This is a genomic window from Novosphingobium sp. YAF33 (assembly GCF_052113265.1).
Lineage (GTDB): Bacteria > Pseudomonadota > Alphaproteobacteria > Sphingomonadales > Sphingomonadaceae > Novosphingobium.
The window spans coordinates 115,344-228,043 of sequence record NZ_JBFRCW010000001.1 but is presented as its reverse complement, the minus strand read 5'-3'; the positions used below and the strand labels follow the sequence as shown (position 1 = coordinate 228,043).

Genomic DNA, 112,700 nt, shown 5'->3' with positions numbered 1-112,700 from the left:
GCCTGGAAGACCTGGCGCAGCGCTCAGAACGCGCTCGATTCCGCCCGCGCGCAAGTCGCCAAGGCGGCCGAGGACCAGGACCTCCTCCTGGCGCACCTGGCCGAACTGGACGCTCTCTCGCCGCTGGAAGGCGAGGAGGAAGAACTCGCCGAGGCGCGCGCCGGGATGCAGAAGGGCGAGAAGCTGTCCGACGATCTCGTGGCGCTGCAGCACCTGTGGACCGGCTCCGATTCGGCGCTGGCAACCTTGCGCGGGGCATCGCGCCGGCTCGACCGCATCGCCGGGGAGCATCCGCTGCTGGCCGAGGCGCTGGAAGCGCTTGACCGCGCGGTGATCGAGGCCAGCGAAGCGGAAGACCGCCTTGACCGCGCCGCCGAGGCCCTGGCTTTCGATCCCGACGAACTCGACCGCATCGAGACCCGCCTGTTCGACCTTCGCGCCGCCGCGCGCAAGCAGGGCTGCCAGGTGGACGACCTGCCCGAGAAGATGCGCGAGATGCGCAGCGCGCTCGATGCCATCGAGGGCGGGGAAGAACATGTCGCCGGGCTGGAGCGCAGCGCGCAGAAGGCGGCGCTGGTCTACCGTGAGCAGGCCGAGGCGCTCCACGATCTTCGCCGTTCGGCCGCCAAGCGGCTCGACAAGGCCGTGGCTGCGGAGCTGGCGCCGCTCAAGCTCGATGCCGCGCGTTTCCAGACCTCGGTGATCCGCCTGCCCGAGGAGCGCTGGGGCGCGCAAGGCATGGATGCGGTGGAATTCCTCATCAGCACCAACCCGGGTGCCGACTTCGCGCCGCTCGCCAAGATCGCTTCGGGCGGCGAGCTTTCGCGCTTCATCCTCGCACTCAAGGTGGCGTTGGCGGAAGAGGGCGGGGCGGCCACGGTGATCTTCGACGAGATCGACCGGGGCGTGGGCGGTGCGGTGGCCAGCGCGATCGGCGAGCGTCTGGCGCGGCTCGCCTCGGAAGGGCAGCTTCTGGCCGTCACTCACAGCCCGCAAGTCGCGGCGCGGGGGCGGCGGCACTACATGATCGCCAAATCCAGCGAGGGCACCGTTACCCGCACTTCGGTGGCGCTGCTGGACGAGGGCGAGCGCAAGGAAGAGATCGCGCGGATGCTCTCCGGGGCGGAAGTGACGGCAGAGGCGCGGGCGCAGGCGGATCGGTTGCTGGAAGGCGTTTGAACTAGGGGAGACCCGGGGGATGATCCCCCGGACCCTCGGAATGTCAGCCTCGCGCGCTGCCTGCCCGTGGTGCGCTCCTTGCGGCGCAGCCATCAAGTCTCCCGACGCAGCCGTGGGCGCCAGACGGATAGGCTGGACATGACTTCGACATTCCCGGGGGTGCAGGGGGGGCCTTGCTCCCCTGCTTCTACCTTTTCTTCCCGGGACAGGAAGCCTAGGGTCCGCCCCGACAAATCCCACCATACGGACCCGATCATGCCCAAATTCCTCCTCGCCCCCGCGCTTCTGGCTGCGACCAGCCTCGTTTCGGTACCGGTCCTCGCGGCCGAGCCGGCCTACGATCTTGCCGCGCAGAAGGCGAAGCTGGCGACGATCCCGATGGAGGTGGACACGAAGTTCCTCTCTGCCGAAGAGCGGGACGTGGTGAACCTGCTCATCAAGGCGTCCGACCTGATGAGCGCGGTCTATCTGCGCCAGCGTTATGCCGAGAATCCGCAGGTCCGCGGCGCGATCTCGATGAACCGCCGGGCCGACCGGGACTTGCTGGTGGAAATGTTCGACCGCAATTTCGGCCCCTGGGACGAACTGGCCGACCTGCATCCGTTCTGGGGCACGACACCGATGCCGGAAGGCGCCGGCTTCTATCCCGAAGACCTGACGCGCGCCGATTTCGAGGCCTATCTGACGGCCCATCCCGAGCAGAAGGCGGCGCTGACCAGCCCTTATACGGTGGTTCGCCGTGACGGCGCGAAGCTGGTCGCGGTGCCTTATTCGGTGGCCTACAAGGAGTGGCTGGAGCCGGCGGCGCAGCTTCTCGACCAGGCGGCGGCGCGGACCAGCAATGCCAGCCTCAAGACGTTCCTCTCGCTGCGCGCCAAGGCCTTCCGCACGGATGACTACTATGCCAGCGAACTGGCCTGGATGGACCTGAAGGACACGCCGATCGAAGTCGCTATCGGGCCTTACGAGGTCTATACCGATCGGCTGATGGGCGCGAAAACCTCGTTCGAGAGCTTCGTGACGCTGAAGGACCCGGAGGAATCGGCCTCGCTCGCCAAGTACAAGAACTACTTGCGCGACATGGAGGCGAACCTGCCGATCGCGGAGGAATACAAGAACTTCCAGCGCGGTTTCGAAAGCCCGATCGCCGTGGCCGAGCAGATCCGTGGCGGCGGAGACAACGTGCCGGGGCCGCAGACGGTGGCCTTCAACCTGCCCAACGACGAGCGTGTGCGCGAGGCCAAGGGTGCGAAGAAGGTGATCCTGTCCAACGTGCTGGGCGCCAAGTTCGAGCGCATCCTGAAGCCGATGGGCGCGCTCGTGCTGGTGCCGGCACAGGCGGGCCTGGTCGACCGCAAGTACATGCAGCTGGAAACGCTGTTCCACGAATTGTCGCACAGCCTGGGGCCGGGCACGATCGTCGTGAACGGGCAGACCACCACGGTCGACAAGGCGCTCAAGGAGCAGAACTCGGCGATCGAGGAAGCCAAGGCCGACGTCGCGGGGGTCTGGGACATCCTGCTGATGATGAAGAAGGGCGAAATTCCCGCCGCCGAACGGCCGCAGCTGTTCGCCACTTATGTCGCCGGGATCTTCCGCGCGGTGCGCTTCGGGGCGGTGGAGGCGCATGGCAAGGGCGCGGCGCTTCAGTACGGCTATTTGCGCGCCAAGGGTGCCTTCACTTACGACGCGGCGACGAAGCGCTACACGTTTGACGACGCGAAGATGGAAGCCGGCCTGCGCGACCTGCTGCACGACATGCTGATGCTCCAGGCCAAGGGCGACTACGAGGGCACCAAGGCCTTCATGGCGCGCTGGGCGAAGCTGGACCCGCAGGCCGAAGCGGTGATCGCCAGCATGGCCGAACTGCCCGTGGACATCCGCCCGGTCTACCCGGACGGGGTTTGAGTATCCATCCTGACGGGGTCTGGCCCTCAGGGGCGCATGACGACGTGCCCGAACGGCCGCCCGCCGAGGATGAATTCATAGGCCTCGGCGGCCTCGCAGAGCGCGAATTCGTGCTCGATCGGCAATAGCAGGTCGCCGCCGGCGATGCGCTCCAGCATCCTCGCCACCTGGGCGTGGACTTCGGGATCGCGCATCGGGGCGGCGGGCATGATCGTCAGGCGATGGAGTTCCGGCGCCGCGCCGTCCATGCCGTAGCCGATGTCGGTCAACATCCCGGTGGCCGAAAGCGCCGCATAGCGGCCGCCCGGCACGACCAGCCGCGCGAGCTGCGCAAAGCGCTCGCCCGCGCTGACGTCGAATACGAAGTCCACGCCGCGGCCTCCGGTCAGCTCCAGGCATCCGGCGATCACGTCGTCCCGGCCCGCGCTGAGCATGTCGACCAGGCCGATCTTGCGCAGGCGTTCGTGGCAGAACGGATCGCGGGCGATGCCGATCACCCGCGCGCCGGCCGCCAGCGCCAGTTGCAGGGCGATGATGCCCAGGCTGCTGGTGACGTGATTGATGAGGATCGTCTCGCCGGCCTGCAACCGGCCGCGTGCATTCAGCGTGTCGTGCGTGGCGGCCAGGGTGAAGGGCGCGGCGGCGCCGATGCCCGGGTCCAGCCCGTCCGGCAAGTGCCAGGTCGAGGCTTCGGGGGCGGCGAAGAGTTCGGCATGGCTGCCGCAGCCGTGATAGGCCACCACGCGGTCCCCGACGCTGAAGCGGCTGACTTCGGTGCCGACGGCCACGATCGTGCCGCTCGCCTGGCAGCCGACGACGCCGCAGCCGGGAACCTCGATGAGCCCGCGGCGGTAGAGCGCCAGCTTGACGAGATCGATGGCTTCGATGGAAACGAGTTCGACGCGGATAAGGACCATGTCCGCCGCGACGTCCGGATCGGGTGCTTCCCCGAACGTAAGCAAGGGGCTGCCTCCGTGGCCGGAGCAAAGTACTGCCTGCAAGCGATCCCCGTGTTCTTCTGGTTGCGTTAGGTTCGTCAGACAACTCTGTATAAAATCGTTTGCACGTCAAGGGCGTCGTAAAGAGAAACCGTCCCTTTCTGGCGCAAATCCCCCCGGATCCGTCCAGAATCGAGACGCTGTCAGGGCCTGGGGGTATGGCCTTGGGGACGCAGCACGATCGAAGCGGTGCCTTGGGCGGACACGGGCAGGTAGAGCCCCTTGCCGCTGGCCTGGATCCGGCCGGTGCGGGCCTGGCGAACTTGCGCGCGGATCATGAAATCCCCTTCGCGCTTGTCGTCGATGGCGCGGGCGATCTTGCCGAGAAGTTCCTGGTAGTCGTGCTCGAAGTTCTGGCCGAGGGCGAGCGCCAGCGTGGCCGACATGCCGGGAGCATTGGCGATCCGCAGCAACAGGTCTCCGCCCACGGCGTCGGTGGTGCCGCTGACGTGGAAGTCGGCGAAGTCCACCTTGCGCGAATTCTCGGCGTTAACCGGGGTGGCGGTCATCCAGACGGTGCCGTGCGCGGGCTTCATGCGGCCGGCCTTGTCGCGCGCGCTGAACGTGACGCCCACGGCAATGCGCCCGCCATTGGTGCCGTAGATCGTCGCCTTCTGGAAATCCGCGATCAGCGGGCCGAGGTGCGGCACGTCGAAAGGCCGCTGGGCGCGCTTGCGCAGTGCACGCATCAGCACCGGCTCCAATTGGCGATAGTCGGCGATGACGGGAATGAAGAAGGCCAGCTTGCCGGCCTCGTCTTCCAGCGGCCGCACCGGGGGCAGGGGCTTCGGCGTGGGGTCTGCCGGCCGGTCGCCGATGAACGTCTCCGTCCGTGTCTTGAGGCCGAGCCGCAGCAGCAGGCGATTGCCCTGGAGTTCGTAGCCGCCGTACTGCAATTCTTCGGGCGTTACCCGCATCCATACGGGCGGATTCTTCTCGTTCAGCAGCAGCGAGGTGAAGGCCGAGGCCCAGGCGCGCTCGATCTGGGGGCGCAGTTCCAGCCGGGCCAGGTGGCCGGGCAGGGTGCGCTCCAGCCGGGCGATCACCGGCTTGAGCTTGCTGTCCGCCTGATCGGTGAATTCGATGCGCTGGCCCAGGAAATCGAGGTGGGGTGCGTTCGTCCAGTCATAGCGGATGTCCACGGTGCCGCGCGGCGTCCAGTCCGATCCCAGCTTTAGCCGGATCGTGGCATGGGCATTGGCATCGGCCGTGGCGGTCTCGCGCTTGAGCACGCCGCCGATGTCCTCGGCCCGCACCACGGCATGAAGCGGCATGCTGAGCAGGATGTCGCGTCCCTTGCCCGTCATGCGCAGCGGCCCGCGGTTCACTTCGCCGACGATGCGGCACTTGATCGTGGGTGTCTTGATCTTGACGAAGACCACTTTCACCCGCTTCGAGGGCACGCAGGGCGTTTCGGGGCGGTCGATCGACCAGAGCCGGCGGGGGATTTCCTTTTCCAGCGCGGCGGCAAGCCCGGTGACGTCGGCGTGGATCGGTACGGTGATGAGCGAGGCCTGAGGCTCGATGGTGATCGCATCGTTGGCCCGGGGGGGCGGCTTGTCATCCATGCCGCGCTTGCAGCCCGCCAGCGCGAGCGGCAGGCAGAGGGCAAGCGTCGTGGCTCGCACGATCGGCGTCAGCGTGGTCGCACCGCCCGCTGTGCGGGCTCTTCCTGTCCTCATCGCGTGGATGCCCCGGATATGTCCCCTTGGACTGGGACAATACCCGAGACATGGCGTGGTTCCAATCGGTACCGGGCGCGGCGCTTTCGCGCGCCAGGGTCAGCGGATCAGGGCGTGAAGCGCAAGTAGGCAGCCAGGCGTGAGCCGGTGTCGCGATCGAGGTAGCGGCCGGTGCCGCTGCCGGCGGCCAGGTCGTCGCCGATCGAAGTGCCGGTATAGCGCAGGCCCAGCGCGAGCCGGTCCATCTGGTGCTCGACGCCGAGATAGTAGTCCCAATAGCTGCCGCCCGGACGCAGGCGGCGCACGCGGTCGGCCGCCAGGGCGTCGTCGCGGGTCGAGCCGGTGCTGTACCCGCCGCCGCCATAGACGGTAAGCGCCGTGCCGGGAACGCCCAGCGCGGCATTGCCCTCAAGGTAGAGGTCGCTGCCGCCGATGGCCTTCTGCGAGGGCGCGAAGCTGGCGCCGAAGGCCAGCTGCGCCGGGCCGATGGCGTAGGCCAGCGTGGAGTTCAATTCGCCGTAGCTGAGGCCGGAGGCGCCTACGAAGACATGGCCGGTGGCGCCTGCCGACAGCGTCCAGCCCCCGCGCGACAGCAGCGAGATTTCCGGCGCCGCGGTCAGGCCGATGTCGGCGCCGCCATGTCTCGCGCTGTCCCGCAGGCTTGCGGCACCGAGGTCGAGGGTGACGCTCTGGGACAAGGGGACGGTGGCATCGGCTGACAGGGCGGCCTTGCCATCGCTCCAGCTCAGGCCGCGTTCGCGCAGGTCAGTGGTCGCTTCGAGGGAGAAGGTGGGGGAGGCAGTCTGGGCCTGGGCCTCGCTGGAGGCGGCCATCGTGGCGGCTGCGGCGGCCGAAAGGGCCGCCGGAATCAGATAACGGTTCATTCGCGGGCGTGTAGCCTGTTTTCAGTTCACGGCGAAATCGCGGGCGGCGTCGATGGCGGCCAAGGTGTCGTGGTGATCGGCCGAGGCGAGTTTGCGGACATGCGCGCCGATGGCGTCGGACTTGCCGGCAACGAGCTTTGCCGCGTCCTTGCCGTCAGAACGGCAGTCGCCCGGATGGTTCTGGGTGAATGTGCGGGTTTCCGGCAGGCGCGTGGCGATCGCCCGGCCGCCGCCCGCAGGCTGGATGCGGCGCTCGACCGAGACGTCCGCGCTGACGATGCAGCGCCGCGAGCTGGGACGGGTGGGCGGCGAGATGCCGATGGCCTTGGAGCGGGTTTCGACGTGCGTGACGTAGTCGACCGCATAGCTGGCGCCGTGGTGGTCGATCTGCACACTATGGGCCGTGACAGGAGCGGCGGTGAGGGCGGCGGCGGYGGTCAGGGCAAGGAGGCTCACGTCTTACATCCTCTCATGGTGCCTAAAAACAAGGCATGTTCTGCTTAATTCTTGAGCATGAGGGGTAGCAGGCCAACGTGTCCCGCTGGTTTCCGGTGATTGAAGTTCCCTGTCTGGTCGAGCTTGGTCCTCGGATGCCTACGGTGCGTTACTGGAACGATTGGAAACGAAAAGGCCGGCGATGCTTTCGCACCGCCGGCCTTTCCTAGCCTTCGAGGGCGGGGGCCGATCAGATGTGGATCGGCTTGCCCAGCACGGCCATGGCCGCTTCCTTGATCGCTTCCGAATGGGTCGGGTGCGCATGGCAGGTGTAGGCGATGTCTTCCGAAGTCGCGCCGAATTCCATGGCCTGCGCGGCCTGGCCGATCATCGTGCCCGCCACCGAGGCGATGCACCACACGCCGAGGACGCGGTCGGTCTCGGCATCGGCGATCACCTTCACGAAGCCGTCGGGCTCGTGGTTGGTCTTGGCGCGCGAGTTGGCCAGCATCGGGAACTTGCCGACCTTGATCGCGCCGCGTTCCTTGGCAGCTTCCTCGGTGAGGCCGACGCCTGCGAATTCGGGCTGGGTGTAGACCACGCCCGGGATCACGTCATGGTTCACGATGCCGGTGAGGCCGGCGATGTTCTCGGCCACGGCGATGCCTTCGTCTTCGGCCTTGTGGGCAAGCATCGGGCCGGGGATCACGTCGCCGATGGCCCAGACGCCGTCCACCTTGGTGGCGAAGTCGTGGTCGGTCTCGATCTGGGCGCGCTGGTTCAGTTCCAGCCCGATCTTGTCGAGGCCGAGGCCCTCGGTGTTGGGACGACGGCCGATCGAGACGAGCACGACGTCGGCTTCGATGACTTCCGCGTCACCGCCCTTGGCGGGCTCGACGGTGACCTTGGCGGTCTTGCCTTCAACCGAAACGCCGGTGACCTTGGTGCCGAGCTTCAGGGCCATGCCCTGCTTCTTGAAGATCTTGCCGGCTTCACGGCGCACTTCGCCGTCCATGCCGGGCAGGAGCTGGTCGAGGAACTCGACGACGGTCACTTCCGCGCCGAGGCGGCGCCAGACCGAACCGAGTTCCAGACCGATCACGCCGCCGCCGATGACGACCATCTTCTTGGGCACGGCCGTAAGTTCCAGCGCGCCGGTGGAGTCCACCACCACGCCGCCCGCGTTGTCGATCTCCACGCCCGGAAGCGGGGTGACCGAGGAGCCGGTGGCGATCACGATGTTCTTGGCGGTCACGGTCTTGCCGGCCACTTCGACGCTGTGGGCGTCCTTGAACTGGGCGTAGCCCTTCAGCCAGTCGATCTTGTTCTTCTTGAACAGGAATTCGATGCCGCCGGTCAGGCCCTTCACCGCATCGAGGCGCTGGCCCTGCATGGTGTCGAGGTCCAGTTCGGGGGTGACCTTGATGCCCATCTTGGCCATCGAGCCGCCTACCTTCGCCGCTTCGAAGTATTCCGAAGCGTGGAGCAGGGCCTTCGAGGGGATGCAGCCGACGTTGAGGCAGGTGCCGCCCAGCGTCTCGCGGCCTTCGGCGCAGGCAGTCTTCAGACCGAGCTGCGCGGCGCGGATCGCGGCGACATAGCCGCCGGGGCCGGCACCGATGACAAGGACGTCGTAATCGTAATCAGCCATTGTTCAGGCCTCCGTACGCTCGTGCTTCGCACATTTTGGGCACGAGCGGAAAATAGTCATTTCGGCTCAAGTGAAAACCCCGCCCGTCCGGATGTTTCTCGGGGCGGGCGGGGCTTTTAACTCAGAGGTCGATGAGGAGACGGGTGGGATCCTCGATCGCTTCCTTGATCGTCTTGAGCGCGGTGACCGCTTCGCGGCCGTCGATCAGGCGGTGATCGTAGGACAGCGCGATGTACATCATCGGGCGGATCACGATCTCACCGTTGCGAACCACGGCGCGGTCCTCGATGCGGTGCAGGCCGAGCACGGCCGACTGCGGGGGGTTGATGATCGGGGTCGACATCAGGCCGCCGAACACGCCGCCGTTGGAGATCGTGAAGGTGCCGCCGGCCATGTCGGCCATGGTCAGCGTGCCTTCCTTGGCCTTCTTGCCGAAGTTCGCGATCGCCTTCTCGATGCCGGCGAAGCCCAGCTTGTCGCAGTCCTTCACGACCGGAACGACGAGGCCGTTCGGGGCCGAGACCGCGATCGAGATGTCCACATAGTCGTGGTAGACGATCTGGTCGCCGTCGATCTGCGCGTTGACCGCCGGGATGTCCTTGAGCGCCAGGACCGAAGCCTTGGCGAAGAACGACATGAAGCCGAGCTTGATGCCGTGCTTCTTCTGGAACACGTCCTTGTACTTTTCACGCGCTTCGATGACGGCCGACATGTCGACGTCGTTGAAGGTGGTGAGCAGCGCGGCGTTGTCCTGCGCGGACTTCAGGCGCTTGGCGATGGTCTGGCGCAGGCGCGTCATCTTGACGCGTTCTTCGTTGCGCGCGGCCGGAGCAGCGGCAGCCGAAGCAGCGACAGGCGCCGAGGCGGGCTTGTTCTTGGCCGCTTCAAGGACGTCGTCCTTGGTGATGCGACCGTCCTTGCCGGTGCCCTTGATGGTGGCCGGATCGATGCCGTGCTCCAGGACCGCGCGGCGCACGGCCGGCGAGAGGACCGAGGAACCGGCCGAACCTTCGTCCGAGGCTGCAGCAGCCGGGGCGACGGCGGCAGCGGCGGGGGCCGGAGCCGGGGCGGCGGCGGCCGGAGCGGCTGCGGCCTTGGGAGCGGCGGCAGCGCCGGTGCCTTCTTCGATCGTGGCGATCAGCGCGCCGACGACGACGGTGTCGCCTTCGGCCACGAGCTGCTGGCCCATGACGCCCGCGTGGGGCGCCATGACGTCGATCGCGACCTTGTCGGTCTCGAGGCTGGCAATGGGCTCGTCAGCGGCAACGGCTTCGCCGGGCTGCTTGAGCCACTGGCCGATGGTGGCTTCGGCGACGGATTCCCCGAGGACGGGGACCTTGACTTCAGTGGTCATGATTTATCTCAAGCCTTCTGCTTGCGACGGAGTTCGGAACGGACGGAAAGGTGCAGCGCGTCGGCAACCAGCGCGGCCTGTTCGGCAACGTGGCGCTTGGCGAGGCCGGTGGCCGGCGAGGCCGAGGCGTTGCGGCCAGCATAGCGCGGACGCGGCTGGGCGACGCCGGCTTCCTTCGAAGCGGCCTCGATCTGCGATTCGACGAAGAACCACGCACCGTTGTTCTGCGGTTCTTCCTGGCACCACACGACCTCTTCGAGGTTCGGCATGCGTGCAAGGCGCTTGGCCAGCGGCTCGCCCGGGAAGGGGTAGAGCTGCTCGATGCGGATGATCTGGGTATCGTCGATCTCGGCGGCATCGCGGGCTTCGAGCAGGTCGTAGAAGACCTTGCCCGAGCACAGGATGACCTTCTTGGTCGCGGCGTCTTCCGAACCCTTGGGGTCGGAGAGGATGCGCGAGAAGGTGCCGCCGGTGAACTCCGCGGCCGTCGACTTCGCCAGCGGATGGCGGAGCAGCGACTTCGGGGTCATGATGATCAGCGGCTTGCGGAACGGACGGTGCATCTGACGGCGCAGAACGTGGAAGTAGTTCGCGGGCGTCGTGATGTTGCAGACCTGGATGTTGTCCTGCGCGCAGAGCTGCAGATACCGTTCCAGACGTGCCGACGAGTGCTCCGGACCCTGGCCTTCGTAGCCGTGGGGCAGCAGCATGACGAGGCCGTTGGCGCGCAGCCACTTGGACTCGGCCGAGGCGACGTACTGGTCGATGATGATCTGCGCACCGTTGGCGAAATCGCCGAACTGGGCTTCCCAGAGGACCAGGGTCTTCGGGTCGGCGCTGGCGAAGCCGTACTCGAAGCCGAGCACGCCATATTCCGACAGCGTCGAGTCCAGCACTTCGAACTTGCCGTGGGGCAGGGTCGAGAGCGGGGTGTACTTGTGCTCGTCGGTCTGGTCGGTCCAGACGGCGTGGCGCTGCGAGAAGGTGCCGCGGCCGCAGTCCTGACCCGAGAGACGCACGCCGTAGCCTTCGGTGACGAGGCTGCCGAAGGCGAGCGCCTCGGCCGTGGCCCAGTCGAAGCCTTCGCCCGACTTGAACATCTCTTCCTTCGCCGCGAGCACGCGGRCCAGCGTCTTGTGGACGGTCAGGCCTTCGGGCACCGTCGTCAGCGTGCGGCCGAGGCTGTCGAAAAGCTTGTTCTCGATCGTCGTGTCGACGTTGCGGCGCGCGGTTTCGGGATCGGCAGGCTTGTGGAAGCCGCTCCACTGGCCGGAGAACCAGTCGGCCTGGTTGGCCTTGTAGGTCTTGGCCGCCTCGAACTGCTCTTCGAGATGGGCGGTGAAGTCCGCTTCGGTCTGCGACAGGAAGGTGTCGTCGATGACGCCGTCCTGCTTCAGGCGCTCGCCGTAGATCTGGCTGACGGGCGGGTGCTGGCGGATCTTCTGGTACATCAGCGGCTGCGTGAAGCCAGGCTCGTCGCCTTCGTTGTGGCCGAAGCGGCGATAGCACCACATGTCGATCACGATATCGCGGCCGAAGGTCTGGCGATAGTCGATCGCCAGCTTGCAGGCGAAAGTCACCGCGGCGGGATCATCGCCGTTGACGTGCAGGATCGGCGCCTGGACACCCTTCGCCACATCCGAAGGATAGGGCGAGTTGCGCGCGAACTGCGGGCTGGTGGTGAAGCCGATCTGGTTGTTGATGATGAAGTGGATGCAACCGCCGGTGTTGTAGCCCTTCACGCCCGAGAGGCCGAAGCACTCCCAGATGATGCCCTGGCCGGCGAAGGCCGCGTCACCGTGGATGAGGACCGGCAGCACCTGCTTGTGCTTGGCGCCCGGGCCGATGTCGTCGCCGATGTCGTCGGCGATCGCCTGGTAGGCGCGGACCTTGCCGAGCACGACCGGGTCGACGGTTTCGAGGTGCGAGGGGTTGGGCATCAGGCTCATGTGGACCTTGATGCCGTCGAACTCGCGGTCGGCCGAAGTGCCGAGGTGGTACTTCACGTCGCCCGAGCCGCCCACGTCCTCGGGATTGGCGGTGCCGCCCGAGAATTCGTGGAAGATCACCTTGTAGGGCTTGGCAAGGACGTTCGCGAGCACGTTCAGGCGGCCGCGGTGGGCCATGCCGTAAACGATTTCCTTCACGCCCAGCGTGCCGCCGTACTTGATCACGGCTTCGAGCGCCGGGATCATGGCCTCGCCGCCGTCAAGGCCGAAGCGCTTGGTGCCGACGTACTTCTTGCCGAGGAACTTCTCGTACTGTTCGCCGCGCACGACGGCCTGAAGGATCGCCTTCTTGCCCTCGGGGGTGAACTCGATTTCCTTGTTCGCCCCTTCCATGCGCTCCTGGAGGAAACGGCGTTCCTCGACATCGGCGATGTGCATGTATTCGAGGCCGACCTTGCCGCAATAGTTGGCGCGCAGGATCTGCACGATCTCGCGAACGGTCGTCCACTCCAGGCCGAGTGCGCCGCCGACGTAGACCGAACGGTCCTGCGCGGCGCCTACGAAGCCGTGATATTCGGGGGTGAGGTCAGCGGGAAGCTGGCGCTGGTTGAGGCCGAGCGGATCGAGATCGGCAGCCAGGTGACCGCGCACGCGATATGTGCGGATCAGCATCATGGCGCGGATTGCGTCGGCCGCGGCTTCGTCTATGCGGGACTGGTCGACCTTCTGGCCGCCCTTTGCCGCTGCCTTCTCGATCTGGACCTTGAGCGCGCTGGGGTCGAGGCCCTGGGTCAGGTCGTCCTCGAACTCCGCTCCTACGAGCGGCCAGTTCTTGCGCTGCCAGCTCGGGCCGGCCTGCGGGCCGTCGAGGGCATCATCGGGGGTGAAGTCGAAACTTTCGTCGCCCATCGGGTGTCACCTTTTGTCGCGCCGGAAAACGGCCGGCGCTACCAAGCTAGATCTGGAACGATGGTCCCGATGGAGAGGGGGCCGTTTCGTTCGCATGGCGTCCGGCATCTCGAACGTGCCGGATCGCGTGTGGGTCCCGTGGCGGCGCAAATCCGAAGATTCGCGCCGCCCGCGGGGGATTGGGGTCAGGCGAGTTCCTTGAGGACTTCCACAAGGGTTTCACCCAGGAGCGACGGCGAGGCGGAGACGCGGATGCCCGCTTCTTCCATCGCCGCGATCTTGTCCTCGGCGCCGCCCTGGCCGCCCGACACGATCGCGCCGGCGTGGCCCATGCGGCGGCCCGGAGGCGCCGTACGGCCGGCGATGAAGCCCGCCATGGGCTTCTTGCGGCCGCGCTTGGCTTCGTCCTTGAGGAACTGGGCCGCTTCTTCTTCGGCGCTGCCGCCGATTTCGCCGATCATGATGATCGACTTGGTCTCGTCGTCGGCCAGGAACAGTTCCAGGACGTCGATGAAGTTGGTGCCGTTGACCGGGTCGCCGCCGATGCCGACTGCGGTGGTCTGGCCGAGGCCCGCGTTCGTGGTCTGGAACACGGCTTCATAGGTCAGCGTGCCCGAGCGCGAAACGACGCCCACCGAACCCTTGGAGAAGATGCTGCCGGGCATGATGCCGATCTTGCATTCGCCGGGGGTCAGGACGCCGGGGCAGTTCGGACCGATCAGGCGCGACTTCGAGCCCGAGAGGGCGCGCTTCACGCGGACCATGTCGAGAACCGGGATGCCCTCGGTGATCGCAACGATCAGTTCCATCTCGGCGTCGATCGCTTCCAGGATCGAGTCGGCCGCGAACGGCGGCGGAACGTAGATGCAGGTGGCAGTCGCACCGGTCGCGGCCTTGGCTTCGGCTACGGTGTTGTAGTTCGGCAGACCGATGTGGGTCGTGCCGCCCTTGCCGGGGGTCACGCCGGCGACCATTTGCGTACCATACGCAAGGGCCTGCTCGGTGTGGAAGGTGCCGGTGGCACCGGTCATACCCTGGGTAATGACCTTGGTGTTCTTGTTGACGAGAATGGACATAGGGGAATCCTAATTCCTGTTCCTGGTGTAGGCCGATTCCGGCTTGGGAAGCGCCTTGGCGCAAATTCCGCGAAGTGCAACCGTCCAGATCGTAAAATCAACGGCCGGATAGGCCGAAGCCCCGCCCGCCCCGTGGTTCCACGGGGCGGGCGGGGCGTCTATCTTGGATCAGGCCAGAGTGCTGTCGATGCCCTTGCAGGCGACCAGCAGTTCCTTGACCGCGTCGACCGAGACCTGGAGGTTGGTCTTGGCTTCGCCGTCCAGCTCGATTTCGATGATCTCTTCGACGCCGTTCGCGCCGATCACGGCGGGGACGCCGACATAGAGGCCGTCAACGCCGTACTGGCCATCGACATAAGCGGCGATCGGCAGGATGCGCTTCTGGTCGTTCAGGTAGGCTTCGGCCATGGCGATGCCCGATGCGGCCGGCGCGTAGAAGGCCGAGCCGGTCTTGAGCAGGCCGACGATCTCGCCGCCGCCCGAACGGGTGCGCTGGACGATGGCGTCGATCTTTTCCTGGGTGGTGCGGCCCTGCTTGATGAGGTCCGGAACCGGGATGCCGTTGACGGTCGAGTACTGCACGACCGGCACCATGGTGTCGCCGTGGCCGCCGAGCACGAACGTGTTCACGTCGCGGATCGAAACGCCGAATTCCCAGGCGAGGAAGGTCGAGAAGCGGGCCGAGTCGAGCACGCCGGCCATGCCGACGACCTTGTTGTGGGGCAGACCCGAGAATTCGCGCAGCGCCCAGACCATCGCGTCGAGCGGGTTGGTGATGCAGATCACGAAAGCGTCGGGTGCGTTGGCGGCGATGCCTTCGCCGACCGACTTCATCACCTTGAGGTTGATGCCCAGCAGGTCGTCGCGGCTCATGCCCGGCTTGCGGGCGACACCGGCGGTGACGATGATGACGTCTGCGCCGGCAATGTCGGCATAGTCGTTGGTGCCGGTGATCTTGGCGTCGAAGCCTTCAACGGGGCCGCACTGCGACAGGTCCAGAGCCTTGCCCTGGGGCAGGCCTTCAGCCACGTCGAAGAGGACGATATCGCCCAGTTCCTTCTGCGCGGCGAGGTGCGCGAGGGTGCCGCCGATGTTGCCGGCGCCGATGAGGGCAATCTTCTTACGAGCCATGATGCTTGCTTGTCCTTCCCAAAGGCGGGACCAACGGACGAAAAGGCGGCCTGCTTTGTCCCGCTAAGGCAGGTGCCGGTGTTCAACGAAGGGCGGCCTACGCCCCTCAAACCGACATTGCAACCGGGAAAAGCCCGCGCGAAGGGCAGGCAGGCGAGTTTTTACTGATAATAGTTCGCAATTGCAATAGTGAGCGAAAATGCGCAGGAAACGGCGCCCTGAGCCAGGGCGGTGCGGCCGTTTCACGCAACAGACCGGGCGCAGATTGCATCCTCCGGGTGCTCTCCCGAGGGTGGCTCACTGTCTCGCACGTCCGGATGACAGGCAAGCGTCGCAGGGTGCGAGTCGGCCCGGATGAGGGGCGGGCGGTCGCGGCATGGCTCTTTATAGAGAGCGTGGGCGTACCGGCCGTGTCGTGCCTTTTTCCAAATGTTGCGGCTTGGAAATTCTGCGGGCGGTGCTTGCCGAGGGGCGCTGTTGCGGACACTCTCCGCGTTCGTGCCGATCGCTCCTCCGTGACGGGCCGCCACGGCCTCGTCGCGCAATCGCTGGACTGACTTGCTTGCTGAAACCGCCCGGAAAGACGACCTCCAGCCCTTTCAGCCCGCGGGCGCGCCTGCGGAGTTTCCTGTTCGCGGGGCGCGGGCTGCGCTGGCTGGTGCGGGACGAGCACAATGCCCGGTTGCACCTGGCGGCCTCGCTGGGCGTGGTGGTCGCCGGGTTCTGGCTGGAAGTTTCCGCCGCCGACTGGCGCTGGCTCGTGCTGGCCATGGCGCTGGTATGGCTGGCGGAGGCGTTCAACACCGCGGTCGAGGGCCTGTGCGACCGCATCCATCCGGAGTTCGACCCTGCCATCGGCCGGATCAAGGATCTGGGGGCCGGCGGCGTGCTGGTCGCTTCGATCGCCGCGGCCCTGATCGGGGTGCTGACCCTGGGACCGCCCCTGCTGGCCCGCCTGTTCTAGCGGTTGGCCGGTTTCAGTCGTTCCTAGCGATCCGTCCGGCGAAGGCGTCGGCCATGCGGCGGTCGAGCTGGCGGCAGATGGCGATCCAGCGGGTGCATTCGCCGTCGTTGCCCGCAAGCCGCGCGGCGGCGGCATGGGCGCGGGCGTGGGCGGCGGCGGACAGGCCGTGGCGGGCGAAGTGGCACAGTGCTTCGGCCAGGATGCGCTGGTGCGGCGTGTCCGTGGTCGCCGTCGCGACCGGCTCGCGGCGGAGGCCGCCGCGCAGGCCGGCGCCGTTGTCGTTCACCGCGCAGAGCGGAACCGACGGGCACAGCGCTCGCACCATCACCGGGCAGGAGACGTCCCGGGCGGCGGAAAAGCGGATTGCCATGGTAAAGCGAACCTCTTGTTGGAAACGCTCGGGGGCTTGGCGTCTCTCCCGGTATTATAGGATGAAGCCGCTAAGTCTTGGTGTGGGGCTATGGTTGCTGAAACCTTGCAGTCGTTCCTGTGCGAATTGATGAATGCGCCGGATCGCTAAAGGCGCCAACTTGCCGTCAGCGGGCCTGCTCCTGACGCGGCTGGGCGATCCACTTGCCCGAATTGGCATATTCCGGCCGCACGCCCTGGGTCTCGGGCAAGTTGCTGGCCTTGTAGAGCGACTCGCCCCCGCGATCCCGCACGTCGCTGGCATAGACGGGCGCGCGCTCCGCACCCGTGGAAGGGGCGGCGGAGGGCATGGCGGGCGAAGGCGCAGCGGCCTGCCCGGGGCGGAGCGCCTCGGCGGTGCCGAAGCTGCGCTGCACGGCCAGCGGGTCCAGCGCGGCGGTGGCAAGGGCCGAGGCGGCGGACTCGTCGCGGCGATGCGGGGCGGCCAGCGGCTCGCCGCCGAAATAGGCGAAGCGGAACGCGGCAGGGCGGCCCGCGGCGCCGTTGAAGGCATAGAAGCGATGGGCGCCGATGGTGGTCAGATAGTGCAGGCTCGGGGCCCAGTAGGGATTGACCTGGATCGTGTGATAATGCGTCGCCAGACCGATCGGCGTATAGACTTCGCCGGACAGCGCGGCGCGGGCTACGGATTCGGCACGCTGCCAGAAGAAGCGCTGCGGCGCGCGGGCCAGCGATCCGTCGCAGGCGAAGGAGAACTGGCAGCCGGTCGGCCGCTCCGAACCCTGGTAGACGACGCCGCAGACGGTCTTGGGATAGGCCGGATGGGCCACGCGGTTGAGCACGACCTGGGCCACGGCGCGCTGGCCGCCGTCGGGCTCGCTGGCGGCTTCGTAATAGATCGCCGCCGTCAGGCACTGGAGCGCGCGGCTGCGGTCCACCCCGGAATTGTCGATCCGCAGGGCGCGGGCGACCGGGCCGGGGCCGCCGGTTCCGTCATCCGCGTCGGAATGGATGCCTTCGCCTATCTTGAGCACGGGCTGTTCGGCTTCGAGATAGTAATAGGCAGAGCCGGGGAAGCTGGCGCCGGCCTGCTCGAACGGCATGGGCAGAACGGGCGCGCCGCCGGTTTCCGTCCCGGAGGCGGTGAGGCGGTCCCAGGCTTCGGCCGGGGCGAAGGAAGGCGCGGCGAAGGCAGGCAGGGCCACGGCGACGAGCGCGGCCGAGCCGAGCGTCCAGCGCCGCCGCCTGCGTTGCAGCCGCTTGCGTCCGCCGCGCACGAAATGACCCTGGAAATCGCGCGGGCGCGGCTCCCAGGTTTCGGTGCAGGCAGGAAGGGCGGCAGCGGTCACTCGGGTCCTTTCGGCGCATTGTCGGCCAGCGCGGATTTCGCGTTCCACCGGGTCATCGCGTATCTTGCGCCTAACCTGCTTTGCCGGGCGCGGCATCCCTGGAAATCGGCGCGTCCCGAAGCGGTACAGCGGGCAGCGATAGGCTGAATCGCTTAAGAGTTTGTTTGCGATCGTCCCCGGCGATACCGCCGCGCCGCCCTTTGCGCCGCTTGCCAATCCCCCCACTGCCCAGTATCGGCACTCGCGACGTCATGGGTGGCCCGGAGCCGGGCCCCGGGTTTCGTGAAAAGGGAACCCTGGTGGGAATTTCGGCGCAAGTCCGAAGCTGCCCCCGCAACTGTAACCGGGGAGCGCCCCTGCCACGCTATGCCACTGGGTCACACCGGGAAGGCGGCAGGCGGCGCGAAGATCCGGGAGCCAGGAGACCTGCCTTTGACGGTCGTTCCGCAGCCGGGCGGGGTGTCCCGGCATGCAGCGAGCACGCGCATGAGGAAAAGCGCGCGTCTCCGCCATGGACGGCAAAGTCGTTCAGGTTGGAGGAATACGCGTGAAGTACCTGTTTCTGCTGGGGACGGCTCTTGCCGTCTCGACCCCCGCTTTCGCGGATGAAGCCGCAATCGATAGTATCGTCGTCACCGCGACGCGCACCGAAACCCCCACCAGCGAGATCGGCCAGTCCGTCTCGGTCATCACCCGCGAGGATATCGAGCGCACCCAGGCGGTCACCGCGACCGACATCCTGGCCCGCCTGCCGGGTGTGACTTTTGCCCAGTCGGGCGGTTTCGGCCAGCCGGCCAGCGTGTTCATCCGCGGCGCCGAGAACGCGCAGAGCCTCGTGCTGATCGACGGCGTGCGCATCAACGATCCCGGCGACGTGGGCGGCGGCTTCGACTTCGGCAGCCTGACCGTCGGCCAGTTCGACCGCATCGAAGTGGTGCGCGGATCGTCCGGCGTGCTCTGGGGCAGCCGCGCGATCGGCGGCGTCATCAACCTCATCACCGCGCGCCCGACCGAGCAGTGGACCGCGCGCGGCCAGGCCGAATACGGCTGGCGCGACCAGAAGCAGCTCGGCGCCTCGGCGGCGGGCAAGGTCGGGCCGGTGGGCCTGACCCTGGGCGGCAACTGGCTCAAGGGCGACGGCTACTCCGCTTTCGACGAGCGCCTCGGCGGCCAAGAGAAGGACGGCTTCGAGAGCAAGAGCGCCAACGCCCGCGCCGAAGTGGAGCTGGTGAGCGGTCTTACCGCCGATGCCGGGACGTACTGGATCAAGGCCAATTACGATTACGACAACACCGGCGCCGATGCCCTGAACGTGGGCATGAAGCGCGATACCGTGGGCTATGCCAACTTGCGCTACAAGGGGCTGGACGGCCGCCTCAGCGCGCGCCTGGGCTATGGCCTCACCGATACGCGCCGCATCTCGGACGATGCCGTCTTCGGTCCCTACACCACCAATGGCCGCGCCGACCGTTTCGAGGGTCAGGTCTCCTACACCCCCATCGACATGGCCAGCATCCTCGTCGGCGCCGAGACGGAGAAGCAGAAGTTCTCCGACAATTACGGTTCGAAGGATTCGACCTCGATCGACAGCTACTTCGGCATGCTGACCCTGCGCCCCGTCACCGGGCTGACGCTGAACGGCGGCCTGCGCTATGACGACAATTCGGACTTCGGCCACAAGACCACCTTCTCGGCCAACGGTGCCTGGGTGATCGGCGGCAGCGAGGAAGCGCCGATCCTGCGCGCCAGCTACGGAGAGGGCTTCAAGGCGCCGTCGCTCTACCAGCTCTATTCCAATTCCGGCTTCCGCGCGCTCGATCCCGAGACGTCGAAGTCGTGGGATGTCGGCGTGGAGCAGCCCTTTGCGGAAGGCCACGGCACGTTCTCGGTCACTTACTTCGACCGCAAGACGAAGAACCTGATCGATTACGACCTGACCGCCTTCAACTACTACAACGTCGGCCGCGCGCGGGCGAAGGGCGTGGAACTGGGCATGCAGGTGAGCGACTGGGAAGGCTTCGACATGAGCCTTTCGGCCACTTACCTCGACGCTACGAACGAGGTGACCGGCACGCGCCTCGCTCGCCGTCCCAAGACGAACCTCTATGCCAGCCTGGACAAGCACTGGTCGGACGGCTTCCGCCTCGGTGCGGACTTGCGCGTGGGCGGCGGTCGCTATGACGACATCGCCAATACCTACTACCTCGGCGGCAATGTCGTCGTCGGCCTGCGCGGCGCCTTCGACGTGACGCAGAACATCCAGGTCTACGGCCGTGTCGAAAACCTGTTCGACGAGCACTACGAAGTGGTGCGGACATATGGCACCCCGGGCCGCGCGGCTTATGCCGGGGTGCGGGTGAAGATGTGATCCTGTCGTCTGCCCTGACGACATCGGTTGGACGGGGCAGGCGCAAGGCCCGCCGGTTCCTTGTCGTGCTGGCTCTGGCCGGCTCGGCGGCGCTGGCGGGCTGCGGGGGCGGTGACACCACCGAGGCCGCCCCCGCGGTACCGGGCCACGGCGAGAGCGGGGCGGAGCGCCCCACCATCGTCTCGCTCAACCCCTGCACGGACGCCATCCTGGCCGAAGTGATGGATCCGGGGCAGTTGCTGGCGATCTCCAGCTATAGCCAGGATCCCGAGAGCAGCTCGATGCCGATCGCCCGCGCGCGCCGGTACCGGGCGATCTCGGGGACGGTGGAGGAAGTGGCGACGATCCATCCCAGGGTGGTCGTGGCCAGCGCGTTCCTCGACCCTGCGAGCGAGGCGGCATTCCGGCGCCTCGGCTACCGGCTGGTGAAGATGCCGATCGCGTCGGACCTGGGAGCCGCGCGCGAACAGGTCCGCACGCTGGCACGGCTGGCGGGTCATGCCGCGCTGGGCGAAAGGCTGGTGGCCCGCATCGACGCCGCCGTGCGCCGCGATGCGCCGCCGCCGGGCTCAGCGCTTCTTCCGGCAATAGTGTGGGAATCCGGTGGACTGGTGGCGGGCGACCAGACCCTGATCGTTGACATGATGAAGCACACCGGCTTTACGAATATTGCCGGCGCGCGGGGCCTTTCCCAGGCCGATTACCTGCCTCTGGAGCACGTGCTGGCGGACCCTCCGCGCGTGGTCTTCGCGGTGGGCGATCCGCTCGCCGAGGAGGACCGAATGTTGCATCATCCGGCGCTCTCCGCGCTGACCAGTACCCGGCGTTTCCTGCTCAGCCGCTCCATTCTCTGGTGCGGCGGGGCGACCATCCCGCGTGCGCTGGACGAACTGGCCGCGGCGCGCCGCGCGCTTGCGGAAACGGAGATGACGCCGGCCCACGGGGCCGGTGCCGCGACAGGCACCGCAACAGGCCCCGCATCGGCCCCCGCAAAAGCCACCGGGCGGATCGTTTCCGCAAGACCATGAACCTGCGTTTCGTCCTGCTGCTGGTCCTCGCGCTCGTCGTCGCGGTGCCGCTGTCCCTGCTGGCCGGGCGGGTGTGGATCAATCCCTTCGCCCCGGAACTGCACAGCGCCTCGGTCATCCTGCTTCAGCTTCGCCTGCCGCGCGCGGTCCTGGCGCTGGTGCTGGGGGCCGGGCTGGGCGCGGCGGGTGCGGCCATGCAGGGGTATTTGCGCAACCCCCTGGCGGATCCCGGCCTGTTCGGCATCGCGCCGGGCGCGGCACTGGGTGCCGTGCTGAGTTTCTGGACCGGCTATGCTTCGGCGCCGTGGATGCTGCCGCTCTTCGCGCTGATCGGCGCGAGCGGCGCCATGGCGCTGCTGGCGCTGATCGCGGGACGCGGCGGCGGCGTGGCGCTGTTCACCCTGGCCGGCCTCATGGTCTCCAGTCTCGCCGGCGCGCTGATGAGCCTGGCGATCAGCCTGACGCCGTCGCCTTTCGCCATGAGCGAGATCGTCACCTGGATGATGGGCTCGCTGGCCGACCGCTCTTGGCGCGAGGTCTGGATCGCTACGCCGCTGACGCTGGCCGGGATCGGCGTCATCCTGGCGGCGGGACGCGATCTCGACGCGATGACCCTGGGCGAAATGGCCGCGCGCTCGCTGGGCGTGGAGCCGCTGCGGCTCCAGGCCCTGCTGATCCTGGGCGTGGGCCTCGTCGTCGGTTCGGGGGTGGCGGTAGCCGGCATCATCGGCTTCGTCGGCCTGATGGTGCCGCACCTCGTGCGCCCGATGACCGACCGCAAACCCTCGTCGCTGATCGTGCCTTCGGCGCTCGCGGGGGCGCTGCTGCTGCTGGTGGCGGACTGCATCTGCCGGATCATGCCGCTGTCCGGCGGCGAACTGCGGCTGGGCATCGCGCTCAGCCTGCTGGGCGCGCCGTTCTTCCTGCGCCTGCTGCTGAAGATGCGCCGGGGCATGGTGGCATGAGCTTCGGCGCCGACAACGTCACGGTCGCCGGGCGGCTCGACGGGGTATCCCTCAATTGCCGCCGCGGCATGATCACGGCGATCTGCGGGCCCAACGGTGCGGGCAAATCGACGCTGCTTTCGGTGATCGCCGGATTGCTTAAGCCCGATGCGGGCAGGGCGGTCATGGGCGGCCGGGCGCTGGCGGCGGTCTCGCTGGCCCAGCGCGCGCAGTGGATCGGCTATCTGCCGCAGACGCCGGAAGTGGCCTGGGACGTCTCGGTGGAAGTGCTGATCTCGCTCGGCCGCCTGCCCTGGCGCGGTGCGCCCGCCGCCGAAACGCAGGACGCCATCGAAGACGCCATCGCCGCCATGGATCTTCAGGAACTGCGCCACCGCCCGGTCTCGACCCTGTCCGGCGGCGAACGCGCGCGGGCGCTGATGGCCCGCGTCCTGGCGACCCAGCCCGGCTGGCTGCTGGCGGACGAGCCTTTCGCGAACCTCGACCTGGCCCATGGTGCGGCGCTGATGCACCGCTTTCGCCAGCAGGCGCGGGCGGGGCGCGGCGTCGTCCTGGTGCTGCACGACCTGGCGACGGCGATGAACCATGCGGACCAGGTACTGGTGCTGGCGAAAGGCCGGGTGGAGGCGGAAGGCCCGCCGGAAATGGCCCTCTCGCGCGAGGTCATCACCCGCGTCTGGAACTGCCCCGCGCACTGGCTGGGCGACCCCGGCGAACGCGCCCTCTCGATCGGCGCCCCGGCGCCGCTCGCCGTGGATTTCCGGCAGCAGTTCTAGCGCGATGGAATGCGGCTGCGGGTTGTAATTGCATTTTCCGCAAATATCGTCTATCACCGTCCACGCTGACGTCGCGTGCGACGGACCATCGGGCAGCCCTTGCTCCCCCCTTGTCCCTTACGAGCCTCATGACGCCGGAATGCGCCGAGACGTGCATGCCGCGATGCGCCGGACGAGAACGTCCAGAGCGCTTTTCCTGCCCTTGGGGGCCTACGGCTAAACGGGATTCATTCCATGACCGATCCGAGCACTCGTCCTTTCCTCATCACCAAGGATGAGGATGGGGCCTTCCGCCTTACCGTGAGAACGACGAGGTACAATTCGCGCGGCTATCCGCTGGTGACGGCCACGCTTCAGGACGGCGCGTTCAAGACGGCCAACGCCGCGCGGGCCTTCGCGCGTGAGAACTTCAATGCCCAGCCCGGCGAATACGCCACGAAGTAAGGCGCGGCCGGCCGAGCCTGCGCCGCCAGGCGCGGCGCGCCGTACTCCATGCAAAACCGCCGCCCCGTTTCCGGAGCGGCGGCTTCGTTCGGGCAGGGCCGGCGCGTCGAGCGCCTGCCCGGGACCCGATCCTTACTGAGCCTTCGGCGCCAGGCCGCGGGCTTCCAGCATCGGTTCGACTTCGGGGTCATGCCCGGTGAAGTCGCGGTAGAGCTGCGCGAAGTCCTTCGTGTGGCCCTGGCCGAGGAAGGTCTTGCGGATGTGGTCGCCATTGGCGCGCGTCATGCCGCCGTGCTTCTCCACCCAGTCCCAACCGTCGTGAGCGAGCATCTCGGTCCAGATGTACGAGTAATAGCCCGCAGCATAGCCGTTGTCCCAGATATGGCGGAAGTACGGCGTCTTGTAGCGCGGCGGGATCAGGTCGGTGTTGAGCCCGGTGGCGGCCAGCGCCTTGGCTTCGAAGGCCATCGGCGGCTGCGCGGCTTCTTCCGGCGAGAGCTGGTGCCACTGGATGTCGAGCATCGCTGCCGACAGCGTCTCGCCCAGGCCGAGGCCCTGGTTGAAGGTGTGCGCGGCCTTGATCTTGGCGATCAGGTCGGCCGGGATCGTCGCGCCGGTCTGGTAGTGCTTGGCGTAGTGGTTGAGCACGGCCGGAATGGTCGCGAAGTTCTCGTTGAACTGGCTGGGGAACTCCACGAAGTCGCGCGCGGTGTTCGTGCCCGAGAGCGAGGGATACTTCTGGCTGGCGAAGAAGCCGTGAAGTGCGTGGCCGAATTCGTGGAACATGGTTTCCACGTCGTCGAAGCTGGCGAGCGCGGGCTGGCCGTCGGCGGGCGGGGCGATGTTCAGGGTGTTGCTGACGACRGGCTTTTCACCGAGCAGGTATGACTGCTCGACGAAGTTGCTCATCCAGGCGCCGCCCTTCTTGTTGGAGCGGGCGAAGGGATCGTAATAGAAGATCGCCAGCTGCTTGCCGTCGGCATCGAACACTTCGTAGGCGCGCATGGTCGGGTGGTAGACCGGCAGGTCGGTGCGGCGCTTGAAGGTCAGGCCGTACGTCTGGTTGGCGGCATAGAACACGCCGTCTTCCAGCGTGCGCCAGACTTCGAAGTAGGGCTTGATCTGGCTTTCGTCGAGTTCGTACTTCGCCTTGCGGACCTTCTCGGCATAGTAGGACCAGTCCCACGGTGCCAGCGTGACGTTCTGGCCGCCGGCCTTGGTGCCCTCTGCCTTCATGGCGGCTTCGAGCATGGCGGCTTCGCGGTCCTGCGTGGCGCGCAGCGCGGGGACGAAGCCCTTCATGAACTCCATCGCCTTGGCGGGCGTCTTCACCATGCGGTCGTACATCTGGTACGTCGCGAAGTCGGGCGCGCCCAGCAGTTTGGCCTTCTTCGCGCGCAGGGTCGCCATCTGGGTGACCATGGCGGTCGTGTCGTATTCGTCGCCGCCCGAGGTGCGGTTGATGCTTGCGTCCCAGAGCTTCTTGCGGCTGTCGCGGTTGGTGAGGCTGGCTAGCGCGGCCTGCTGCGTGGTGTTGCCCAGCGCCAGCATGAACTTGCCCGCATGGCCCTTTTCGGCGGCGAGCTTGCCGGCGGCGGCGATTTCGGCCTGCGAAAGGCCGTCCAGCTGCGCGGCCGTGTCGAAGATCGGCGCCTTGGCAGCCGTGGCCGTGGTCAGCTTCTGCGAGAAGGCGGTTTCCAGCTTGGCGATTTCGAGGTTCATCGCCTTCAGCTCGACCTTCTGCGCGGCCGAGAGCAGGGCGCCGCGGTGGACGAACTTGTCGTAAGTGGTCGCCAGCAGCATGGCGTCCTCGCCGGTCAGGGCCTTTCCTGAGGCGCTGTCATGCACGGCCTTGACGCGGGCGAAGAGCGCATCGTCAAGGTAGATATCGTCGTTCAGCGCAGAAATCTGCGGGCTGACGGCCGTATCGATGGCATCCAGCACATCGCTGGTATTGGCCGAGGTGAGCTGGCTGAACACGTTGTAGACGCGGTCGTACAGCGTGCCGGCGCGCTCCATCGAGACGATGGTGTTCTCGAAAGTCGGCTTGGCCTTGCTGCCGGCGATGGCCTTGATCTCGGCGCGCTTGGCGGCGATGCCGGCTTCGATGGCGGGCTGCCAGTCGCTGTCCTTGTACTGGGTGAAGTCCGGCGCGTGGAGCGGCAGGGCGCTGGGCTTGGCGAAGGGGCCGTTATAGGCGGGCGCCGTGGCGGCGCTCCTGGCGTCTGTCTTTGCGGCAGCCGTCACGGAAAATCCTCCAAGCAGGCCGGCGCCGAGCACGAGCGGGGCGGCGGCGGCCATGAGCCGGGTCTTCATCGGTCTTTTCTCCTGGCTTCGGCAACCCGAAAGATACAGCTCGAAAGATACAGCTCGAAAGATGCAGCCCGAAAGATGCAGGGAAGGCCTCCCTGCGGGGTCGCGGGCGGGTGCCGAAAAGTGGTCAACACACGGGGTTGAAGCGGAGAAAACCGAGGGGTGCAAGGGCTGGAGCGCAGGCAGGAACGCCATTGCGCAAATGACGCATGCGACGTTTATTCGCGGAAAGGAATACGCGCCGGAGCGCAATCAAGTTGCGCTCCGGCGCGCCGTCAGGTCGCTCCGACAGGGGGAATCGGTCCGGTCAGCTCGACCGGAAGCGACCTTTGGTCCACACCAACATGGGTTCGGTGCCTTCGTCGTGGTCACGGCGATGTTCCTCGCGCTGGCGATCCAGGATCAAGGATCCCGTCTTCCGCGCGAACTGGCTGCGGCGAAACGGAATTTCGGCTCCGATATTCATTTCAGGCTCTCCTCTTTCGAGGAGCAACGCCGCAGCAGGGTGAAAAGTTCCCGAAGGAAGCGGGGTGTCGCACCGCCATGGCGTGGCGAGTGCCGCGAAGGCCGGGGCGCGCTAGCATGCCCGATCCGCCATAAGGCCGAAAGGCAGCCGGGTCGCTGAAGCGGCATCCGCCAAAGTGTGGGCGTCGAGTTCGGCGAGGAAGGCCGCCATCGCCTGACGCAGGATCGCCGTCAGCCCGCAGGCGCCCTGGAGCAGGCAGTTCCCGCAATCGGCGGGGCTCATGTTCGGCTCGGTGAGCCGGACCACTTCGCCCAGCGTGATCGCGTGCGCGGGACGGCCCAGGCGAAAACCGCCGTTTCGGCCGCGCACCGTTTCCAGCAGGCCGGCATTGCCCAGCAGGTTCACCACTTTCATCGCATGGTTGCGCGAGATCGCGTGGGCCTGCGCCACTTCCGCGATCGAGAACAGCCCCGCGGGATCGACCGCAGCGTGGAGCAGGATGCGCAAGGCGTAGTCGGTGTGCGCGGTAAGGCGCAAGGCGGGTCTCCGGAAAAATGATGCTCCTCATTTACATCTTTTTGGATCGGCGTATAGATGCATCCAGTTTGCATCATTTAAGAGGACGAATCGAAATGGCCGCTCCGCTCAGCGAACAGACCGTCGCCACGATCAAGGCGACTGCACCCGCGCTTCAGCAGCACGGGGTGGAAATCACCACCCGCATGTACGAGCGGCTGTTCCGTAACGAGGAGGTCCGCGCCATGTTCGACCAGGCCGCGCAGGATTCCGGCGAGCAGCCACGCCGCCTGGCCGCCGCGATCCTCGGCTATGCGCAGAATGTGGACAAGCTGCAGAACCTGACCGGCGCGGTCGCGCGCATGGTGCAGCGCCATGTCGATACCGGCGTGAAGGCGGAGCATTACCCGCTGGTGGCCGAAGCACTGCTACCCGCCATCCGCGACGTCCTGGGCGCGGCGGCGACCGACGACGTGCTGGCGGCCTGGGGTGAAGCTTACTGGTTCCTGGCCGATATCCTGATCGGCAAGGAAACCGAGGCTTACGCGGAACTGGAAGAGGCCTGAGCTTCGGGGGGCAGGGCACCGGTTCCGCGAAGCATCCTGCTTCAGCGCGTGCCCACGCCCGTCTCGAACTGCGACTGGAGGTTCGCCAGCGCCGTGGGCGAGACCGGCGGCAGTTCCTTCGCCGCCTTGCCCTTGCGCAGGGCGGCACGGTCCTTTTCCGCCGGTTCCACCACACGCACGCGCACGGCGGCCTTGCCCTTGCTTCGCACTCCCAGCGCTTCGGCGGCGCCCCGCGAAAGGTCGATGACGCGGGCGCTTTCGCCGAAAGGGCCGCGGTCGTTGACGCGTACCAGGATGCGGCGGCCGGTATCGAGGGCGGTCACTTCGACATAGCTCGGCAGCGGCAGGGTGGTATGCGCGGCCGTGATCCAGTCCGGGCGGAAGCGCTCGCCATTGGCGGCGCGGTTACCGGATTCGCTGCCGTACCAAGTGGCATAGCCCAGCACGTCGTAGCCGGGCTGGGCGGCCGGCGTATAAGTATTTCCTCGGACCTTGTAGGGCGGGCCGATGCGCACCGGCGCATCGCTGACCGGCCGGAACTTCGTGCCGCCGCCGCAGGCCGCCAAGGCCGCGGTGAGGACGATTGCGAATGCGGGCTTGAGCACCCCCGTTAAACTCTCGCTCATGCGGGCTTCCTAGCTTTCCCGGGGCGGCGCTGTCCATGCCTCCCGGCGTGAGGGCCAGTGAGACGGCGACGGAACTTCCGGGCCTTGAGGCCGGTTGTCTCCCGCTGAAGGAGTGACGCATGTTCAAGTCGATAGCCGTTGCCGCACGCGATCGGGGCCGCATGGCGGAAGTCTCGGCCGTGATCGCCCGCTTCGGGCTGGACTCGCTGGCGGTCCGGCTCGGGATCGGTGGCGACGGGAAAGAGGGCGATGATGCGCAGGAGAGCGCGGAACCGCGGGACTTGCCCACGCGGACCCGCAAGGCGCTGGAAGCGCTCGGCCCGACTTACGTGAAGCTCGGCCAGATCCTGGCGACGCGGCGCGACCTGCTGCCCGATCCTTGGATCGCCGCTTTCGAACAATTGCAGAGCGATGCGCCGCGCCTGCCCTTCGAGACGCTGCGCGGCGAAGTGGAAGCGGCGCTGGGCGGGCCGCCGGAGAGCGTCTTTGCCCGGTTCGACACCGAGCCGCTGGCCGCCGCCTCGATCGCGCAAGTGCACCGGGCGCGGCTGCACGACGGTACCGAAGTGGTGGTGAAGATTCGCCGACCGGGCATTCGCGCGCGGATGGAGGCGGACTTGCGGCTCATGCGCCACCTCGGCGCGCTGGCCGAAGCGCGCAGCGCCGCCGTGCGCCGGATGAAGCCCGCGGCGATGATCGAGCAGCTTGGCCGCGAGATCCTGGACGAACTCGATTTCACGGCCGAGGGGCGCAATGCCGACTTGCTGCGCGCCGACCTCGCTTCGCTGGAGCGGATCACCGTGCCGCGCATCCACTGGGAGTGGACGGGCGAGCAGGTGCTGGTGATGGACTATATCGAAGGCATCGCCCCGCGCGATCCGGCCGTGCTGAAGGCGGCGGGGATCGATCCCTCCCGCATCGCCGCGCTGGGGGCGGAACTGGTGCTGGAGATGGTGCTGGTCAACGGCCGCTTCCATGCCGATCCGCATCCGGGCAATCTGCTCTGCCTGCCGCCGCAGGTGCCCGGCGGTGATGGACTGGCGCTGCTGGACCTGGGCTCGGTCGGCTTCGTCAGCCCGCGGCGGCAGCACGAATTCCTGACGTTCATCCTGGCGCTGCGCAGCGGCGACCCCGGCGGCGTGGCGGACATGCTGGCCACCTGGTCGCAGGACGGCGAAGTCCCGCGCGAAAAGCTGCTGCGTGCCTCCGAACGGCTGGTGTCGCGGCACGGCACCGGGGCGCTCGTGCTCAATGCGATGGTGGCGGATTTCTTCCCGTTGCTGCGGCAGGAGGGGCTGGTGCTGCCGCCCGATCTGGTGCTGATCTTCAAGGCCATGGTGACGATGGACGGCGTGCTTTCCGGGATCGCGCCGGACTTCGACTTGTCCGAAGCGCTGGGCCAGATGCGCGGGCGGCTGGTCGCTTCGCGGCTGTCGCGTCTTGCCGCGCCGGACAAGCTGGAGACGGCGCTGCTCGAACTCTCGCGCGTGGCCGAGGAAGCGCCGCGCTTCCTGCGCGCGGCCTCGGCCCGGATGGAGGCATCGTCACCGCCTGCACGGGAATCCGGCCGAGACTTCGGGCGAGAGGGGGGCACGGCCAGAGCGGTGAGCCGGGCCGGATGGCTGATCGGCGGCGCCGTGGTGATCCACGCCGCCGCCGACCTGCTCGTTCACTGGACCTGAATTATCGGCGGGCCGCTTCGGACTTGTCGCGCGCGGCCTTGAATTCCGAGCCGGCCTTCCACTGCGGCCACTTGTCGGAATTGGCGAGGTCCGTGCCGATCGTGCGGACGAGTTCGACGTCCTGCACGGCGCCTTCCATCTTCCACTCCGGCGACCAGGCATCGCAGGCCTGGTGGTAGCACTGGCCGGTATAGGCATCGATCCAGGCCTGGCCCGCCTTGACGCCGCCCTGCTTGAGGTCGGAGGCCCCGGCAATGCCCATCATCAGCATGACCGGAACGCCGCGCTTGGCGAAGGAGAAGTGGTCCGCGCGGTAGAACAGGCCGCGCTCCGGCAGGCCTTCCGGGGTGACGCGGCGGCCTTGGGCTGCGGCGACGCGGGCCATGTCGTCCTCCAGGGTATCCTGGCCCTTGCCGATCAGCGTCACGTCGTTGGCGGCGCCCGCCGTCTGGAGCACGTCGATGGTGAGGTTGGCGACGGTCTTCTCCATCGGGAAGACCGGGCTGGCGGCATAGAATTCCGAGCCGAGCAGACCGCGCTCCTCCGCCGTCCAGGCCGCGAAGACGACGCTGCGCTGCGGGGCGGGCTCGCTCTTCATGACGCGGGCGATGTCGAAGAGGGCGGCGATGCCGACGCCGTCGTCATTGGCGCCGGCACGGTAGATGCGGCCCTGCGCGTCGGGCGCGCCCTTGCCGTAGGCGTCCCAGTGGGCACCGAACATCACCACTTCGTCCTTGTGCGTGGTGCCGGGGATCTGGGCCAGCACGTTGTGGCTCATGACTTCTTCATGCGCGACGGGCACGTCCGCATCGAAAGTCACGCCTTTCAGCGGCACCGGCTTGAAGTCCGGGCGGCGTGCGGCGGCCGAGAGCTTGGCGAGGTCCAGCCCGGCGGAGCCGAACAGGCGGTTGGCCGCCTCGCCCGAGAGCCAGCCCTGCAGCGCCAGGCTGGTGAGCTTGTCGGGGCTCCTCACGATATCGTAGTTCTCGCCGCCGGGGCTGGTGACGACGTTCCAGCCATAGCCGGCGCCCTCCGTCTCGTGGACGATCAGCGCGCCGACCGCACCCTGCCTTGCGGCTTCCTCGAACTTGTAGGTCCAGCGGCCGTAATACGTCATCGTCCGGTCGCCGAACTTGCCGGCGGCGGGCTCACCCTTCTTTGCGTGGAAGTCCGGGTCGTTGATGAGGAAGACCACGACCTTGCCCTTGAGGTCCATGCCCTTGAAGTCGTCCCAGCCGCGCTCCGGTGCGTTCACGCCGTAGCCGACGAAGACCACCGGCGCGCCCGCGATGCGCGCGGAGTCGTCGGGGCGGACGGTGGAGATGTAGATGTCCTTGGCGACGGTCACCGGCATGGCACCCTTCGGCCCGGAGAACGCCAGCGTCTTCGGCGCGGCAAGGCGGGTGTGGAGCAGCGGCACTTTCTGCACCCACTGTCCGTCAGGCCCGGCGGGCTGGAGGCCGATGTCCTGGAAGCGCGCGATCAGGTAGCCGATGGTCCTTTCCTCGCCCACCGTGCCGGGCGCGCGGCCCTCGAAAGTATCGGATGCGAGCGTCCTGACATCGGCGACGATCCGGTCGGCATCGATGGCCTCCCGGGCGATGGCGGGATGGGACACGGCAGCGAGCAGCGCGGTGGAGAGCGCGAGGAGAGGCTTGTTCATGTCCTGCGCTTTTAGGGCGCGGGACGGGAGAGGCAAGCGGCGGCGGGCTACTTGTAGAACCCCTCCCGCAGGCGGACGCCGTGTTCCAGCCAGGCCTTCATCGCTGCCAGCATGCCCGTCCAGCCTTCGCAATTGCCATAGGACGCCTTGAGCCCCTCCGGCGTTTCCGACCAGCCTTCCTCGCTGATCTGCACGAGCGTGCGGCCATCCTCGAGCGGCTCGAAGGCCAGGGTGACGAGGGTGCGGTGCTCGCCCTCGGCATCGGCCAGAACGGCGGCCTCGTCACCGCCCCAGCGCAAGAGGATGTGGCGGGGCGGTTCGGCTTCGACGACATGGACCGGGAAGGCGCCGGGAAAGTCGTGGAAGTCCCAGGTGACGACGGCGCCTGTCTCCAGCCGCCCCCTGGCGCCGCCAGTGGTGAAGAACTCGGACAGAACGGCAGGATCGGCAACGGCCTCGAATACGTCCGCGACGGGCCTGGCGATCCGGCCCCGAACGGTGAACTTCGGCATCATGACTCGTCTCCCATGCAGCGCCTTTCCGGCGCATTCCGCCGGCTCGGCGGGGTCTTCCGGGCCTGTCCTAACGCAGATGCGGCAGGCGCCAGGCCTCCAGCAGCGCCGCCGCGCGCAACGAGAAGATGGCGATGCCGGCGACGATGCCGGCAGCGTCCCGGCGCAGGCCGAAGCGCTGGATCAGGACCACCATCAGCGTCGCGCCCGCCAGCACGGCGGTGGCGTAGAAGTCTTCATGCAGGACATGCGGGACCCGCGCAATCAGCACGTCGCGCAGGATGCCGCCGCCGCATCCGTTGATCGTGGCGATCACGACGACCGGCGCGCCGTCCAGGCCGTAGTCCAGGCACTTGCGGGTGCCGGCCACGGCAGCGAGCGCCAGGCCCACGCCCTCGAACATGTCGATGGCGAGCGGCGGGGTGACATTCGCCACCGGCCCCAGCATCAGGGATGCCGCGATCACCCCCGCGGTCGCGGCCAGGGCAAGGGCGGCATAGCGCCAGTCGCGCAGCGGCGCCGGGGGGTGTTCGCCCAGCAGGAGATCGCGGATCACGCCGCCGCCGACGGAACCGACGAAAGCGAGCACCAGGATACCGAAGAGGTCGAGATCGGCCTGCACCCCGGTCAGCGCGCATTCGGCCGCGAGCACGAAAGTGGCGGCGAGGTCGACGGCGGTCAGCATCCTGTCACGGATGCGGGCGTTGGCGGGTGCCGCAGGCGTCACGGGCAGCGGCCGATCACAGGAAATCCGCAGCGTCTGTCGGCATCATGACTGCCCCCTGGAAGTGTGCGCCCGCCATGCCGTGCGCGGTCTTCTCACGGCAAGTCTAACACGGCTGGGCCATTGCTCAAGGAAGGGCGCTCAAGAAGGGGGGCCAGGTGCGCTCAGGCGCCGGGCGTCTTGGCGATCGGCACCAGCAGCGCCGAAGTGCCGTCGACGAAGTCGATGCGCAGGTGCGAACCGTGACGCTCCTGTACAATGGTCCAGGTGCGGGCGGAAAGCATGAGGCCCCAGAACCGCGTAGCCATGAGTTCAGCCCTGGTGTTGCCGCAACCCGCCGCCGTGCTGATGCTGGTATACTTGCCGTCCCGGTTCAGCCCGCCAAAGGGCTCGCCCGGAACGCCGGTCCAGCGAAGATCGCCCTGGCTTACGGAATTGCAGGACCAGGTGCCGGAGACATAACCGTCCCGCGCAAAGTGCAGGGTGGCGGCGGTGCGCGCACCCTTCCCCCCGTTCGTGCGGTGGGGGACGCGGTGCCCCTGCAATTCGTGCAAGGCCCAGGGCTGGCCGGTCAGCCGCGGTGCCTCGCCTGCCTCCGCGCTGCCGATCCGGTGCGCGGCGATGTCGGGCGAGCATCCACAAAGGAGCAGGGCAAGAATCAGGGCCGGTCTGGTCATGTTTCCGGAAAGCCACGGAAAGATGACGGCACGGCGACCGAAACGGTGTTTCGGCGCCGGTCCCTGGTATGTGTCAGCGCTCGCAGCGCGAATAGTCACCCGCGCGGCAGGCCGAGACGTCGCGGCGCCACTGCGCCAGATCGGCCTCGTAGTCGCGGCGGGCCTGGGCATAAGCGCGCGAAGGGCTGGAAGAGGCCGGGCGTTCGTCCCGGCGCGCATAAGGCTCGCCGTCCTCGTCGCCGGCATAGTCGCCGCGTGCATATTGCCCGGTCGCCTCGTCTTCCTGCTCGTCCCCGCCGCCCTGGCGCGCACGATAGGCTTTCCAGCCGGAAGCGTATTGCGCATCGCGCTTGCGCACATAGTCCAGCTGGTCACGATTGAGCTTGCGGATGATCGCGGCGTCGCGGGCAATGTCCTCGGCGCTCATGCGGTCGTTGGGATCGTCGGCCCGCGCGGTACCGGAAAAGCCCGGCGCACAAAGCGCCAGCGTGCCCAGCGCCAGCAGGATACGCGTACCCGTCTTGCGGCCCCTCATTGTTCTCGTCTCCGTCCCTGGATGATCCTGGCGATCCCTGGCGATCCCTGGCGAGGCGCGGGGCCGGAGGCAATTCGATATGCGACGAGCGGCAGGCGTGCACGACGAGGCGCGCGAGGCGTGCGCCGGATGGCGGCAAAAAGAAGCCGCCGACAGGAACTTTCCCGTCAGCGGCTTCCTCGGCGGAGTCTGAGACTAAGGTGTGCCTACTTCCCCCGGCGCGCCACGACGGCGAGGCTGGGGGTGGCTGCCGCCAGCTGGCCCGGGTTTTCGCGGGCGGCCATCCGCGTCGCCATCATTTCATCGCGGGCCGCAAAAGCCCGGTCGAGCGAGGCATCGCGGCAGTCGTGGACGCGGGCCAGTTGATCCAGCTGGTTGCTTTCAAGCGGTCCGCAAACGGCGCGAACGGCAACTTCCAGCCGGGTATTGAGCGTATCGATACCCGCTTGGGTATCGAGGTTGAGGTCGCCGTAACGCACCTCACGATGCGGAACGTCGCGGAGCGAGCCGTCCTTGACGACCACGTCGGCAAGGGCCGGGGCGACAAGCCCCGAGGTCGCCACGAACAGCATGCCGATGGCGGCGAAAGCGGTGTGAATCCTGGTCATTGCATTCTCCTGTTGCTCAAGAGTGCAGATCTCCGCACGCAAGCCCCCACGGCCCGCGAAACGCGAACTGCAACGCGACCTCAATCGATGAGAAAAGTCGTTCCCAAACAACGGTAACGTCGCGGGGAGTGTGTCGACTCCATTGAACATGTATATACTTTAGTCTTGCCCCTTCGATCCCGCCTTGGCTTTTGAGCAATGTCTGGACATTTACTTGTATGTCTTGTTGACCATGCGGCAAAAGGTGAGTCGGTTATTATTACCGGGCAACTTCTCTATTACTCTTAACCTCGTCGCATTCAAGTCATCCATTGGGTCGGATCGTCGAACGGCATAGTTCGGCCGACGGATGACATCGCCGGCCGGGCGGCCGCCGCGATGCGCAGGGCAAACCGTTGCAATCCGGCAGCCGGTTCCCACATGAGGTCCCGTCCCTGCAGCAAAAGCTCTGGTCGCGGCTGCTTGCGCTTTGCGAACAAATCTGGAACACGTCACCTCCATGAGTCTCTCCCACATCACGGTGCGCGGTGCGCGCGAGCACAACCTCAAGGGCTTCGACATCGAGCTTCCGCGCGAGAAGCTGATCGTCATCACCGGGCTTTCCGGCTCGGGGAAATCCAGCCTCGCTTTCGACACCATCTATGCCGAGGGGCAGCGCCGCTATGTCGAGAGCCTCTCGGCCTATGCGCGCCAGTTCCTGGAGATGATGCAGAAGCCGGATGTCGAGCATATCGACGGCCTCAGCCCCGCCATCTCGATCGAGCAGAAGACCACCAGCCGCAACCCGCGCTCCACGGTGGCGACGGTGACCGAGATCTGGGATTACATGCGCCTGCTCTGGGCGCGCGTGGGCATTCCCTATTCGCCCGCCACCGGCCTGCCGATCGAGGCGCAGACCGTCTCCAACATGGTCGACCGGGTGATGGAACTGCCCGAAGGCACCCGCGCCTACCTGCTCGCCCCGGTCGTGCGCGGCCGCAAGGGCGAGTATCGCAAGGAATTGGCGGAGTGGCAGAAGGCCGGCTACACCCGCGTGCGCATCGACGGCGAACTCTACGCGATCGAGGACGCCCCCGCGCTCGACAAGAAGTACAAGCACGACATCGAAGTCGTGGTGGACCGCATCGCCGTGAAGGACGGCATCCAGACCCGCCTTGCCGACAGCTTCGAACAGGCGCTGAAGCTGGCCGAAGGGCTGGCCTATATCGACCTTGCCGACGGCGTGGTTCCGGGCCGCGAGGACGAGGGGAAGGGCAGCAAGAAGACGCTCAAGGGCGCGGGCCTGCCCGCCAACCGCATCGTCTTCTCCGAGAAGTTCGCCTGCCCGGTCAGCGGCTTCACCATCGAGGAGATCGAGCCACGCCTGTTCTCGTTCAACGCGCCGCAGGGTGCGTGCCCGGCCTGTGATGGCCTGGGCGAGAAGCTACTGTTCGACCCGCAACTGGTGGTGCCGAACGAGCATCTCAGCCTCAAGCAGGGCGCCATCGTGCCCTGGGCCAAGTCCAACCCGCCTTCGCCTTACTATATGCAGGTGCTCTCCAGCCTGGCCGCGCACTTCGGGTTCGACCTCACCACGCCGTGGGACGCGCTCTCGCCCGAGGTGAAGATCGTCATTCTCTACGGCACCGCGGGTAAGGCCGTGCCGCTCACCTTCAAGGACGGGCGCAAGGAATACACCGTCAACAAGCCGTTCGAGGGCGTGATCGGCAACCTCAACCGCCGCATGATCCAGACCGACAGCGCCTGGATGCGCGAGGAACTGTCCAAGTTCCAGACCGCGCAGCCCTGCGAGACCTGCGAGGGCAAGCGCCTCAAGCCCGAGGCGCTTTCGGTCAAGATCGCCGGCAGCGACATCGCCGATGCCGCGCGCCTCTCCGTGTCGGACGGCTTCGCGTGGTTCGGGGAGCTTGAGGGCAAGCTCACCAGCCAGCAGCAGCAGATCGCCAAGGCCATCCTCAAGGAAATCAACGAGCGGCTGGGCTTCCTCAACAACGTCGGGCTCGATTACCTCAACCTCGACCGTACTTCCGGCACCTTGTCGGGCGGCGAGAGCCAGCGCATCCGCTTGGCCAGCCAGATCGGCTCGGGCCTTTCGGGCGTGCTCTACGTGCTCGATGAACCCTCGATCGGCCTCCACCAGCGCGACAACGACATGCTGCTGGAAACGCTGAAGCGCCTGCGCGACCTGGGCAATACCGTGATCGTCGTCGAGCATGACGAGGACGCCATTCGCACCGCCGACCATATCGTCGACCTCGGCCCCGGCGCCGGTGTCCACGGCGGCGAAGTCGTGGCCGAAGGCACGCTGAAGCAAGTGCTCAAGAGCAAGAACAGCCTCACCGCCGCCTACCTCAACGGCACCCGTAAGATCGAGGTGCCGACCGAGCGCCGCAAGGGCAACGGCAAGAAGATCGTGGTCGAGAACGCCCGCGCCAACAACTTGCGGAACGTCACGGCGGCGTTCCCGCTCGGCACGTTCTGCTGCGTCACCGGCGTCTCCGGTTCGGGAAAAAGCTCGCTCACCATCGATACCCTGCAGGCCGGCGCCTCGCGTCAGCTCAACGGCGCGCGCGTGGTGGCGGGCGCGCACGACCGCATCACCGGCCTCGAAAACTGCGACAAGGTCATCGAGATCGACCAGTCCCCGATCGGCCGCACCCCGCGCTCCAACCCCGCCACTTATACCGGCGCCTTCACCCAGATCCGCGACTGGTTCGCGGGCCTGCCGGAATCCCAGGCGCGCGGCTACAAGGCCGGGCGCTTCAGCTTCAACGTCAAGGGCGGCCGCTGCGAGGCGTGCCAGGGCGACGGCCTCATCAAGATCGAGATGCACTTCCTGCCCGACGTCTACGTCACCTGCGAGGAATGCCACGGCAAGCGCTACAACCGTGAAACGCTGGAAGTGAAGTTCAAGGGCCACTCCATCGCCGACGTGCTCGACATGACGATCGAGGACGCCGAAGAGTTCTTCAAGGCCGTGCCCCCCATCCGCGACAAGATGCACATGCTGAACGAAGTCGGGCTCGGTTACGTCAAGGTCGGCCAGCAGGCCACCACGCTCTCGGGCGGCGAGGCGCAGCGCGTCAAGCTCGCCAAGGAACTCGCCCGCCGCTCCACCGGGCAGACGCTCTACATCCTCGACGAGCCCACCACCGGCCTCCATTTCGAGGACGTGCGCAAGCTCCTCGAAGTGCTCCACCGCCTGGTCGAGCAGGGCAATTCGGTGGTGGTGATTGAGCACAACCTCGACGTCATCAAGACCGCCGACTGGATCATCGACATGGGCCCCGAAGGCGGCGTCCGCGGCGGCCAGGTCATCGCCGAAGGCACGCCGGAGGATATCGTCAAGGTGAAGGCATCCTTCACCGGGCACTATCTGAAGCCGCTGCTTTCCAGCTGGGCGAAGTAGCGGTGACAGGCTGGCGCGCGCAGTTCGAGGACGCCTTGCGCGTTCTCGCGCGTGTCAGCATGGCCATGGACGATGCGGGGCATCGCCCACCGATCCTCGTCGGCGGTGCGGCGGTGGAAATCTAAACCCAGGGCCAGATCGCCACTGGCGATTTCGACCTGATCTGCGGCCGGCAGGATTTGCTGGAGGAGCAGTTAGCCCGCTTCGGCTTCGAGCGCCCGTCCGGCCCCGGAAAAAGCACGCGCGGCTGGATACATCGGGAACTGGGTATGGGGTTCGAGGTCGTATCCGACACCCTGCTCGGAGGGCTCGCGGATCGCGCCATGGTGCGTGTGCTCGAACTCGGCGATGACGGCGCTGTTGCCATCATCGCGCCCGAGGATATCATTGCTGACCGCATGGGCCAGTACGCGTCAGGCAGTGCGCCGGAAATGCTGGGGCAGGCCCGCGCGCTCTATGCGCTTTGCGAGGGTCTGGACTTGGCCTATATGGAACGACGGATTTCAGAGGAAACGGCAGGCAGTCATGGCCTTCAAGACCTTGCAAACGAAGCGTGAGCCGCTGACGCTGGAAACGCTGGCGCGGAGCATCGCCCGGCGTCGTGAAGGGGCGCCTGAAATCCGAATACCCCGTAACGACGGTACGCRGCGTACTCCGTCGAAGCAGGCTCTTCTCGATGAAATCGCAAATACGGACGCCAACTGGTAACTGGCGTGGATGATGGTGATCGAGCACAACCTCGACGTCATCAAAACTGCCGACTGTATCATCGACATGGCCCCGAAGGCCGCGTCCGCCAGGTGATCGCCGAAGGCACGCCGGAGGATATCGTCAAAGTAAAGGCTTCCTTCACCGGGCACTATCTGAAGCCGCTGCTTTCCAACTGGGCGAAGTAGGCGGGCCGTTAGTCGTTGAACCGCCGGTAAACCTGTCGTCCCGGACTTGATCCGGGACCGCTGGCCTGTCGATCTGACAATTCAGGCAAACCTTAGTTCAGTATCCGTTGCTAATCCGGGACGGAAGCTAGCGTGCTGAAGCTCGGGATTCTTTCTCAAATCAATCATTGCTGGGCAGCTTTGAAGCAACCTCCTTGCAAAGCTTTCTTGAAAGCTCGCCAAAGATTTGGTCGGCGCCCCATGCTTGAGCAGCTGAAAAGGCCATTTGCCGTTTTTCGAGTGCGCATAGTGGTCTCGGGGCTTTGTAGCCAATATCATGATGAGCTTCTGACCAAGCGTGTTGGAATAGTGTCTTAATCTGAAGTTCAAAGAACTGAGGGAACTCGTCATTGTCGTCCGGCGTAATGTCGTCGGGAACGTATAGAATAAAATGCTCGCCAAAATAACCAAACTCGTTTGAGTTATTGGGCTCTTTAGTTTGAAGTTCAATTGGTGTGAGATAATCAAGGATAATTTTTTTAACATATTCTACATCAGATAAATAGAAGACGGTTATCCTTGCTCCTATTTGATCTTGAATCTCGTTCAATGGGTCGTCGTACTTTTTTGCACCAAATTCATCGACTTTTTCAGCCTTTTTTAAGAATCGATCTATCGATTTTGCTCGCGCTGCCACACGATCAATACGAGGTGCGTTTTCAAGTAATTCCGACAAATGTTTTTCAAGTCTGTGGCTGGTAATTACTAGGTCTTCATATCGACCCGAGTAAGTTGTTTTTATGCAAGTCATTGCCGTTGCATGCGCTGATCGACAACACTTCCGGTCGTGTATATTTCCACGGTGCCATTACCTTTGGGGCGTTCGCCGAAAAGATCAGAAAACTGATCGCTAGGCGCAGTTAATAATGCGCCTGTGTTCATTTCCATGGTCCGATAAGGAACTCGCGTCTTGAATTCTGCTGTATCGAATTGGAAGTTTTTCGAGGCGAGCGCTGGTTTTGTTAGTTTAGAAGTTATTGAGTCTTGCGCATCTTTGCTTAGGTTAAAATATTGACAGAATCCCGCAATTGACACCATTTTTCCGGAAAAAATCGCAGGGGCCAATGAAATTGCAGATGCGATCTCACCTTTTACTGACAAAGAAGGGTTGCCCTTGACTGCGGACTTTAGTGCATCGGCCAAGCGCTTTGTTCCAGCCTTTGATGTTTCTGCGAAATCTGCATCTAAAAAGTCATAAAGCCAATAGGAAGAGATTTTTTCTGCTGAATTCCCAGCCTGCCGGTCTGTGGCGAAGCCTTTCCAATAGCCGCTTAGGGGTGACACGTCTTCAAGTAAAAGCGCTTTGTAAGACGTCATTTTTTTGATGAAAACCCTTTCTAGGTACTCAACTCCCAAGCCGCTTCCATTTACTTCTGCAAGGATGCCTTCATTTGCAGGGAAACGAGAGACTACCAATCTCTTTTTAGTTCCATGTTGGCCGTCCATTATAAATAGCAATCCGATGCCAGGGCGGTTATCAGTTACTTTTTGTAGGCGCGATGCGATTGCGAGGCCGTTTGGAATACTCGGGGCGTTTGAATGTGTGATCATCAAATCCCGACACGCATTCTGCTGCAAACCGTTAGGGCCAGGGTTAAAAGATACCTCAAAGTCCTTGGCGCTTGGGGTCGCCGAAAAGATGCTGGATAGCATCTCGTACAACTTGCCGCTGCCTGCAATCTGCTCGCCAACAATGGCCGTTGGCGCGATACCTTTGCCCGGATGCACGAGATATGCGTGGATGTTTGGACTGCTCATATCTCGAATAACTGACTAAGAAATCGGAAGTAAGCAAGCCGGAAGGTGACACGTTTCCTGTTGCGGCTTCCGGTAGCTTTCCTACACACCCAGACATGCGATAAATGACTCGGTTCATCCCGGCGCGGTCGTGCCGGGGCTTTGGCTCCAATTCCGGGGGTGAACCATGTCCGACCCATCGAACTTTTCCTATCCCACTTCCGCCGGGCGGGGGTGGATACCGGCGTCTCGGGATATCGGGTTGCCGGGGGAGTCTTTTCCGCGCCTCCGGTGTGAGGGTGAGGGCGATCCCGGCGCGTGGCCGAATGATGACGCCCCGTTCGAGGCTCTCGAGGAGCGCGCGGCGGATCGGCGGGGCGCGGCGGATACATTCGGGGAGCGCGAGGGCGATGGCCCTCGTACTTGTCCTTCTTCTACCGGCTCCCCTTCAAGGCACTCCGCCTCGGCGACAGGCTCCGACAATGGGTGGACGCCCGCGCGGAAGGTGCGGTTTCTCGATCATCTCTCCGAGAAGGGCGACGTGCGGGCGGCGGCGGCGCGGGTGGGGATGTCGCGGCAGTCGGCTTACGTGTTGCGGCGGCGGGACCGGGTCTTCGGGCAGGGGTGGGAGGCGGCGCTGGTGCTGGCGCGGCGGCATGTCGAGGAAGTGCTGGCGACGCGGGCGCTCGATGGCGTCGAGGAGCCGGTGTTCTATCACGGCGAGCAGGTGGCGGTGCGGCGGCGGTTCGATACGCGGCTGCTCCTGGCGCATATGGCGCGGCTCGACCGGGCGGCGGGGGCGGATGTCTCGGGCGAGGGGGTGGAGGATCTCGCCGGGCGGTTCGACGAGGTGCTGGCGCTGCTGGCGGGCGAGGCTCCGGAGGCGGACATGGTCTGCTCGGCCGATGCGGGTTCGCGGGCTCTGGCGGCGACGCGGCCGGCGTCGCGTCCCGATCCGGTCCTGCCGGTGGCGCGCGCGGTCTATGTCGATCGCATGGCCGAGCCTTATGCCGAGGCGGCTTACGAGGCGTGGCTGGGTGCGGTGGCGGCGGGCGAGGCCGGGCCGGAGGACGAGCCGGACGAGGGTTTGGGCGTCTGGCGGTCGCTGGCGGGGGCCGCTTGGGATGTCTGGCAGGACCGGGCTTTCGCGGCGGTCGATGCGGTGTGCGGCGTCTCGGGCGGCGAGGGCGAGCGCGACGGCGAGGGCGAGCGCGACGGCGAGAGCGGCGGCGGGCAGGAGGGGCCGCTTGAGTTCAAGTCGCTGGACGGAAGGTCGGGGACGGGGCCGGGGGAAGGGGGTGCGTTTTCGGTCTCTGGACCGTGTCAACCGTGTCAACCTCGGGCCGATACGGGGGGCCTGGGTGCGGGGGCGGCGAAGAATGTTCGGCTCGTCCGGGAACCCGGCAGGCGGTACGATGTTATTGTGAGTGAAGGCCGGCGCGGTGCTTCCCCACCCCCTCCGTTACCGCGTCGGCCTACCCTTTTTCAGAGCGCCTGCGCTTCTTCGGAGCATTGGCCGGCGGTACGGGCCGGGCGGGATCAGTCGTTGTCGGAGCCGTCGGAAAGAACGGCCAGCTCGACTTTGCCGGAACCCATGCGCGCGATGCCGATTTCCTTGGCGGCGGCCTCGGAGAGGTCGATCACGCGGTTGGAATGGAACGGGCCGCGGTCGTTGATGCGGACCATCACGGAGTCGCCGGTCATGGCGTTAGTGACGCGCACTTGCGTGCCGAAGGGCAGCGAGGGGTGTGCGGCGGTCAGTTCGTCCGGGTTGAAGCGCTCGCCGCTGGCGGTGCGGGCTCCCCGAAGCGAGTGGCCGTAGAAGCTAGCGGTGCCGCCGCGAATATCCTCGAATTCCTGCGTATCCTGCTCAAGCGACTGCGGAAGCGCGGCGACGGGAGCGGGCATGGCGGGGGCGGGGATGACGGCGGCAGAAGCCGGGGCCTCGACCACCTTTGCGGGCGCCAGCTTCGACTCGGCAACCGCCGAGGAGGCCGGAGCTACCAGCATGGCAGCGGTGGCAAGAGCAAAGCCGATCCGAGCAATTCGGTGGGCTTTATGCGGTTGGTTGTGCTTCCCCGTCATGCGGAGGAGTCCTACAGGCAGTTCGTCGCCAAGGGGACCCATGCAAAAGCGGCCCGTCGCTCTTTCGCAACGGGCCGCCCTATGTCGTTAACGCATTGAAAGGATTCGGAAGGCCGAATCCCGGGTCTTACCTGGCGTCGCGCTGGGCCAGGAGACGGAGTCGCAGGGCGTTCAGCTTGATGAAACCGGCGGCGTCCTTCTGGTCGTAGGCACCGGCATCGTCCTCGAACGTGACGTGGCGTTCGGAGTAGAGCGAGTCCGGCGACTTGCGGCCGACGACCGAGGCATTGCCCTTGTAGAGCTTGAGGCGAACGGTGCCGTTCACGCGCAGCTGCGAGTGATCGATGGCGGCCTGGAGCATCTCGCGCTCGGGAGCGAACCAGAAGCCGTTGTAGATAAGCTCTGCGTACTTCGGCATCAGCTCGTCCTTGAGGTGCGCGGCGCCGCGGTCGAGCGTGATCTGCTCGATGCCGCGATGGGCGCGGGCGTAGATCTCGCCGCCCGGCGTCTCATACATCCCGCGCGACTTCATGCCGACGAAGCGGTTTTCGACGAGGTCGAGGCGGCCGATGCCGTGCTTGCGGCCGAGTTCGTTGAGCGCAGTGAGGAGCGAGGCGGGGGACATCGCAACGCCGTTGAGAGCGACGCCGTCACCCTTCTCGAAGTCGATGGTGATGTATTCCGGCGCGTCCGGCGCGTCTTCCGGGTTGACGGTGCGCGAGTAGACGTAGTCCGGGGTCTCTTCCCACGGATCTTCCAGGACTTTGCCTTCGGACGAAGTGTGGAGGAGGTTCGCGTCGGTGGAGAAGGGGCTTTCGCCGCGCTTGTCCTTGGGGACGGGGATCTGGTGCTGCTCGGCCCAGGCGATGAGGGCGGTGCGGCTGGTCAGGTCCCACTCGCGCCAAGGGGCGATGACCTTGATGTTCGGGTCGAGGGCATAGGCCGAGAGTTCGAAGCGGACCTGGTCGTTGCCCTTGCCGGTCGCACCATGCGCAACCGCATCGGCGCCGGTCGCGTGTGCGATCTCGATGAGGCGCTTGGAGATCAGCGGGCGGGCGATCGAGGTGCCAAGGAGATAATCGCCTTCGTAACGGGCATTGGCGCGCATCATCGGGAAGACGAAGTCGCGCACGAATTCCTCGCGCAGGTCGTCGATGTAGATGTTTTCGTCAGGCAGGCCCATCAGCTTGGCCTTGGCGCGCGCGGGTTCGAGTTCCTCGCCCTGGCCCAGGTCCGCCGTGAAGGTCACGACTTCGCAATTGTAGGTTACCTGAAGCCACTTCAGGATGACGCTGGTGTCGAGGCCGCCGGAGTAGGCGAGGACGACCTTCTTGATGCTGTCGGACATGGGCGCGGGCTCCGCAGAAAGGGCAGTGGATTCGGGACGCGCGCCTATCAGCACGCGCCCCTCTGCGCAATGAAGGAAAGGCCCGGGGCTATCCGGCGAGCAGTGCGGTTTCGTTCGCGGCGATGTAGTCCCGCGTGAGCGGCAGGGCGAGACGGCTGCGCGAATACTGGATCTGGTAATTGCACATGCCGCCGCTTTCAAAGGCCGCGGTGGCGCCCGCCAGGTAGAAGATCCACATCCGGTAGAAGCGCTCGTCCATCAGATTGACGATGGCTTCCTTGTTGGCGACGCAGCGCTTGTACCATTCGCGCAGGGTCAGCGCGTAATGCAGGCGCAGGTTCTCGACATCGGTGGCGATCAGGCGGAACTTCTCGCTGGCTGCCACGGTCTCGCTGAGCGCGGGGATGTAGCCGCCGGGGAAGATATACTTGCGCGTGAAGGCATCGGTCGCACCCGGGCCGCCCATGCGGCCGATGGTGTGCAGCAGCATGACGCCGTCGTCGGTGAGGAGGTTGCCGACGGCCTTGAAGAACTGGCTGAACTGCGCCTGCCCGACATGCTCGAACATGCCGACCGAGACGATCCGGTCGAACTTGGCGCCGCGCGCGGCCAGATCGCGGTAGTCGACGAGTTCGAAAGTGACCTTGTCCGCCACGCCGGCCTGTTCGGCACGTTCGCGGGCGAGGGCAAGCTGTTCCTCACTGAGGGTAATGCCAAGTACCGAGACACCGGCGTGCTTTGCGAGGTAGATCGCCATCCCGCCCCAGCCGCAGCCGATGTCGAGCACCCGCTGGCCGGGTTCGAGCGCGAGCTTGGCGGCGATATGCGCCAGCTTCGCCGTCTGTGCCTGTTCGAGCGTGATGCCGGGTTCCGGCCAGTAGGCGCAGGAATACTGCATGTGCTCGATGTCGAGGAACAGGTTATAGAGATCGTTGCCGATGTCGTAGTGGTGAGCGATGTTCTTCTTGGCGCTCGCGGCCTTGTTGATGCCGTCGACCAGCGTGACGACTTTGCCCTTCAGCTTCTTGAACGGCGTATGTTCGTGCAGTTCGCCGCCCTTGTCCCACTTCGCATTGGCGCGGATCAGTTCGACCATCTCCATGATGTCGCCCTGCTCGATGACGAGCTGGCCATCCATGAAGGCTTCCGCTGCGCCAAGGCGGGGATCGGTGAGGATGCGCCGTTCGCCCTTCGCGTCGGTGAAGCGGATGCGGACTTCGGGAAAGCCGGGGGTGGACGTGCCGAAGCGTTTGACGCTGCCATCGGGGCGGACGACCTCCAGGACACCCTTGCGGACGCCGCGCTGGAGGAAGTGATCAAGAATTCCCATTGCCATCAACCATTTGTGAAGGGCGCTCAGGCCCGGTGCAAGAGGGTTTCGCGTGCGATCTGCGCAAGCGAGGACGAGTCAGGTTCACGTCCGCCAGGTGTCTTTCACTGGCGGGCGAGGAAGAGGACATCGCGCGGCTGCGCGAGAAGGTGCTGGCCGGAATCGACATAGAGCGTCTCGCCGCTTTCCAGCCAGCCATCCGACAGGAACAGGGCCGCGGAAGCGACGTCCTCGGCCGTGGTCTTGCGGCCGAGCAGGTTCATGCGGTGCGAGACTTCGGCTTCGGCTTCGGTCTGGTCGTGGCTGGCGAGTATGGCGCCCGGCGCCAGGCCGTAGATCCTGTCCTCGGCCTGCGGGCGCGCCATCGACAGCATCGGGATCGTGGCGGCGAGCGCGTGCTTGCTCATCGTGTAGGAGAAGAAGTCCGGGTTCGGGTTGAGCAGCTTCTGGTCGGTGACGTGGATGACCCGCCGGCCGCCGGCGGCGCGCGCGCTGGCAAGGAAGGTCTGAGCCAGCCGGGCCGGCGTTCCCGCGTTCACGCGCATGGCCTTGTCGAAAGTCGCGGGATCCAGCGCCTGCGCCGTGTCGAGGTCGAACATTCCCGCGCAATTGACCAAAACGCGCCAGTCGGGAAAGCGGCTGGCGAGGTCCCGGATCATCGCAGGACCGGCGTCCCAGTCGTCCAGTTCGCAGCTGACCACTTCGGCGGAGGGCAATTGCGCGGCGAGCGCTTCGGCCTGGGCGCGCGAGTGGCCGTAGTGGATGACGACATGCCAGCCGGCCGCTCCGAACCTGCGGGCGATCGCGGCGCCGATTCGCTTGGCGCCGCCCGTTACCAGCATGGTCGGCCGCTCGCTCAACGAAGGGCCGCCGTCGTGACAGGTTGACACGGTTTACACGGTTCAGGCGAAGTTCCTGCGGGCCCCTCGACGGTCGGTCCGGTGCGGAGAAAGGCAGGACGGCAAGGGGGGGGCAGGCAGGCGATCATCGGCGTGCATAGGAGCACAGACTGGGCCTGTAGGAAAGGCTTGTGAGCGGTTCTGTACGTATCCGCTCTCCAAGACCCTTCAGCCCGCCAGCGAGGGAACCGGGGCGGCGGCGCGGCCGGGGGTGCGCTGCGGCGCCGCAATGCCCGTCACGGCTTGAAGGCGCAGGGCGAAATCCGCCTCGTAGAACCGGCATAGAAAGTCGAGTTGCCTCGCCGTGGGCCGTTCGCCCGTTTCGCCGCTGCGGTTCCACTCGGGCAGAGAGTCCAGTTCCTCGCGCCCCAACCGCCGACCGATTTCGCCGATCCGCTCATAGGGGATCAGCCGGTCCACCGCCGGACGGCCCCTGGCGTCGAGAAGATACCAGCTTTGGGACGGAAGACGTGATCGACATCGAAAGGAGACCGTGCCGATGCGAGGTGTTCGATGGCATCGTCGATGCTGCGGAAGCTGCCGTAGCGGCCGCGGAACGGCTCGGAGATCGTGCGGTGGCGCGTCCCTCCCGCGCGGGCATAGCGGAAGGCGGACAGGAAGCGATCGACCGGATCGCGGACAAGCGCGAAGCTCGGCAGGGCCAGCAGATCGGGCGCGACCCTGGCGTAGTAGAGTGCGGAGCAATGCTTCATCTGGGCGCCGTAGAGGCGGTCGCAGATCGAAGTGCCGGCGTTCTTGGGAACGTGGATGAACAGGAGGCGGCTGGCGCGGATACGGTCGATCCGGCGGCGGCGTTTCCCGTCGATCCAGGGGCGTAGTCCGTGGCGGCAAAGCCGTTCGGGAACGTCGCTGACCAGCTTTACGCCAAAGGCCGATGCGACGATGCGGTTGACGCCGGTGGTACCGGTAGTCCGTTCAAGCTCTGGTGCCATGTGGCGGGGGCTTAGGGCCTTGCCGTCGCCCTGCGATTTCGAAATATTTCAGTCGTGGCACCCGTGCGACGCGCCGTCCGGAGGGGCGGCGCGTCGTGGTTTTTCAGGGATTAACGCCCTATCAGCGGCAGCGGGGGCGCGAGTTGTTACGGTCGATCTGACGGCCGAGCAGAGCGCCGCCGGCAGCGCCGAGCACGGTACCGGTGGCGCGATCGCCGCGGGTGTCGATGGCGCGACCGGCCAGGGCGCCGGCAACGCCGCCGATCAGCAGGCCGGTGGTGCCGTTCGACTTCTTGCAGCGATAGCGGCCATCGTTACCGCGCCAGTAGCGGACACCGTTGTCGGTGCGGTGATAGCGCGGGCCGTGATCGCGGGCCACGGCCACTTCGGTGACGGCGAAAGTGGCGGGAATGGTGAGAGCGGCCAGGGCGGCGGCTGCGATGGCTTTACGCATCTGAAATCCTTCTTTGTTGAATGTCTTGTACGACCGGCGTCCCGAATTCCATTGCGCGCCAGAACCTGCGATGAACATTATTGCACGCAGCGAGATACGCGCCGAAGCGAAGGCCGCGCGCGACGAACGGCTTAGGTACTGGTCAAGCCATTTCTCTCTCGCGGCCGGGCATGGAAAAAGTTAACCAACGTCGGCGCCAAATCAGCAAACTGTTAACTATCATGGTCTAACAAAGTTGCGGGGTTCAACGGGTTTGGGGTTTCGTTTTCATGAAGAGCCAGGGCTTGCGCAATGTCGCTGCCGGGACCGGCCTGTCAGTGGCTGCGACGTCGCTGCTGCTGCAGGTCGTGGCTCTGGTGCCTGGTTTCGCCATGCCGGTGCAACTCGTCGTGCTGGGGGTGATGGTGGCGCTTGCCGTGTCCGCGCCGGTCTGCATCGTGCTCTTGCGCCAGCAGGCCCGGATCTCCGCGCTTCATGACGAACTGGCCCAGGCCTTCAAGCGGCTGGAGCGCACGGCGCGGGTGGACGGGATGACCGGCCTTACCAACCGCGACGTGTTCATCGAGATGACCCGCGACGCCATGGCGGACCGCGATGGCTGGCTGATCGTGGCGGACGTCGACCATTTCAAACAGATCAACGACGGGTTCGGCCACGGCGTGGGAGACCGCGTGCTGGTGGCGATCGGCGATGCCATCCAGTCCAACTTGCGCGCCGGCGATCTGTGCGGACGGCTTGGCGGAGAGGAATTCGGCCTGTTCCTGCAGGCCCGCAACGGCCGCGAGGCCCATGCCGCGGCAGAGCGCCTGCGCCGCACCGTGGCGGACTTGGCCGTCTCGACGTTCGCGGGCGGCAAAGCCGTGCCCACGCTCAGTCTTGGCGTTTCGGCCACGCATGGGCTGTCTCTGCCGGAAGTCATGCGGCGGGCGGACGAGGCGCTGTACGATGCCAAGAGGCAGGGTCGCAACTGCACCGTTTCGGCGCCGGAACCGGCCATCGAGAACCATCTGAGGCTGGTCTCCATACAGGGCTGACAGCCGCTGGAACCGTAAATGAAAAAGGCGCGCCGTCCGCAGGGACGGCGCGCCTTTTCGCGAGAGGGCGGAGCGCGTCAGCTCAACGGCACTTCACGTCGCCCTTGTCGATCTGGCGACCGAGCAGGCCGCCGGCGACGCCGCCGATGATCGTGCCAAGCGTCTGGTCGCCATTGCCGGCAATCTCATGGCCAGCCAGCGCGCCGGCGCCAGCGCCGATGATCAGGCCGGTCGTGCCATTGTCGCGCTTGCAGTAGTAACGGCCATCGCGGCCGCGCCAGGCGCGATCGTTGCGGCTCATGCGATGCGGTTCGCGGTAGCGGCCGCGCGAATCGTAGCGATCGCGGTCGTTCCGGCCGCGATTGTCATAACGGCCGTCGTGGCGGTCGCGGCTGTCATGACGATCGTCGTTGCGCCACATCTGGGCCGCCACGGGGGTGGCCATGGGCAGCACCAGGGCGGCCATGGTCAGCGCCATCAGGGTCTTCTTCATCGGGGTTTCCTTCCTGGAAATGCAATTCTGTAACGGCATAACGATCCGAATGGACCCTTGCTCCAAAACCCTGAATGAACCACCGGAAAAACCCTGAGAGCCGTTTCGGGCCACTTGTCGCTACAGAGCTGCAGGATTAGCGCCAAGTGGCCGGAAACAAGAAGGAAACGAAAGATGCAACTCGATCTGGTCGACGTTTTCGCGGCCGGTCCGCTCACGGGAAATCCGCTGGCGGTCGTGCATGGCGGCGAGGGGCTGGAAGCGGCGGACATGCTGCGGATCACGCGCTGGCTGGGCTTTTCGGAAACGACCTTCCTGTTGCCGCCCACCGATCCCGGCGCGGACTACCGGGTACGGATCTTCTACCCGGCCGGGGAACTGCCTTTTGCAGGCCATCCGACCCTGGGAACCGCCCATGCCTGGCTCGCGGCCGGCGGGGTGCCGAAGCAGGCCGGCAGGATCGTACAGGAATGCGGGATCGGCCTTGTCGATGTGCGGCAGGAAAGCGGGATGCTGGCGTTCCGCGCGCCCCCGCTGCTGCGATCCGGCGCGCTGGACCCGGCGGATCTTGCCGAGACGATCCGGCTGTGCGGCGTGAACGAGCGAGACGTCGTCGCCGGCGTCCACGCCGCAAACGGGCCGGGCTGGAAGGTGCTGCACATGGCTTCGGACGATGCGGTGCTTGCCGCGGAGCCGGCAGCGCGCGCGCCGCTGCATACCGATGTCGCCTTGCTCGGTCCGCGTGCGGCGGATGGCGGGCCCCAGTGGGAACTGCGTGCTTTCTTCGCGGATGCGAGTGGCCGCCTTTGCGAGGATCCGGTGACCGGCAGCCTCAATGCGGCCGTGGCGCAATATCTCTTCGCAGGCGGTCTGGCGAACGGGGCCTATGTCGCGGCGCAAGGGCGCATGACCGGCGCGGACGGATATGTCCATTGCCGCCAGGACACCGACGGCGCGATCTGGATCGCGGGCAGGGTGGCCACGGTATCGGCAGGGGGAGCGATGCCGGGCCCGTTCTGAGGCTGCGTCGTCCCGGATCGGATCCGGGACGACGTTCGGTTCAGCCCGGTTTCTTGGGCAGGGCGACCTCGGCAGTGCCGGTGCACATGGTCTTGCCGTTCTGATTGGTCATCAGGTGCTTGACGTGAACGAGGTGGCGCCCTTCCGCGTCGACCGATTTTTCGGTGACTTCGGCCGTCTGGATCGTCACATCGCCGGTGAGAGCGGGGCCGCGGTAATTGGCGATGGAGTGGACGACCATGCCGTGTTCGCCCGCCCAGCCTGACAGGAAGTCCGTCACCCACGATCCCATCGAGGCGCCGTAGCCATAGCCGCGCGGCATGCCGATGCGGCGGGCATATTTGGGGAACAGGTGCCCGCGCGAGGGGCCGTAATAGGCGCCGTCGGTGAGGGCCGGGTTAATCAGCATCATGTCGGGGTCGTTCTCGTACCCGGCCATCTCGCGCGTGAAGCCCAGCGCTTCCAGATCGTTCTTGCGCAAGTTCATCGTCCCCCAGGTGTTGACGATATAGGCGCGCCATTCGGTGGCGAAGCTGGCGATCGAGTGCGGGCCGAAGACGCGTTCGGGAAGCTGGTCGCCCACGGCGACGTCATCCCACCAACGCTCCTTGTGGCCCAGCTCGTGGAGCATCTTCACCCACGCGAACTTTCGGTCCTCCAGCGCGGCGATGGCCTCGTCGGTCCATTCGGGTTCGTCGAATTCCTCGGTCTTCACCGAATCGCCGCCGGCATGGGCGAGATACCGGATCGCCGTGGAGCGCTGCCGGGCAATTTCCTCGCCCTTCTGGTTCGAATAGTTGTTGTCTCCCCGCTGGAAGCAGGTGGGACCGAAGCCGGTTTCCTTGACCTTGTAGTCGAAGGGAACGCGGGTGTTGGTCACCACGTCCCCGGCCTCGATGCGCGGTCCGTAGAACCACCATTCGTCGCCGCCGAACAGCAAGTGCGAATTGGGGATGCAGCCGACGCAGGCCGGAGCGGCGCCGTGGCCGTCGTCCGTGGCGATGGCGAAGCTCTGCGGCGCGACGAGGCGGCCCCAGCGGCTGGCTTCGAAGGTCGCGGGGTCGAAGTGCAGCAGGTTGGCATAGTGCATGGCATGGACCCAGCGCCGGATGTCGTTGTTGGCGACAGGCTCGCGCATGGGCGAGAAGTCCATGGTCTTGCCGAGGTACTGGTCGATGTCGGTGAAGTCGATCGTGCCCGTGGTGGTGGTCATCGCTTTGGAAGTCCTGAAAATGTGGCCCTGGGGGTATGATTGGGGAGGGTCAGGTGGTGCGCGTGCCGGTGGCGTCCTCGGCCTTGAACACCGGGATTTCCGTGGCGGCCTTCATCAGCACCAGCGGGAGTACCCGCTCGGTGGAGGTCTGGTAGGCGGCGTAGAAGGGGTGGCAGTCTACGAAGAAGTCCCAGACCTTCTGCCGTTCCGCGCCTTCCGGCTCTCGCCAGGTGCCCTTGAAGGCCTGGGTGGCGATCTGGAATTCGACGTCGGGGCTGTCGACCAGGTTGAGGTACCACTGCGGATGGGTATCCGCTCCGCCCTTGGAGCCGCAGATCACCACTTCACCGCCGATATCGGCGTAGCAGAGCGGGGTAATGAAGACCTTGCCGCTCTTGCGCCCGACATACTTGACCAGGCAATGCGTCGCGAAGGCGCGGCCGCCGACCGGGGTGATGTCCATGATGTGACCCTGCACGCCGCCTGACTGCAAATACATGTCGCGGTGCTCGGTTACCCAGTCACGCCGCACGGCACTGATTGCCGCTGCCGATTCGTCGCTCATGACGCGTGCCTCTCCTTGTTCGCGGCGCAGGATCGCGAAAGGCGCGGGCAGGGTCCAGCAGTGATGGGCCTGGGCGTGGAGGTATCACCGGGGCGTAGTGTGAGCGTCTGCCCGCCTCGCTGCGATCGGGCAGCGGGGCGGGCATCCGGCCCTCACGTCTTCAGGCGTTGACCTGCCGGATCATCGGCGCCTGGCTGCGCCAGGTGTCCATCCAGTCGAGCACGTCGTCATAGGGCATCGGCTTGCAGATGCCGTAGCCTTGCCCGGCATTGCAGCCGAGCGAGACCAGCAGTTCCTGCGTTTCCGGCGTCTCCACGCCCTCTGCCACCAGCGGAATGCCCAGGCTTTCGCAGAGCACCACCAGGCTGTTGACCAGCGACTGGTCGAAGCGGCTCTCGGTGAAGCGCGAGATGAACGAGCGGTCGATCTTGATTTCGCTGATCGCGAAGTCGCGCAAGTAGCCGAAGGAGGTGAAGCCGGCGCCGAAGTCATCGATGGAGAGCGGGATCTTGTGCTCGTGCAGTCGCTCGATCACCCGCTTGGCCTGCGAGGGGTTGGTGATGAGCGCGGTTTCGGTCAGCTCCAGCGTGACCCGCTCGGGCGCTATGCGGTGGCATTCGATCAGCTCGACCACGCTGTCCACGAAAGTCGGGCGCTCCAGCATTCGGGCCGAGACGTTGATGGCGATCGTGGCGCCGTCCACTTTGTCCTGGATGCGCGCAAACTGCGAGAGCACGGTGTCCAGGCACTGGTTGGTGAAAGTCTCCAGCAAGGGAGATTGCTCCACGGTGCGGATGAGCTGGTCTGCGGGAATATTGCCGCTGCGCGGATGGCGCCAGCGGACGAGTGCCTCGAAGCCCAGCACGCGCCCGTCGCGCAAGTCCACTTTCGGCTGCCAGTGCCATTCCAGAGCGTCGTGCGCGATGGCCTGGTCGATTTCCTCCAGCATGTCCTTGGGATCGAAGGCGGGAGACGCGGGCAGGTTTTCGCGGCTGGTGACGAGCTTGTCGATCCCGCGCTTGGCCGCATACATCGCATCGTCCGCTGCCGAGAGCAGGCCGGTGGGCGCATAGCCGCGCTGCGGGCACATGGCGATGCCGATCGAGGCGCCGACATGGAGAATGCGGTTTTCGTGGACGATCGGCTGCTCGATCACCCGGGCCAGCTTGCCGGCCAGCCCGGTTGCGGTGTCGTAGTCCGGCACGTCCTGCAGGAGCAGCGCGAATTCGTCGCCCCCGAGGCGCGCCACTGTGTCCACTTCGCGCAAGTGGCCGCGCAGGCGGCGGGCGATGGTGGTGAGCACCACGTCGCCGGCGGCATGGCCGAAGCTGTCGTTGATCTCCTTGAACCGGTCGAGGTCGATCATCATCACGGCGAAGGACGAACCGTTGCGGCGTGCACGGGCGCAAGCCTGACCGAGCCGGTCGAACAGCAGCGTGCGGTTGGGCAGGTCGGTCAGCGGATCGTGCAGGCTGCGATGGGTCAGTTCTTCCTCGGTGCGGCGCAAGTCCTGCCGATATTTGCGCCAGGCAATGCCTTCCTCCACCGAAGCGGCGACGCGTTCGGGCGAGAGCGCGCGCTTGGTGAGATATTCGGTCATGCCGGCCTTGATCGAATCCGCCGCCACTTGCTCATCGACATTGCCGGTTACGGCCACGATCGGGCAGTCCTGGTCCACTTCGGCGCGGATCGTCGGCACGAGGTCGCGACCGTCGCCGTCCGCGAGGCCGAAATCGAGGAAGACGATGTCCAGCGAGGGTTCGGCATGGCGGATGATCTGCAGGGCCTCCGCCTGCGAGCTGGCCTCTATCACGTTGATCGAACGGGGGCCGCGCTGAAGCATGCGGATCAGGCGTTCCCGGTCGACATCGTCGTCGTCCACCACGAGGGCCTGGATTTCGGTCTTGCCGTTGTGAAAATATTCCATCGTCGTCAGGTCCTTCGGGTTGGGTTGGGCGACCGTGAGGCTGGCTTGGGCTTTTTGCCCGCTGGGTTTTTCGGCTGGATCGGGCCTGCTTCAGGGCAGGTTCTGGGTCGTCGCGTATTGCGTTATGAAATGGGCGAGCTGGGCGAATTGCGGCCCGACGGCGGACTTCACCATGTAGCCGGCGACGTGTTCGTCGTAGGCGCGCGACCGGTCCTGATCGCGCGAACTGGTGCTGAGGATGAACACGACCGTGCGCTGCAGCGCCGGATCGGCGCGCAGGGTTTCCAGGAACTGGAAGCCGTCCATGTTCGGCATGTTGAGATCGAGCAGCACGATCACCGGCGTGCCGAGCCGCTTGGCCGGATGCTGTCCGCGCAGGATCTGCAGCGCCTCGCACCCGTCGCCCGCCGTCTGGCTGCGGCAGGGCACGCCGTGCCGCCGGAAGCTGCGCAGCACCCCTTCGAGCGCGACGTCGTCGTCATCCACCACGAGAACGGTATAGTCGAACAGGGCGGGGCGGCTGGGAGTGGCCTGGTCCCGGCCGGCGCTGTCTCCCGGGCGGTCACTCATCCTCGTATTCCTTCAGCAGGATGCGGGGCCAGTGGATCTCGAACGTGGCGCCGCCGAGCGCGCCGGGCGAGCATACGGTCACCATCCCGCCGTGAGCATTGATCATGCGCCGGGTGAAGGCGAGGCCGACACCGTCGCCGCTCGTACCCGGCGAGGCCCGGTGAAACAGCTTGAAGATGCGTTCCTCGTTGCCCGGGGTGATGCCCTTGCCATCGTCGTCGATTGTGAAGACCGAGAAGCGGCCTTCCTCGCGCATGGCGATGCGGATCCGGCCCGAGCGCCCGCCATGGTGCTTGACGGCATTGCCGATGAGGTTGCGCAAGGATGTCGCCAGCGGCGCGCGGGGCGCGGTGATGTCGCTGCCGTTCATGTCGATCTCCACCTTGAAGCTGTCCGGCACGAGGGCGAGGCCCAGCGCTTCGTCGACCAGTTCCGCGGGGGAGATCGTCTCCATGTGCCGGTCGCGCACGCCGGCGCGCGCATAGTCGAGCAGGTCGTCGATCATCTGCTCGGCCCGGGCGATGCGCAGGGATATGCGGTCGAAATTGTGCTGGACGTCCTCGGGCAGCGCCACGCCGCTCAGGTCTTCGCGGATCCAGGTGACGAGGTCGGCTATGCCCCGCAGCGGAGAGCGCAGATCGTGGCTGGCCACATAAGTGAATTCCTCAAGTTGCGAATTGGTCTGCTGGAGCGCGGTCTCGGCCCGCTTGCGCGACGAGATGTCGCTGACGATGGCCATGAACATTGGCTGGGCGCCGTTTTCGAGCTTGGTCAGCGCGATCTCGACCGGGATCTCCTGGCCGGAGCGGTGCAGCCCCGTGAGGTCGCGGCCGGAGCCCATCATGCGCGAGGCCGGGGCGGCGACATAGCCCTCGACGTGCTCGCGGTGGAGTTCGCGGTAGCGCGCGGGCAGCAGCGTCTCCAGCGGCTGGCCGACCAGTTCCTCGCGCGGATAGCCGAACTCGGCGGAGAGGGCGGAATTGACCTGGACGATGCGCTGGCGGGTATCGACGACGAGCGCGCCGAGGGGCAGGTTCTCGAAGATCTGCGAGAAGCGCTTCTCGGCGATGACCTGGCGCGTGAGGCTCTGGAAATAGAGTATCGCGCGCGCGCCGAAGTCGCCGGGGCAGGGGGCCAGCGTCACTTCGACCGTTTGCGGATTGCTTTCCAGCCCCTGGATGGCGACCGCGCGGCTCCACGGGGGGCGGGCCTCCAGGGGGGCGGCGAAAAACACCTCCAGCATCTGCCGCAGGATTTCGGCATCGTCCTCGGGCAGCCAGGCGAAGGCCAGGGTGAGGCGCAGGGCGGCGGGATCGGACTCGCCCAGGATCGCGGCAAGCGCCGGGTTCGCCCAGGAAATGACGCCGGCCTGATCGATGATCATCGCACCGATCGGTGCATGGCCGAGCGCGATGTGGACATCGGCCTGATCCTGAAGCGCAATCGTCACGACAGCTCCCTTCGCAGCGTAAGACACCGGGACTTCCCGGAAGGGGAAGCGGCGTTACCGTGCGACCGGGAGGTCGTGTGCGTTCGTTCGACGACGCGGCGATCGGCCTTCCGGGTTTCCGTCTAGGCGGCAGGCCGTTTGCGTCTGACGAAGGAAGGTTTCCGGATTTCTGCTTATTTTGAGAGGCAAGGGGCCGGCGCGAATGGGGCGCCTGGAACTATGGCTTCACCTCAGGCGCGCTTCCGAATGCGCACCAAACGCCTGTTTACAGGGCGACGAACTTCCCGGCATCGCGGTCCTTGCGGACCTGGAGGCCGTTGAAGACCGAGCCGTTCATCGTGATCCACACGCCTTCGGGCGCGGACTGGCAGCAGGCGAAAGCCATGCCGAGATTGAAGGTCGCGTCGCTTTCGGCGAAGCGGGCCGGGGCGAGGGCGCCGGTGAGCACGGTGGTCTTGCCGGGGACGTCTGCCAGAACCCTGGCAGTGTCCGTCATCGTGTCGGTGCCGTGGGTGATGACCACATGGGCCTCGGGCGCGGACGCGACGATGGCGCGGATGGCTGCACGGTCCTCGTCGGTCAGTTCCAGACTGTCCTTGCGCATCAGCTCCACCACGCGCACCGGATGGGCGACGCGCGCGACTTTTAGCAGCTTCTCGATCACGCTTTCGGCGATCTGGTATTCGCTGAGCGCGTCGAAATACTGCTTGTCGAACGTGCCGCCAGTGGTGACGACGAGGATCGGAGAGAGTGCGGGGGCCTTGTCCATCCGCGCCATTTCCTCTGCCGGCAGCCCCGGGTCAAGGTTTTCCTGCCACTGGGCCTGCCACTGGGCCTGCCCTCTAGCCTTCAGCTCAGGCCGCTTGCGGGCAGGGGCGGCGCGGCCAGTCGACCACACCGATCAGAGTGTCCACGAAAGCCTCGCGTTCCTTCAGGGTGGGGCGCTTCGGGCGCATGAGAATGTCCGAACGATAGCCGACCATCGCCGAGACCGTCACTTGCGTCAGCCGCTCGGCCTCTTCCGGGGTGAACGTCGTCGCATAGAATTCGGTGACGCAGCCGCGAAAACGCGAGGGACCGCGTTCGTAGAACATCTCGTTGATCTCGGGAAAGCGCTCGCCCTCGCTCATGACGAGGCGGAACAGTTGTACCGAATTCTCGCGCAGCAGGCAGTCGATGAAGCGCAGGCATGCCCGTCGCAGGGCCGGGAACGAAAAAGTCTGCCCGGCGAGCACTTCGTTCACGTCCTGCGAGAAGCTGTCGACCTTGTTGTCCACCACGGCTGCGAACAGCTCTTCCTTGGAGCCGAAGTGCGCCCAGAGGGTGGCCTTCGAGCCGCCCAGTTCATCGGCGATCGAAGACATCGTGGTGGCGGCATAGCCTCGCTCGAAGAACGAACGCGTCGCCACATCCACGATGGCTGCCCTTTTCCTGGCCTTGTTGAGTTCTCTCTTGCCCAAATTCTCTGTCATAGTGGTACCAGGCAGTACACTTTTCCATTGACAGGCGCAAGCCGGACTCCGATAAAAACTGTACTGATGAGTACGATCACTATCCCCCGAGTCGCGGCGGCTTCGATGCTAGCCGTAGGCCTTTCGCTGTCCGCCTGCGCCGTGCCCGACCTTGGGCCGAAGCCGCAGATGCGGGCTCCTGCAACCCTGGACAGCTCCAGGTCTCTGAGTGCCCAGTCCTTCCGCGATGGGGCGCCGAATGCCTCCGCGGATGCCGCCTGGCCGCAGCAGCAGTGGTGGACCGCTTATGGCGACCCCCAGCTGGACGCCCTGGTGGCGGAGGCGCTGGCCAATTCGCCCGACGTAGCCGAGGCGCAGGCGCGCATCCTTCAGGCCCGCGGTGCCGCGCTGGTGGCGGGGGCTTCCACGCTGCCCACGGTGAACGGGCAAGGCTCTGCCGGGGCGGCCAAGCAGAGTTACAACAACGGCATTCCGGCCGACTTCGTTCCCAAGGGCTGGAAAAGCACCGGCGATCTCGCGCTTTCGGGCGACTTCGACCTCGACCTTTGGGGCAAGTACCGCAAGATGCTGGCCGCTGCGACGTCCGAGCAGAAGGCCGCCGAGGCCGACGCTCATCAGGCCGAGCTGATGCTCTCCTCGAACGTGGTGTCTTCCTACTTCGATCTCGCCCGCCTGGTGGCGCGCGGGGAAGCGCTGAAGGAAGCGGTGAACGCGCGCCAGTCGATGGTCACGCTCAGCGACCAGCGCAACCAGCAGGGGCTCGACAGCGAACTGCCGCTGCGCCAGTCCGAATCGCTCGCGGCTTCGGCCCGCGCCGCGCTGTCGGCCAATAGCGAGCAGATCCTGCTGCGCCGCCATGCGCTTGCGGCGCTGCTCGGTGCCGGACCGGACCGCGGCCTCGCCATCGCGCCGACTGCGATCGCCAGCCTGCCGGTCACGCCGGTGCCGGCGGATGCGGGCATCGGCCTGGTCGGCCGCCGTCCCGACATCGTCGCCGCCCGCCTGCGTGCGGAAGGCGCGGGCAAGCGTATCGACGCCGCCAAGGCCGCGTTCCTCCCCGATATCTCGATCAGCGGGCTGTTCGGCCTGCAGTCGCTCGGCCTTTCGAACTTGTTCAAGAGCGGTTCGACTTACGGCAACGCCGGCGGCGCGATCAGCCTGCCGATCTTCCAGGGCGGGCGCCTCAAGGGCGAATATACCAAAGTGCGCGGCGCCTACGATCTGGCGGTGGCGGACTACAACGCCGCAGTGATCGGCGCGCTTCAGGACGTTGCCGATACGCTGGCTTCGCGCAATGCCGCGGCCGAGCAGGAACAGGCCTCGGCCGATGCCCGGGACAAGTCGGCCCGCGCCTACGACATCGCGATGAAGCGCTACAAGGGCGGCCTGGGCAACTACCTCGACGCGCTGAGCGCCGAGACCACCGCGCTCGATGCGCGGCAGGCGGCCGTCGATGCCCATTTCCGGACCCTCGCCAGCGAAGTCGCGCTCAAGCGCGCGCTGGGCGGCGGTTACGAAGACAATTCAAGCAAGAAGGCTCCCGAGTAATGAGTGACGACCAGAACAATGAGCACGGCTCCGGGAGCGTGCTGGGCAAGAACCGGCGCAAGCCGCTGCTGATCGGCCTTGCCATCGGCGTGGCCGCGGTTGGCGTGCTCTATTTCGCCTACGACCTGTTCGTCGGCAGCCGGTCGGTCTCGACCGACAACGCCTATGTCGGCGGCGACAATGCGCAGGTGACCCCGCTGACCTCGGGCCGCGTGGTGGAAGTGCTCGTCACCGACACCCAGCCCGTCCGCAAGGGCCAGTTGCTGTTCCGCATCGAGGATTCCGACCAGCGCATCGCCCTGGCGCAGGCAGAGGCCGAATTCGCCGCCGCGCAGCGCCGCTACGGCCAGTCCCTCGCCCAGAACCGGGCGCTGGGCGCCACGGCAGACGCCAGCGATGCGCAAATCAATTCCGCCAAGGCCAGTGTCGCTTCGGCCGAGGCGACCTTGACCAAGGCCAAGACCGACTTTGCCCGCCGCCAGGCGCTCGTGGGCAGTGGCGCCGTCTCCGGTGACGAACTGACGACGGCGCGCCAGCAGCTTGCCGCGGCGCAGGCATCGGCCAGCGAGGCGCGTGCCATGCTGGCCCAGATGCAGGCTTCGGCGGTCAGCGCACGCCGCCAGGAAGAAGCCTCAGTCGCCCTGACCAAGGGCACCACCGACACCACGGCCCCGGAAATCCGCCAGGCCCAGGCCAAGCTGGACCAGGCACGGCTCGATCTCGAACGCACCATCGTGCGCGCGCCGATCGACGGCGTGATCGCCAAGCGCGCCATCCAGGTCGGCCAGAAGGTCCAGGCCGGCGGCGTGGCGATGACCGTGGTTCCGGTCGGCCACCTCTATGTCGATGCCAATTTCAAGGAAACCCAGCTCGGCAAGGTCCGTCCCGGCCAGAACGCCACGCTCAAGGCCGACTTCTACGGCAGCGACGTGGTCTATCACGGCAAGGTCATCGGCTTCGCCGGCGGCACCGGCTCGGCCTTCTCGCTGATCCCGGCGCAGAACGCGACGGGCAACTGGATCAAGGTGGTGCAGCGCCTGCCGGTCCGCATCGAGCTTGACGCCAAGGAACTGCAGCAGCACCCGCTGCGCATCGGTCTCTCGATGGATGCCGAGATCGAACTGACGGACGCCAACTGATGGCCGGCGCTTCCCCCGCCGCGGCAGGGGCCGGAAGCACGGGAGCCGCCGACAGCACCACCTTCACGGGTGCGAAACTGCTCATCGCCGGCTTCCTGCTGGCGATGGCCAACTTCGTCGTCGTGCTGGACATGACGATCGCCAACGTCTCGATCCCGCACATTTCGGGCGGACTTGGCGTCTCGGTCTCGAACGGCACCTGGGCGATCACTTCCTACGCGGTTGCCGAAGCGATCTGCGTGCCGCTCACCGGCTGGCTCGCAGGGCGCTTCGGCAGCTTGCGGGTGTTCCTGATGTCGCTGATCGGGTTCGGCGTGTTTTCCGCGCTTTGCGGTATCGCGCATACTTTCCCGCTGCTGGTGCTGTTCCGTCTGGGGCAGGGCTTCTGCGGCGGCCCGCTGATGCCGCTGACGCAGACGCTGCTGCTGCGCATCTTCCCCAAGCACATGCATCCGCGTGCCATGGCCATGTGGGCGATGACGGTCGTTACCGCGCCGATCGCGGGGCCGATCGTCGGCGGCTACATCTCCGACAACTGGTCGTGGGAGTGGATCTTCTTCATCAACGTGCCGATCGTGGCGCTGGTCTTCTTTGGCCTGTTCACGATGCTGCGCGGGGTCGAGACGCCCACGCGGAAGCTGCCGATCGATGTCGTGGGCCTGGCCCTGCTGATCGCCTGGGTCGCTTCCTTCCAGATGATGCTGGACCTTGGGCGCGAGCATGACTGGTTCGGTTCGCCCTTCATCGTCGCGCTGGCGGTGATCGCGGTGATCTTCTTCATCGCTTTCGTGATCTGGGAACTGACCGAGGAACATCCCGTGGTGGACCTCAAGGTCTTCAGGCACCGCGGCTTCTCGGCGGCGACATTCTCGCTCACCATCGCCTTCGGCACTTACTTCGCCTCGGTTGTGGTGATCCCGCAGTGGCTCCAGACCTCGATGGGCTATACCGCGACGCAAGCGGGCGAGGCGATGGCCTTCTCCGGCGTGCTCGCGGTGTTCGCATCGCCCTTCGTGCCCAAGCTGATGCAGCGCTTCGATCCGCGCATGCTGGTGTTCCTGGGCATTTCCTGGATCGGCATCTGCGCCATCTTCCGCACGAGCTGGTCGACCGAAGTGCCGTTCTGGACCATCGCCTGGCCGCAGCTGGTGCAGGGTGTCGGCGTCTCGCTGTTCATGGTCCCGCTGACCACCATCAGCCTGGCCTCGGTGCGGCCGGACGAGACGGCGGGCGCGGCCGGCATCGCCAACTTCGGGCGCACTCTGGCCAGCGCCATCGCCACGGCGCTGGTGACCACCACCTGGGAGGACATGGGACGCGCCAACGGCGCCGACATGGCCGCCTCGATGAACGGTGCGCAGCAGACCATGACCCAGTTGCAGAACGCCGGCTTCTCCATGGAGCAGGCGCGTCAGACGCTGGCCAATCTCGTGGCGGCGCAGGGCACGGCGCTGGGCACGGTGCATGTCTTCGCGCTTTGTGCCGTGCTGCTGTTCATCGCCGCATGCACTATCTGGATCGCCCCGCGACCCCCGCGCGGTGCGAAGCCGGCTTCCGGCGGGCACTGATCCCTCGTCCTGCCTGAAGCCAAGCGAGCCGCCGATGCCACTCCTCCTCCGGCGTCGGCGGCTTTCTCTTTTCCGGGGGAGCCGGTGTCAGCCCGCGGCGAAACTGCGCCGGGTCAGGCGCGGCAGCATCAGGGCCTGACCGATCGCGCGCAGCACGAAGAACAGGGTGAACGCTGCCCAGAGGCCGTGATTGCCGAAGGGGTGGAGCAGCCAGAGCAAGAGGCCGTAGACGGCCATGGCCGCCAGCATCGTCCCCATCATCGCCCGCGTCCATCCGGCGCCCACGAAGACCCCGTCGAACACATAGGCCGAGACGCCCAGCAGCGGCATCGCGGTAAGCCACGGCGCATATGCGGCGGTGGCGGCGATCACCGCCGGGTCGGTGTTGAAGGCCGAAGCCAGCCACGCTCCGCCGAAAGCATAGGCCAGGGTCAGGACCAGGCCCATCACGCCGCCCCAAAGCAGCGCCGAGCGGACCGTGGCCCTGAAGCGCCGGGCGTCACCGGCACCCAGAGCCTCTCCGCAGAGCACTTGGGCGGCGCTTTCGAAGCCGTCGAGCAGGAGCGTTGCCAGCATGAAGAGCTGAAACAGGATGCCGTTCGCCGCCAGAGTCACCGGGCCGGCCTGCGCCCCGGTGCGGGCGAAGGCGAGCAGGGCGGCGGTGAGCAGCAGGGTGCGCAGGAACAGGTCGCGATTGAGGGCGAAGAGCCGCGCCAGTTCGGCGCGCCGCCATGTCGCGCGTCGCCGCACCGAGGAAAAGGCGGCGCGTGCTTCGGGACGGCGCAGCACGAGTGCGGCAAGCACGGCGAACTTGAACAGTTCCGAGGTCAGCGTTGCAGTGGCCACGCCCGCTACCCCCCACTTCGCGACGAGCACCAGGAACAGGTCCAGCGCGATGTGCACGGCGTTCGCCGCGATTTCGACCACAAGGACATGGCGCACCAGTCTCTGTCCGATCAGCCAGCCCACCAGCACGCAATTGCCCAGCCAGAGCGGACCGGCCCAGTAACGGATCTCGATGTAGTGCCGGGCGCTCTCTCGCAGGGTGCCCCTGGCCTCTAGCAGGTCCAGCCCCAGCGGGATCGCCAGGGGCATGAGGCAGAGCAGCAGTGCACCGATGGCCATCGCCGCCGCCATGGCGCGTGCCAGCGTCTCGGCGGAAGCGGTGCGATCCCCGCGTCCCGCACCCTGCGCCGTGAGGGCGACCGTGCTGGTCCGCAGGAAGTTGAACACGTTGAGCATGGCCATCATGTACTTCGCGCCGAGTTCCACGGCGCCTTGCGCCGGCGCGTCGCCCAGGCGCCCGATGGCCCACATGTCTGCCAGCCCGAACAGCGCGGTGGCGACGTTGGTGAGCATCGCCGGCAGGGCGATCGACCAGAGCAATCGCGCCTGATGGTCGGCACGCAGGGAGAGGCGAAGGTTCAAGGCATTCTCGCGGTTGGAATGCCTCTGCGCTTATCCGAGGGCCCTGGATCCGGCAATCGCGCCGGCGAATCGCAGGATGCGAATCGGGGCGATCCGGCTGCGCCGAGCGGAGGGCAGGGCTTTGCTGCACTTGCTAACTGGAAGGATGGCACGGATACAGCGGTGCGCGACCTGCTCTGCTGGAAGCAGTGCAAGTGCGCTAAAACCGTTGATCGAGATGATGTTGCGTTTGCGAAGAATCGGCGCGCCGGACAGAAAGTAAACTTCCTACCCGGCGCGCTCTCTCCCAACACCGGTAAAGCCGCAAGCGGCCTTTCACCAAGCACTCTGCAACAATTTCGCGCGATCTCAAAGCGGAATTGCATCGGGACCTATTGAATGTCCCAACCGATGCTGTTTGGCCACAACCGCCAGGGATCGACGGAGCGCGCGCGGAACGGGCGCAAGGGGCTTGCAGCAAAGACGATGCGGCAGGCGGGCGGCGACTACCAGACCAGCGGCACGGCTTCCGGTCCGATCACCCCGCCGGGGCGGTACTCGATGTGCGTTCCCGGCTGCAGTTCGAACTGGGGCACGCGCCTCAGCCATTCCTGCAGCGCGATCTTCACTTCCAGGCGGGCGAGATGTCCGCCCATGCAGCTGTGTACCCCGACGGTGAAGGCCAGGATCGTCTTGCGGGGCCGGTCGAAGTCCACGGTCTTCGGATCGGGGAAGACTTCGGGATCGAAATTGCAGGCGGGCAGGATGAAGGTGACACGGTCGCCCTTCTTCATCTGCACGCCGCGCATCTCGTAGTCCTTGTCGAGCACGCGTCCGGAGAAAGTGACCGACCAGCGTCGCAGAAGTTCCTCGACGATCCGGTCGATGTCCTGCGGGCGGTCGATGATCTCCTGGCGCTGCTCGGGGTTCTGCGCCAGCCAGAGCCAGATGTTGTTGAGCGTGGCGAACACCGTGTCGAGCCCGCCGATGAACAGGAAGCAGACGAAGCCGAAGATCTCCTTTTCGGAGAGCGGCACGCCGTCCGGCTCGGCATGGGCGATCAGGCTGACCACGCCGTCGTCCGGATTGGCCTTTTTCTCGGCGATGGCTTCCTTGAGATAGGCGCCGATCTTCGCCATCGCCTGGCCCATGATCGCGCGGTCGTTCGAATGGAGCAGTTCCATCGCCCATTCGACGAAGGTGTCACGCATGGCCTGGGGAAGGCCCATGATATCGAGGAATACCGAGACCGGCAGCGGGCGGCCGAAGTCCTCGGTGAATTCGCAAGTGCCCCCGGCCGCGACTTTGGCTTCGATCTCGTCGATCAGGTCGTTCGAGCGCCTGCGGATCAACTCTTCCAGCTTGAGCACGCCCTTGGGGCTGAACACCGGATCCACGATGTTGCGGTACTTGCGGTGGTGGGGCGGATCGATCTCGATCGGGATGAAGTAGAAGTAGTCGTTCGGATCGCGCGGGAAGGGCGTGGCGCCTTCGTTCGAGAAGATATCCGGATGGCGCAGGCCGAACAGGGCGTCCTCATGCTTGGTGAGGTGCCACATGTTGCCCATCGGGCTCACGTCGTAATAGATCGGCGGCTGCTTTTCATGCAGCGCGGCCATGAAATCGTGCGGGCCGGCGAGGAATTCGGGGCCGAACGTCAGGCCGGACTGGCGGATCAGCTCTGCCGGGACATGGTCCGGCACCTGGTCCATGCCGACGTGGCGCGGGAAGCTGGGGGGAACCGGGTTGGCGGCGTCGATGGGCATCGGTCTCTCCTGCCTGGCGGTTCAGAATTGATGTTCGGGCATGTGGACGACGAGGCCGTCCAGCGCGGATGTCATCTCGATCTGGCACGAGAGCCGGCTGCTGGGACGCACTTCGGCCGCTGCCGATTCCAGCAGTTCCTCTTCCGCCTGGGAGGAGGGGGCGCCAACGGTGTCGACCCAGTCCGCGTCGATATAACAGTGGCAGGTAGCGCAGGAGAGCCCACCGCCGCACTCGCCGGTAATCCCCTCGATCCCGTTGTAGACGGCGCCGTGCATGACGTTGTCGCCGACCTCGACGTCCACGTCGGACGCGTGTCCTTCATGATCGACGTAAGTGACCTTGGGCATCGAACTCTCCTGTCCTTCGGCTGTTGACGCATTTCTGAGAACGCTGTTCTCACGGCGTGTAGCGCGGTCTTCGAAGGGGGTCAAATGAAAGCACCGGCTGGACCGCGCGGGGCGGAGCGCCTAGTCCATGGCGGATGGCATCATCGCTTCCGATCCCCGCCCCTTCCGACACGCCCTTCGCCGCTTTCGACGACGGCGAGCAGGATCGCACGCGGCTGCTGGTGACCGCGGCCTACAATCTGCTCGACGAAGCGGGTCTCGAAGGGCTGACGATCCGCGCCGTCCTTTCCCGCACCCGCCTGGCACGGCGCGCGTTTTACGAGCGTTTTCAGGGCAAGGACGACCTGGTGCTGGCGGTCTTCGATTCGTCGCTGCGCTCGGCCGCGCTCCAGTTCGGCGAAATGACGCGGCAGGTGGAAAGCCCGATGGAGGCCCTGCGGCTGATCGTGTCGAGCATCGTCGTCGGCCAGCTCGGCCAGGGCGATTCGGTGGAGAGCGGCGCCCATCTGCGCAGCGCAGCGCTTAGCCGCGAACACTTGCGGCTGGCCCAGTCGCGCCCGGCGGAGCTTCAGGCCGCGCTCCAGCCCTTGCTGGATCTCATGGCCGGCCATGTCGCCGCCGGTATCGAGAAGGGAGAGTTCCGCCCCGCCGAGCCGCAATTGCAGGCGCGGCTGATCTACAACCTCGTTTCCACCACCGTGCACACAGTCCTGCTCCAGGAGGAAGGCGGCGAGCCCGATCTTGCCGAGCGCGAGGCGCTGGCCGGGGCGATCTGGGACTTCTGCCGAAGGGCCATCGTCGCCTGACGCTTCGTACGGGCTGACGCCTGCTAGGTATCGCTGCCGGGTTCCGAAAGGGTCGGCGGCCGGTTAGAGCGGGGCGATGCGTTCCAGCATCTGCTCGATGTCGTCGGGCCGCGCCAGGTCCGTGCCCGCACGCAGCACCGCCGCCGAGCCTGCTGCCATGCCGCGGCGGAAAGCCTCCAGCTCGTCGTCCCCCCGGCACAGGGCGTGGACCATGGCGGCCACGAAACTGTCGCCCGCGCCGACCGCGCTGGCGGCGTCGATCTTGAGCGCGGGCAGGAACACCGGTCCTTCGGCCCGCGCCAGCACCGCGCCTTCATGGCCCATCGTCACGGCGACGAGCCGCGCCTTGCCCGCCTCGACGATCTCCATGGCGGCCGCGCCGATGGCATCGACATCCTCCAGCTTGCGGCCGGCATATTGCTGCAACTCGCCCTGGCTGGGCTTGACCAGCAGCAGTCCGCCTTCCGCGATCCCCGCCTCCAGCGCCTTTCCGGAACTGTCGAGCACGGCGTCGCAGCCGCGCTTGCGCATCAGCCGGGCGACGCGGGCATAGTAGTCGTCGGGCACGCCGGGCGGCAGCGATCCGCTCATCACCAGCACGTCGCAGTCGGCTTCGGCGAGTTGGTCGAGGCAGTCCTGCCATTCGCTTTCGCTGACTTGCGGGCCGGCGGGCGTGAAGCGATATTCCTTGCCGGTATCGTGTTCGAGAATGTCGGCGGCGATCCGGGTCGGGCCTTCGATGGCGATGCGCGTACGGACAAGCTGATGCAGGTCGATCAACCCGTCCAGCGCCGGTCCGGTGGCCCCGCCCGAAAGATAGAAGCACCGTGCATGACCGCCGAGCCGCACGAAGACCCGCGCCACGTTGATGCCGCCGCCGCCCGGAGCATAGTGCTCGTTGTCAGTGCGCATCTTGTGGGTGTGCTGCACTTTGCCGACATCGTAGGAGATGTCGATCGTCGGGTTCATCGTCAGCGTGGCGATGTTCTTCATCAAGGCAGCTCCTGGTCGGCCGGTCTCTTGCAGCGCTTCATGCCCGCGATCGCGGGTCGGCGCTAGACCGGGTCCAGTGCGTCCGGCTGGGCGCCGGGGAATTGCAGCATGGATCCCGGCTGCGGCCGTCCGAACAGGAAGCCCTGGCCCTGGGTGCAGCCCTCTGCGCGCAAGTATTCCCGTTCCACGTCGCTCTCGATCCCTTCCGCGGCCACCGTCAGCCCCAGGCTGCGACCGAGCCCGATCACCGCGCGGATCACCGCCCGCGAACTGGCTTCCTCATGGAGGTTGAGAATGAAGGACTTGTCGATCTTGATCTTGGTGAAGGGGTAGTTGAGCAGGTAGCTGAGCGAAGAATAGCCGGTGCCGAAATCGTCGAGCGAGATGCCGATGCCGAAGGCCCGCAAGTTGCGGATGATCGCGGCGGGGCGGGGGCCATGCTCCATCAGCACGGCTTCGGTGATCTCCAGTTCTAACCGTTCCGCGCCGAGGCCTGAACCGGACAGCGCGTTGATGACGGTGCTGAGCAGATTGCCGTTGCGGAACTGCACGGGCGAGACATTGACCGAAAGCCGCACGGACCCCGGCCAGCGGGTCGCTTCGCGGCAGGCGGTCTGCAGCACGAAACGGCCGAGCTTGTCGATCAGGCCGAGTTCTTCCGCCAGCGGCACGAAGACTTCGGGAGAGACTTGCCCGCGTTCTGCGTGGTTCCAGCGCAGCAGGGCCTCGCAGCACTCGATGGCGCCGGTTTCCAGGTTGAGCAAGGGCTGGTAATGGACTTCCAGTTCATCGTCGCGCACGGCCTTGCGCAAGTCCGTCTCCAACCGGCTCCTGGCCTGCGCGGCCTCGTCCATTGCCACTTCGAAACTTCGGCAACTGCCGCGTCGCTCGGTCTTGGCAGCGTAGAGCGCCAGATTGGCATAGCGCATCAGCGTCTCGTGATCGCCACTGTCGAACGGAGCGCCGGCCATGCCGGCCGTGGCGCCGACATGCAGGGTGTTGCCGTGGACATGGAAGGGTTCGCAGAGCACGGCGATGATCGCCTTGATGACCAGTTCGGCCTGCGTCAGGCTGGACTTGCGGAAGATGATGGCGAATTCGTCTCCGGCGATCCGGCAGAGCAGGGCGCCGGGCGGCATGAGGTCCCGCATGCGCAGCGCGGCATCGATCAGCAGGGCATCGCCGAAGCGGTAGCCATAAGTGTCGTTCACGGACTTGAAGTTGTCGAGATCGATCAGCGCCAGAGTCACCGTTCCTGCCGGGACGGCGCCGTGAAGCAATTCGCGCAGGGTCTCGCGGCAATGCGAGCGGTTCGCCAGCCCGGTCAGCTCGTCGTGCCGCGCCATGTATTCCATGCGGCGCTCGATGCGGCAGCGTTCGGTCACGTCGAAGATCGAGGCGATCGTCACCTGCCGGCCGTCGAGTGTCGAGGCGTGAGTGGAGACATGGGTTTCCACCCGGCCCCCGTCCCGGCGCAGCATCTGCCAGTTCGCGTTGCTGGTCGCCAGATCGGCATCGAGCATCGGTGCGGCGATCGCCCAGGCCTGCGCCGCGAAGAGGCGGCGCGTGGCGAGGCCGTTCAGTTCCTCCGGCGTGTAGCCCAGCAGGCGGCAGGCGGAGGCATTGGCATTCACGATCAGGCCGCTTTCTGGGTCGTGGACCAGCATGGCCAGCGGATTGCGATCGAACAGCAGCCGGAAGCTCTCTTCCTGCTGCTTGAGATCGGTGATGTCCACGCGCAGGCCGATGGAGCCGCCATCTTCGGTCCGGCGCTCCTCGATGAGGATGCAGCGGCCGTTGGAGAGGCGCTGTTCGTGCCGGGCATCGGGTTCCTGCATCAACCGCAGGCGATCGGCGAGCCATTCCTCCTCGCGGCCCTTGGCCTCGGGATAGTCGCCGCGCGCGACGCCGACCCGCAAGGTATCCGCCAGGCGGGCGCCGGGCTCCAGCAGGTCTGCGGAACGGCAGTAGATTTCCTCGTACTTGCGGTTCCACAGGATGTAGCGCCCGTCCTCGTCGAGGAAGACGACGCCTTGCGGCAGCACTTCGATAGCCTCGCGCAGGCGTTTTTCCGCGCGGTCGGCTGCCGCGAGCGCGGCATCGAGCGTTTCAGGTGGCGCTTCGCCTTCCAAGGCTTCGTACTCTTTCCGCACTTTCCATAACCAGCAAGCGAGCCCGAACCCGGATTCGGTTTATAACACAGGACGTTAATTTTTCCGCCAACGCAATCGTGCTGCTCTTGCGCCGACAGGAAGTGCCGCGCGGAAAAGGAAATTAACCACAAAAGAAACCCGCCGCACCGGGGTGCGACGGGCCTGGCCTTCCTCCCCAGGAAAGCGCTTGAGAGGTTATCCGGTCCTGGCAGGACCGGTCGTTCTGGCCGCCGGCGTTATCATCGCCGGCGTTCCGGTGGCTGCGTCAGCGCYGCGTGGCGCTGCGCCTTGGTTTGGTCAGCGCCGTGTGGCGCTTCCGAGACGATGGTAGAGGTTCGAATAAGTCGAACTGACCGGATCGTCCTCATGCGCCCGCATGTAATAGAGCACGGCTTCCTGCAGCAGCTTGAAGTCCTGGTTCGAAAGCACCGCGCGGGCGCGGGCCGGTTCGGCGGTCATGGTGGTCATAGTACCTTCCTTTCCTTGCTTCACTGGGGCTTTCCCCATCCGCCCGAGGACTGTCTTCGGGCGTTCTCGAAGTTCGTTTCTTCGCGCTTTCAGGCAGCGAACTGGTTCCCCCGCTGCCTCAGGCAGCGAATTGGTTCCCCCCGCTGCCTCAGGCAGCGAATTGGTTCATCGTGTTGTGCGTGCCGCCGGCCTTGAGGGCGGCCTCGCCGGCGAAGTATTCCTTGTGGTCGTCGCCGATGTCGGATCCGGCCATGTTCTGGTGCTTCACGCAGGCGATGCCCTGGCGGATCTCCTGGCGCTGCACGCCCTTGACGTAGCCGAGCATGCCCGCCTCTCCGAAGTATTCCTTCGCCAGATTGTCGGTCGACAGGGCGGCCGTGTGGTAGGTCGGCAGGGTGATGAGGTGGTGGAAGATCCCCGCCTCGCGCGCCGCGTCCTTCTGGAAGGTGCGGATGCGCTCGTCGGCCTCTTTGCCCAGCTCGGTGCCGTCGTAATCCACGCTCATCAGCCTTGCCCGATCATAAGCGCTGGTGTCGCGGCCTTCCGCAGCCCAGGCATCGAAGACCTGTTGGCGGAAGTTCAGCGTCCAGTTGAAGCTGGGCGAGTTGTTGTAGACCAGCTTCGCGTTCGGGATCACTTCGCGGATGCGGCTGACCATTCCGCCGATCTGGCCGATATGCGGCTTCTCGGTTTCGATCCACAGCAGGTCCGCGCCATTTTCCAGCGCATGAATGCAATCGAGCACGCAGCGATCCTCGCCGGTTCCGCTGCGGAACTGGTAGAGGTTCGACGGCAGCCGCTTCGGGCGCATCAGCTTGCCGTCGCGGGTGATGAGAACCTCACCGTGGCCGACGTCGCCCGCCGCGATCTCGTCGCAGTCGAGGAAGCTGTTGTAGCGGTCGCCGATGTCGCCCGGTTCGCGGGTGAAAGCGATCTGCTTGGTCAGCCCCGCGCCCAGCGAGTCGGTGCGCGCCACGATCAGGCCCCCGTCCACGCCCAGTTCCATGAAGGCGTAGCGGACGGCGCGGATCTTCGCGATGAAGTCCTCGTGCGGGACGGTGACCTTGCCGTCCTGATGGCCGCACTGCTTCTCGTCCGAGACCTGGTTCTCTATCTGGATGCAGCAGGCGCCGGCCTCGATGAACTTCCTGGCGAGCAGGTAGGTCGCCTCGGCATTGCCGAAGCCCGCGTCTATATCGGCGACGATCGGCACGACATGCGTTTCGTGATTGTCGATCGCGTGCTCAAGGCGCTTGGCTTCGACCTCGTCACCCGAATCGCGCGCCTTGTCCAGATCGCGGAACATCATGCCCATTTCGCGGGCATCTGCCTGGCGGAGGAACGTGTAGAGTTCCTCGACCAGCGCCGGAACCGACGTCTTCTCATGCATCGACTGGTCGGGCAGGGGGCCGAACTCGCTGCGCAGCGCCGCGACCATCCAGCCCGAGAGATAGAGGTAGCGGCCCTTGGTTGTGCCGAAGTGCTTCTTGATAGAGATCATCTTCTGCTGACCGATGAACCCGTGCCAGCAGCCCAGCGACTGGGTGTAGTTGGCGGGGTCGCGGTCATAGGCGGCCATGTCCTCACGCATGATGCGCGCGGTATAACGGGCTATGTCGAGCCCGGTGCGGAAGCGGTTCTGCAGGCGCATGCGCGCGACCGATTCCGGCTCGATGCCGTTCCAGTTGGGCTCGGTGCCGATGGTCTGGCCGGCTTCGGTGATCTTGCTCTGGTAGGTCACTGCCAAAAGTCCCCGTCGAAAAATGTGATTGGGCGATGGCCTGGAGCTAATCCCGATTTGTGCGGTGCGGAACGGGCTGCGAAGTCCGGTTGTCAAACTTTACAGATATTCCTTGTAAAGATGTGCAGGCATGACAAACTGCGGAAGTCATGGCGGAATCACGACCTCTCTACCTCGGCCCCCGGCTTCGCCGCTTGCGCCGCGAACTGGGGCTGACCCAGCAGGCGATGGCGGAGGATCTGGAGATTTCGCCCAGCTACGTGGCGCTGCTGGAACGTAACCAGCGCCCGGTGACGGCGGACATGCTGCTGCGTCTGGCGCGGACCTACCGGCTCGACATCGCCGATATCGCCGGGGACGACGGCGAGGACTATGCCCGCCGCGTGGGCGATGTGCTGCGCGATCCGCTGTTCGCCGATATCGACTTGCCGTCGCTGGAAATCGCTGACCTCGCCATGAGCTTTCCGGGCATTTCGGAAGCACTGCTGCGGCTTCACGGTGCCTATACCCGCGAAAGCCAGGCCCTGGCTGAGCAGCGCGCCTCCGGCCCCGCCGCCGAAGAGAACGAGCCGGTGCGCGAGGCGCAGCGCTTCCTCGGGGCTTCGCGCAACTACTTCCACACCGTCGACTTGCGTGCCGAGGAACTGGCCGCCGAGATCGAGCAGGCGGGCGGGGCCACTGCATGGCTCGCCGCCAAGGGCGTGCGCGTGCGCTTCCTGCCACCGGACGTCATGGTCGATTCGCTGCGCCGTTTCGACCGGCACAACCAGCAGCTCCTGATCGACGATACGCTTGGGGCCTCAAGCCGTGCGTTCCAGATCGCCACGCATATTGCGCATACCGCGATGCGCAGCGATATCGTTGCAGTCGTGCGCGCGGCAGCGTTCGTGCAGGCCACCACGGCGACGCTGGTGCGACGCGCGCTGGCCGGTTACGCGGCAGCGGCGATCCTGATGCCTTACGCCCGGTTCGCCCGCGCGGCGGAGGCGCGGCGCTACGATATCGAGGCGCTCTGCGCGCTGTTCGGCACCAGTTTCGAGCAAGTCGCCCACCGCCTCACCACGCTGCACCGGCCGGGTGAGGAGCGCGTGCCGTTCTTCTTCCTGCGCGTGGACGAGGCGGGCAACGTCTCCAAGCGGCTGGACGGCGCGGGCTTTCCCTTCGCGGCGCATGGCGGCGGCTGCCCCTTGTGGTCGGTGCATCAGGTGTTCCGCTGGCCGGGCGAGGTGCGCACGCAGTGGCTGGAACTGCCGGACGGCCAGCGCTTCTTCTCCATCGCGCGCACCGTCACTTCGGGTGAGGGGCGTCACGGCCGCATGAAAGTCACCCGCGCGGTGGCCCTCGCCTGCGCGGCAGAAGAAGCGGATAAGCTGGTTTACGGAGGTGAGCCGGAAGCAGGCGCAACGCCCATCGGCGTCACTTGCCGCCTTTGCCAGCGTGCCGATTGTGCGGCCCGCTCGGTGCCGCCTATCGGCCGCGATGTGCTCGCCGACGACTATCGCCGCGCCGCACAGCCCTATACTTTCTCGGAAAGCTGATATTTCGCAATTGCGAATTGTAATTCGCGAATGTGACGATTCCGCCGGGGCGATGGCGAGGCGGCAAGAGTTGCGAAAGCGGCCCCCTCGAAGCAGGATCGAGCCTCACAGGGCAAGAACCCGGCGAGAGGATGAGTGCATTGAGCAGCGCAGGCACGCCGGGTGCGGCCCGGACCTTTCCCGAACTGATCCGCTCCGCCGCTGCATCTCATGGCGATGCAGAGGCGATCACGCTGGAGACCGAAGCCGGCCGGGAAAGCGTCACTTTCGCGGATCTTGACCGCCAGTCTGCCGCGCTCGCGCGCGGGCTGTTGGCGCGCGGAGTGGGGAAGGGCGCGCGCGTCGGCTTCATCTTCGGCAATGGTCCGGGCTTTGCCATCGCGCTTGCTGCCATTGCCCGTACCGGCGCAGTCGCGGTGCCGATCAGCACGATGCTCCGCGCAGGCGAACTGGTCCGCGTGCTGCGCCAGAGCGACGTACAGGGCCTGATCGTCCAGCGCACCATGCTCGGCAAGGACCTCGTGGCCCGCCTCACCGAGGCATTGCCCGAACTCGTCGGGCAGGCTTGCGGCGCGCTGCGCCTGCCGCGCGTGCCCTACTTGCGCTGGATCGTCTCCAGCGGCGAGGGCCTGCCCACCGCCGCCGGGCCTATGGGCTGGCTGACCGATGCGGGGGCGGAACTGGGCGAAGACCTGCTGCTCGAGGTCGAATCCGAAGTTCACCCGACGGACCAGATGATCGAGATCTACACGTCCGGTTCGATGGCGCTGCCCAAGGGTGTGCGCCATCTCCACGGTGCGGTCATGGCGCGCAGCCATTGGCTGGCGGAGATGCTGGGCGTGCAGGCGGGCGAGGAACGCCCGGCGCAATTGCCGATGTTCTGGGTGGGCGGCCTGATGTTGTACCTGCTGCCCGGATGGGAGCGCGGCGCCGTCACCACTTGTACCGAGCGGACGCTCAGCAATAGCCGCTTCGCCATGGGTTCGGTGCTGGCGGAGGAGGATCTCGAACGCATCAAGGGGCCGCAGCCGTGGTGGGGCCTGGGCATGAGCGAAACGCTTGGTCCTTATGGCTGGGGGGACGAGTTCCGGGTGCCAGGCCGCCCGGTCTGCGCGCCGATGGACCACTTCGCGCCCGGCTATGACATCCGCATTGCCGACGAGGATGGCCGTGCGGTCGGCGATGGCGAGATCGGCGAGATGCAGGTGCGCGGACCTGCCGTCGCGACCGGACTCCACAAGATCGACCGCGCCGAACACTATACGCCGGACGGCTATCTGCGCACTGGCGACCTCTGCCTTGTCGAGGATCGTGCGGACGGCCGCCGTATCCATTTCGTCGGGCGCGGCGGGGACATGATCAAGGTTTCCGGTTCGAACGTTTCGCCTGCGGAAGTGGAGATGGAACTGCAGGCGCTAGACGGCGTGCACAGCGCCTATGTCGTCGGCCTGCCGGACCGGGAGCGCGGCGCGCTGCTCGTGGCGGCGCTGGTGCCGCGCGATGGCGCGGTGCTCGATATGGCCGCGATAGAGGCCAGGCTGCGCGGCAGCCTTTCCGGCTACAAGGTCCCGCGGGCGTGGGTGGAACTGGCGCGGGACGAGGTGCCGTTGCTCCATTCCAACAAGGTCGCCCGCAGAGAGATCGCCCGGATCGTGGCGGAGCGGCTGAGCGAGAACGCCGTCTAGGCCCTCCGCCCTGAGGAAGGGCTTGTAGGCATTGACGAAGGCTCTCACGCCCAATAACCCGACAGGCAATTCGAAATAGCGAAAGTGCCCATGTCGCGTTCCTCTCCCGGCGTCGCCCGCATGGCCGCCATCCTCAATTTCATCGCCGATCACCCGCGCCAGTCCTTCGCCCTGACCGACCTGGTGCGCGCATTGAAGCTGAGCCGGGCCACATGCCATGCCCTGCTGACCGGGCTGGTCGACGTGGGCTACCTCTACCGCACCAGCGACAAGACTTACGTGCTCGGTCCGGCGCTCGCGGCCATCGGACGCACGGCGGCGGAGCACTTCTCGCCGCTCCAGGTTGCGCAGCCGGAAATGCGCAAGCTGGCGGACGATTTCGACGTGGTCTGCGGCGCCTACTTCCTGGAAGGCGACACGATCCACTTGCGCGAACGGGCTGCCTCGGCCAGCCATGTCGGCTACCCGGTCCCGCTGGGCACGCGCATGCCGCTGCGCTGGGTTCAGGCGACTTCGTTCTTCGCCCGCAACCCGCGCGAGGCCGATGCGGCGCAAGTCCGCATCAATCCGTCGCCCTCGGCCGAGCAACTGGAACAGCTTCATGGCGGCATGGCCTTCGTTCGCGAGCACGGTTTCATTGCGCTGATCCGCCGCGCCGACAGTTCACGCACTGCAGAGATCTCGACTTCGGGGCTGGAGGATCCGCCGGTCGTGCCGCAGACGGAGCTGGAAGACGAGCGCGCTTACCCGCTCATGGCGATCATGGCCCCGATCTACGACGCTCGCGACCGCGTCTCGATCTCGCTTGTCCTGGCCGGTTTCAATGGCTCCATGACCGGGGCCGAGGCGCGCCGGGCAGGTGAGGCGCTTGCCGATGCCTGCGCGCGCATTTCCCGTTTCCTGATCGGTCAACCCGAAGAAAGCTGAGCTTCCGTCCCGGCGGTATCATCGAGGCAGGTCCGTTCAGGCGCTTGACCCTCTTCCCCTGTCGCTCTATCAATTTTAGCGAAAATAAATTCGCTATTTAGAATTTAGCGATTGGGGAGAGTGCTGGATGTCGGACGTGATCGTCGCGCCGGAAACCCGTGACCTTGCGGAACTGGGAACCCTCCTGGCGGAATGGCTTGCCGGCAAGTTGCCCGATGCGAGCGATGTCGAAGTCCGCAATCTCGCCTATCCGCGGGGTGCGGGGCAAAGCCACGAGACGATCCTGTTCGATGCACGCTGGATCGAGCAGGGCCGGGCGCGGGAGCAGGGCTGTGTCGTCCGGATCAAGCCGGGTGGCTTCACGGTCTTTCCCGATGACCTGTTCGTGCAGCAGTACCGGGTGATGGACGCCCTGGCACGGGGCAAAAGCGTGCGCGTCGCCCGGCCGCTCTGGTTCGAGGAAGACGCGGCGCTGCTTGGCAGACCGTTCTTCGTGATGGAGCGCAAGTCCGGGCAAGTGCCGGTTTCGATCCCCCCTTACGCGCGCGAGGGTTGGCTTCGGGATGCGGCGCCGGAGCAGCGCCGCGTACTCTGGCGCAATGCCGTGGAGCAACTCGCTGCCGTTCAGCGGGTGCCGCTGGCGGGGCTGGATTTCCTGGCAGGACCTGCGGGCGAGCGGGGGCTGGAGCAGGAGTGGAACAAATACTTGCGCTTCGCCCGCTGGCTGCAGGAAGTAGAGCCGCTTCCAGTGCTCACCGAGGCGCTGGACCGGCTGCGATCGTTGTGGCCGGCCAACCGGCCCGAAGGCCTGGTCTGGGGCGATGCGCGGATCGGCAACATGATGTTCGACGCGAACTTCGATGTGGTGGCCGTCATGGACTGGGAGCAGCCTTCGCTGGGCGGCGCGCTTCACGATTTGGCCTGGTTCTGCGTCATTGCCGACACCATGCATGGTCCCGGCTCGACTTACGGCGCGCCGCTGGATGGCATGGGCAGCCGTGAGGAAACCGTCGCGCTCTGGGAGGAGCTTACCGGCAACCAGGCGGCCGATCTCGAATGGTACGAGGATTTCGCCAGGTTCAAGATGACCTGCACCGGTATCCGCCTCGGCCATTTGCGCGGCACCCGGATCATGGATGAGGCAGCCATGGCGCGGCGGCTGAAAGTGCATGCCGCGTAAGGTGTCCGGCGCCCRTCTTCGGGCGCCGCGCGTCGGCAGGGTCAGAACCGCTTGCCCAGACTGATGCGGTCCTCCACCGCGTAGCCGAGGGCCTCGTAGAAGGCCACTACGGCCGCGTTCGTCGACCTGACCTGAAGGTTTATCTTCGCGCAATCCATCGCCAGCAAGGCTTGCTCGGCATGGCGGACAAGCCGGGTGCCAAGGCCGCTGCGCCGGCTGTCACCGCGCACCGCGACCGAGTAGAGCCATCCCCGATGCCCGTCGTAACCGGCCATGACGGTGCCGGCAACGAACTCACTGTCACAGGCCACGAACAGCAGTTCGCCTTGCACGGCAAGTTTCGCGGGAATGGCGATTTCCGCCCGGTTCGCAGGCGGGTCATGAGGGAAGGCCTCTTCCCACAGGGCTTTCACACCGGAGAAGTCCTCATCGCGGTATGGCCTGATTTCCATGGCAGCTCCTCGTCGCCCGGCCAAGAGCGGCCGAAGCCGCTTATGACCGTTCGAGCGGCAGGAGGGAACCGCAGGTAATCGRCCCGCCAGCGTTCAGGAAAGCGCCAGCATCCGCCGGCAGTTGTCATGGACGATGGCCCGCACATCCGCTTCCGGAACACCTTCGAAGTCGCGCAGGATCACCTCGCGCGAGCGGGGGAAGGTGGTTTCGGAATGGGGATAGTCCGAGGACCACATGATGTTGCGTCCGCCCGGCAGGTCGCGGTTGAGAATGCCTGCACGGTCCTGGATGAACGAGCCGAACAGGTTGTGATCCATGTACCAGCTTGGCGGGTTCTTCAGCGGCGATTCGGTCCAGAATCGTTGCTTCTCCCAGGTCCGGTCGTTGTATTCGGCATACCATGCAAACCAGCCCACACCGCTTTCCATCGATCCTACCCGCAGCGCGGGGAAGCGGTCGAAAACGCCGTTGTAGATGAGGATGCCGATCGGCTCGGCCATGGCCAGCTTGCTCATCGGCATGTCGGGCAGGAAGAACTGCTTCTCCCCGAAGCGGGGAACGCGCGCGCCGAGGTGGAACGTGGCAACAAGATCATGGTCGCAGAGCGCGGCCCAGAGGCGGTCGAACTCCGGCTGGTAATATTGCAGGCTCCCCTTGGGGGCGCCGGTGAGTGCGGAGACCTGCCCGGATTTCAGCGCCGCAACGCCCGAACTGGTGTTCCAGGCATCGGGGTTCTGCGGGAAGGCGGGAAGGTTGATCGCCCGGAAGCCCTTGCCCGCCAGGCGGCGGACATGCTCCACCGTCTCGTCCACGTCGCGCATCGGCACGTAGCCCACGGGGAAGAGGCGCTCCGGCGCGGCGGAGCAGAAGTCCAGCACCCAGTTCTGGTAGGCTTCATAGCTGGCGATGTAGAGTTCGTTGTCGAACGAGCCGAGCGGGCCGCCGCCGAACAGCAGCGCGGCATCCATGCCGTCGGCATCCATGTCGGCAAGCCGCGTGGCCGGATCCCAGACCTTGCGCTGGTCGGCAAGGCGGCCCTTCATCTTGAAGTTCTGTCCCTCGCGCCCGGCCTGGTTGTTGATCATCATGAAAGGCCGGCGATTGCCCTCGAAGCAGATGTAGTCTCCGTCCTCGCCATGCTCGATGAACGGTGCGCGGTCCTTGAGGTGCGCGGGGAGGTAGTCCTTCCACATGTCATGCGGCGGATCGATGTGGGCATCGGCGTCGAAGATCGGGCCGTAAGGCCAATGGGTCACGGCCTTGGCGCCGATGGCTGGATCAGCCTCGCTCATCTCCCAACTCCTCTCATGAATTCGTTATTGTGAATGAAGTATCGATATAACGAACTTAAGAGTCAAGTATCGCCAGCCCCGTCAGTCCCGTCGCAGGAGCATCGCGCCGTATCCGTAGCCCCCGTTGGAAACGATCGCGTTGCGGGCACCGGCTACCTGCCGTTCGCCGCCGCGCTGCCAGAGTTGCACGCAGGCTTCATGGATATGGCCATAGCCATGGAGTCTCCCGGCGGAGAGCTGGCCGCCTCCGGTGTTGAGCGGCAGTTCTCCGCCCAGTCCGATCCGCGAACCGCCTTCGGTGAACCGGCAGGCCTCTCCGCTTGGCACCAGCCCCAACGCCTCCAGCCAGAGCCAGACGAAGATCGAGAAGCCGTCGTAGATCTGCGCGCAGTCGATCCGGTCCGGCGTCAGGTCGGTGCGGGACCACAGCATTTCGCCGGCGCGATGCGCGGCGGGCAGGCTGGTGAAGTCGCCTTCGTGCCGTCCGGTCCACAGGCCCCCGACCGCCATGCCCATGGCCTCGACATGGAGAGGCGGATTGCGCAAGTCGGCGGCGGCATCGCGGTGCGAGAGCACCAGCGCGGTAGCGCCGTCGACATGGGCATCGCAGTCGTAAAGCCGGAGCGGCGAAGAGACCACGCGGGAGGCGAGGTAATCGTCCAGCGTGATTGGCTCGCGGTAGATGGCGGCGGGATTGAGCGCCGCATGAGCGCGGCTGGTTACGGCGATGGCGCCAAGCTGCGCTTCGTTGGCGCCATAACGGTCGAAATAGGCCTGGGCATAGAGCGCGAAAGTGTTGACGGGCGAAACGGCGCCGAATGGGACGGTCCAGGCATTGTTGCCCTCCACGCGGTCCCTGCCGCCGGACAGAAGCGTGGAGGCGCGGGCCTGCCGCCGGGCGCTGGCCTGGGCGACGGTGCGAAACACCACGACATGGCGCGCCAGGCCGCAGGCGATTGCGGTCACGGCGTTGAAGATCGGCGCCATGTGGCTGAAGCCTTCGGAGGAGGCGAAAATCCAGCGCGGCGTGATGCCCAGAACTTCGGCGGCTTCCGAGGGGCTGACCGGGGCAATGCCGCCGCCTTCCGCGGACTTGCCGGGATAAGTGGCGATCCCGTCGATCTCCGCAACGGACAGCCCGGCGTCGGCAATGGCGGCAAGGCAGGCATCGGCGGTGAGTTGCAAGGCGCTGCGCGGCGATGGCCGCGCGACTTCGGATTGGGCCGCGCCGGTTATGCAGACGCTTTTCTCGGGAAGCGGGATCACGACGCCTCCGGCCGGAACATCGGCAGCCAGACATCGTCCTGCTGCTCGAAAGCGACTGTCACCGGAAGCCCGCGCCGTGCCTCTTCCATCGGGGCCTTGAGGTTGGTGAACACGTAGAGCCCCGCCTGTTCGGCCAGTTCGACCGCGGCGAAGACGAAGGGTACGGCCATATCGGGCAGCCAGGCCTCACGGTTGACGGTGTAGCTGGCGATGCGTCCTCTGCCTGAGACCGGCTCCGGTGAGACCGCCTCGCTGCCGCAGGAGGCGCAGCGGGGCAGAGGCGGGTGCTGCCACTGCCCGCAATCGGCGCAGTGCTGAATGCGCAGTCTGCCGTCGGCACCCGAAGTCCAAAAAAAGGCGGTATCCGGTTCGAGGCGGGGGAGCTTTGGTGCCACGCTCAGAACACCACGCCCTGGACCTTGAGGTCGATGATCTCGTCCTCGCCGTAGCCGAGGCCGGCCAGGACGGCGTCGCTGTCAGCGCCCAGTTCGGGCGAGCGGGTGGAGGGCAGCGGCGCCCCTTCGAACAGGATGGGTACCGAGACCATCGGCAGGCTCCTGCCATCGCCTGCGGGAACCTGCTTGAGATAGCCGTTTGCCTGGACCTGCAGGTCGTCAGCGATTTCGCCCACGTCCTGCACCACGTCCCACTGGCCGTCCTGCCGGGCGAGAATTTCCTTCCATTCAGCCAGCGGTCGGGAAGCGAAGAGGGCGATCATGGCGGCAAGGCAGTCCGTCAGATTCTCGCGTCTGGCCGCGCTGTTGGCAAAGCGCGGGTCTTCGGCCAGGTCCGGTCGGCCTGCCACGTCGCAGAACCGCGCCCAGTAGCGATCCCCCTGCAGCATGCAGAGCGCCACGAAGCGCCCATCGCTCGTGCGGTAATTGGCGACGAGCACATTGTGCGGCCGCGCCGGATCGGGCCGGGCGAACTTGCGCAAGCCATCTGCGGTGGCCTGGCAGATCGACCGCTGCTGCGACCACAGCGCTGCGCCCAGCAGCGAAACGTCCACTTCGCCCGCTTCGCCCGTAAGCGCGCGCCGGGCGATCGCGGCGCAGACTCCGCCGGCCAGCATGGCGCCGGACAGGGTATCGCCGAAGGCCGGACCAGGCGGGCCGACAGGTTGCACGGCATCCTCCCCCGTGAGCGAGGAGGCAATGCCGCCGCGCGCCCAGAACGTGATGGCATCATAGCCGCCCTTGTCGCTCTCCGGTCCGTTGGGGCCAAGCGCGCTGCCGCTGGCATAGATCAGGTTGGGAAAAGCGGCGCGCAGCGTTTCCGCATCGATTCGCATGGACCGGCGCGCCGGGGGCAGCAAGTTGGTGAGGAACACGTCGGCCCCCTCCAGCAGCCGGTCGAGCACGGCGCGCCCAGCGTCCTGCTTCAGATCGAGCGTCACCGAGCGTTTGCCGCGATTGTAGCTCTCCCAGGAGTAATCGAACGCGCTTTCCCCGCCACCGAGAGAGACGATCTTGAGGCCGCGCAGCGGATCACCGCTCGGCGGCTCGATCTTGATCACTTCCGCGCCCAGGTCGGCGAGCATTCCGCCGCATGCCGGCACGAAAGCCCACATCGCCACTTCCACGACCTTGATGCCTTCCAGCGGCCTGCCCATCGTTGCAACTCTCCCGACATCGCGCCCTGCCAGACTCGACTGGACCGGACTTCGCAGGCGCGATAAATTCTCTATTGCGAATTATGTACCGAAATAGAGAATTGGACAAGCCGGACTCGACCGGCATCGGGAGAACAGGACATGCCGGATGCTCTTACACGCGAAGCACCCCGACTGGTCTCGGCCAAAGTACCGGCCACGCTGGCGGCCGCGCTCGCGCCCGCGTGGCTGACCCAGGTTCTGGGGCGGACCGTACGCAGTGCCGAGGCGGTGGAAGTGATCCGCACCGTTGCCACCAAAGTCCGCTTTGCGGTGACATTCGAGGATGGCGGGCAGGGCGCCTATTGCCTCAAAGGCCTGCTCGATGTGGACGAGATGACGGCGCGGGGCGGGCCGACTTGTGTGCTCGAGGCCGATTTCTACGGCAGGCTGGCCCAGCTCGTCGATTGCACCGTGCCTGATTGCATCGCCACCGTGATCGATCGCGACCGGCAGCAGGCGGTGACCGTGATGCGCGATCTCATCGTCCAGGGGGCGGTGTTCTGCTCCGCGCTCGACAGCTTCTCGGCAGACGACGCGCTGTCCAGCCTGGGCCAGATCGCGCATCTCCATGCTCGCAGCGCGGTGTTGACTGAGTTCACCTGGATCCGCCCACGTCTCTCGCAACTGGCCGAAATGCGCTATGTCACGCCCGAGACCCTGCAGGAGCTTCTGGACGGGCCGCGCGGAGACGGCCTTCCGCGTTCGGTGCGCGATGCCCCGCGTCTGATTGCGGCGTTGAAGGCTCTGGCCGCGCGCGATGCGTCACGGCCGCAGTTCCTTGTTCATGGCGATGCTCATGCGGGGAACGTGTTCCGCTGGAACGGGGGCATGGGGCTGATCGACTGGCAATTGCTCCAGCGCGGCGGCTGGGCGCTGGACGTGGCCTATCACATCAATGCCGTCCTGCCCCCTGCGCTGGCCGAGGCCGAGGAGCGGCACCTGCTCCGCGAATATCTGGCGATGATGCGCGGCCATGGCCTGACGATGCCTGACGAGGACGAGGCCTGGCTCCAGTACCGGGAAGCGGCGATCTATGGCTTCTATCTTTGGTCCATCACCCGAAGGGTCGATCCGCCGATCATCGTCGAGTTCGTCGATCGCCTCGGGAAGGCCGTGGCACGGCACGAAAGCCATGCCCTGTTGGGGCTGTAGAACTTCCCAGCGCTAACCAGGGTGGCCGCCGATGGTCTCCGAAAGGAGCGCCCGCGTGCCTGCCCAGGCGATCCGGTGTGCCGTCCGGTCGTAGACGATCCCCGGTGCGAAGCCGTCGTGGTCGGGGTCCATGAAGGCGTGCCGCGCCTTGGCGAAAAGAGTGAATTGGTAGTCGGCCCCCGCGGTATCCATTTCCGCCTGGAGTGCGTCGGCGTCCGGCCTTGGCGCGTAGGGATCGTCGCCGCCCGTCCACACCGCGACGCGGGCACTGACGATCCCGGGTTGCGCCGGTGCATGGGTGGTCAGCAACCCGTGAAAACTCGACACTGCCCGCACGGCCGCCCCGCTGCGCGCGAGTTCGAGAACGCACTTGCCACCGAAGCAGTATCCGAGCGCGGCCATGCGGTGTGGATCGACTCCGTCAAGCTCGCGCACATGTTCGAACCAGGCCAGGACCCGGCCGCGAAGCCGCGCCGGTTCCGCCATGAGCGCCGCGAATCCCTGGCCTGCCGTTTGCGAAGAGGCCATGTCCACCTCCTCGCCATAGACATTGGCATGAACCACGAGATAGCCCGCATCGGCCAGTTCCTCCATGGCCGCATCGAAACTTGGGCTGGGGCCGGTGGCGCCCGGAAACATCAGGACAGTGCCGCCATTGGGCAGGCCCAAGCCCCTCGCCAGGCGCCCGTTCATCGCCGTGCCCTCGTGATGACATTGCGTTGCCTCGAAGCCCATGCCGTTTCCTCTCCCGTCGCCCAGCCTTGTCGGCAGGGCGAATTGTTGTTCGCAAAGGAGAATGCCCCGATATTCGCCGGCTTGTCAAAACGCTCGCCGGGGTTGTCAGGGCGTTGAACGCCGTGGCATCCCACCGGCATGAGCGGAGCCGATCTTGAGCCGGGGCGGCGAACGCGGCTGGCGGCGATCCTGCTGGTAGCGGCGCTCCACATTGCGGTGATCCTCGTGCTGATCCGCGCTTTTACGCCGCAATTGGCCACGACGATCATGGGGTCGCTGACCCGGACGTTCGACGTCCCCCTCGATCCGCCACCGGCCCCCCCGAGTCCGGCGGCGACGCCGGAATCCCATGTCTCGCCCGTGCGGGAAGAGGGCGCGGCAGGGGCGCCCGCCAAGCGCGCAGAACCTCGCGCCGTGGCGGCTCCCAAGGCGGCCGTGACCCTCAAGCCAACCCAGGCGCCGCAGGTGGCAGGTCAAGGGACGCAGAACGCTTCGGGCGCCGGGCTGGAAGGCGCTGGCACGGGACGTTCGGGCGCCGGGGCTGGCCCCGGCTCCGGGGCAAGCGGTGCTGGAACCGGAGGCGGTGGGGGAATTGCCACCAAACCGGTGAAGATCGCCGGAGACATCAATTCCGCCCGCGACTATCCCCGCAAGAGCAGGGACCTGCGCCTGGGGACGCAAGTCGTCGTCGCGCTTCGGGTCGGTACGGATGGCCGGGTGAAAGGGTGCCGGGTCGTCCAGGCCAGCCCGGATGCCGAAGCCGATCGCATAACCTGCCGGCTCGCGGCGGAGCGTTTCCGCTTCAAGCCGGCGCAGGATGCCAACGGCAATCCGGTCGAGGCGGATTATGGATGGCGGCAGCGATGGTTCCTCAAGACCGCGCCGTAAGCGAATATAACGGGGGATCTTTCCATGCGGCGCAGGGGTGGTTCGGTTGGTCTTGTTGTGCGAAGACGAGCGCTGGAGTGGGAGCTAGTGTTCTAAATGGGCGGTAGCCGTTCGATCATGAGTCATGGAGGCGCGCTTGCGGCAAAGCTCGAATGCGCCACTGCAGGAGTGAATGATGAAGTCTGACTGGATCGATACTGTTGCGTTGGTGGAAGGGGCAGCTATTAGCGCGCCAGAAAATTCCCTTTCCTTTCGCACTGCGAGTAACATGCCTGAAATCGTACCTGTCATTCTCTGCGGCGGTAGTGGGACCCGACTCTGGCCGCGTAGCCGCGCTGCCATGCCCAAGCCTTTCCTGCCGTTGATCGGCGATTCCACGCTTTTCGAAGCGACTGTGGCTCGTTGCCCTGCTGCCGGTGGATTCTCGGCGCCGGTCGTGGTTACTGGAACACGGCACCTCGCCCATGTCGAAGCTCAGCTTCGCGGGATAGAAGGCGCTGCGGTGATCGTTGAGCCGGCAGCGCGCAATACCGCCGCCGCTATCGCGCTCGCTGCCTGCCGCCTTCCGGATGATGCCGTGATGCTCGTCTGCCCCAGCGATCACCACATCGCGCGGCCGGAAGTCTTCGCCCAGGCAGCCTGCGCTGCCGCCGATTTGGCAACTGAAGGCTGGCTCGTGTCGTTCGGCATCGAAGCCACAGCGCCGGACACCGGCTTCGGCTATCTCAAGCGCGGCGAGGCTATCGAAGGCCATGAGATGGCCTTCCGTACCGCCCAGTTCGTCGAGAAGCCGGACATCGAGCGCGCCAGGGCATTCCTTGCAGAAGGAAACTACGCCTGGAATGGAGGCATCTTCGCTTTCCGCGTGGGCGACTTCATGGCTGAGCTTGCCGCGCATCGTCCGCAGATCGCCGCGAAAGTGCGCGAAGCGGTCGAGAAGGGCGCGGAGGACGGCCACCGCTTCCACCCGGACGCCGCCACTTTCGCCGAAGTCGAAAGCGATTCGGTGGACTATGCGGTCATGGAAAATACCCGCCGTGCCGCATTGGTGCCCGCCGACATGGAATGGTCGGACATCGGCAACTGGCAGGCCCTGCACGATGCGCTCGTACGGGACGAACACGGCAATTCCGTGCGCGGCAGCGGCGCGGTCGAGATGGTCGATTGCCGCAACGTGCTGGTCGACAGTGACGGGCCGCGGGTGTCGGTGATCGGGCTGGAAAACGTGATCGTGGTCATCGACGGCAACGATGTGCTGGTCACGACCGTTGACGGTGTGCAAAAGGTCGGAAAGCTCTCCGGAGCCGTGAACCAGTAAGGAACTATCGATGACTGCTGCACTGCCGATCCGCCAGGTTGAAAAGCCCTGGGGCAAGGATGTGCTGCCGGTGCCGTTCAAGGCGCCCGAGGGCGCGCGGATCGGAGAGATCTGGTTCGAGCCTCCGGCCGGGCTGCCGGACTTGCTGGTGAAGTACATCTTCACCAGCGAGAAACTCTCCGTGCAGGTCCATCCCACCGATGCGCAGACTGAGGCAAAGGGTCTGGGACGGCAGGGCAAGGAAGAGTGCTGGCTGATCGTCGATGCAGAGCCCGGCGCAACGCTGGGGATCGGTTTCGATGCCCCCATCGGCGCGGACAAGATGCGGGAGGCCTCTCTCGACGGCTCGATCGAGGAACTCATGACCTGGCACGAAGTGGCGCCGGGAGACTTCTTCTACATCCCGGCCAATACCGTTCATGCCATCGGCGTGGGCGTCAGCCTGATCGAAGTGCAGCAAAACAGCGACATTACGTACCGGCTCTATGACTACGGCCGGCCGCGCGAACTTCATCTGGATGACGGCATGGCCGTCGCCAAGGGCGAGGTCTATGACCTGGCACGCTGGCACAAGCGCGTTCCGGTCGAAGGCAGTGCCGTGCTGGTGGACGGCCCGCTGTTCCTGCTAGACCAGGTCCACGGACGGCCGACCGCCGAGATCGCCGCGCGTTATCCAGATGCCCTTCTGGTCATTCCGCGCGAGGGCACGTTCACGGTCGCCGGCGATTCCATCGCTCCGGGTGGCTGCGCGCTGGCAAAGTCGCTGGATCTTGTGGAATTTCCGGAAGACGGCGTTTGCCTTCTGGCGAGGGCCTGTGCAGGCTGAGGCGTGTTCACGACAGACAACGCCATGATCGTCCAGACCATTCAATTGGCCCTCACGCCGGTTTTCGTGCTGGTGGCCATAGGCAATATCCTGAACATCCTGTCCACCCGGCTCGGCCGGGTGGTAGACCGTGCGCGCTATCTTCAGGAGCGCCATAACCAGACGGATGGCGCGGAACACGACATGGTCGTGCTGGAGATCAGACTGGTAGACAAGCGCATCTCGATCATCACCAATGCCATCCGTTTCATGGTGCTGTCGGGCCTGTGCATCGGCACGACTGTCGCCGTGCTGTTCCTTCAAGGACTGGCGGGACTGGACATGCACGGTGCAGCGGCGATCATCTTCCTTGCCTCGATCGTGCTCCTGCTGGTGGCCTTGCTGCTGTTCCTGCGCGAAACCCAGGTCGCCAAGGAAGCGCTGAGCATTCCGCGCGATTATCTGGAACTGCACCGCAAGATCTGACTCGCCGCGGCGAGGGTTATCGTCCTGGCGATTGGCGTTTTTTCCGATCCCTCTAGTCTGGAGGACGAGGGAGAGACGCCGTGGAAGAGCCGAAAGAGCCGACGCAGGCCCAGGAATGGAAGACGGGCTGGACCCTTGTCCTGGCCGCCTCTATCGGGTTTTCCTTCCTCTCCGTGCTGCTTGCGGGGACCGGCCTGTTCATGGAGCCGCTCTCGCGCGAGTTCGGATGGAGCCGGTCGCTGCTTTCGGCGGGCCCGGGCATCGCCACTTTCACCAGTGCCGTGCTTTCGCCGTTCTACGGGGTCCTGATCGATCGGGTCGGCTCGCGGCGGCTGGCGCTGCCGGGGATCGTGGCCGTCATGGGTTCGACTTGCGCCTTTGCATTGGCCAACGGGTCGCAGGTGCAGTGGATTGCCCTGTGGCTGGTCTTCGGGCTCCTCATCACCACGATCAAGTCGACGATCTGGACCGCTGCCGTCGCCGGTGTGTTCACGCGCGGGCGGGGACTGGCGCTTGGTTGCACGGTTTCTGGCACGGCTCTGGCGCAGGCGATCGTTCCGCCCCTGGGCAATTTCCTGATCGAGGAAGTGGGCTGGCGAGGGGCCTTCGTCTGGTTCGGGCTGGGCTGGGGCGGCGTTTCGCTGCTGCTTTGCTTCCTGTTTCTCTATGACGCACACGACCGCGCGACACGCAGCGGCAAGGCGCCCGGCCCTCGGTCGAGCGCGCATCTGCCCGGGCTTACGCGGCAGGAAGCGTTGCGCAGCCGGCCGCTCTGGCAAGTGGCGATCTCGACGTTCGTGATCATGCTGCTGACGATCGGCCTCAGCATTCATCTTTTCCCGATCCTCACCGAATCGGGCATCAGCCGAGGCAGCGCGGCCTGGCTTACTTCATTGACCGGCGTGGCAGGCATCGTCGGCAAGCTCGCGACCGGGGCGCTGCTCGACCGCTACCGGCCCAACTGGATCGGGGGGCTGACGATGGGAGTCACCGCGGTGACTTTCTTCCTGCTGACAGTAGCGATGAATTCCACCGTGGCGATCGTCTTCGCCTTGCTGGTCAACGGCTACGCGGCAGGCACCAAGATGCAGATCTGCGCCTATCTCACGGTCGGCTATGCCGGAATGCGCCATTTCGGCGCGATCTATGGGCTGATGTCGGCGCTGGTGGCCCTGGCTTCGGGACTGGGGCCGCTCGTGGCAGGGGCGATCTACGACGGCTTCGGGGGCTATGAGCCCTTCCTTTGGGCGGGAACCGTGGGATGTCTGCTGGGTGGGTCGTTGCTCGTCACGCTTCCGGCTTATCCGAATTGGGCGGAGGCAGACCGAGAGGATATCGGCTCAGGCGACCGAGTGACGGCGCGCTGACGGAAAGGCGCGGATCCAGAGACAGGCGCTGAGCAGATGACGGGCTGAAACGAGAAGGACCGGAAAAGCGCATGCGCTTCCCGGCCCTTCGATCGATTGCTGAACCCGGCTTCAGGCGGCGAGCTTGAAGGGCTCGATTTCACCCGAAAGGTAGAGCTTCTTGGCCTTGGCGCGGCTGAGCTTGCCCGAACTGGTGCGGGGCAGGCTCTTGGGCGGAACGAGTTCCACCACGCAGTTCATGCCGGTGATCGAGCGCACCTTGTCGCGGATCAAGTCGCGCAGTTCCACGCGCTTCACCGGATCGGAAACGCGGCAATGGACCAGCACGGCGGGCGCTTCTTCGCCATTGTCCATTTCCACCGAGAAGGCGGCGATGTCACCATGGTTGAAGCCCGGCAGCTGTTCCACGGCCCATTCGATGTCCTGGGGCCAGTGGTTCTTGCCGTTGATGATGATCATGTCCTTCGCCCGGCCGACGATGAACAGGTAGCCATCGGCCATGTAGCCCATGTCGCCCGTGTCCAGCCATCCGTCGACGAGGCAGGCCTCGGTCGCTTCGGGGTCGCGGAAGTAGGAGTGCATCACGCTGGTGCCGCGGCACCAGACCTTGCCGATCTGGTGGTCCGAGAGGCTTTCGCCGTTTTCGCCGCGGATCACGACTTCCATGTCGAGCACGGGCTTGCCGCAGTTGACGATGGCGCGGTAGCGCGCCGGGCGGCTGAGGTCGCGCGGGCTGCCCGAAAGGCGTTCTTCCTCGACCAGTTCCACGCGGATGCCTTCGCCCGGCGGCATGATGGTCACGGCCAGGGTCGCTTCGGCCAGGCCGTAGCTAGGCAGGAAGGCCGAAGCCTTGAAGCCCGCGTCGGCAAAGGCATTCACGAAGCTCTGCATCACGTCGGGACGGATCATGTCCGCGCCGTTGCCGGCGAGGCGCCAGCGCGACAGATCGAAGCGATCGGAGACCGGGCTCTGGCTGGAGATGCGGCGGGCGCAGATGTCGTAGCCGAAGGTGGGCGAATACGAGATCGACGTGCCTTCGTTGCGGGTGATCATGTCCAGCCATGCCAGCGGGCGGCGGGCGAAATCTTCCGTCTTGAGATAGTCGCCCGAGACCTGGTTGGCGATCAGCGAGAGGAAGCAGCCGACCAGGCCCATGTCGTGGTACCAGGGCAGCCACGAAATGCAGCGGTCGCCTTCGGCCAGTTCCATGCCGTGGCTATGCGCGGCCAGGTTCGACATGAGCGAACGGTGCGTGACCGCCACGCCGTGGGGGAAGCGGGTAGAGCCGCTGGAGTACTGCAGATAGCAGATGTCGTCCGGGCTGGCCTTGGGAAGCGCCACGACCGGCGCGTCCTTTGCCGCGAAGTCGGCCCAGGTGGCATGATCGCAGCCCTGGCGCTCGGCGGCCTTGGCGGTCATTTCGGCGATTTCGTCCGGACCGACCAGGAGCATCGGGTCCGAGCTGGAAAGCTGGACCGAAAGCTGCTCGATATAGTTGTCCTTGCCGCCGAAGCTGGTGGGCAGCGGCAGGGGAACGGGCCAGGCGCCCGCATAGACCACGCCGCAGAAAAGCGATGCGAAATCGGCGCCGGTTTCCGCGATCAGGGCCACGCGATCGTTCGGCTTCACGCCGCGCGCGATCAGCGCATGGGCCACCTTGATCGAATCCGTGCGCAGTTCGCTGAACGGATAGACGTGTTTCAGCGTGCCGCGCGGATCGTGGAAATTGAAGCCGCGCTGCCCCTGCGCCGCATAGTCCAGCGCATCGCCGAAGGTGTCGAAATCGGCAAAGCGGCGGGCAAGCGCATCCTGGTTCGGGGTGGCGACAAGTGCTTCGCTCGCTCGCGGCACCACGTTGATGGTGTCGTTCATTTCGTTCTAACCCGTTGTTGTTATACCGTTTATTCTCACCGGAACCCCGCGCTATTATCCGGTCTTACCTGAACCGGACATAGCAATTCCGCACGACGTGGTTCCGTGCGCTCTCCCCAATCCGAGCCGACTGTGGCACGAATAGGGCAAGATGTCCGAGAACCGTCGCAATCCGCAACCCCTGACCGAGGCCCGCCTGGAAGAATTGGCGCTGGCCTATGTCGCGCGTTTCGCCACGACGCAAGGGAAGCTGCGCGATTATCTGCAGCGCAAGCTCCGCGAACGGGGCTGGGATGGGGAAGGGCGGCCCGATCTGGAGGCGATGATCGGCCGCTTCGTAGAGAAGGGCTATGTCGACGACGCGGTCTGGGCGCGGATGAAGGCCGGCAGCCTGTTGCGGCGCGGTTATGGCGCGCGCCGGGTGGGCGAGGCGCTGGGCCATGCCGGGTTGGACGAGGACTTGCGCGCGGAAGTGCGGCCCGATGCCGCGGCGGAGCGGCGTGCGGCGCTGGTGCTGGCGCGGCGTCGGCGCTTCGGCCCTTTCGCGGCCGAGGCGCCGGACCGGCCGCTGCGCGAAAAGCATCTGGCGGCGATGCTGCGGGCAGGGCACCGGCTCGACATTGCCCGGCGTATCGTCGATGCCTCCGATGCCGAGGATGCGGAGCAATGGGCCGAATCCGACACGGGAGACTATTGAGTGCGTCCGATCCGCCAACTGCCTGCCTTGTTTGCCTGCATGCTGGTTTCCGGCGTGGTCCTGTCAGCGACGGGGTGCTCCCGGAGCGCGGGCGAGGCTGCCGGCGCCGTTCAGACCAAGACGGCGATCCATCCGGTTTCCGGCCTGCCGGTGATTCCCCTGGTCGTTCGCGTCTCGGGCAAGGCGCATGGTTTCGAAGTCGAAGTGGCCCGCAGCGAGGCCGAGCAGGCCAAGGGGCTGATGTTCCGCACCGAAATGGGCGTGGACGAGGGCATGATCTTCCCCCGCAAGGCACCGGCTCCGGCCGCCTTCTGGATGCGTAACACGGTGATTCCGCTCGATCTGCTCTTTATCGGGCCGGATCACCGCATCTTGAACATCGCCGCGAATGCCAGGCCTTACGACGAAACGCCGCTGCCTTCCGCGGGTCCGGTGATCGCCGTGCTCGAGCTGAACGGGGGGCGTGCGGCGCAGTTGGGGATCGCGCCGGGCGACGAGGTCTCGTGGAAAGCGCCTTAAGTTGACGGCAAGGCCCTTGGCATCGGCTGCGAACAGCGCTAACGCGCGGCTCATGGGAATCCTGTCCAAGATCTTCACCTGGTGGGACGGCGCCACCATTGGCACCTCGCTCTGGAGCTCGCGCAATGGCGAGCACGTCGGCACCGACGCGCAGGGCAACAAGTACTTCCGTTCGAAGTCCGACAAAGTGCGGACTACCGAAGGGTACGAGCGCCGCTGGGTGATCTATGCGGGCGCCAACGACGCCAGCAACGTGCCGTCCGAATGGCACGGCTGGCTGCATCACTCCTATGACGGCGTGCCGGAAAGCCACCTGGCTCCCGCGCGCATTTGGGAAGTGGACTACACCCCCAACGCCACCGGCACCGCAACCGCCTATCGCCCGCAGGGCGCGCTGGAGCGGGGCGGCAAGCGTGCCCCCGCCACCGGCGATTACGAGGCCTGGTCTCCGGAAGCCTGAGGGGCGCTGCGGTGATGCGGGCTCCTTTCGGCCGGACCGTCGCTTTTGCGCCGGCGCTCGTCCTGTCGCTCCTTGCAGGATGCGGCAAGGGGGAGCCGGCGCCTGAAGTGCAGGACACCAGCGTTCCCGATGCGATCGCCGGGATGCAGGCGGGGCCGGCGCAGGCTGCCAAGGGGCAGCAGATCGGTACGCCGAACAAGGACCGCGTCGTCACGCTCGGCGTGCTTAACAAGCGCAACAACCTCACGCAGGACCTGGTGATGAAGCCGGGCGAGGCACGCCGGATCGGCAACCTCGTCGTCAAGGTCGCCACTTGCGAGAAGTCGCTTCCCTGGGAGCAGCCGCAGGAAGAGGGCGCCTTCGTCCAGGCCTTCGTCGAAGAGCGCCGCAGCGCGGCCGAGAAGCTGGGATGGCACAAGGTCTTTTCGGGCTGGCTGTTCAAGAATTCGCCGGCGCTCAACGTCGTCGAGCACCCGGTCTACGACGTCTGGGTCAAGAGCTGCGCGATGAACTTCCCCGGCGAGGAAGCGCTGCCGTCTTCGGCGCCTTCCGCCAGGAGCGCTGCAAAGGCCACGGGCAGCGCCAGCGCCCCGGCCTCTTCGTCTGCAGCGGCCCCTTCGCCAGGCGCGACATCGTCCGCCGCGCCGGCGCCCGCGGCCATTCCCGAAGCCGCGCCCGAGGACTGAGCTTCCTGGAGAAGCGTCAGGTAGCGCTTCTGCGGCATTTCCACGGCACCTAACGAGGCCAGGTGCGGCGTCATGAACTGGCAGTCGAGCAGGCTGACACGGGCCCGGCGCAGCGAAGCGACCAGATAGGCCAGCGCGACTTTCGACGAATCGGTCGCGCGCGAGAACATGCTTTCTCCGCAGAACACCCGGTCGAATCCCACGCCGTAGAGTCCCCCGACCAACTGGCGGCGATCGTCCGCATCGTGCTGCCATACCTCCACCGAGTGAGCGTGCCCCAGGAAGTGCAGGTTCTCGTAGCTGGCCTGGATACGGTGGCTGATCCAGCTGCCGCTTTCGTCTTCACCATCCTCGCCGGCCTTTTCAGCGACCTGGCGCGGTGCGGCGCAGGCTTCCATGACTTCGGAGAAGGCCGCATTGCAGGTTACGGAAAACCGCTCCCGGCGCAGCGTCCTCGCCAGCGAGTGGGACAAGTGGAATCCACCGAGCGGCAGGATCGCGCGGAGACGCGGCTCTATCCAGAAGATCTCCGGGTCGTCCCGGCTGTCCGCCATGGGGAAGATCCCGCTGCGGTAGGCGAGCATGAGGAGTTCCGGCTCGATCATCGAGGGTGAGCGGGGCGCGTGCATGGTCCTGCCGTGAATTCCTGATCTGAAAGGCCGATCCCAAATCCGGGGCCAACCGGAAAAACGCGTGTTCGGAGCGCTTTGCCCCCATCCCGAAATCCCGGGAATCCTCGTGTAACCTGGGGTCCCAGCCCCGTAAAATGCAAGGGCGGGAAATAACTTGTCATCATGCCCTGTAACCCTCTTGTAATCCTCTTCTTCTCCTTCTAGAGGCTCCTTCGCCCGCAGGAGTGTAGCTCAGTTGGTAGAGCATCGGTCTCCAAAACCGAGGGCCCACGGTTCGAGTCCGTGCACTCCTGCCAGCTTTTTTCGAAAAGCGTTGAGGCACTTGCCAAGCGCCCGCTCCGGATATTTTCGGAGGCGGGCGTTTCGCGTATTATGCTGCAATTGCGATAAACGGAAAAGCACGATAGCGTGCTGCCCCATACGCGGTCTTGTCATTCGCGTCGCTGCGACTAGACAGCCGCGTTTGGCGAATCGAGCCCATGCACGATTTCGATCGGCGGCTCCGGCCAAGTACGTTCGGGGGCTTTCTCGAGAAAGAAACAGGCGCTGATGCACGGAACCGCGCGACCGCAGGCGGAACAGATCGGACTGAACAACGGCAGGTGGCGTGCCCTTTGGCAGCGCCTTGCCGAGTTGCTGGGCCAGGACAGGGCGCTTGTCCTGGGCGTTGTCCTGTCGGCTGTTGCGGCCCTGCCGGCGCTGGTCGCCTGGGCGCCGCAGATGACGGATTATCCCTCGCACCTGGCTGGCTACAAGGTTGCGCTGGACCACGGCGCAGACCCTTATCTGACGCGCTATTTCGTGTTCAACTGGGAATGGACCGGCAATCTCGGCGTCGAGCTGCTGATGGTGCCGATGGCGCCGATCTTCGGGCTGGAACAGGCCGGGCGAATCATCGTGGCGATGATTCCCTTCCTTTCGGGCCTGTCGATCGTGGCGGCCTGCCGTTCGCTGGGCCGCAAACTCGGGGTCGGGCCGATCCTGGCTTTCGCGATGATCTGGTCGCCCTCGCTGCTGATGGGCTTTCTCAACTATTCGCTGTCGCTGGCGCTGGGGCTGTTCACGTTCGCCCTCTGGGTGAAGCTGGAAGACCGCCCCTGGCGCTGGGCCGTCATGGTGCCGATCGGTTTCGTGGTCTGGCTTTGCCACGTCTCGGGCTGGGCAGTGATGGGCGTGCTCCTGTTCGGCTACGAATGGAGCCGCCGGAGCAGCTGGCTGGACTGGCGCCCGTTCCTCAAGCCCTGGCCGCTGATCTTCCCCCTGCTGCCGATGCTGATCGGCATGGGCGCGAATTCGAAGGTGTCCTACGGGCGCTACGTGCTCGATTACAAGTGGGGCATCCTCTACAAGTCGATGCGCAGCTTCGATTTCTACTTTGATATCATTAGCCTGGATCTCGTGCTGGTGGCGCTGGGCTATGCGCTGCTGCGCAAGCGCATCGATGGCCGCTTCGGCTGGGCGGCGCTGATTCTGCTAATGCTGACGCTCGTGGTGCCGCGCCAGATCTTCGGCGGCGACTATGCCGACTACCGTTTGAGCACCACGGCGCTGCTGGTGGCCTGCCTTGCGATCGATCTGCCGATCCGGCGCTGGATGGTCGTGGCTGCGGCCTCGCTGTTCCTTTCCCGCACGGCCGTGACGACCGTGGTCTGGTACGAGGACGCGCAGACCGCCCGCCAGCTGATCGCCGCGCTCGACCAGGTGCCCGAAGGCGCCCGCGTGGCCACGGCCGTGGCGATTCCGCGTATCCAGTGGCGGTTCGGCCCGTTCGAGCACTTCGGCTCCTATGCCGTGGTGCGTCGCAGCGCGATGGAGAATTCCAACTTCGCCCTGCCGAACGTGCACATGCTCTCCATGCGCGACTTGTCCTACCGCTTTGCCGATCCGAGCCAGCRCATCCTCTATTCGCCGCGCCAGCACATCGACTTGCGCAAGTTCGGCCCTGCGCGCCATGCCGAGTATCTCTGGTATATCGGGCGGATCAAGCCGGTGGCGCTGCCCGACGGGGCGCGCATTCTCTACTCCAGCCCGAACTCGTTCCTGGCCCGGCTGGCCGATCCCGCGGACCCTTCGTCCTAGGTTTACGGAGCGGTTCGCCAGACCTTGCAAATCGAGCGGGCCGGGGCTAAGTCGGCGTTTCCTTCCGACATGAGGATCGCATCTGCCCCTCCCGGCCACGGCCGGGGCGGCGATGGCCCCTAGCCGGAAGCCGAGACTTATTTTTCTGCTCAGGCAGCAGGCAAGAGACGCGAGAACGACAGTCATGGCCAAGACCAGTCCCGGCGAATTCATCCGCCAGGTGCGTACGGAAACCTCCAAGATCTACTGGCCTTCGCGCCAGGAGACGGTGACGACGGCAATCTTCGTCGGCATCATGACGGTCTTTCTCGCGGTGTTCTTCCTGGGGATCGACGCACTGTTCGGCTGGGTCGTCAGCTCGATCCTGTCGCTGCTGTGATCGCCTGAACTAGCTTACGAAGAGAGATCCATGGCCCGCTGGTACATCATCCACGCTTATTCCGGCTTCGAGAACAAGGTAAAGGAATCCATCCTCTCGGAAGCCGAGCGGATGGGACTTTCGCAGCTCGTCGAGGACGTTCAGGTTCCGCACGAGACCATCACTGAGGTCAAGCGCGGCAAGAAGGTTCAGACCGAACGCAAGACCATGCCGGGCTATGTGCTCGCCAAGCTCGCGCTGAACGACGACGTCTACCACCTCGTCAAGAACACCCCGAAGGTCACCGGCTTCCTGGGTTCCAGCGGCAAGCCGCAGGCAATCAGCGAGACCGAGGCTGCCCGTTACTTCGGCGCCGCCGAAGCCGCCGCTGCCGCGCCGCGCAAGACCGTCAGCATCGATTACGAGATCGGCGATTCGGTGAAGGTCCTCGATGGCCCCTTCGCCAGCTTCAACGGCATCGTCGAGGAACTCGATTTCGACAAGAACAAGGTCAAGGTGTCGGTGTCGATCTTCGGCCGCGCCACGCCGGTCGAGCTGGACTTCGAACACGTCGAACTCAGCAAGTAATCGTTGGCAAGAAAACGAAAAAGGCCGGGCATCTCGCCCGGCCTTTTTCGTTTCTCCGCCTGGTTTCGATCTGGCCTACGCGCCGCCGTTTCAGCCTGGCGGTGCATAAACGGTGAAGCGAACCCGTGCGCGCTCGGCGAAGCCCAGCCTGCCGTAGAGCGCCAGGGCCGTCTCGTTATCGGCATAGCTGTGGAGCAGGGGCCGCTGTCCCGAAGCCCGAATCGCGCCGGCCACGCGGCGTGAGAGCAGGGCGGCGTAGCCCTTGCCCCGACCGTCGGGATGGGTGCAGACGCCGCTGACTTCCACATGCTCTGCCGTGCGTACGCGCTGACCGGCCATGGCCAGCAGGCGGCCGTTCTCGCGAATGCCCCAGAAGCGACCGAGGTCGCCCGTGCGCTCGGCAAAGGGGCCGGGTTCGGTCAGCAGCGCGAGTTCCAGCATGTCCGGGTAGTCGCTCTGGCCGAGCGGAACGGTGCGCGGATCGTTCTCGGCGCGGGCGATCTCCTCTACGGCGGCGGCGTTGCTTTCGTCGAACAGCAGTTGCACGCCCTCTGCGCTGCGAAGGATCTCGGTGCCCGGAACCGGGAGGTCCTCGGCCATGCCGACAAGGCCGAGTGCGGCGAGGCCGGTGGTGCGGACCAGTTCGCCAAAGGCTTCGAGGCTTTCCGGCGAAAGATCGCGAAGTGCGGCAAGCGGGCCGATTGAGGGATGGAAGCGCTTTGCCCGGTCGTTGCCGATGGAGAAACCGGCCTGTTCACCGGACAGTGCCGCCCAGATGAGATTGTCGAGTTCGCTGTCTGCCATGATGTCGCAGCCTATGGGAGCAAGATCGGCCATCAGCAAGGCCAGGCGTCAGCAGGATCAGGCGCCAGCAAGATCGGGCGGCGAATTGCCGAAACCGGCGCTTTCCTTTTCGAACGATATGGTTTAGGGGCGCGCCCTTCGGTTCGGCCTCGTGCCGCCCGATTCCCTGCGGGAGGATGCTCCGGCACCCGTAAAACCGCTAAACATGAGCATCTGCCCGGCAGGTGCGAAAGTGTGAAGGAGTGGCCACATGGCCAAGAAGATCGAAGGTTACATCAAGCTGCAGGTCAAGGCCGGCAGCGCCACGCCGTCCCCGCCGATCGGCCCTGCGCTGGGTCAGCGCGGCGTGAACATCATGGAATTCTGCAAGGCGTTCAATGCTGCCACGCAGGAGCTCGAAAAGGGCATGCCGATCCCCACCATCATCACGGTGTATGCGGATCGCAGCTTCACGTTCGTCACCAAGACCCCCCCGGCGACCTTCCTCATCAAGAAGGCCGTGAACCTGAAGTCGGGTTCCAAGGAGCCGGGTAAGATCAGCGCCGGTACCGTCAAGCGCTCGCAGCTTGCCGAAATCGCCCAGGTCAAGATGGCCGACCTCAATGCCAACGACATTGATGCCGCCACCAAGATCATCGAAGGTTCGGCCCGCGCGATGGGCCTCGAAGTGGTGGAGGGCTGATTCCATGGCCAAGGTGACCAAGAAGCAGAAGTCGCTGACCGAAAAGCTCGGCGACAACCTCAAGCACTACCCCGTCGCTGACGCGCTGCAGACCCTGCGCGACCTGAAGACCACCAAGTTCGACGAAACCGTCGAAGTCGCGATGAACCTGGGCGTTGACCCGCGTCACGCCGACCAGATGGTTCGCGGCATGGTTTCGCTTCCGGCCGGTACCGGCAAGACCGTTCGCGTCGCCGTGTTCGCCAAGGGCGACAAGGCTGCGGAAGCTCTCGCCGCCGGCGCCGACAAGGTCGGCGCGGAAGACCTCATGGACGACATGCAGGCCGGCAACCTCGACTACGACCGCGTCATTGCCACCCCGGACATGATGGGCGTCGTCGGCCGTCTCGGTAAGCTGCTGGGTCCGAAGGGCCTGATGCCGAACCCGAAGCTCGGCACGGTTACCCCGAACGTCACGCAGGCCGTGAAGGACGCCAAGGGCGGCCAGATCGAGTTCCGCGTCGAAAAGCAGGGCATCATCCACGCCGGCATCGGCAAGATGTCGTTCTCGGACGCCGACCTGCTGACCAACTTCAGCGCGTTCGTCGATGCGATCGTCAAGGCCAAGCCCTCGGGCTCCAAGGGCAAGTACGTTCGCAAGATCTCGCTTTCGTCGTCGATGGGCCCCGGCCTGAAGATCGACACGACCGAGATCGCCGGCGCCTGATAGGCACCTGATCCTTCGGGATCATGCGAAACGGATAGAAGGGCCGGAGGGAAACCTCCGGCCCTTTTTCGTTGTGGCGATCCCGCAGCCTCGCGCCCCCGCTTGCGCGGAGAGGCGGGCCGGTGTATTTCGTGCTGAACAACTGTTCAAAACGATAAGCTGGAGAGCGCGCCGCCATGGCCATCCGATTCGAGGACATCAAGGAACACATCGGTTCGCGTGTCGTGTGGGACGACCGGGAAGACATCTTCACGCCCGAAGCGGCCGCCGCGATCCGTGCGAAAGTGGAAGAGCGCACCGTCGTCGTCTTTCCCGAGATCAACCTGACCGATGCCGAGCAGCTTGCCATCACCGATGCGATGGGCGGGACCGTCAAGCTGACGGCGCGAAACAACGTCCAGCAGAACGACGACAACGTCTACCAGGTCACACTGGACGAGAAGATCAATCCGCAGCCCGAATACGTGCTGGGGACGTTCTTCTGGCACATGGACGGGATCACGGTGGATATGCCTCCGCCATTCGCCACGCTGCTGTCGTGCCGGATTGCCCCGGCCATCGGCGGAGAGACGGAGTTCGCCAGCACTTACGCCGCTTACGAAGGGCTGCCGGAGGAAGAGAAGCAAGCGTTGGAAGGGCTGCGGGCCGTACACTCGGTGCGCGCCAGCCTCTCCCCGATCGCCGACGCCATTCCCGAGAAGCACCGCGAGCGCGTTCTGGGGATTGGCCTGATCAAGGAACATCCGCTGGTCTGGACTCACGAGTCCGGCCGCAAGTCGATGGTGATCGGTACCACGGCCGACCATATCGTGGGCATGGAAGTGCCGGCGGGCCGCGCCATGCTGATCCGTCTGCAGGAATGGGCGGCGCAGCCGGCGTTCTCACTGCGCCACAAGTGGACCAAGGGCGACTTCGTCATCTGGGACAATACCGGCGCGATGCACCGGGCGATCCCTTATGACAAGTCGACCGGGCGCATGATGCACCGAACCTCGATCGCCGGGACGGAGGCGGTCGCGGCCTGATCCGGGAAGATGTCGGGCGTCGCTCTGGACATGGTTCGGGGCGACGTCAGGGTTGGAGATTGGCCGCGGTGTAACACTCCACCAGATAGGCCAGAGGCCGTTCGTCCGGCAGAACCAGCATGGCCTGATGGGTGGAGATCGTGCCTGCCGGGCAATTCGCGGCGGCGCCGGCAATCGTCGAGAGCGGCAGGCGCCGGAAATGCAGGTCGGCCACGGCCTTGCCGAAAGGCATGTCGCTGGAGCGTAGCACCTCGTTCATGTCCGCAGTCAGGCGCTCGGGCACGTACCAGTTCCATGCCACCGACAGGACCCGGGAACCGCAGCTCAGCCGGACGTTGCGAAGAGCGGCCGTCTCGCCGGGCTGCAGCGCCAGCTTCTTTTCGATGTCGGCGGGTGGGGGGATGTCGCTGCCGGTCACGAGTTGTGCCGTCACCCGCGCAGAGGCGGAAAAGCCGCGCAGGGTGCACCATTCCTCCAGCGCCAGCGTGGCGCTGTCATGGCGGCCCAGGACGGCTTCGAAGGCTTCGAGCGTCGTTGGGGCCTGGACGGCGACTGGCGCGGAGGACGCCATCAGGGCAAGCGCGGCGGCCGTCTCGAATGCCATGGCTCAAATGCCACCGGGCACCGCGGGCCGTCCCATCGCTTCCAGGCCCTGCACCAGAGCGCGCGTGCAGGCGGCAAGATCCTGGGCGTTGACGGAGCGGATCACGAAATTGGCGCCGGTGCGGCCCTCGGCCCAGAACGGGTAGGAGCCGATCTGGCAGCCATCGTGGGTTCGTTCGGTTTCGCGCAGGAGTTCGGCAACTTCGCTCTCCCCCACCCAGCAGCCGACCGTCTCTGAAAGCAGCGGAGCCCCGCCTTCAAGCTGGCCGGAAAGAGCGTCGAGCATGCCGGCGGTGATGCTGGGGACGCCGGCCATGATAAAGACGTTTCCGGCGCGGATGCCGGGGGCGCCGGTGTAGCGATTCGGAATGAGGCTGGCGCCGTCCGGCGTGCGCGCCATGCGCAGGCGGGCATCCGTCAGCCCCCCGCGCGTGGCATAGTAGCTTTCCAGGATCGCACGGGCTTCCGGATGGACGATCACCGGCACGCCCAGCGCTTCGGCGATGGCGTCGACGGTGATGTCATCATGGGTCGGGCCGATGCCGCCGGTGGTGAAGAGATAATCGTTGCGTGCGCGCAGCGTGTTCACGGCCTCGACGATGGCGGCCGTGTCGTCGGCGACCACGCGCACTTCCTTGAGGCGGATCCCCTGCACCTGCAGCCAGGCGGCGACTTGCGCGATGTTCTTGTCGTGCGTGCGACCGGAAAGGATCTCGTCACCGATGACGACGAGGGCGGCGGTATAGATTCGCAACGATTCGGCCATGCAGCATGGCTAGGACAAAGCGGCTCCGACTGCCAGCACATGGGGGCGCTGGACGGCGTTTCGCCTGGAATAGGCGCAAAAAAAAGGGCCGATCCGATGGACCAGCCCTACGAAAGTTTTTGGGAGAGGATGCCTGAAAGGCCCGATCCTTATGATCCGCGAAAGGTTTTGCTGCAAATGCGAAAAAATTGGGCGTAATTGCATAACGTGCATGTGATCGCTCGGGCGTTGAATTTCGGGCAGTCTTGAGGGGCAATGCGCTTGTTAGAAATGCATGCGCCTGTCGGTTCGTGCGCTACGGATGCCGCGCCGTGCCGCAACTCAGGCCATTGAGCGATGTAGGAGAGTCTCCGGACGCTGTGGCTGCGCCTGCAATGAAGCGGCGCGGCCAGTGCCTTAAAAACCGGAAACGGATGAAGGAGAGGTGCGCGGATCTGCGAGACCTGACCGGGAGCGTTGGGGCAAACGTCAATTCGCGCGGATGCAGCGCAAAAAAAAAGGCCGGTCCGAAGACCAGCCCTTGGAAAGTTTTTGGGAGAGGATGCCTGAAAGGCCTGTTCCATATGCTCCCGACACTGATTCGCTGCAAATGCGAAAAGATTGAGCAACGTTGCAAGACGTGCAACTGCTGCTCACTCCCGCTCAGACTTCGGTAATGGCGCCGTAGAGGTCGTGCTCGTCGGCGTCCTCGATAAGAACGTCAACGATATCACCGACTTCCAGGTTCTTTCCGGCATTGCGGAGGAAGACATTGCCGTCGATTTCGGGGGCGTCGGCCTGAGAGCGGCCGGTTGCACCGATGTCGCCGTCCTCGTCCACTTCGCCGACTTCATCGATGATGACCGGAAGGATACGGCCAACTTTGCCCTGAAGCTTGGCAGCGCTGATCGCGGCGGTCTTCTCCATGATGCGGGCGTAGCGTTCTTCCTTGACCTCTTCGGGCACGGCGTTCGGCAGGTCGTTGGCGCTTGCGCCTTCGACGGGTTCGAAACGGAACGCACCCACGCGGTCGAGCTGGGCCTCGTCCAGCCAGTCCAGCAGGTACTGGAAGTCCGCCTCGGTCTCACCGGGGAAGCCGACCACGAAGCTGGAGCGAATCGCGATATCCGGGCAGATCTCGCGCCACTTGCGCAGACGGTCGAGCACCTTGGCCTCGTTGGCAGGTCGCTTCATCGACTTGAGCACCGAAGGCGCAGCGTGCTGGAAGGGAATGTCGAGGTAAGGCGTCAACAGTCCTTCCGCCATGAGCGGAATCACCGCGTCGACATGGGGATAGGGATAGACGTAGTGCAGGCGGACCCAAGGCTTGCGGCCCTGCGAATCGCTGAGTTGACCGAGTTCGCGGGCAAGGTCCGTCATGTGCGTGCGGACCTCGTGGTCCTTCCACATGCGCGTCTCGTGCCGCACGTCAACGCCATAGGCCGAAGTGTCCTGGCTGATGACCAGCAGTTCGCGCGTTCCGGCCTGGACCAGCTTTTCCGCCTCGCGCAGCACCGCGTCGATACGGCGGCTCGCCAGCTTCCCGCGCAGCGAGGGAATGATGCAGAACGAGCAAGCGTGGTTGCAGCCTTCCGAGATCTTCAGATAGCTGTAGTGCCGCGGCGTGAGCTTGACGCCGGCTTCGTCGTAGATCTGGGGAATCAGATCGACGTAAGGCGAAAGTTCGGGCGGCGCGGCTTCGTGCACGGCCTCGACCACGGCTTCGTACTGATGCGCGCCGGTGACGGCCAGCACGTCCGGGAAGCGAGCGCGGATCACGTCGGCCTCATTGCCCATGCAGCCGGTGACGATCACGCGGCCGTTTTCGGCAATGGCCTCGCCGATCGCGGAGAGGCTCTCTTCCTTCGCGGAATCGAGGAATCCGCAAGTGTTGACGAGCACGACGTCGGCCCCGGCATAGTCCGGGCTCATCGTATAGCCGTCGGCGCGCAGGCGGGTGAGGATGCGTTCGGAGTCGACAAGCGCCTTGGGGCAGCCGAGGCTGACCATGCCGACCTTGGGCGGAGAGGGGATTTCAATAGCCATAGGGATGGCGCGCCCGATACGCCTATTGCGCCCGAGAGTCACGAAAAACGAATCGTACCGGCCGAGTGGCAGGCGAATCCCTTCCTTCGACGCGCACTTGTCTTGCGCCTTCGGCACGGGCCTGCAAGAGAGAAGCTATTGGAAAACAGGGGATGTCGATGGGTCCGGTTAACTGGTTGGCGGTCTTCCTGGCTGCGGCGCTTGCGGTGGCGGTGGGCCTTGTCTGGCACGGTCCGCTGTTCCGAACCGGGCGGCAGCTGATTCCCGGTCGCGCGCAGCGCGGGGCCAATTATGCCGTGGTCGTCTTCGTCATGCTGGTGTCTTCGGCCATGCTCGGCCACAATTTCGCGCGGATCGGGGCGGAAACGCTGGCGGCGAAGCCCTGGCTCTATTTCATGCAGACGGGCGGTGTCTCGGTGGCCTTCGTGATGCCCGCCGTATGGCTGACCCACCTTCGCCAGCGCACCGAGCCGATGCGCCGCGTGGTGGACTGCCTGTTCTGGCTGGTGGCCTATCTGGCGATGGGCCTGGTGTTCTGGGTGCTAGGCTGAACCCGCTTCGTCGGTAGCCTTGGTGGGGGCGATTTCCACCACGATGTCGCCGGGCTGCAGGATCCTGGCGTCGTCTTCCCAGAAGCCGATGGTGTGCTCTCCCCGGTAGATGCGAAGCCCCTTGCCGCCCGTGGCGAGCTGGTCGAGCGGCCGGCCGATCTCCTCGGGCGCCACCGGCCGTTCCACTAGCTGCACCCGGCCCGCCACGGAGGCGAGGTCGGAGAAATAGTCCGCGACGTGCTGGCCCTCGGCCGAGCCTGCCAGGAGCAGGCCGGTGAAGCGCACCGGGTTGATGACGTTGTTGGCGCCGGCCTGCCGCGCGAGGAGTTCGTTGTCGTCGGCCCGAATGACCACCGTGATGGGCACCGTGGGCGCGAGGTGGCGGGTGGTGAGCACGATCAGCACCGAAGTATCGTCGCGCCCGGCGGAGACCAGCACCGTCCGCGCCGTCGTTACGCGGACCGCGTTCTGGATATCGTCACGCGTGGCGTCGCCCTGGAGCACGTTGCAGCCCAGTTTCTCCGCGTGAGCCAGACGGGCCTCCACCGGGTCGACCACGACGATGCAGGCCGGTTCCATCCCGCGCTCGACCAGTTCCTTGACCGCTTCCGAGCCACTGACGCCGAAGCCGAGCACGACGATGTGGTCCTCCAGCCTTTCCTGGATTCGCTTCATGCGCCAACTCTCCCAGCTGCGTTTGATGATGAAATTGTAGGCCGTGCCGACGAAGATGGTGATGACGGCGAGCCGGATCGGCGTGACCAGGATCGCCTCGATCAGCCGCGCCCGGTCGCTGACGGGGGCGATGTCGCCGAAGCCCGTGGTCGTGATCGAGATCATCGTGAAATAGACGACGTCGAGGAAGCTGACCTGCCCGTCGTGGACATCGTGGAGGCCGGCCCGGTCGCTCCAGTGGACCATGATGACCACGAAGATCAGGAAGAACGCACCGCCCAGGCGCAAGGCCACGTCGGCCCAGACCGGGACAGCCAGCGACCGACGCAATGGTTTGAACGAAGGCGGCCTGAATACGGCGCGAGCAGAGTGTCGCTTCGACATGCCCGCCAAGCTTAGGGGGCCTTGGGCAACTCGTCCAGCGGATCGACGGGCTTGCCGTTCTGCCGCACCTCGAAATGAAGCTCGTTGCCCTTGGCAAGGCCCGTGCTGCCGACCAGCCCGACGCGCTCCCCGGCCGCCACCCTGGTGCCTTCCTTGACGGTCACTCGGCTGAGGAAGGCGTAGGCGGTGAACCAGCCGTCCCCGTGGTCGAGCACGACGAGATTGCCGAACTGCTCCTTTTCCATGCCCGCAAAACGCACGGTGCCGGCCGCGGCGGCCCGGACCATCGTCGCTTCCGGGGCCTTGATGTCGATGCCGTCGTGATGGTTGGCGCCGGTCGCGAAGCTGCGGCGGATCGGGCCGCTGACAGGCCAGGCGAATCGCGCACCACGGGTGGTCGGCGTGCTCTGCGGAGCGGGGATGGCCAGCAGCGGTGCGGCGGTGGGTGCAGACGTGGGCGCAGCGACAGGCACGGAAGCGCCGCTTGCGGACGGCGGATCGAGCAAAGTGGGGATCAGCAGCGTCTGGCCCGGCTTGACCGGCGCGACCGGATCGAAACCGTTGGCAAGGGCGATCTGCTCCCAGGGCACCGCGTACTTGTATGAGATCGAAAAGCCGGTGTCGCCTGCCTTGACCGTATGCCGGCGCGTGCGGGGGATCTGCAGTTTCTGGCCGGAGCGCACCGCATAGGGCGGCTGCAGACCATTGGCTTCCGCGATCAGGACGCGGGGAACTTTCGCTGCGGCAGCGATGCCGCCCAGCGTCTCGCCGGGCTGGACGACATGGACGGATTCCTGCTCCGGCGGACCTGCTGCGGCGATGGCGGCTTTCGCCGTCGAACTGGCTGCGGCTGCTGCCTTGGCCGTCGCGCTGGCGCCGGAGGCGCGCGCAGGCGCCGCGGCATTGTCCGGTTTCGGTGCCGCCGTCTTCACCGGCGCAGGCCGGGAGCGCGGAATGGCAAGCTTCTGGCCCAGCCGGACGACGTAGGGCGCTTTCAGGCCGTTCGCTTTCGCCAGAGCCTCGGAAGAGACGCCGGCGCGGTTGGCGATGCCGTTCAGCGTCTCGCCCGGTTCGACGACGTGCACGGTCTCGTCACGCGGTGCGGCGACGGCAGGCGCGATCGGCAGCGCAAGCGCCGCAAGCAGGAACAGGGACTTGGGAATCATGCTTCGAAGCGGCTCGCGATCTGCGCTATCGCGGCGTCATGCGTGAGGTCGATCTGGAGCGGGGTCACCGAGATATAGCCTTCGGAGATCGCTTCGAGATCGGTGTTGTGGCCGGGCGTGTGCTCGATGCCGTGAAGGCCGAACCAGAAGTACGGGAAACCACGCGGATCCATGCCTTCGACGACCGAGCCGCGCGCATAGTCGTGGAAGCCCTGGCGGACCACGCGAATGCCCTTCACGTCAGCTCCGGCCAGGGGGGGGAAGTTGACGTTGATGAGGGTGCGCGGCGCGAACGGCATGTCCAGCAGGGGGCGCAGCACTTTGGCGCCCCATTCCTCGGCCGCCGAGAAGCTGACATTGTTGCCGAGGCCTTCGCCCGCATAGACCTGGCTGAGCGCGATCGAGGGGATGCCTGCCATGGCCCCTTCCATCGCCGCGGAGACGGTGCCCGAATACGTCACGTCGTCACCGAGGTTGGCGCCGCGGTTGACGCCGGAAAGGATCAGGTCCGGCGGGCCGGGCAGGGCTTTCTTGAGGCCCAGGGTCACCGAATCGGTCGGCGTGCCCGTGACCGAGAAGCGCTTGGGCGCATGCTCGCGCATGCGCACCGGGCGGCCCAGCGTCAGCGAATGGCCCGCGCCCGACTGTTCCTCGCTCGGCGCGCAGATCCAGATATCGTCCGAAAGCTGTGCGGCGATCTTTTCCAGGACATAGAGGCCGGGGGCGTTGATGCCGTCGTCATTGGTGAGCAGGATACGCATGATTTTTCTGCTGCTTTCATTCGTCGCCCTGAAACGGGTTCAGGGCGACGAGGAGTTCAGGTGTGCTTCGAGTCGAGAGCGGCTTCGTGGCCGGCCGTCAGCTTGTCGATCCCGCCCATCCAGGGCTTGAGTGCTTCGGGAACGCGGACCGAGCCGTCTTCCTGCTGGTAGTTCTCCAGAACCGCCACCAGCGTACGGCCGACCGCGAGGCCCGAGCCGTTAAGCGTGTGCAGGAACTCCGTCTTCTTCGAACCTTCCGGCTTGAAGCGCGCGTTCATCCGGCGGGCCTGGTAGTCGCCGCAGTTCGAGATCGAGCTGATCTCGCGGTAGGCCGCCTGGCCGGGCAGCCAGACCTCGAGGTCGAAGGTCTTGCGCGCCGTCGCGCCCATGTCGCCGGTGCAGAGCAGCACTTTACGATAGGGCAGTTCCAGCGCCTGGAGGATCGATTCGGCGGCCGCGACCATGCGCTCGTGTTCGGCTTCCGACTGCTCGGCCGCGCAGATCGTGACGAGTTCCACTTTCTCGAACTGGTGCTGGCGGATGAAGCCGCGCGTATCGCGGCCCGCAGCGCCCGCTTCCGAGCGGAAGCAGGGGGTCAGGGCGGTCATGCGCAAGGGCAGGGCGGCCGTATCGACGATCTCGTCCTGGACCGCATTGGTCAGCGAGACTTCGGCGGTGGGGATGAGCCAGCGACCGTCGGTGGTCCGGAACAGGTCCTCGGAGAACTTCGGAAGCTGGCCGGTGCCGAACACGGCCTCGTCCTTGACCAGCAGCGGCACGATGCATTCCATATAGCCGTTGGTGGCGGTTTGGGTGTCCAGCATGAACTGCGCCAGCGCGCGGTGCAGGCGCGCCATCTGGCCCTTCAGGAACGTGAAGCGCGCGCCGGAAATCTTGGCGCCGGTCTCGAAATCGAGGCCGAGTGCCGGGCCGAGATCGGCATGTTCCTTGGGCTCGAAAGCGAACGTGCCCGGCGTGCCCCATTTCGAGACTTCGACGTTCTCGCTCTCGTCCGCGCCGTCCGGCACTTCGGCGACGGGGATGTTGGGCAAGGCGGCCAGGGCATCGTGTAGCTGGGCGGAGAGGTCCTTCTCCTCGGCTTCGAGCGCGGGGAGGGTGTCCTTGAGCTGGGCGACTTCGGCCTTCAACGCTTCGGCCGTGGCGCTGTCGCCCTGGCCCATGGCCTTGCCGATCGCCTTCGATGCCTCGTTGCGGCGGTTCTGCCCTTCCTGCATGCGCGTCGCCACCGAGCGGCGCTGCTCGTCGAGGGCGAGGATGTCGGCAGCCACGGGGAGAGCCCCACGGCGGGCGAGGCCGGCGTCGAATCCTTCGGGATTCTCGCGGATCAGGCGGATATCGTGCATGGCGCGCGCTATGCCGCCTCATGCGCGCAGGCGCAAGATTCCAGAGGCTCGTTTCGGCCTGCGAGAAATGGTGATCTTGGGGAAAATGTCCGCCTTGCAAACGCCATCCCGCGAAAGGGATGGTGGGCGCGGCAGGGATTGAACCTGCGACCCCACCCGTGTGAAGGGTGTGCTCTACCACTGAGCTACGCGCCCGCAGAAGGACTGTGTCCGTTGCGGAAGCGCGCCTCTAGATGAGTCGGATCGAATTGACAAGCGCCCATCTGGAATTAAATCGCGGGGCATGACTGAAGAGACCCAGAACGGCCCTGACGTGCCGCCCGATCACCTCGCCATCAATCCGAAGAGCCCGTTCTTCGATGAGGCAAAGCTTCAGCGCGGCGTCGGTATCCGCTTCAAGGGTACCGTGCGCACCAATGTGGAAGAATACAGCATTTCCGAAGGCTGGGTGCGCGTTCAGGCCGGCAAGACGCTGGATCGCAAGGGCAATCCCCTGACGGTCAAGCTCTCCGGTCCGGTGGAAGCCTGGTACGAAGACCTCGGCGAAGACGCGCCGGTCGCCAAGGCCTGAGGTCCGCTAGGGCCTTGGGTCCGCTAGGGCCTGAGGTCAGCAAGGCCCGATAGGGCCATACCCGGACGGTCGGCCTGTTTCGGCAGGCCGCCGGGCCGGGCGCCTCAGTAGAGGCCGGCGATGATTTCGCCGATGGGGTCGCTGCGGCGGCCCTTTTTCCTTTTCTTCGGTGCCTCGGGCGCGGCCGAGACGTCGTCCAGCCGTTGCAGGGCCGGATCCTGGCCCCCTGCGGCACCGGAATTGGGCCGGGCGTTGTAGATGAAGCCGGAAACCGGCCAGTGCGTGTTGCCGAGGTTGTGAATCGGCGCATACCACACGCGCACTTCGCTCCAGTCGTTCCTGGCCGAGACGTCAAGGACGGTGACGTTTTTCTCGATCCGGCCGCGGCTGCCCTCGATCGGGGACCAGTTGGCATGGCTCACCAGGATCGTGCGCGAATCGATGACCTTGCTGACCGTGGCGACATGGCCGAGCTGGGAATTGGCGTAAGGCTCCATCGCCATGACGGCGCCGATGCGCGGGGTATGGCCGATGGCATAGCGGCCCTGGGCCTGACTCCACCAGGTATGGGCATCGCCGAAGATCTGGATGCCGGAAAGCTGGCGTGCATAAGGCACGCACTCCAGGTAATCGGGCTTTGCCACCGCGCCCACGGTGTCATCTGCGCCCGCCAAGGCGTCGTCTATGGCGGAACGGGCACTGGCCGGCGCGATCGTCGCGGCGGCCAGACCCAGTATGATTGCGATCCGGTAACCCTGCATGTGTTCCAATTCTGCCCGGTACGGTTATGGGATTCCTTCAGGGCATGGTTAACGACGAATTAGGAATTTGTTCCCGGACGTCCGGCTTATTTTATTCAATACCGCGCCGCGAGAACGCAGGCGTTTCCATTCCGAAGGAATTCCCCTACGGGCCGGAATCCTTTATCGAGTTATCAACATGCTTCCTCAGGTGATCATCATCGGCCGACCCAACGTCGGCAAGTCCACGCTGTTCAATCGGCTCGTCGGCAAGAAGCTCGCGCTCGTCGACGATCAGCCGGGGGTCACGCGTGACCGTCGCTTCGGCGATGCCGAGTTGCTCGGCCTGAAATTCCAGATCGTCGACACGGCGGGTTGGGAAGACGAAGAAGACCAAACTCTGCCCGGCCGCATGCGCAAGCAGACCGAGGCTGCGCTGGAAACGGCCGACGTGGCGCTCTTCGTCGTCGACGCGCGCGCAGGGCTGACGCCTCTGGACGAGGAAATCGGCCAATGGCTGCGCGCTTCGCCGGTGCCTGTGGTCCTTCTGGCCAACAAGGCCGAGGGCCGCGCGGGCGAGGGCGGCGTGCTTGAAGCCTATTCGCTGGGCCTTGGCGATCCGATCACGTTCTCGGCCGAGCACGGCGTGGGCATGGCGGATCTGTTCGAGTCGCTGCTGCCGCATCTCGATCCGCTCCAGCCCGAAGAGTCGGAATTCGAAGAGGAAGTGGACGAGGAAGCGCTGCTGCGCCGGCCTCTCAAGCTTGCCATCGTCGGCCGGCCGAATGCCGGCAAGTCCACCCTGATCAATCGAATCCTGGGCGAGGATCGCCTGCTCACCGGGCCGGAAGCGGGCATCACGCGCGATTCGATCACGGTCGACTGGGAGTGGACCGATCCCAAGACGCAGGAAGTCCGCCAGGTCAGCCTGATTGACACGGCCGGCATGCGCAAGCGTGCCAACGTGACGGAAAAGCTGGAGCGCATGGCGGTGGCCGATGCGCGCCATGCCATCGATTTCGCCGAAGTGGTGGTGCTTCTGCTCGATGCCACGCGCGGGCTGGAACACCAGGATCTCACCATCGCCTCCAAGGTGCTGGAAGAAGGCCGCGCGCTGATCATCGCGATCAACAAGTGGGACGTGGCCGAAGGCGCCTCGGCCCTGTTCAACGGCATTCGCGGGGCGCTCGACGACGGCCTGGCGCAGGTTCGCGGCGTGCCGCTGCTGGCCGTTTCGGCACGGACCGGCAAGGGCCTGGACGAGCTGATCGCCGCCGGCTTCTCGATTCGCGAGGCCTGGAGCAAGCGCGTGCCGACCGCCGCGCTCAACCGCTGGTTCGACGATGCGCTCTCCGCCAACCCGCCCCCGGCGCCGGGCGGCAAGCGCATCAAGCTGCGCTACATCACCCAGGCCAAGACCCGCCCGCCGGGCTTCGTGCTGTTCGGTACGCGTCTGGACCTGCTGCCGGAAAGCTATCGCCGCTACCTGATCAACGGCATTCGCCGGGAACTCGGGTTCGATGCGGTGCCGATCCGTCTCAATCTGCGCATGCCGAAGAACCCCTTCGCCAAGTAACGAAAAGGCCGCTGGAGACTGCTCCAGCGGCCTTTTTCATGCCCGTCGTTCGCGTGTCAGGACGGGTGCGCGGCCACCTCGGCGTCGGAAACCGGCGCCTCCGCCCGCTCTTCCTGCTGTTCGATGGCATCGGGCTCCAGCATGCCGTCGCTGTTCTTGATCTCGCGCATGAGCGTCCAGACGGCGATGAACAGCGCGGCGATCACCGGGCCGACGATGAAGCCGTTGAGGCCGAAGATCTGCAGGCCGGCCAGAGTGGCGATCAGCACCACGAAGTCGGGCATGCGCGTGTCGCGGCCGACCAGGATCGGACGCAGGATATTGTCGATCATTCCGATGACGAACAGGCCGCAGAAGGCCAGCACCGCACCTTGCCACATGTGGCCGGTTGCCAGCAGATAGCCCGCCATGGGAACCCAGACGAGGCCGGTGCCGACGGCGGGCAGTAACGAGAAGAAGCCCATCATCACGCCCCAGAGCAGCGAGCCGTCGATCCCCAGCAGAGAGAAGATCACGCCGCCGACCAGGCCCTGCGCCACGGCGACCACGACCGTGCCCTTCATCGTCGCGCGCACCACGATCACGAAATTGCTCACCAGCCGGTCGCGCAAGTGCGGGCGCAAGGGCATGGCGTCCCGGATCAACCGTCCATAGCGGTCGCCGTCGCGCAGCAGGAAGAACGTGAGGTAGAGCATCACGCCCAAGGCCGCGAGGAAGCTCAGCGCACCCTGTCCCACCGAGAGGAGCCGGGCGGCAAGGCCCTGGAGGCCGTTGGCGATCCCGGCGCCGAACTGGCGGCGCAAGTTCTCGAAATCGGTGAGGCCGTAGCGGTCGATCAGGCGCTCGAGCGATTCGGGCAGGGCGGCGCGGACTTGCTCCAGCATGTGCGGGATGTCGATCTGGCCGCCGCGGACCTTTTCGTAGATCGTCGTGACTTCCTGGACGAGGCTGACCCCGAGCAGGATGGTGGGAATGATGAAGAGCGCGAGCAGCAGCAGCAGCATGAGGCCCGCCGCCAGGCTCTTGCGGCCGCCGAACCGGGTGGCCAGCTTCGCCGTGAGCGGCTGAAACAGGATCGCGGCCACTACGCCCCAGAGCACGGCGCCGAAGTAAGGCAGCAGCAGCCAGACGAAGGCCGCGGTAACGAGGATGACGAGAACGCCGAAGCCGTAGTCCTCGATGGTATAGGGGGGGCGTTCCGGTTGCTCCATGCCTGCCTCTTAGCATGATTCCCGCCGCGGCAAGGTCGCCGGCCGAGGTGACTGGATTTTTCACGAAGTCTGGGCAAGACAGGGTGCATCCTCCCATTCGAGAAGGAGCATTCCATCTTGCCGCATACCCTTTCGCGCGCCTTTGCCCTGCGCGCCGCCGTTCTCGCGCTCTCCTGCGCCGTCGTTCCGCTCTCCTCGGCCTTCGCCGCGGACGAAGCCGGGGCCGGACAGGCCGCCAAGACCTCCATCAAGGGTCCGGAGCGCGGCTTCACGCCTGACGACCTGTTCAAGCTTTCAGGCGTCACCGACCCGCAGATCTCGCCCGACGGCAGCCGGATCGCCTACGTTCGGGCCGCGGCCGATGTGATGACCGACAAGGTCGTGCCCTCGATCTGGCTGGTCGATGCGGCAAGCGGCGTGCAGCGGCCGCTCGTGACCGGGGTGGGTGCCCATTTCTCGCCGCGCTGGTCGCCGGACGGCAAGCGCCTGGCCTTCGTTTCCAGCGACGGGACGGGCGCGCCGCAGCTCTACGTGCTCTGGCTGGATGGCGACGCCAAAGTGAAAGTGACGGGGCTGCCTGACAGCCCCGGCGCGCTGGCCTGGTCGCCGGACGGGCGCCAGATCGCCTATACCATGCGGGTTCCGGGAGAGGCGCCCAAGATGGGCGCGCAGCCCTCGCAGCGCCCCGAAGGCGCGCAATGGGCCGAGCCGCTGCAGGTGATCGACCGCGTGACATACCGTGCGGACGGCGGCGGCTATGCCCAGCCCGGCTACGACCACCTGTTTCTCGTATCGGCCGACGGCGGCGCGCCGCGCCAGCTGACTTTCGGAGACTTCGACGACGGCGGCCCGCTGTCGTGGACGCCGGACGGCAAGCGCGTGGTCTTCAGCGCCAACCGCCACGAGAACTGGCAGCGCGACATCAACAATTCCGAAGTCTACGCGCTCGACATCGCGAGCGGCGCGGTGACGGCGCTCACCAGCCGCAACGGTCCCGATGCCGGCGCGATGGTCTCGCCAGACGGCAAACATATCGCCTACCTCGGCTATGACGACGTCAACCGGTCCTACGAGAATTCCGACCTCTACCTGATGAACAGCGACGGTTCGGGATCGCGGCTGCTGACCAAGGGGTTCGACCATTCGATCGACGCGGTGAACTGGTCCGGCAATTCCGCGATCATGATCCAGTATGACGATCATGCAAGGACGTATGTGGCCCGCGTCGGGCTGGACGGTCCGATGAAGACCGTGGTCGAGGGGCTCAGCCCCGGAGACCATTTCGACCGGCCCTATACGGGCGGTGCGTTCAGCG

The 112,700-nt window shown here is 65.8% G+C and carries 107 protein-coding genes, 2 tRNA genes, 1 pseudogene and 1 riboswitch (2 of these 111 cut by a window edge); of the genes and pseudogenes, 46 read left to right on the top strand and 64 right to left on the bottom strand.

The genetic code is table 11. The annotated features are described in order from the left end of the window. Positions 1-1,179: the 3' portion of a DNA repair protein RecN gene (gene recN, locus AB4Z00_RS01045; protein WP_442044509.1), read on the top strand. 486 nt of this gene lie to the left of the window's left edge; only the last 1,179 of its 1,665 coding nucleotides appear in the window; its start codon lies beyond the left edge, outside the window; its stop codon occupies positions 1,177-1,179. Between the two features lie 255 nt (positions 1,180-1,434). Further along, positions 1,435-3,087 (top strand): dipeptidyl-peptidase 3 family protein, encoded by a 1,653-nt coding sequence (locus AB4Z00_RS01040; RefSeq protein ID WP_134095082.1) that lies wholly within the window; start codon positions 1,435-1,437, stop codon positions 3,085-3,087. A gap of 26 nt (positions 3,088-3,113) precedes the next feature. Here AB4Z00_RS01040 and AB4Z00_RS01035 read toward each other — a convergent pair whose 3' ends face one another. The 9 genes from AB4Z00_RS01035 to mdh form a co-directional block, all read right to left on the bottom strand. Continuing rightward, a complete protein-coding gene (locus AB4Z00_RS01035; protein ID WP_442044507.1) occupies positions 3,114-4,049 on the bottom strand; it encodes a quinone oxidoreductase family protein in 936 nt (311 codons plus the stop codon). A 179-nt stretch (positions 4,050-4,228) separates the two neighbouring features. After that, the gene (locus tag AB4Z00_RS01030) at positions 4,229-5,767 is read right to left on the bottom strand and encodes a DUF4403 family protein (protein ID WP_314463668.1); all 1,539 of its coding nucleotides are present in this window, start codon (positions 5,765-5,767) and stop codon (positions 4,229-4,231) included. A 107-nt stretch (positions 5,768-5,874) separates the two neighbouring features. Continuing rightward, entirely contained in the window at positions 5,875-6,651 is a 777-nt protein-coding gene (locus tag AB4Z00_RS01025; protein WP_442044504.1) for a TorF family putative porin, read from the bottom strand. Positions 6,652-6,672: 21 nt separating this feature from the next. Next, the gene (locus AB4Z00_RS01020; RefSeq protein ID WP_442044502.1) at positions 6,673-7,107 is read right to left on the bottom strand and encodes a hypothetical protein; all 435 of its coding nucleotides are present in this window, start codon (positions 7,105-7,107) and stop codon (positions 6,673-6,675) included. A gap of 229 nt (positions 7,108-7,336) precedes the next feature. After that, positions 7,337-8,737, bottom strand: coding sequence for a dihydrolipoyl dehydrogenase (gene lpdA, locus AB4Z00_RS01015; protein ID WP_442044500.1), 1,401 nt, complete (start codon positions 8,735-8,737; stop codon positions 7,337-7,339). A gap of 121 nt (positions 8,738-8,858) precedes the next feature. Then, positions 8,859-10,091 (bottom strand): 2-oxoglutarate dehydrogenase complex dihydrolipoyllysine-residue succinyltransferase, encoded by a 1,233-nt coding sequence (odhB, locus tag AB4Z00_RS01010; RefSeq protein WP_442044498.1) that lies wholly within the window; start codon positions 10,089-10,091, stop codon positions 8,859-8,861. An 8-nt stretch (positions 10,092-10,099) separates the two neighbouring features. After that, on the bottom strand, positions 10,100-12,949 hold the full coding sequence (locus AB4Z00_RS01005) for a 2-oxoglutarate dehydrogenase E1 component (protein WP_442044496.1): 2,850 nt from the start codon (positions 12,947-12,949) through the stop codon (positions 10,100-10,102). Positions 12,950-13,134: 185 nt separating this feature from the next. Then, positions 13,135-14,025 (bottom strand): succinate--CoA ligase subunit alpha, encoded by an 891-nt coding sequence (gene sucD, locus AB4Z00_RS01000; protein ID WP_132261868.1) that lies wholly within the window; start codon positions 14,023-14,025, stop codon positions 13,135-13,137. A 168-nt stretch (positions 14,026-14,193) separates the two neighbouring features. Next, complete coding sequence (gene mdh, locus AB4Z00_RS00995) at positions 14,194-15,156, bottom strand: malate dehydrogenase (RefSeq protein ID WP_132261870.1); 963 nt, start codon at positions 15,154-15,156, stop codon at positions 14,194-14,196. 562 nt (positions 15,157-15,718) lie between these two features. Here mdh and AB4Z00_RS00990 point away from each other — a divergent pair. Then, complete coding sequence (locus AB4Z00_RS00990; protein WP_442044493.1) at positions 15,719-16,120, top strand: diacylglycerol kinase family protein; 402 nt, start codon at positions 15,719-15,721, stop codon at positions 16,118-16,120. A gap of 13 nt (positions 16,121-16,133) precedes the next feature. Here AB4Z00_RS00990 and AB4Z00_RS00985 read toward each other — a convergent pair whose 3' ends face one another. Further along, complete coding sequence (locus AB4Z00_RS00985) at positions 16,134-16,490, bottom strand: hypothetical protein (RefSeq protein ID WP_442044491.1); 357 nt, start codon at positions 16,488-16,490, stop codon at positions 16,134-16,136. Positions 16,491-16,656: 166 nt separating this feature from the next. Beyond that, positions 16,657-17,838, bottom strand: a complete 1,182-nt coding sequence (locus tag AB4Z00_RS00980; RefSeq protein WP_442044489.1) for a cell wall hydrolase — start codon at positions 17,836-17,838, stop codon at positions 16,657-16,659. 236 nt (positions 17,839-18,074) lie between these two features. Continuing rightward, a riboswitch (cobalamin riboswitch) is annotated at positions 18,075-18,286 on the top strand. Positions 18,287-18,385: 99 nt separating this feature from the next. On the opposite strand from AB4Z00_RS00980, the gene AB4Z00_RS00975 reads away from it, so the two are divergent. From AB4Z00_RS00975 to AB4Z00_RS00955, 5 genes are all read left to right on the top strand, one after another. Continuing rightward, complete coding sequence (locus AB4Z00_RS00975) at positions 18,386-20,206, top strand: TonB-dependent receptor domain-containing protein (protein ID WP_442044487.1); 1,821 nt, start codon at positions 18,386-18,388, stop codon at positions 20,204-20,206. After that, complete coding sequence (locus AB4Z00_RS00970; protein ID WP_442044485.1) at positions 20,203-21,234, top strand: ABC transporter substrate-binding protein; 1,032 nt, start codon at positions 20,203-20,205, stop codon at positions 21,232-21,234. Before AB4Z00_RS00975 ends, AB4Z00_RS00970 begins: the two co-directional genes overlap by 4 nt. Next, positions 21,231-22,199 (top strand): FecCD family ABC transporter permease, encoded by a 969-nt coding sequence (locus AB4Z00_RS00965; protein ID WP_442044483.1) that lies wholly within the window; start codon positions 21,231-21,233, stop codon positions 22,197-22,199. The genes AB4Z00_RS00970 and AB4Z00_RS00965 overlap by 4 nt, the downstream gene beginning before the upstream one ends. Continuing rightward, the gene (locus AB4Z00_RS00960) at positions 22,196-22,975 is read left to right on the top strand and encodes an ABC transporter ATP-binding protein (RefSeq protein ID WP_132261881.1); all 780 of its coding nucleotides are present in this window, start codon (positions 22,196-22,198) and stop codon (positions 22,973-22,975) included. Before AB4Z00_RS00965 ends, AB4Z00_RS00960 begins: the two co-directional genes overlap by 4 nt. 234 nt (positions 22,976-23,209) lie before the next feature. Further along, positions 23,210-23,419, top strand: coding sequence for a hypothetical protein (locus AB4Z00_RS00955; protein ID WP_132261883.1), 210 nt, complete (start codon positions 23,210-23,212; stop codon positions 23,417-23,419). 132 nt (positions 23,420-23,551) lie between these two features. On the opposite strand, the gene AB4Z00_RS00950 is transcribed toward AB4Z00_RS00955, so the two are convergent. The 3 genes from AB4Z00_RS00950 to AB4Z00_RS00940 all read right to left on the bottom strand — a co-directional run bounded on the left by AB4Z00_RS00950 (position 23,552) and on the right by AB4Z00_RS00940 (position 26,735). After that, on the bottom strand, positions 23,552-25,735 hold the full coding sequence (locus tag AB4Z00_RS00950; protein WP_442044480.1) for a M3 family metallopeptidase: 2,184 nt from the start codon (positions 25,733-25,735) through the stop codon (positions 23,552-23,554). Positions 25,736-26,039: 304 nt separating this feature from the next. Beyond that, on the bottom strand, positions 26,040-26,198 hold the full coding sequence (locus tag AB4Z00_RS00945) for a hypothetical protein (RefSeq protein WP_165921306.1): 159 nt from the start codon (positions 26,196-26,198) through the stop codon (positions 26,040-26,042). A gap of 111 nt (positions 26,199-26,309) precedes the next feature. Further along, positions 26,310-26,735, bottom strand: coding sequence for an Rrf2 family transcriptional regulator (locus AB4Z00_RS00940; protein ID WP_442044478.1), 426 nt, complete (start codon positions 26,733-26,735; stop codon positions 26,310-26,312). A 95-nt stretch (positions 26,736-26,830) separates the two neighbouring features. Between AB4Z00_RS00940 and AB4Z00_RS00935 the strand changes: the two genes are divergently transcribed. Further along, complete coding sequence (locus AB4Z00_RS00935; protein WP_132261888.1) at positions 26,831-27,280, top strand: globin domain-containing protein; 450 nt, start codon at positions 26,831-26,833, stop codon at positions 27,278-27,280. A gap of 41 nt (positions 27,281-27,321) precedes the next feature. Here AB4Z00_RS00935 and AB4Z00_RS00930 read toward each other — a convergent pair whose 3' ends face one another. Then, positions 27,322-27,906 (bottom strand): septal ring lytic transglycosylase RlpA family protein, encoded by a 585-nt coding sequence (locus AB4Z00_RS00930; protein WP_314463642.1) that lies wholly within the window; start codon positions 27,904-27,906, stop codon positions 27,322-27,324. Between the two features lie 119 nt (positions 27,907-28,025). Between AB4Z00_RS00930 and AB4Z00_RS00925 the strand changes: the two genes are divergently transcribed. After that, entirely contained in the window at positions 28,026-29,588 is a 1,563-nt protein-coding gene (locus AB4Z00_RS00925; RefSeq protein ID WP_442044475.1) for an ABC1 kinase family protein, read from the top strand. 1 nt (position 29,589) lies between these two features. Here AB4Z00_RS00925 and AB4Z00_RS00920 read toward each other — a convergent pair whose 3' ends face one another. The 6 genes from AB4Z00_RS00920 to AB4Z00_RS00895 all read right to left on the bottom strand — a co-directional run bounded on the left by AB4Z00_RS00920 (position 29,590) and on the right by AB4Z00_RS00895 (position 34,307). Then, positions 29,590-31,251, bottom strand: a complete 1,662-nt coding sequence (locus AB4Z00_RS00920; RefSeq protein WP_442044473.1) for a M28 family metallopeptidase — start codon at positions 31,249-31,251, stop codon at positions 29,590-29,592. A 47-nt stretch (positions 31,252-31,298) separates the two neighbouring features. Further along, a complete protein-coding gene (locus AB4Z00_RS00915; RefSeq protein WP_314463636.1) occupies positions 31,299-31,766 on the bottom strand; it encodes an SRPBCC family protein in 468 nt (155 codons plus the stop codon). A gap of 67 nt (positions 31,767-31,833) precedes the next feature. Continuing rightward, positions 31,834-32,490 carry a trimeric intracellular cation channel family protein gene (locus AB4Z00_RS00910; protein WP_314463634.1) on the bottom strand — a complete coding sequence of 219 codons (657 nt, stop codon included), beginning with the start codon at positions 32,488-32,490 and terminating at the stop codon, positions 31,834-31,836. 161 nt (positions 32,491-32,651) lie between these two features. Then, complete coding sequence (locus tag AB4Z00_RS00905; RefSeq protein ID WP_442044470.1) at positions 32,652-33,164, bottom strand: hypothetical protein; 513 nt, start codon at positions 33,162-33,164, stop codon at positions 32,652-32,654. A gap of 73 nt (positions 33,165-33,237) precedes the next feature. Continuing rightward, complete coding sequence (locus tag AB4Z00_RS00900; RefSeq protein WP_132261902.1) at positions 33,238-33,699, bottom strand: hypothetical protein; 462 nt, start codon at positions 33,697-33,699, stop codon at positions 33,238-33,240. 206 nt (positions 33,700-33,905) lie between these two features. Then, positions 33,906-34,307, bottom strand: coding sequence for a UrcA family protein (locus AB4Z00_RS00895; protein WP_314463627.1), 402 nt, complete (start codon positions 34,305-34,307; stop codon positions 33,906-33,908). Positions 34,308-34,806: 499 nt separating this feature from the next. Between AB4Z00_RS00895 and uvrA the strand changes: the two genes are divergently transcribed. The 4 genes from uvrA to AB4Z00_RS00875 all read left to right on the top strand — a co-directional run bounded on the left by uvrA (position 34,807) and on the right by AB4Z00_RS00875 (position 38,612). Further along, a complete protein-coding gene (gene uvrA, locus AB4Z00_RS00890; protein ID WP_442044467.1) occupies positions 34,807-37,716 on the top strand; it encodes an excinuclease ABC subunit UvrA in 2,910 nt (969 codons plus the stop codon). Positions 37,717-37,718: 2 nt separating this feature from the next. Continuing rightward, complete coding sequence (locus AB4Z00_RS00885; RefSeq protein ID WP_442044465.1) at positions 37,719-37,841, top strand: hypothetical protein; 123 nt, start codon at positions 37,719-37,721, stop codon at positions 37,839-37,841. Between the two features lie 54 nt (positions 37,842-37,895). Next, a complete protein-coding gene (locus AB4Z00_RS00880; RefSeq protein WP_442044463.1) occupies positions 37,896-38,273 on the top strand; it encodes a hypothetical protein in 378 nt (125 codons plus the stop codon). Positions 38,274-38,429: 156 nt separating this feature from the next. Further along, entirely contained in the window at positions 38,430-38,612 is a 183-nt protein-coding gene (locus tag AB4Z00_RS00875; RefSeq protein ID WP_442045072.1) for a hypothetical protein, read from the top strand. A gap of 160 nt (positions 38,613-38,772) precedes the next feature. Here AB4Z00_RS00875 and AB4Z00_RS00870 read toward each other — a convergent pair whose 3' ends face one another. From AB4Z00_RS00870 to AB4Z00_RS00830, 9 genes are all read right to left on the bottom strand, one after another. Beyond that, positions 38,773-39,402, bottom strand: a complete 630-nt coding sequence (locus tag AB4Z00_RS00870) for a GTP pyrophosphokinase (protein ID WP_442044461.1) — start codon at positions 39,400-39,402, stop codon at positions 38,773-38,775. Then, entirely contained in the window at positions 39,399-40,409 is a 1,011-nt protein-coding gene (locus tag AB4Z00_RS00865) for a hypothetical protein (protein WP_442044459.1), read from the bottom strand. The genes AB4Z00_RS00870 and AB4Z00_RS00865 overlap by 4 nt, the downstream gene beginning before the upstream one ends. Positions 40,410-41,927: 1,518 nt before the next feature. Next, the gene (locus AB4Z00_RS00860) at positions 41,928-42,473 is read right to left on the bottom strand and encodes a septal ring lytic transglycosylase RlpA family protein (RefSeq protein WP_442044457.1); all 546 of its coding nucleotides are present in this window, start codon (positions 42,471-42,473) and stop codon (positions 41,928-41,930) included. A gap of 127 nt (positions 42,474-42,600) precedes the next feature. Further along, positions 42,601-43,821, bottom strand: coding sequence for an argininosuccinate synthase (locus AB4Z00_RS00855; RefSeq protein ID WP_314463615.1), 1,221 nt, complete (start codon positions 43,819-43,821; stop codon positions 42,601-42,603). A gap of 88 nt (positions 43,822-43,909) precedes the next feature. After that, on the bottom strand, positions 43,910-45,151 hold the full coding sequence (locus AB4Z00_RS00850; protein WP_431568803.1) for a class I SAM-dependent methyltransferase: 1,242 nt from the start codon (positions 45,149-45,151) through the stop codon (positions 43,910-43,912). Positions 45,152-45,255: 104 nt separating this feature from the next. Then, positions 45,256-45,993: an SDR family oxidoreductase gene (locus tag AB4Z00_RS00845; RefSeq protein ID WP_442045059.1), complete on the bottom strand. Its 738-nt coding sequence runs from the start codon at positions 45,991-45,993 to the stop codon at positions 45,256-45,258. A 225-nt stretch (positions 45,994-46,218) separates the two neighbouring features. Then, a complete protein-coding gene (locus AB4Z00_RS00840) occupies positions 46,219-46,470 on the bottom strand; it encodes a hypothetical protein (RefSeq protein ID WP_442044454.1) in 252 nt (83 codons plus the stop codon). After that, entirely contained in the window at positions 46,458-47,003 is a 546-nt protein-coding gene (locus tag AB4Z00_RS00835; protein WP_442044452.1) for a hypothetical protein, read from the bottom strand. Before AB4Z00_RS00835 ends, AB4Z00_RS00840 begins: the two co-directional genes overlap by 13 nt. Positions 47,004-47,124: 121 nt before the next feature. Further along, positions 47,125-47,457: a glycine zipper 2TM domain-containing protein gene (locus tag AB4Z00_RS00830; RefSeq protein WP_132261918.1), complete on the bottom strand. Its 333-nt coding sequence runs from the start codon at positions 47,455-47,457 to the stop codon at positions 47,125-47,127. A gap of 269 nt (positions 47,458-47,726) precedes the next feature. Here AB4Z00_RS00830 and AB4Z00_RS00825 point away from each other — a divergent pair, with 269 nt between their 5' ends. Beyond that, complete coding sequence (locus AB4Z00_RS00825) at positions 47,727-48,491, top strand: GGDEF domain-containing protein (RefSeq protein WP_442044450.1); 765 nt, start codon at positions 47,727-47,729, stop codon at positions 48,489-48,491. Positions 48,492-48,573: 82 nt separating this feature from the next. On the opposite strand, the gene AB4Z00_RS00820 is transcribed toward AB4Z00_RS00825, so the two are convergent. Further along, the gene (locus AB4Z00_RS00820) at positions 48,574-48,984 is read right to left on the bottom strand and encodes a glycine zipper 2TM domain-containing protein (RefSeq protein WP_132261922.1); all 411 of its coding nucleotides are present in this window, start codon (positions 48,982-48,984) and stop codon (positions 48,574-48,576) included. A gap of 174 nt (positions 48,985-49,158) precedes the next feature. Between AB4Z00_RS00820 and AB4Z00_RS00815 the strand changes: the two genes are divergently transcribed. Beyond that, positions 49,159-50,004 carry a PhzF family phenazine biosynthesis protein gene (locus AB4Z00_RS00815; RefSeq protein WP_314463607.1) on the top strand — a complete coding sequence of 282 codons (846 nt, stop codon included), beginning with the start codon at positions 49,159-49,161 and terminating at the stop codon, positions 50,002-50,004. 40 nt (positions 50,005-50,044) lie between these two features. Here AB4Z00_RS00815 and AB4Z00_RS00810 read toward each other — a convergent pair whose 3' ends face one another. The 7 genes from AB4Z00_RS00810 to AB4Z00_RS00780 all read right to left on the bottom strand — a co-directional run bounded on the left by AB4Z00_RS00810 (position 50,045) and on the right by AB4Z00_RS00780 (position 57,201). Beyond that, a complete protein-coding gene (locus AB4Z00_RS00810; RefSeq protein ID WP_442044447.1) occupies positions 50,045-51,217 on the bottom strand; it encodes an FAS1-like dehydratase domain-containing protein in 1,173 nt (390 codons plus the stop codon). 49 nt (positions 51,218-51,266) lie between these two features. Continuing rightward, a complete protein-coding gene (locus AB4Z00_RS00805; RefSeq protein WP_132261928.1) occupies positions 51,267-51,782 on the bottom strand; it encodes a nitroreductase/quinone reductase family protein in 516 nt (171 codons plus the stop codon). Positions 51,783-51,942: 160 nt separating this feature from the next. Beyond that, positions 51,943-53,709: a putative bifunctional diguanylate cyclase/phosphodiesterase gene (locus AB4Z00_RS00800; RefSeq protein ID WP_132261930.1), complete on the bottom strand. Its 1,767-nt coding sequence runs from the start codon at positions 53,707-53,709 to the stop codon at positions 51,943-51,945. Between the two features lie 90 nt (positions 53,710-53,799). Then, positions 53,800-54,279, bottom strand: a complete 480-nt coding sequence (locus tag AB4Z00_RS00795) for a response regulator (RefSeq protein ID WP_314463600.1) — start codon at positions 54,277-54,279, stop codon at positions 53,800-53,802. After that, complete coding sequence (locus AB4Z00_RS00790; protein ID WP_442044444.1) at positions 54,272-55,729, bottom strand: sensor histidine kinase; 1,458 nt, start codon at positions 55,727-55,729, stop codon at positions 54,272-54,274. The genes AB4Z00_RS00795 and AB4Z00_RS00790 overlap by 8 nt, the downstream gene beginning before the upstream one ends. A 265-nt stretch (positions 55,730-55,994) precedes the next feature. Next, on the bottom strand, positions 55,995-56,498 hold the full coding sequence (locus AB4Z00_RS00785) for an asparaginase domain-containing protein (RefSeq protein WP_132261934.1): 504 nt from the start codon (positions 56,496-56,498) through the stop codon (positions 55,995-55,997). An 85-nt stretch (positions 56,499-56,583) separates the two neighbouring features. Beyond that, positions 56,584-57,201: a TetR/AcrR family transcriptional regulator gene (locus AB4Z00_RS00780; RefSeq protein ID WP_132261936.1), complete on the bottom strand. Its 618-nt coding sequence runs from the start codon at positions 57,199-57,201 to the stop codon at positions 56,584-56,586. Positions 57,202-57,267: 66 nt separating this feature from the next. On the opposite strand from AB4Z00_RS00780, the gene AB4Z00_RS00775 reads away from it, so the two are divergent. The 3 genes from AB4Z00_RS00775 to AB4Z00_RS00765 are packed head-to-tail and all read left to right on the top strand — an operon-like array spanning position 57,268 to position 61,456. Then, complete coding sequence (locus AB4Z00_RS00775) at positions 57,268-58,749, top strand: efflux transporter outer membrane subunit (protein ID WP_442044441.1); 1,482 nt, start codon at positions 57,268-57,270, stop codon at positions 58,747-58,749. After that, complete coding sequence (locus AB4Z00_RS00770; RefSeq protein ID WP_132261940.1) at positions 58,749-59,888, top strand: HlyD family efflux transporter periplasmic adaptor subunit; 1,140 nt, start codon at positions 58,749-58,751, stop codon at positions 59,886-59,888. Before AB4Z00_RS00775 ends, AB4Z00_RS00770 begins: the two co-directional genes overlap by 1 nt. Next, complete coding sequence (locus tag AB4Z00_RS00765; protein WP_132261942.1) at positions 59,888-61,456, top strand: DHA2 family efflux MFS transporter permease subunit; 1,569 nt, start codon at positions 59,888-59,890, stop codon at positions 61,454-61,456. The genes AB4Z00_RS00770 and AB4Z00_RS00765 overlap by 1 nt, the downstream gene beginning before the upstream one ends. Before the next feature lie 87 nt (positions 61,457-61,543). Here AB4Z00_RS00765 and AB4Z00_RS00760 read toward each other — a convergent pair whose 3' ends face one another. Beyond that, entirely contained in the window at positions 61,544-62,884 is a 1,341-nt protein-coding gene (locus AB4Z00_RS00760) for an MATE family efflux transporter (protein ID WP_442044438.1), read from the bottom strand. Between AB4Z00_RS00760 and AB4Z00_RS00755 the strand changes: the two genes are divergently transcribed. Further along, on the top strand, positions 62,852-63,262 hold the full coding sequence (locus tag AB4Z00_RS00755) for a hypothetical protein (protein WP_442044436.1): 411 nt from the start codon (positions 62,852-62,854) through the stop codon (positions 63,260-63,262). The genes AB4Z00_RS00760 and AB4Z00_RS00755 overlap by 33 nt on opposite strands. 107 nt (positions 63,263-63,369) lie before the next feature. On the opposite strand, the gene AB4Z00_RS00750 is transcribed toward AB4Z00_RS00755, so the two are convergent. Then, positions 63,370-64,629, bottom strand: a complete 1,260-nt coding sequence (locus AB4Z00_RS00750; RefSeq protein WP_134095045.1) for a cytochrome P450 — start codon at positions 64,627-64,629, stop codon at positions 63,370-63,372. Positions 64,630-64,650: 21 nt separating this feature from the next. Beyond that, positions 64,651-64,977 carry a 2Fe-2S iron-sulfur cluster-binding protein gene (locus AB4Z00_RS00745; protein ID WP_132261947.1) on the bottom strand — a complete coding sequence of 109 codons (327 nt, stop codon included), beginning with the start codon at positions 64,975-64,977 and terminating at the stop codon, positions 64,651-64,653. Positions 64,978-65,111: 134 nt separating this feature from the next. Between AB4Z00_RS00745 and AB4Z00_RS00740 the strand changes: the two genes are divergently transcribed. After that, entirely contained in the window at positions 65,112-65,783 is a 672-nt protein-coding gene (locus AB4Z00_RS00740) for a TetR/AcrR family transcriptional regulator (protein ID WP_442044433.1), read from the top strand. A gap of 63 nt (positions 65,784-65,846) precedes the next feature. On the opposite strand, the gene AB4Z00_RS00735 is transcribed toward AB4Z00_RS00740, so the two are convergent. The 4 genes from AB4Z00_RS00735 to AB4Z00_RS00720 form a co-directional block, all read right to left on the bottom strand. Then, positions 65,847-66,776, bottom strand: coding sequence for a 1-phosphofructokinase family hexose kinase (locus tag AB4Z00_RS00735; protein ID WP_442044431.1), 930 nt, complete (start codon positions 66,774-66,776; stop codon positions 65,847-65,849). 62 nt (positions 66,777-66,838) lie between these two features. Beyond that, positions 66,839-68,908, bottom strand: a complete 2,070-nt coding sequence (locus AB4Z00_RS00730) for a putative bifunctional diguanylate cyclase/phosphodiesterase (RefSeq protein ID WP_442044429.1) — start codon at positions 68,906-68,908, stop codon at positions 66,839-66,841. Between the two features lie 318 nt (positions 68,909-69,226). Then, on the bottom strand, positions 69,227-69,397 hold the full coding sequence (locus AB4Z00_RS00725) for a hypothetical protein (protein WP_165921310.1): 171 nt from the start codon (positions 69,395-69,397) through the stop codon (positions 69,227-69,229). Between the two features lie 148 nt (positions 69,398-69,545). After that, a complete protein-coding gene (locus AB4Z00_RS00720; RefSeq protein ID WP_442044427.1) occupies positions 69,546-71,138 on the bottom strand; it encodes an isocitrate lyase in 1,593 nt (530 codons plus the stop codon). Between the two features lie 149 nt (positions 71,139-71,287). Here AB4Z00_RS00720 and AB4Z00_RS00715 point away from each other — a divergent pair, with 149 nt between their 5' ends. The 4 genes from AB4Z00_RS00715 to AB4Z00_RS00700 all read left to right on the top strand — a co-directional run bounded on the left by AB4Z00_RS00715 (position 71,288) and on the right by AB4Z00_RS00700 (position 76,468). Continuing rightward, positions 71,288-72,676: a helix-turn-helix domain-containing protein gene (locus AB4Z00_RS00715; protein ID WP_442044425.1), complete on the top strand. Its 1,389-nt coding sequence runs from the start codon at positions 71,288-71,290 to the stop codon at positions 72,674-72,676. 140 nt (positions 72,677-72,816) lie between these two features. After that, positions 72,817-74,361: a class I adenylate-forming enzyme family protein gene (locus tag AB4Z00_RS00710; protein ID WP_442044423.1), complete on the top strand. Its 1,545-nt coding sequence runs from the start codon at positions 72,817-72,819 to the stop codon at positions 74,359-74,361. A gap of 90 nt (positions 74,362-74,451) precedes the next feature. Next, positions 74,452-75,288: an IclR family transcriptional regulator gene (locus tag AB4Z00_RS00705; RefSeq protein WP_314463572.1), complete on the top strand. Its 837-nt coding sequence runs from the start codon at positions 74,452-74,454 to the stop codon at positions 75,286-75,288. A 127-nt stretch (positions 75,289-75,415) separates the two neighbouring features. After that, the gene (locus AB4Z00_RS00700; RefSeq protein WP_442044420.1) at positions 75,416-76,468 is read left to right on the top strand and encodes a phosphotransferase family protein; all 1,053 of its coding nucleotides are present in this window, start codon (positions 75,416-75,418) and stop codon (positions 76,466-76,468) included. A 41-nt stretch (positions 76,469-76,509) separates the two neighbouring features. On the opposite strand, the gene AB4Z00_RS00695 is transcribed toward AB4Z00_RS00700, so the two are convergent. The 5 genes from AB4Z00_RS00695 to AB4Z00_RS00675 form a co-directional block, all read right to left on the bottom strand. Continuing rightward, positions 76,510-76,920 carry a GNAT family acetyltransferase gene (locus AB4Z00_RS00695; RefSeq protein ID WP_442044418.1) on the bottom strand — a complete coding sequence of 137 codons (411 nt, stop codon included), beginning with the start codon at positions 76,918-76,920 and terminating at the stop codon, positions 76,510-76,512. Positions 76,921-77,013: 93 nt separating this feature from the next. Continuing rightward, the gene (locus AB4Z00_RS00690) at positions 77,014-78,213 is read right to left on the bottom strand and encodes an amidohydrolase family protein (protein WP_442044416.1); all 1,200 of its coding nucleotides are present in this window, start codon (positions 78,211-78,213) and stop codon (positions 77,014-77,016) included. An 81-nt stretch (positions 78,214-78,294) separates the two neighbouring features. Beyond that, a complete protein-coding gene (locus AB4Z00_RS00685; protein WP_442044414.1) occupies positions 78,295-79,479 on the bottom strand; it encodes a thiolase family protein in 1,185 nt (394 codons plus the stop codon). Further along, entirely contained in the window at positions 79,476-79,874 is a 399-nt protein-coding gene (locus AB4Z00_RS00680; protein WP_442044412.1) for a Zn-ribbon domain-containing OB-fold protein, read from the bottom strand. Before AB4Z00_RS00680 ends, AB4Z00_RS00685 begins: the two co-directional genes overlap by 4 nt. 2 nt (positions 79,875-79,876) lie before the next feature. Further along, the gene (locus tag AB4Z00_RS00675; RefSeq protein ID WP_442044410.1) at positions 79,877-81,091 is read right to left on the bottom strand and encodes a CaiB/BaiF CoA transferase family protein; all 1,215 of its coding nucleotides are present in this window, start codon (positions 81,089-81,091) and stop codon (positions 79,877-79,879) included. 141 nt (positions 81,092-81,232) lie between these two features. Here AB4Z00_RS00675 and AB4Z00_RS00670 point away from each other — a divergent pair, with 141 nt between their 5' ends. Further along, a complete protein-coding gene (locus tag AB4Z00_RS00670) occupies positions 81,233-82,285 on the top strand; it encodes a phosphotransferase (RefSeq protein ID WP_442044408.1) in 1,053 nt (350 codons plus the stop codon). 12 nt (positions 82,286-82,297) lie between these two features. Here the strand turns inward: AB4Z00_RS00670 and AB4Z00_RS00665 are convergent, their stop codons facing one another. Next, entirely contained in the window at positions 82,298-83,020 is a 723-nt protein-coding gene (locus AB4Z00_RS00665; RefSeq protein WP_442044406.1) for a dienelactone hydrolase family protein, read from the bottom strand. A 138-nt stretch (positions 83,021-83,158) separates the two neighbouring features. Here AB4Z00_RS00665 and AB4Z00_RS00660 point away from each other — a divergent pair, with 138 nt between their 5' ends. The 5 genes from AB4Z00_RS00660 (at position 83,159) to AB4Z00_RS00640 (ending at position 87,884) form a co-directional block, all read left to right on the top strand. Then, positions 83,159-83,908, top strand: coding sequence for a TonB family protein (locus AB4Z00_RS00660; protein WP_442044404.1), 750 nt, complete (start codon positions 83,159-83,161; stop codon positions 83,906-83,908). A 268-nt stretch (positions 83,909-84,176) separates the two neighbouring features. Next, positions 84,177-85,226 (top strand): mannose-1-phosphate guanylyltransferase, encoded by a 1,050-nt coding sequence (locus AB4Z00_RS00655; RefSeq protein ID WP_132261978.1) that lies wholly within the window; start codon positions 84,177-84,179, stop codon positions 85,224-85,226. 10 nt (positions 85,227-85,236) lie between these two features. Further along, a complete protein-coding gene (locus AB4Z00_RS00650) occupies positions 85,237-86,052 on the top strand; it encodes a class I mannose-6-phosphate isomerase (RefSeq protein ID WP_442044402.1) in 816 nt (271 codons plus the stop codon). A 3-nt stretch (positions 86,053-86,055) separates the two neighbouring features. After that, positions 86,056-86,517: a DUF2721 domain-containing protein gene (locus AB4Z00_RS00645; RefSeq protein ID WP_243654022.1), complete on the top strand. Its 462-nt coding sequence runs from the start codon at positions 86,056-86,058 to the stop codon at positions 86,515-86,517. An 80-nt stretch (positions 86,518-86,597) separates the two neighbouring features. Beyond that, a complete protein-coding gene (locus tag AB4Z00_RS00640; RefSeq protein ID WP_442044399.1) occupies positions 86,598-87,884 on the top strand; it encodes an MFS transporter in 1,287 nt (428 codons plus the stop codon). A gap of 111 nt (positions 87,885-87,995) precedes the next feature. On the opposite strand, the gene AB4Z00_RS00635 is transcribed toward AB4Z00_RS00640, so the two are convergent. Continuing rightward, positions 87,996-89,756 (bottom strand): fatty acyl-AMP ligase, encoded by a 1,761-nt coding sequence (locus tag AB4Z00_RS00635; RefSeq protein ID WP_132261984.1) that lies wholly within the window; start codon positions 89,754-89,756, stop codon positions 87,996-87,998. A gap of 151 nt (positions 89,757-89,907) precedes the next feature. Here AB4Z00_RS00635 and AB4Z00_RS00630 point away from each other — a divergent pair, with 151 nt between their 5' ends. The 4 genes and pseudogenes from AB4Z00_RS00630 to AB4Z00_RS00615 form a co-directional block, all read left to right on the top strand. Further along, entirely contained in the window at positions 89,908-90,453 is a 546-nt protein-coding gene (locus AB4Z00_RS00630; RefSeq protein ID WP_442044397.1) for a regulatory protein RecX, read from the top strand. Continuing rightward, a complete protein-coding gene (locus AB4Z00_RS00625; protein ID WP_243841102.1) occupies positions 90,454-90,972 on the top strand; it encodes a DUF192 domain-containing protein in 519 nt (172 codons plus the stop codon). It begins immediately after the preceding gene. Positions 90,973-91,024: 52 nt separating this feature from the next. Further along, on the top strand, positions 91,025-91,432 hold the full coding sequence (locus tag AB4Z00_RS00620; RefSeq protein WP_132261988.1) for an NADH:ubiquinone oxidoreductase subunit NDUFA12: 408 nt from the start codon (positions 91,025-91,027) through the stop codon (positions 91,430-91,432). A 14-nt stretch (positions 91,433-91,446) separates the two neighbouring features. Then, a pseudogene (locus AB4Z00_RS00615) lies at positions 91,447-91,875 on the top strand (DUF2155 domain-containing protein); the annotation flags it as partial. Positions 91,876-91,910: 35 nt separating this feature from the next. Here the strand turns inward: AB4Z00_RS00615 and aat are convergent. After that, positions 91,911-92,747 carry a leucyl/phenylalanyl-tRNA--protein transferase gene (aat, locus tag AB4Z00_RS00610; protein WP_442044394.1) on the bottom strand — a complete coding sequence of 279 codons (837 nt, stop codon included), beginning with the start codon at positions 92,745-92,747 and terminating at the stop codon, positions 91,911-91,913. A gap of 223 nt (positions 92,748-92,970) precedes the next feature. Between aat and AB4Z00_RS00605 the strand changes: the two genes are divergently transcribed. From AB4Z00_RS00605 to nusG, 4 genes are all read left to right on the top strand, one after another. After that, positions 92,971-93,046, top strand: a tRNA-Trp gene (locus tag AB4Z00_RS00605). Between the two features lie 253 nt (positions 93,047-93,299). After that, positions 93,300-94,829: a hypothetical protein gene (locus tag AB4Z00_RS00600; protein WP_442044392.1), complete on the top strand. Its 1,530-nt coding sequence runs from the start codon at positions 93,300-93,302 to the stop codon at positions 94,827-94,829. Between the two features lie 184 nt (positions 94,830-95,013). Then, positions 95,014-95,208 carry a preprotein translocase subunit SecE gene (gene secE / locus AB4Z00_RS00595; protein WP_086493495.1) on the top strand — a complete coding sequence of 65 codons (195 nt, stop codon included), beginning with the start codon at positions 95,014-95,016 and terminating at the stop codon, positions 95,206-95,208. 30 nt (positions 95,209-95,238) lie between these two features. After that, complete coding sequence (nusG, locus tag AB4Z00_RS00590; protein ID WP_132261990.1) at positions 95,239-95,775, top strand: transcription termination/antitermination protein NusG; 537 nt, start codon at positions 95,239-95,241, stop codon at positions 95,773-95,775. 90 nt (positions 95,776-95,865) lie between these two features. Here the strand turns inward: nusG and AB4Z00_RS00585 are convergent, their stop codons facing one another. Continuing rightward, positions 95,866-96,612, bottom strand: coding sequence for a GNAT family N-acetyltransferase (locus tag AB4Z00_RS00585; RefSeq protein ID WP_442044389.1), 747 nt, complete (start codon positions 96,610-96,612; stop codon positions 95,866-95,868). 217 nt (positions 96,613-96,829) lie between these two features. Between AB4Z00_RS00585 and rplK the strand changes: the two genes are divergently transcribed. From rplK to AB4Z00_RS00570, 3 genes are all read left to right on the top strand, one after another. Next, positions 96,830-97,261 (top strand): 50S ribosomal protein L11, encoded by a 432-nt coding sequence (rplK, locus tag AB4Z00_RS00580; protein WP_021232774.1) that lies wholly within the window; start codon positions 96,830-96,832, stop codon positions 97,259-97,261. A 4-nt stretch (positions 97,262-97,265) separates the two neighbouring features. After that, entirely contained in the window at positions 97,266-97,967 is a 702-nt protein-coding gene (rplA, locus tag AB4Z00_RS00575) for a 50S ribosomal protein L1 (protein WP_132261994.1), read from the top strand. A gap of 176 nt (positions 97,968-98,143) precedes the next feature. Beyond that, complete coding sequence (locus AB4Z00_RS00570) at positions 98,144-98,992, top strand: TauD/TfdA dioxygenase family protein (protein WP_132261996.1); 849 nt, start codon at positions 98,144-98,146, stop codon at positions 98,990-98,992. A gap of 46 nt (positions 98,993-99,038) precedes the next feature. On the opposite strand, the gene AB4Z00_RS00565 is transcribed toward AB4Z00_RS00570, so the two are convergent. The 3 genes from AB4Z00_RS00565 to rimO all read right to left on the bottom strand — a co-directional run bounded on the left by AB4Z00_RS00565 (position 99,039) and on the right by rimO (position 102,386). After that, entirely contained in the window at positions 99,039-99,596 is a 558-nt protein-coding gene (locus AB4Z00_RS00565) for a hypothetical protein (protein ID WP_442044384.1), read from the bottom strand. Positions 99,597-99,599: 3 nt separating this feature from the next. Next, positions 99,600-100,361: a competence/damage-inducible protein A gene (locus AB4Z00_RS00560; RefSeq protein WP_132262000.1), complete on the bottom strand. Its 762-nt coding sequence runs from the start codon at positions 100,359-100,361 to the stop codon at positions 99,600-99,602. Positions 100,362-101,003: 642 nt separating this feature from the next. After that, a complete protein-coding gene (gene rimO / locus AB4Z00_RS00555; RefSeq protein WP_132262002.1) occupies positions 101,004-102,386 on the bottom strand; it encodes a 30S ribosomal protein S12 methylthiotransferase RimO in 1,383 nt (460 codons plus the stop codon). Between the two features lie 158 nt (positions 102,387-102,544). Here rimO and AB4Z00_RS00550 point away from each other — a divergent pair, with 158 nt between their 5' ends. Beyond that, positions 102,545-102,937 (top strand): DUF1761 domain-containing protein, encoded by a 393-nt coding sequence (locus AB4Z00_RS00550; RefSeq protein ID WP_132262004.1) that lies wholly within the window; start codon positions 102,545-102,547, stop codon positions 102,935-102,937. Here AB4Z00_RS00550 and AB4Z00_RS00545 read toward each other — a convergent pair. The 5 genes from AB4Z00_RS00545 to AB4Z00_RS00525 all read right to left on the bottom strand — a co-directional run bounded on the left by AB4Z00_RS00545 (position 102,929) and on the right by AB4Z00_RS00525 (position 107,482). Then, positions 102,929-103,996: a potassium channel family protein gene (locus AB4Z00_RS00545; protein WP_134095021.1), complete on the bottom strand. Its 1,068-nt coding sequence runs from the start codon at positions 103,994-103,996 to the stop codon at positions 102,929-102,931. The genes AB4Z00_RS00550 and AB4Z00_RS00545 overlap by 9 nt on opposite strands. Positions 103,997-104,007: 11 nt before the next feature. Then, the gene (locus AB4Z00_RS00540) at positions 104,008-105,162 is read right to left on the bottom strand and encodes a LysM peptidoglycan-binding domain-containing protein (RefSeq protein WP_442044380.1); all 1,155 of its coding nucleotides are present in this window, start codon (positions 105,160-105,162) and stop codon (positions 104,008-104,010) included. Then, the gene (gene surE, locus AB4Z00_RS00535; RefSeq protein WP_132262009.1) at positions 105,159-105,923 is read right to left on the bottom strand and encodes a 5'/3'-nucleotidase SurE; all 765 of its coding nucleotides are present in this window, start codon (positions 105,921-105,923) and stop codon (positions 105,159-105,161) included. Before surE ends, AB4Z00_RS00540 begins: the two co-directional genes overlap by 4 nt. Positions 105,924-105,979: 56 nt before the next feature. Beyond that, positions 105,980-107,287 (bottom strand): serine--tRNA ligase, encoded by a 1,308-nt coding sequence (gene serS / locus AB4Z00_RS00530; RefSeq protein ID WP_442044378.1) that lies wholly within the window; start codon positions 107,285-107,287, stop codon positions 105,980-105,982. 120 nt (positions 107,288-107,407) lie between these two features. Continuing rightward, positions 107,408-107,482, bottom strand: a tRNA-Val gene (locus AB4Z00_RS00525). A gap of 88 nt (positions 107,483-107,570) precedes the next feature. Here AB4Z00_RS00525 and AB4Z00_RS00520 point away from each other — a divergent pair. Next, the gene (locus tag AB4Z00_RS00520) at positions 107,571-107,858 is read left to right on the top strand and encodes a DUF3297 family protein (RefSeq protein ID WP_134095018.1); all 288 of its coding nucleotides are present in this window, start codon (positions 107,571-107,573) and stop codon (positions 107,856-107,858) included. Positions 107,859-107,962: 104 nt separating this feature from the next. Here AB4Z00_RS00520 and AB4Z00_RS00515 read toward each other — a convergent pair whose 3' ends face one another. Continuing rightward, a complete protein-coding gene (locus tag AB4Z00_RS00515; protein ID WP_442044375.1) occupies positions 107,963-108,619 on the bottom strand; it encodes a CHAP domain-containing protein in 657 nt (218 codons plus the stop codon). A 178-nt stretch (positions 108,620-108,797) separates the two neighbouring features. Here AB4Z00_RS00515 and der point away from each other — a divergent pair, with 178 nt between their 5' ends. Continuing rightward, complete coding sequence (gene der / locus AB4Z00_RS00510) at positions 108,798-110,174, top strand: ribosome biogenesis GTPase Der (RefSeq protein WP_442044373.1); 1,377 nt, start codon at positions 108,798-108,800, stop codon at positions 110,172-110,174. 56 nt (positions 110,175-110,230) lie between these two features. On the opposite strand, the gene AB4Z00_RS00505 is transcribed toward der, so the two are convergent. After that, positions 110,231-111,385, bottom strand: a complete 1,155-nt coding sequence (locus AB4Z00_RS00505) for an AI-2E family transporter (protein WP_132262018.1) — start codon at positions 111,383-111,385, stop codon at positions 110,231-110,233. Between the two features lie 117 nt (positions 111,386-111,502). Here AB4Z00_RS00505 and AB4Z00_RS00500 point away from each other — a divergent pair, with 117 nt between their 5' ends. Next, positions 111,503-112,700, top strand: the 5' portion of a protein-coding gene (locus AB4Z00_RS00500) for a prolyl oligopeptidase family serine peptidase (protein ID WP_442044371.1). Its footprint extends 953 nt past the window's final position; 1,198 of the gene's 2,151 nt are visible here — the first part of the coding sequence; the start codon lies at positions 111,503-111,505; its stop codon lies off the right edge, out of view.

Coding starts and splice junctions, on each gene's coding strand:
- AB4Z00_RS01040 (WP_134095082.1), top strand. CDS start 1,435: ATGCCCAAATTCCTCCTCGCCCCCGCGCTTCTGGCTGCGACCAGCCTC.
- AB4Z00_RS01030 (WP_314463668.1), bottom strand. CDS start 5,767: ATGAGGACAGGAAGAGCCCGCACAGCGGGCGGTGCGACCACGCTGACG.
- AB4Z00_RS01025 (WP_442044504.1), bottom strand. CDS start 6,651: ATGAACCGTTATCTGATTCCGGCGGCCCTTTCGGCCGCCGCAGCCGCC.
- lpdA (WP_442044500.1), bottom strand. CDS start 8,737: ATGGCTGATTACGATTACGACGTCCTTGTCATCGGTGCCGGCCCCGGC.
- odhB (WP_442044498.1), bottom strand. CDS start 10,091: ATGACCACTGAAGTCAAGGTCCCCGTCCTCGGGGAATCCGTCGCCGAA.
- sucD (WP_132261868.1), bottom strand. CDS start 14,025: ATGTCCATTCTCGTCAACAAGAACACCAAGGTCATTACCCAGGGTATG.
- mdh (WP_132261870.1), bottom strand. CDS start 15,156: ATGGCTCGTAAGAAGATTGCCCTCATCGGCGCCGGCAACATCGGCGGC.
- AB4Z00_RS00985 (WP_442044491.1), bottom strand. CDS start 16,490: ATGGCAATCCGCTTTTCCGCCGCCCGGGACGTCTCCTGCCCGGTGATG.
- AB4Z00_RS00965 (WP_442044483.1), top strand. CDS start 21,231: ATGAACCTGCGTTTCGTCCTGCTGCTGGTCCTCGCGCTCGTCGTCGCG.
- AB4Z00_RS00960 (WP_132261881.1), top strand. CDS start 22,196: ATGAGCTTCGGCGCCGACAACGTCACGGTCGCCGGGCGGCTCGACGGG.
- AB4Z00_RS00955 (WP_132261883.1), top strand. CDS start 23,210: ATGACCGATCCGAGCACTCGTCCTTTCCTCATCACCAAGGATGAGGAT.
- AB4Z00_RS00945 (WP_165921306.1), bottom strand. CDS start 26,198: ATGAATATCGGAGCCGAAATTCCGTTTCGCCGCAGCCAGTTCGCGCGG.
- AB4Z00_RS00935 (WP_132261888.1), top strand. CDS start 26,831: ATGGCCGCTCCGCTCAGCGAACAGACCGTCGCCACGATCAAGGCGACT.
- AB4Z00_RS00930 (WP_314463642.1), bottom strand. CDS start 27,906: ATGAGCGAGAGTTTAACGGGGGTGCTCAAGCCCGCATTCGCAATCGTC.
- AB4Z00_RS00925 (WP_442044475.1), top strand. CDS start 28,026: ATGTTCAAGTCGATAGCCGTTGCCGCACGCGATCGGGGCCGCATGGCG.
- AB4Z00_RS00920 (WP_442044473.1), bottom strand. CDS start 31,251: ATGAACAAGCCTCTCCTCGCGCTCTCCACCGCGCTGCTCGCTGCCGTG.
- AB4Z00_RS00915 (WP_314463636.1), bottom strand. CDS start 31,766: ATGATGCCGAAGTTCACCGTTCGGGGCCGGATCGCCAGGCCCGTCGCG.
- AB4Z00_RS00905 (WP_442044470.1), bottom strand. CDS start 33,164: ATGACCAGACCGGCCCTGATTCTTGCCCTGCTCCTTTGTGGATGCTCG.
- AB4Z00_RS00900 (WP_132261902.1), bottom strand. CDS start 33,699: ATGAGGGGCCGCAAGACGGGTACGCGTATCCTGCTGGCGCTGGGCACG.
- AB4Z00_RS00895 (WP_314463627.1), bottom strand. CDS start 34,307: ATGACCAGGATTCACACCGCTTTCGCCGCCATCGGCATGCTGTTCGTG.
- uvrA (WP_442044467.1), top strand. CDS start 34,807: ATGAGTCTCTCCCACATCACGGTGCGCGGTGCGCGCGAGCACAACCTC.
- AB4Z00_RS00870 (WP_442044461.1), bottom strand. CDS start 39,402: ATGACTTGCATAAAAACAACTTACTCGGGTCGATATGAAGACCTAGTA.
- AB4Z00_RS00865 (WP_442044459.1), bottom strand. CDS start 40,409: ATGAGCAGTCCAAACATCCACGCATATCTCGTGCATCCGGGCAAAGGT.
- AB4Z00_RS00860 (WP_442044457.1), bottom strand. CDS start 42,473: ATGACGGGGAAGCACAACCAACCGCATAAAGCCCACCGAATTGCTCGG.
- AB4Z00_RS00855 (WP_314463615.1), bottom strand. CDS start 43,821: ATGTCCGACAGCATCAAGAAGGTCGTCCTCGCCTACTCCGGCGGCCTC.
- AB4Z00_RS00850 (WP_431568803.1), bottom strand. CDS start 45,151: ATGGGAATTCTTGATCACTTCCTCCAGCGCGGCGTCCGCAAGGGTGTC.
- AB4Z00_RS00845 (WP_442045059.1), bottom strand. CDS start 45,993: ATGCTGGTAACGGGCGGCGCCAAGCGAATCGGCGCCGCGATCGCCCGC.
- AB4Z00_RS00835 (WP_442044452.1), bottom strand. CDS start 47,003: ATGGCACCAGAGCTTGAACGGACTACCGGTACCACCGGCGTCAACCGC.
- AB4Z00_RS00830 (WP_132261918.1), bottom strand. CDS start 47,457: ATGCGTAAAGCCATCGCAGCCGCCGCCCTGGCCGCTCTCACCATTCCC.
- AB4Z00_RS00825 (WP_442044450.1), top strand. CDS start 47,727: ATGAAGAGCCAGGGCTTGCGCAATGTCGCTGCCGGGACCGGCCTGTCA.
- AB4Z00_RS00820 (WP_132261922.1), bottom strand. CDS start 48,984: ATGAAGAAGACCCTGATGGCGCTGACCATGGCCGCCCTGGTGCTGCCC.
- AB4Z00_RS00815 (WP_314463607.1), top strand. CDS start 49,159: ATGCAACTCGATCTGGTCGACGTTTTCGCGGCCGGTCCGCTCACGGGA.
- AB4Z00_RS00810 (WP_442044447.1), bottom strand. CDS start 51,217: ATGACCACCACCACGGGCACGATCGACTTCACCGACATCGACCAGTAC.
- AB4Z00_RS00805 (WP_132261928.1), bottom strand. CDS start 51,782: ATGAGCGACGAATCGGCAGCGGCAATCAGTGCCGTGCGGCGTGACTGG.
- AB4Z00_RS00800 (WP_132261930.1), bottom strand. CDS start 53,709: ATGGAATATTTTCACAACGGCAAGACCGAAATCCAGGCCCTCGTGGTG.
- AB4Z00_RS00795 (WP_314463600.1), bottom strand. CDS start 54,279: ATGAGTGACCGCCCGGGAGACAGCGCCGGCCGGGACCAGGCCACTCCC.
- AB4Z00_RS00785 (WP_132261934.1), bottom strand. CDS start 56,498: ATGGACAAGGCCCCCGCACTCTCTCCGATCCTCGTCGTCACCACTGGC.
- AB4Z00_RS00780 (WP_132261936.1), bottom strand. CDS start 57,201: ATGACAGAGAATTTGGGCAAGAGAGAACTCAACAAGGCCAGGAAAAGG.
- AB4Z00_RS00775 (WP_442044441.1), top strand. CDS start 57,268: ATGAGTACGATCACTATCCCCCGAGTCGCGGCGGCTTCGATGCTAGCC.
- AB4Z00_RS00770 (WP_132261940.1), top strand. CDS start 58,749: ATGAGTGACGACCAGAACAATGAGCACGGCTCCGGGAGCGTGCTGGGC.
- AB4Z00_RS00765 (WP_132261942.1), top strand. CDS start 59,888: ATGGCCGGCGCTTCCCCCGCCGCGGCAGGGGCCGGAAGCACGGGAGCC.
- AB4Z00_RS00755 (WP_442044436.1), top strand. CDS start 62,852: ATGGTCGGCACGCAGGGAGAGGCGAAGGTTCAAGGCATTCTCGCGGTT.
- AB4Z00_RS00750 (WP_134095045.1), bottom strand. CDS start 64,629: ATGCCCATCGACGCCGCCAACCCGGTTCCCCCCAGCTTCCCGCGCCAC.
- AB4Z00_RS00745 (WP_132261947.1), bottom strand. CDS start 64,977: ATGCCCAAGGTCACTTACGTCGATCATGAAGGACACGCGTCCGACGTG.
- AB4Z00_RS00740 (WP_442044433.1), top strand. CDS start 65,112: ATGGCATCATCGCTTCCGATCCCCGCCCCTTCCGACACGCCCTTCGCC.
- AB4Z00_RS00735 (WP_442044431.1), bottom strand. CDS start 66,776: ATGAAGAACATCGCCACGCTGACGATGAACCCGACGATCGACATCTCC.
- AB4Z00_RS00725 (WP_165921310.1), bottom strand. CDS start 69,397: ATGACCACCATGACCGCCGAACCGGCCCGCGCCCGCGCGGTGCTTTCG.
- AB4Z00_RS00715 (WP_442044425.1), top strand. CDS start 71,288: ATGGCGGAATCACGACCTCTCTACCTCGGCCCCCGGCTTCGCCGCTTG.
- AB4Z00_RS00705 (WP_314463572.1), top strand. CDS start 74,452: ATGTCGCGTTCCTCTCCCGGCGTCGCCCGCATGGCCGCCATCCTCAAT.
- AB4Z00_RS00700 (WP_442044420.1), top strand. CDS start 75,416: ATGTCGGACGTGATCGTCGCGCCGGAAACCCGTGACCTTGCGGAACTG.
- AB4Z00_RS00695 (WP_442044418.1), bottom strand. CDS start 76,920: ATGGAAATCAGGCCATACCGCGATGAGGACTTCTCCGGTGTGAAAGCC.
- AB4Z00_RS00690 (WP_442044416.1), bottom strand. CDS start 78,213: ATGAGCGAGGCTGATCCAGCCATCGGCGCCAAGGCCGTGACCCATTGG.
- AB4Z00_RS00675 (WP_442044410.1), bottom strand. CDS start 81,091: ATGGGCAGGCCGCTGGAAGGCATCAAGGTCGTGGAAGTGGCGATGTGG.
- AB4Z00_RS00670 (WP_442044408.1), top strand. CDS start 81,233: ATGCCGGATGCTCTTACACGCGAAGCACCCCGACTGGTCTCGGCCAAA.
- AB4Z00_RS00665 (WP_442044406.1), bottom strand. CDS start 83,020: ATGGGCTTCGAGGCAACGCAATGTCATCACGAGGGCACGGCGATGAAC.
- AB4Z00_RS00660 (WP_442044404.1), top strand. CDS start 83,159: ATGAGCGGAGCCGATCTTGAGCCGGGGCGGCGAACGCGGCTGGCGGCG.
- AB4Z00_RS00655 (WP_132261978.1), top strand. CDS start 84,177: ATGCCTGAAATCGTACCTGTCATTCTCTGCGGCGGTAGTGGGACCCGA.
- AB4Z00_RS00650 (WP_442044402.1), top strand. CDS start 85,237: ATGACTGCTGCACTGCCGATCCGCCAGGTTGAAAAGCCCTGGGGCAAG.
- AB4Z00_RS00635 (WP_132261984.1), bottom strand. CDS start 89,756: ATGAACGACACCATCAACGTGGTGCCGCGAGCGAGCGAAGCACTTGTC.
- AB4Z00_RS00630 (WP_442044397.1), top strand. CDS start 89,908: ATGTCCGAGAACCGTCGCAATCCGCAACCCCTGACCGAGGCCCGCCTG.
- AB4Z00_RS00620 (WP_132261988.1), top strand. CDS start 91,025: ATGGGAATCCTGTCCAAGATCTTCACCTGGTGGGACGGCGCCACCATT.
- aat (WP_442044394.1), bottom strand. CDS start 92,747: ATGCACGCGCCCCGCTCACCCTCGATGATCGAGCCGGAACTCCTCATG.
- secE (WP_086493495.1), top strand. CDS start 95,014: ATGGCCAAGACCAGTCCCGGCGAATTCATCCGCCAGGTGCGTACGGAA.
- nusG (WP_132261990.1), top strand. CDS start 95,239: ATGGCCCGCTGGTACATCATCCACGCTTATTCCGGCTTCGAGAACAAG.
- AB4Z00_RS00585 (WP_442044389.1), bottom strand. CDS start 96,612: ATGGCCGATCTTGCTCCCATAGGCTGCGACATCATGGCAGACAGCGAA.
- rplK (WP_021232774.1), top strand. CDS start 96,830: ATGGCCAAGAAGATCGAAGGTTACATCAAGCTGCAGGTCAAGGCCGGC.
- rplA (WP_132261994.1), top strand. CDS start 97,266: ATGGCCAAGGTGACCAAGAAGCAGAAGTCGCTGACCGAAAAGCTCGGC.
- AB4Z00_RS00570 (WP_132261996.1), top strand. CDS start 98,144: ATGGCCATCCGATTCGAGGACATCAAGGAACACATCGGTTCGCGTGTC.
- AB4Z00_RS00565 (WP_442044384.1), bottom strand. CDS start 99,596: ATGGCATTCGAGACGGCCGCCGCGCTTGCCCTGATGGCGTCCTCCGCG.
- AB4Z00_RS00560 (WP_132262000.1), bottom strand. CDS start 100,361: ATGGCCGAATCGTTGCGAATCTATACCGCCGCCCTCGTCGTCATCGGT.
- rimO (WP_132262002.1), bottom strand. CDS start 102,386: ATGGCTATTGAAATCCCCTCTCCGCCCAAGGTCGGCATGGTCAGCCTC.
- AB4Z00_RS00550 (WP_132262004.1), top strand. CDS start 102,545: ATGGGTCCGGTTAACTGGTTGGCGGTCTTCCTGGCTGCGGCGCTTGCG.
- AB4Z00_RS00545 (WP_134095021.1), bottom strand. CDS start 103,996: ATGTCGAAGCGACACTCTGCTCGCGCCGTATTCAGGCCGCCTTCGTTC.
- AB4Z00_RS00540 (WP_442044380.1), bottom strand. CDS start 105,162: ATGATTCCCAAGTCCCTGTTCCTGCTTGCGGCGCTTGCGCTGCCGATC.
- surE (WP_132262009.1), bottom strand. CDS start 105,923: ATGCGTATCCTGCTCACCAATGACGACGGCATCAACGCCCCCGGCCTC.
- serS (WP_442044378.1), bottom strand. CDS start 107,287: ATGCACGATATCCGCCTGATCCGCGAGAATCCCGAAGGATTCGACGCC.
- AB4Z00_RS00520 (WP_134095018.1), top strand. CDS start 107,571: ATGACTGAAGAGACCCAGAACGGCCCTGACGTGCCGCCCGATCACCTC.
- AB4Z00_RS00515 (WP_442044375.1), bottom strand. CDS start 108,619: ATGCAGGGTTACCGGATCGCAATCATACTGGGTCTGGCCGCCGCGACG.
- der (WP_442044373.1), top strand. CDS start 108,798: ATGCTTCCTCAGGTGATCATCATCGGCCGACCCAACGTCGGCAAGTCC.
- AB4Z00_RS00505 (WP_132262018.1), bottom strand. CDS start 111,385: ATGGAGCAACCGGAACGCCCCCCCTATACCATCGAGGACTACGGCTTC.